Raw genomic sequence first — 94,735 nt, forward strand, 5'->3', positions numbered from 1 at the left:
CCCCCCCCCCCCCCCCCCCCCCCCCCCCCCCCCCCCCCCCCCCCCCCCCCCCGACGATCGTGGCGCCGTAGGTCGGGTCAGTCGTCGCGTCGATCAGGGCTTGGAGGTTGGTTCCGGAGCCGGAGACGAGGACGACGAGGCGAGCGCTCTGACGTCGCGGACTCTGGGGCACGGGCGCCACGATAGTGCGACGCCAACGCACCGAGCGCACCGCCCAGGGCCATGACGGGCACCGCGACGAGCAGGGGCGTGAGTGCGGGCGGGCCCGCCTCCGCGAGGCGTCCGGGACCCACGGCGCCGCCGGAGATGCCCACCACGACCCCCACGAGCAGGCCGGCCACACCGCCGGCCGCCGCGCCCTGGGCGCACCGGGCGAGCACGGGTCGGTCGTGGATGCCCAGCAGCGGGCCGGACGAGCGCGGCAGCCGCCACCCGGCCACGAACCCGGCGAGCACGGGCAGCAGACCGAGGGCCACCACGAGGTCACCGAAGGCGCCGGGCGCGGGCAGGGCCGCCAGCACCGGAAGCCCCGGGACGGCCCCGAGCTGGGAACCCGTGAGGTCGACCGAGGTCTGTGACCCGAGGACGAAGCCGGGGCCGAGCAGGGCCGACGTCGTCCAGGCGACCATGGTCGGCACGGCGAGCAGGCAGAGCAGGGCGAGGGCGGGGGCACCCGCGAGACCCGGGTCCAGCAGGGCCCACAGCTGCGACGCCCGGTCGACGTGCAGCACCAGCAGGGTGAGCACCACGACCGCGGCCGCGGCGAGCAGGACGACCGCGCCCAGGCCGCCGGCGCGCACGGCCTGGCGGACGTCGGCCCGGCGCCACGCATCGGGCCAGAGGTCACGGCCGCGTCCGTGCGGGAGCGTGGCACCGAGCGCGGCGCCGACACCGGAGACCACGAAGGCCGCCGCTGCCGCGCGCACGGGGTGCACGACGATCGAGGGGGTGCTGGCCACGCTGGCCAGGACGGCGGCGAGCACGCCGCAGGTCCCCGCCACGGTGGCGGCGAACGCTCCCGGCGAGTCCACCGGGTCCGGCGTCATGGCGTGGGCCACCCGGGCGGTCAGCGCCACGCACAGCAGCACCCCGCCGAGCGGCACGAGACCGAGCGTGGCGCCCTGCAGCTCGAGGCCGGAGCCCTGGAGGACCAGCCAGGCGCGCGCGCCCGTGCGCAGCGACGGGACCAGGTCGGCCCCGCTCAGCAGCGCCACTCCCGTGCCCAGGACCAGGGCCGCGATCACGGTCAGGATCGCGGTGAGGAAACCCGGACGCAGCGGTGCGGTCGCGACGGTCGGGTTCACCCCACCATCCTCCCGGTAAGGTCGTGGCGTTCCGACCAGCCACGCCGAGACCCCCGAGGAGGCGAGCTCGATGACCCGCGTCGACGAGTTCACCAGCTTCTACGAGGCGACCTCGGCGACCTGTCTGCGCGCGGTGTACGCCATGTGCGGCGACCGCCAGGTGGCCCAGGAGGCCACCGTCGACGCCTACCGTCGGGCCTGGCGCGACTGGTCGAAGATCCGCCAGCGCGACCCCCTCGCCTACGTCCGCACCGAGGCGTGGAAGCTCACGGCCCTCAGCCGCGGCACCCACCCTCTGCGGCGCCGCCACGAGGAGGACGCCGACACCGCGCTCCTCGAGGCGCTGCACGACCTGTCGGCCGACGACCGCCGACTCATCGTCCTGCTGACCCTCGGCGACACGGACCTCGACCAGGCCTCGCGCGAGGTCGGGGTGAGCGCCGAGGAGGGCATCGAGGCGGTCACCACCGCGCTCGACGGCCTCGAGAAGCGCCTCGACCTCTCGCTCGCCGACCTCGAGGACCGCCTCAAGGGCCTCGGCGCCGTCACCGGGCAGCTCAGCATGCCCGGGGCCGACCAGGTGCGGACCGCAGCGCGACGCGGTCGACGCCGCAACACCGTCGCACTCGTCGCGGCGAGCGTCGTCGCCGTGCTCGCCGGCGGACTGGTGGCCACCGACGGCGACGCCCTGGCCACGCAGAACGACCTGCCGTACCGCGAGAAGCTCGGCGCCGAGCGTCCCGACCTGGTGCTCGAGGCGCGCAAGATCACCGCCGAGAACCTGCTGTCGCCGGCCCAGGTGGCCCGGCTCGACCCCGACCGGCGGTGGGCGTCGTCGGGCACCGACGAGGACCCGGAGAACGAGACCCCGTACGCCACGTGCCCGCCGCAGCGCTTCGCCGACTCCGACCCCCTGAGGGTCTTCGTGCGCACGTTCACCGGCAGCGGCGACGCCGACGACCGGGTGGCCGAGTCGATCGAGGTCTCGCGCGACACCGCCGCCGCGGAGAAGGCCTACGACACCACGCTGGGCTGGTACGCCGACTGCAGCCACCCGCGCGTCCAGCTGGTCGGCTCCTACGTGGTCAAGCGGCCCTTCGGCGACTTCCAGATCCTGCGCCTGCGGTCCCACCGGTCCCCGCAGAAGGTCTTCACCGTCGGCCTCGCGCACTCCGGCCGCGTCACCAGCACCCTGGTCCACGAGCGCACCGGAGCATCCGGTCCGGACATCCAGGCGTTCGCGACGACGCTCAACGCCTCCGTCGAGAAGGTCTGCCGTGACAGCGGCGGACGCTGCACCGACGACTTCGAGGTGGTGCGGACCATCCCGCCGCGCACGTCGAGCTCGGTGGCCTTCCTGGGCACCGTCGACCTGCCGCCGGTCGCCGACATCGACAAGGTGTGGTCCGGCACCCGCGCGCTGCGGCCGGAAACCAACCCCGCGGCCACCCAGTGCGACGAGGCCGACTTCCGCCGCAAGGGTCTGGAGTCCACCGCCTCGCGCGTCTTCGTCATCCCCGACGCCGTCGGCGTCCCCGCCGAGTTCGGCATCACCGAGACGGTCGGGCGGTACTCCAGCGAGGACGCGGCGAAGAAGCTCGTCGACTCGGTGCGCGACGACATCGACGACTGCCCCGACGCGAACCTCTCCGCGGAGGTGACACAGGAGAAGAAGATCGAGGGCTCCGGCTTCAGCGGTCGCTCCTGGAAGATCAGCCTCGAGGTCTCCGAGGGCGACCGCGTGGTGATCCGCACCGGCATCGTGCGGCGGGGCAAGGCCGTCGCCCAGGTGACCATGACACCCGTCGGCGACTACGACGTGGACCGCAAGACGTGGGAGGCCCTCGTGAAGCGGGCCGGCGAGCGCCTCACCTACGCCCCGACCTCCTGAGGCCGAGGCGCCTGCTCCACCAGCCCTCGACCGGGCTCTCGGCACCGACCTCGCCGTCCTGACCGGCCCCGGGGCCGCTGAGCACCGTGGGCACGCAGAACGGGCCCCGACCTGTCGATCGGGGCCCGTTCGTGCAGCAGACGTGCGGTCAGCCGTTGAGGATCTCGCGCATGAGCTCGGCGGTCTCGGACGGCGTCTTGCCGACCTTGACCCCGGCGGCCTCGAGGGCCTCCTTCTTGCCCTGCGCCGTGCCCGCGCCGTCGGACACGATGGCGCCGGCGTGGCCCATCGTCTTGCCCTCGGGAGCGGTGAAGCCGGCCACGTAGCCGACGACGGGCTTGGTGACGTTGGCCTTGATGTAGGCCGCCGCCTTCTCCTCCGCGTCGCCACCGATCTCGCCGATCATGACGATCGCCTTCGTCTCGGGGTCGGCCTCGAACGCCTCGAGGGCGTCGATGTGCGTGGTGCCGATGATCGGGTCGCCGCCGATGCCGATGGCGGTCGAGAAGCCGAAGTCGCGCAGCTCGAACATCATCTGGTAGGTCAGCGTGCCCGACTTCGACACCAGGCCGATGGGGCCCTTGCCCGCGATGTTGGCGGGCGTGATCCCGGCGAGCGCCTCGCCCGGCGTGATGATGCCGGGGCAGTTCGGGCCGATGATGCGCGTCTTCTTGCCCTGGGCGTAGGCCCAGAACTCCGCGGAGTCCTGGACGGGAACGCCCTCGGTGATGATGACGAGCAGCCCGATCTCGGCGTCGATGGCCTCGATCACGGCGTCCTTGGTGAACGCGGGCGGGACGAACGCGACGCTGACGTCGGCGCCCGTCTTCTCGATGGCCTCGGCCACGGTGCCGAAGACCGGCAGCTCCACCTCGGCGCCGGAGGCGTCGGTGTGGGTGACGGTCGTGCCGGCCTTGCGGGCGTTGACGCCGCCCACGATGTTGGTGCCGGCCGCCAGCATGCGGGCGGTGTGCTTGGAGCCCTCGCCGCCCGTGATGCCCTGGACGATGACCTTGGAGTCCTTGGTCAGGAAGATCGACATGTCAGCCCCTTCAGCCGTTCGCCAGCTCGGCGGCCTTGTCGGCCGCACCGTCCATGGTGTCCACCTGCGTCACGAGCGGGTGGTCCAGCTCGTCCAGGATCGCGCGGCCCTCGTCGACGTTGTTGCCGTCGAGACGGACCACGAGCGGCTTGGTGGCGCCGTCGCCGAGCAGCTCGAGCGCGCCCTTGATGCCGTTCGCGACGGCGTCGCACGACGTGATGCCGCCGAAGACGTTCACGAAGACGCTCTTGACCTGCGGGTCACCGAGGATGACGTCGAGACCGTCGGCCATGACCTGCGCCGACGCTCCGCCACCGATGTCGAGGAAGTTCGCGGGCTTCACGTCGCCGTGCTTCTCGCCGGCGTACGCGACCACGTCGAGGGTGCTCATGACGAGTCCCGCGCCGTTGCCGATGATGCCGACCTCGCCGTCGAGCTTGACGTAGTTGAGGCCCTTCTCCTTGGCCTTCGCCTCGAGCGGGTCGGCCTCCTCGTGGATCACGAAGTCCTCGTGCTCGGGGTGGCGCACCTCGGAGGCGTTGTCGTCGAGCGACACCTTGCCGTCGAGCGCCTCGAGCTTGTCGCCCTCGAGACGGGCGAGCGGGTTGACCTCGACGAGGGTGGCGTCCTCCTCGACGAAGACCTTCCAGAGCGACTGGACCATGGCCACGGCCTGGTCGGCCAGCTCGGCCGGGAACTTCGCGTCCGCCACGATCTCGCGGGCCTTCGCCTCGTCGACACCGGCGTCGGCGTCGATCGGGATCTGGCGCACGGCCTCGGGGTTGGTCTTGGCGACCTCCTCGATCTCCACACCACCCTCGACGCTCGCGATGCACAGGTAGCTGCGGTTGGAGCGGTCGAGCAGGAACGAGAAGTAGTACTCCTCGACCGGGGGCGTGGCCGGCGTGACGAGCACGCGGTTGACCGTGAGGCCCTTGATCTCCATGCCCAGGATGTTGGAGGCGTGCTCGTAGGCCTCGTCGGCCGTCTTGGCGAGCTTGACGCCGCCTGCCTTGCCGCGACCGCCGGCCTTCACCTGAGCCTTGACGACGGTCACGCCGCCCATCTGCTCAGCTGCTGCCTTGGCTTCGTCGGCGGTCTGCACGACCGTGCCGAGCGTCGTCGCGACGCCATGCTTGGCGAAGAGCTCCTTCGCCTGGTATTCCATCAGATCCACGGTGATGACCGTCCTTGGTTGTCCAGGTCCTCTGAGGTAGGTCAGAGCCTCTCGGGACTCTAGCCTCTGCGCGGCCGGTCCGGGCGATGGGGTGCGTCACAGCGGCACGCGCACGGACGACCCCCGACCCACCGTGGGCGCATCACTGCGGCGCGACGCGGGAGACCTGAACCTCGTGGAGCCCCATCGCGTCCAGCGCGTCGCGGAGCTGCTGCGCGGACGCGTCGTCGGCCACGACCAGCGCGGTGGCCGCGTCCTCGGCCCTGACCGCCCACGCCGTGGCCTGTGGGTCGCTCCGCCCCAGGTACACGACCTCGTGCCCCTCCGCGCTCGCCGTCCGCGCGCTCCGCAGGGCGACGTCCGCGGCGGTGTCGGGATCGGGGTCGCGGTCGGGGTCGGGGTCGGGGTCGGGACCCAGGAGGGCGACCACGACGCGGGAGAACGGCACCTCGAGATCGTCGCCCATGCGCGTGAACCTGCTCACACGGGGCCCGCGTTCCACGCGGGGAACCCGGCGTCGGGCCCGCGATCGGGACCTTTGCTCCTTGACCAGACCCGTGCGTCCTCTAGACTCGTCGGGTCCCGCCCTGCCGCCCGGAGGTTCCTGCGTGTCTTCGTCTGCCCCCAAACGTCGCCTCGACGTACGGCAGCAGACCCCTCGTGACACGCTCCCCGGCGGACGTCGAGCCGTCAGACGCCCGCAGCGCCGTCGTCGGAGCTTCCGGCTGACGCCCGCCGCCGCGGGTGCCTTCGCCCTCGTCGTCGCCGGCATCGGTGCCGGCGCCTTCTCGTCGCAGGCCGACCGCGGTGCGCTGCAGTCGGGCTACCAGACGATCTCGGCCAGCTACACCGGCACGCAGGACGTCGACGTCACCCCCGAGATCGACAAGGCGACGCTCCAGCGCCAGACGGAGCAGCAGGCCTCGCAGAAGCTCAAGGTCGACGAGGAGCTGCGCGACAAGGCGCAGAACGTCGCTGACGAGTACAAGTCCAACCAGTGGGTCCTGCCCGTCACCGGCTACCGCCTCACGGCGCGCTTCGGCCAGGCCAGCTCACTGTGGTCGAGCACCCACACCGGCCTCGACTTCGCCGGACCGTCGGGCTCCACCATCGTGTCGGTCGCCGCGGGCACCGTGACGTCGGCCGGCTACGAGGGCGCCTACGGCAACCGCACCATCGTCACCCTCGACGACGGCACGGAGATCTGGTACGCGCACCAGAGCCGGGTCGCCGTCTCCGTCGGCGACAAGGTCGGCGCCGGACAGACGATCGGCTACACCGGCTCGACGGGCAACGTCACCGGCCCACACCTGCACCTCGAGGTGCACCCGGGCGGCGGCGGTCCCGTCGACCCCGACGCCGCGCTCCGCGAGCACGGCGTCACCCCCTGACCCTGCTGGTCAGGCTCCAGCAGGCTGCGCCGATCGGCAGGTTTCCTCGATCCGTCGCGACCTCGTCCGCTGCTGCGGTGTCCCGGCTCCGATCCAGGTCGGCCCCGAAAGAAGCCTGGACGGAACAGTCCCTGCGCCGCGGCCGAGCACGCCATCAGAGGTAGGTAGAACGCGGAATCGCGCCGTCAGAGGTAGGAGAGCCGCGGAATGAGGTCGTGTATCCGCGTGCCACCTACCTGCGACCGGTTAATTCCGCGGGCCACCTGCCTCTGACCAGCCGATTCCGCGCGCCACCCACCTCTGACGGTGCGGACCCGGCCGGGAGGGCGCGACCGACTGCTCAGAGCTTCTCGACGGGGGCGTAGCGCAGGAGCAGGCGCTTGACGCCCTGGGAGCCGAAGTCGACGCTCGCGACGGCGTTGTCGCCCTGGCCGTCGAGGGCCACGACGGTGCCGAGACCGAAGCTGTCGTGGGTGACGCGGTCCCCCGGGTCGAGGGAGGGGATGTCGCGCTTGCGCTGCGACCGGGCCGCCGCGGCCTTGGCGGTGAACGCCGGGGCGCTGGACGTGGACCGTCCGCTCGACGACGCGGCGCGGGTCCAGGCCGTGGGCGACTGCGCCTCACGACGCCAGTCGAGCAGGTGGCCGGGCAGCTCGTCGAGGAAGCGCGACGCCGGGTTGTACGAGGGAGCACCCCACGCCGCTCGGCTCATGGCGCGCGTGACGTAGAGCCGCTCGCGGGCCCGCGTGATGCCGACGTAGGCGAGCCGCCGCTCCTCCTGCAGCTCGGAGGCGTCGCCGAGGGCTCGCAGGTGCGGGAACACGCCGTCCTCGAGCCCGGTCAGGAACACGACCGGGAACTCCAGGCCCTTGGCGGTGTGCAGGGTCATCAGGGTGACCACGCCGTCACCCTCGTCGGGCACGGCGTCGGCGTCGGCCACGAGAGCGACCTGCTCGAGGAACGCCTCGAGCGACCCGCGGGTCAGGTCGCCGTCCTCGCGGCCGGTCTCCTCGTCGGTGACCGTCGAGGCGTTCACGACGAACTCACGCGCGACGGCCACGAGCTCGGCCAGGTTCTCGACGCGGGTCTCGTCCTGCGGGTCCTTGCTCGACTCGAGCGCGGTCAGGTAGCCGGTGCGGGTGAGCGCCGCCTCGAGCACGACGTCGGCGGGCTCGCCCGACAGGGCCAGCTCGCGCAGCTCGGCCATGGTCTCGGCGAAGGTAGCGACGGCGTTGAGCGAGCGCGAGGCCAGGTCACTGGCCTCCTTCGCGCGCTGCAGTCCCTCCCAGAAGGAGATCTGCTCGCGTGCGGCGAACCGCTCGACCGCGGCCTGCGCACCGTCGCCGATGCCCCGCTTGGGCTCGTTGACGATGCGCCGCAGCGAGACGGTGTCGCGTGGGTTGATCAGCGCGCGCACGTAGGCCAGCGCGTCCTTGATCTCCTTGCGCTCGTAGAACCGCACCCCGCCGACCACCCGGTAGGGCAGGCCCACGCGGATGAAGACCTCCTCGAACACGCGCGACTGGGCGTTGGTGCGGTAGAAGACGGCGACGTCGGAGGCCTTGGCGTCGCCGGCGTCGGTCAGCCGGTCGACCTCGTCGGCGATGAACTGGGCCTCGTCGCGCTCGTCGTCGCCGACGTAGCCGACGATCCGCTCGCCCTCACCGGCCGCCGACCACAGGTTCTTGTCCTTGCGACCCTCGTTGCGGCTGATGACGGCGTTGGCGGCGTTGAGGATGGTCTGGGTGGAACGGTAGTTCTGCTCCAGCAGCACGGTGGAGGCGTTCGGGTAGTCCTCCTCGAACTCCAGGATGTTGCGGATGTTGGCACCGCGGAAGGCGTAGATGGACTGGTCGGAGTCACCCACGACCATGAGGTCGAGGTCCGGGTCGGTCTCGGGGTCGCACAGCTCGCGCACGAGGGCGTACTGCGCGTGGTTGGTGTCCTGGTACTCGTCGACGAGCACGTGCCGGAAGCGGCGGCGGTAGGTCTCGCGGACGTCGGGGAACGCCTGGAACAGGTGGACGGTCTGCATGATCAGGTCGTCGAAGTCCATCGCGTTGGCCGCGCGCAGCCGCTGCTGGTACAGCCCGTACGCCTCGGCGTAGAGCTCCTCGGTGCCGTTGGTGGCGTGGCCGCCGGCGGACTCGTGGTCGACCAGGTCGTTCTTGAGGTTGGAGACCCAGTGCAGGACCGCGCGCGGGTTCACCCGCTTGGGGTCCAGGCCCATGTCACGGCAGACCATGGTCATGAGGCGTCGGGAGTCGGCCGCGTCGTAGATGCTGAACGTCGACGTGTAGCCGAAGCGGTTGGCCTCGCGCCGCAGGATGCGCACGCACGAGGAGTGGAACGTGCTGACCCACATGGCACGCGAGGGCCCGCCCACCAGCTCGGCCACGCGCTCGCGCATCTCGGCCGCGGCCTTGTTGGTGAAGGTGATGGCCAGGATCGAGCCGGGGTGGGCGCCGCGCGCGGCGATCAGCCAGGCGATGCGTCGGGTGAGGACGCGGGTCTTGCCGGATCCGGCACCGGCCACCACGAGCACCGGCCCGGGAGCGTGGGACACGGCAGCCCGCTGGGCGTCGTTCAGTCCCTCGAGCAGCGTCTCCGAGCGCGCCGCGCGTCGGCCGGACCGCCCGCTTCCGGCGCGGTCACCGGTGCCCTCGGAGGGGGACGGGGGGCGGGCACCTTGGGGCACGGGGAACGGCAGCGTCATGACCGGTCCAGCCTAGTCGTTGGGCCGGACACGACCCGGCGCACCCGACGCGCGGTCAGCCGTCGAACCCGCAGAGCCGATCGGGTGTCGCCGGCCCCTCCCCTGTCGAGCCCTGGACGACGGCGAACGACAGCGTGGTCTGGTCGTCAGCGGCCGCCTGGCCGCGCGCTCCGGAGAGTGCCTCGATGCCGAGCTCCTCCCCGGACTCCACGAGCGGCGGCAGGAACACCTCCACGACCATCGCTGCCTGGGGGCCCTCCTCCGGGAACGAGATCCTCACCGGCGTCGCGTCGGTCGCCGTCGACCACTCGGGGTCCTGGCGGACGGCGGGCTCGACGAGAGCCAGCAGCGCCGACTCGGGGACCGAGGCGGTGACGGTCGTCCAACCCGGGTCGTCGGTCGCGGGTTCGGCCCGGCGTCCTCGAGCGTCGTCCAGCAGGTCCAGGACGACGGCGGGGAGACGCCCGGTCTCGTCCGTCCCGGACAGCATCCTGACCCGCTCCGACGACGACCGCCGCCAGCACCCGGCATCCCGGTCGAGCTCCACGGCGCCGTCACCGTTCTCGATGATGGAGGGGCCGCCGTCGAACGAGACCAGTGACACCTCGCCTGTGGCGTGGACGCTCAGGGTCCTCACCTGCTCAGGGGCGACGGCGGCGCCGTCCCCGTACGAGTAGCGGCTGACGTCGACGGTGCCACCTCCCTCGCGGGCGAGTGAGTCCTTCAGCTCGTCGAGCGCGGAACCCGCGCGAACCTCCATCGGGTCGCTCGCGACGGTCGGCGCGGGTGCGGGTTCACCAGCGCACCCCGCGAGGGCGAGGACCGCGACCAGCGCCGACACTCCCGACGTCCACCCCGACACGTCGGCCACCCTAGTCATCGGCCGGGCTCACCGCACTTGATTGTGTCACTACAATGCGGTACAAAGGTTGAGACAAACCGCTGTCGACCCGGATCGAGGAACCACCATGAGCACCACGACCCTCGTCATCGTCCTGCTGGCACTCGCCGTCGTGCTGCACTCCACGGCGCCGCGCCAGGCCGTCGCGCAGGCCGGGGTGTGGGCCCGACGCACCCGGGTCGACGTCGACCGAGACGCCCTCGTCGCCGAGCTGACCCGTCGGCTGCGGGTCGGCGCCGTCGGCACGGGCATCGGCACGATCCTCGGCATCGTGCCGCTCGTGTCCGGCGTCGGCGCGGGCGACACCTCCGGCCCCGACGGCCTCGCCGACGTCGCGATCGTCCTGACCTCGGCCGTCGTGTGCGCCGTCGCCTCCGAGGCCGTCAACGTCGTGCGCCGGACCCCGTCACCCAGGGGCCGCCGAGCCGCGTCCCTGGTGCCGCGCACGGCTCACGGCAGCACCGCGGAACGGTTCGGCGAGATGGCCCTCGTCGCCGCAGCCGTCGCCGCCCTCGCGCTCGCCGTGGCCACCCTCGTCGACGGTGTCGACGGCGGGAACGGTGCCGTGGCCGCCGCGAGCGGGGCCCTCGTCGTGATGGTCGTCTGCATCGGCGTCCGGGCCCGGATGGTGCGGCAGGCGCTGGTCGCCAACGACGACCAGACCCTGGCCGTCGCGACCGTCGCCGGCGCCGTGAGCATCGACCGGTTCACCGAGAACCTGCTCGCCAGCGGTGGCGTCCTGACGCTCACGGCGCTGCTCGCCCCCGCGATCGCCGCCGGTCCGGGGACGTTGCGCACGACGGCCCTCCTCCTCGGCGCCCTCGTGGTCGCGCTGGTGGTCGGGCTCGTCGCCGTCCGCCGGACCAGCCGCCAGGCGGTGGCCGCATGATCGCCCTCGTCGTGGACCCGGCCACCGCCGAGCCCCCCTTCGAGCAGGTGCGTCGACAGGTGGCCGCCGGCGCGGCCGACGGCTCCCTGCCCCCCGGCCACAAGCTGCCGACGGTCCGCCAGCTGGCCGCCGACCTGGGGCTCGCGGTCAACACCGTGGCTCGGGCGTACCGCGAGCTCGAGGCCGACGGCGTGATCGAGACCCACGGCCGACGCGGCACCTTCGTCGCCGCCGTGGTCGCCGTCGACGAGGACACCCGGGTCTCGGCCGCCCGCTACGTCGCCGACGCCCGCCGGGCAGGCCTCTCCCGCGACCAGGCGCTACGGCTGGTCGACGACGCGTGGGGCCGATGAGCACCGGCCCCGTGTCCGTCCGGCTCGCCAGGGAGCGCGACCTGGACGACCTGACCGACCTCTGGGAACGGGCGGCGCGCACCAGCCACGGGTTCATGTCCGACGACGACTTCGCCGAGGCCCACCCGTACCTGCGTGACGCCCTGCTGCCGTCCATGGACGTCTGGGTGGCCGAGGACGCGACCGGGCGCCCGCTCGGGCTCGCCGGCGTGCGGGGACCGCACCTGGAGCTCCTCTACGTCGAGCCCGCCGTGCACGGCACCGGCATCGGCACCCTGCTGCTCGACCACGTGCGTCCCACGAGCGTGGAGGTCTACGCGGGCAACACCCACGGTCTCGGCTTCTACACCGCACACGGCTTCACGCGGCTGCGCACCCACACCACCGATGCCTTCGGCCGCCCGTTCCCGGTCGTGCACCTGGTGCGCGACGTCCCCTGACTCCGTCCGGCGCCTGGGCTGCTGGGCTACTGGGCTACTGGGCGAACTCGTTGGGGTTGCGCCACGTCCGCTCGAACGGCAGCCGCCAGGCTCGGGGGGCGATCAGCTGGTGCACCGAGTTCGGACCCCACGTGCCCGGCGGGTACGGACGCACCGGCGGCGGGTCGTCGAGCAGCGGCTGGGAGATCTCCCACAACCGCTCGATGCCCTCCGCGGTGGTGAAGAGGGTCCGCTCCCCCTTCATGGCGTCCAGGATGAGGCGCTCGTAGGCCTCGAGCACCTCGTCGGCACGGGCCGTGTCCTGCATGGCGAACTGCATGGACAGCTTGTCGAGCCGCATGCCCGGCCCGGGCCGCTTGCCGTAGAACGACAACGACATGCGCGAGGAGTCCGCGAGGTCGAAGGTCAGGTGGTCCGGACCCGACAACCCCACCCCCGAGCCGGCGGGGAACATCGACTTCGGTGGCTCCCTGAAGGCGATCGAGATGATGCGCGCCCCCTCGGCCATCTGCTTGCCGGTCCGCAGGTAGAACGGCACCCCGGCCCAGCGCCAGTTGTCGATCTGCGCACGGAGCGCCACGAAGGTCTCCGTCTCGGAGTCGCTCGCGACCCCCGGCTCCTCGCGGTAGCCCTGGTACTGGCCGCGCACGACGTCGGAGGCCCTCAGCGGCAGCATCGAGCGGAAGACCTTGTTCTTCTCCTCGCTGATGGAGTCCGAGTCCAGCGACGTCGGGGGCTCCATCGCCATGAACGCGAGGATCTGGAACAGGTGCGTCACGACCATGTCCTTGAACGCGCCGGTGCCCTCGTAGAAGCCCGAGCGGCCCTTGAGCGAGAGCGTCTCGGGGACGTCGATCTGGACGTGGTCGATGAACGTGCGGTTCCAGATCGGCTCGAACAGGCCGTTCGCGAAACGGAACGCCAGGATGTTGAGGGCCGCCTCCTTGCCCAGGAAGTGGTCGATGCGGAAGATCTGCTGCTCGTCGAAGACCTCGTGGATCCGCGCGTTGAGCGACTTGGCCGACGCGAGGTCGGTGCCGAACGGCTTCTCCATGATGATCCGTGAGCGGTCCACCAGGCGGGCCTGCGCCAGCGTCTGCACGACGTCGATCGCGGCCTTCGGCGGCACGCTCAGGTAGTGCAGGCGTCGCGGCTCACCACCCAGCTCCGCCTCGAGGGACGCCGCCATCTCGGCCAGCCGCTCCGGACCCTCGGACACGTTCACGTAGTGCAGCTTGGGGGCGAAGTCGTCCCACTCCGCGTCCGGGACGGGACGTCCGAACTCCTGGCAGGCCTGCTGGGCGAACGCCCGGAAGCCATCGTCGTCGAGGTCGTCCATGGACACCGCGATGATGCGCGAGTCCGCGACCAGCCTCGAGCGCAGCAGGTGCAGCAGCCCGGGGAGGAGCTTGCGTCGGGCCAGGTCGCCGGTGGCGCCGAACAGCACGATCAGGTGCGGGTCACTCATGGTCCGAGGCTAGACCCGGTTCGTTGCGGACGGGTGAACGTCGCGCGATCGCCGCCACGAGGCACCGCACGGAGCCAGGGTCGACCCGGGGTGCACCCAGGGTCGCGACCAGCGTGCTCCCCGATGCCTCTGGGCGCCCTGGGGGACGAGGCTGACGGCCATGATCACGATCGACTCCCTCACCAAGTCGTACGGACGGTTCACCGCCGTCGACGGCGTCACCTTCACCGCACGCCCGGGGCGCGTGACCGGCTTCCTCGGCCCGAACGGCGCCGGCAAGTCGACCACGTTGCGCGTGCTGACCGGGCTCACCCCTGCGACCTCCGGCAGCACCGAGGTGTGCGGACGTCGCTACGTCGACCTGCCGAACCCCGGCCTGGAGGTCGGGGTCCTGCTCGACGCCTCCGCGCAGCACGCCGGCCGCACCGGTCGCGAGATCCTCACCCTCGCGGCCCGCACCATGGGACTGTCACGCCGTCGCGTCGACGAGATGCTCGACCTCGTCTCGCTCTCGGAGGCCGAGTCCGCACGCCGCGTGCGCCACTACTCGCTCGGCATGCGTCAACGGCTCGGCCTGGCGACGGCCCTGCTCGGTCGGCCCGAGGTCCTCGTGCTCGACGAGCCGGCCAACGGGCTGGACCCCGCCGGCATCCGGTGGATGCGTGACGTGCTGCGTGGCTACGCCGACGACGGCGCCACCGTCCTGCTGTCGTCGCACCTCCTGCACGAGATCGAGGTGGTCGCCGACGACCTCGTCGTCATCGGGCAGGGCCGCATCGTGGCCCAGGGCACGAAGGCCGAGCTGCTGGCCTCGGCCGGCACCGTCGTGCGCAGCCCCGACCTGCCGGCCCTGCGTGCGTCACTCGTCGCGGCGGGCCACCGCACCACCGACGTCGGCGGCGGGCTGCGCGTGGACGCCGAGCCCGCAGCCGTCGGCCACGTCGCCGTCACGGCGTCGATCCACCTGACCGAGCTGCGTGCCGCCGACGGCGCAGGCCTGGAGGAGATGTTCCTGGAGCTGACCGCCGAGACGCAGCGCGAGGCCACACCCACCCGCAGCACCACGACACCGGCAGGAGCCGCAGCATGACCACCACCCTTCCCGACACCACCGCCGCTCGACCTGGCTCCCGCGCCGTGCCCGAGCCGATCCCGTTCGGCCGCGTGGTCGGGGTCGAGATGCGCAAGACGTTCGACACCCGGGCCGGCACGTGGCTGCTCGCGAGCATCGGCATCGTCGCGGTGATCGCCACGGCCGCCGTCATGCTGTGGGCGCCCGACGACGCCCTGACCTTCGAGACGTTCGGCTCGGCCGTCGGCACGCCCATGGCGGTGCTGCTGCCCGTCGTCTCGATCCTGCTCGTGACCGGCGAGTGGTCCCAACGGAGCGGGCTCACCACCTTCACCCTCGTCCCACGTCGGGGCAGGACCATCGCGGCGAAGGCCGTGGTCACGACGATCATCGGCGTCCGCGCCATGGCGCTGGCGCTCGTGGTGGCGCTCGGCGGTGCCTACGCGGGACCGGCGTTGCGTGGCACCGAGCCGGTCATCGACCTGACCGTCGGCCAGGTCGGCACGCTGGTGCTCGCGCAGGTGCTCGGCATGTTCGTCGGGTTCATGCTCGGCGTCGTCACCCGCAGCTCGGCCGTGGCGCTCGTGGCGTACTTCGTGTTCTGGGGTCTCCTGCCGACCCTCAGCCAGCTGCTCTACGCGACCCAGGACTGGTACCGCGACGTCGTGGGCTGGGTCGACTTCGGCTGGGCGCACGGCGCGCTGTACGAGGGCGGTCTCACCGGCACCGAGTGGGCCCAGCTGGGGGTCACCGGGACGGTGTGGCTGCTCCTGCCGACCCTCGCCGGACTGTGGCTCGTGATGCGAGCCGAGATCTCCTGACGCCGTCAGGGGTGCGGCCGGCGCACGGCGGCGGTCTCGGCCACGTCGAGTCGCTCGAGCACGCTGTCGAGCACCCGGGAGTCGAACCGGCCCTCGGCGCGCAGGTCGAGCAGCGCCTCCCGCTGGTCGTCGAGCACGGCGCGGCGCAAGGCGGCGAAGTCACGCAGGCGGCGATCACGCTCGGGGCCGTCCTCCCCCGCCCACGCCCACTCGGCCGCGGGGGTGCGACGGCGGCGCACCTGCTCGACGGCCGACGGGTCGAGGCGACGACCTTCGAGACCGCGGTCGCCGACCTCCGCGCACCGCGCGTCGGCGACGTCGCCCATGGCCTCGAGCAGGGCCCGCAGCTGCTCGCGCTGCTGCTCCGTCCGGTCGGAGTCGGCCCCGAGCCCACGCACGAGCCACGACAGCGTGCCGCCCTGCACGAGCAGCGACGTGCCGGCGACGCAGAAGGCCGCCAGGACCAGCAGGCTGCGCTGCGCCGTCTCCGGCGGGAGGGTCTGGGCCGCGGCCAGGGTGATGACACCCCGCATGCCCGCCCACACGAGGACCACACCGTCGCGCCGACCGAGCCTCTGCTCCTCGTGGAACGTCACGTCGGCCTCGCGACGCGCGACGGCCTGCAGCGCTCGCTCCCGACGGCGCTGGGAGAGCGCCTGGGCGTCATCGGACGTCAGGTACTCGCGGATCGACGCGAGCCGCGGAGCACGTCGGACCTTGGCCTTGCGGCTTCGGCGCAGGTCCAGCAGCAGGAGCACGACGTACAGGCTGCGGCCGACCCACAGGACGGTGAGCGCGATCGCGGTGACGACGACGAGCCGGCCCCAGGACTGTCCGGAGTCCGTGAAGTCGCCCAGCAACGGACGCAGCTCCAGACCCATGACCAGGAAGACGCCACCCTCCAGGAGGAAGGCGATCGTCCGCCAGTTCACCGTCTCGGCGATGCGATCCTCCGCGCGCAGCTCGACGAGGCCGCGCGAGCCGATCACGAGTCCGGCGACGACGACGGCCACGAGTCCGGACCCGCCGAGGTGCTCCGACGGGGAGTACGCGAGGAACGGGACGACGAAGGAGATCGACGTGGCCACCGTCGCGTCCTCCACGATCGACCTCACGACGAGGCTCGCGACCGCGACCACGACGCCGACCAGCGCCGCCACGACGACCGCCTGGACGAAGTCGAGACCGACCCGCCAGAGCGGCACGCTCGTGGCGGTGGCGGCGACCGCGGTGCGCAGCAGCACCAGTGCGGTGGCGTCGTTGAGCATGCTCTCCCCGTCGAGCAGCGTGACGAGCCGCGGGGCCACGCCGGTGCGCCGCACGATCGACGTCGCCACGGCATCGGTCGGGCTGACGATCGCCCCGAGCGCGAAGGCCTCGGCGAACCCGATGCCGGGCACGACGAGGGGCAGGAGCAGACCGAGCGTCGTGGCCGACACGAGCACCAGCACCACCGAGAGCCCGCTGATGGCGCGGAAGTCCCGCCGGAAGTCCATCACCGGCATGTTCACCGACGCCGCGTACAGCAGCGGCGGCAGGACCCCCGCCAGGATCACCTCGGGCGAGATCTCGAACTCCGGCACGCCCGGCAGGTAGGAGATCGCGACGCCCACCACGACGAGGATCAGTGGCGCCGCGACACCCAGCCGACCGGCGAGCGTGGTGGCGACGACGATGACCAGGACGCCGATCACGGCGAGCAGCAGGAGGTCCATGGGACCAGTGTCCACGCCGGGCCTGCGCTGGGCGTTCGCTCGCGGCTGCGGCGCTGTGGGTGGGTCTTCGCGTGGTGCTGCGTCGCTTCGGCTGGGTCTCCGCGTGGTGCTGCGTCACTGTGGGTGGGTCTTCGCGTGGTGCTGCGGCGCTGTGGGTGGGTCTGCGCGTGGTGCTGCGCTGCTGCGGCTCCGAGTGGGCGTGGTCTCCGAAAGGGCCTCGACCGGAGCGGGGGTCTCGGCCCGGCGGGGTCTGCCGGGCGCGTCTGGGCGTTCGCTCGCTGCTGCGGCGCTGTGGCTCCGAGTCGGGGCGGTCTCCGAAAGGGCCTCGACCGGAGCAGGGAGTCTGGGCTCGATCGAGTGTGCGGGGCGCGGCCACGATTCTCCCTCTGCGCGGGATTCCTTCACGATTCGCCCTTCGCGTGGACCGTTGCTCGCGAAGGAAGCATCGTGGCGACGCCCAGAGGCCCCGTAGGGGCAGGGATTCTCCCTTTACGTGGAACGGTCCGCGCAGAGGGAGAATCCCTGACCCACCGCCGCGCACCATCACCCCCGCGGACGCAGGATTCTGCCTTCGCGTGCGGAGCCCCGAACGAGGCTGCGTTCACGACGGGATCCGAACACGAACGCAGCATCCTTCGCCCCCTCACGCACGAACGCAGAACCTTGCGTCCCCCCGAGCTACGCTCCGAGTGCTCGCCCGAGCCCGAACCCGTCCGCCGGTCGAGGCCCTTTCGGAGACCGACCCGACTCGGCGCCGCAGCAGCGCAGCAGCGGGCGAGGATCCATCCGGAGCGACGCACCGACGAGCGGAGACCCCGCGACGGCGACGCACCAACGAGCGCAGACCCAGCGAAGGCGACGCACCACCGACCGAGAGCCCCTCGAAGGACACGCGGGCCGAGGCCGAACGGCGTCAAGCACTCAGCCGTTGGACCTCGGACCTCAGATCAGACGCCGGTCGCTCGCCCACTTGGTGAGCTCGTGGCGACTCGAGAGCTGCAGCTTGCGCAGCACGCTCGACACGTGGGTCTCGACGGTCTTGACGGAGATGAACAGCTCCTTCGCGACCTCCTTGTAGGCGTAGCCGCGGGCGATGAGCCGCATGACCTCGCGCTCGCGCTCGGTCAGACGGTCGAGGTCCTCGTCGACCTGCGCCACCTCGATGGTCCCGGCGAAGGCGTCGAGCACGAAGCCGGCGAGGCGAGGGCTGAACACGGCGTCGCCCGAGGCGACGCGGTGGAGGGCGTCGACGAGCTCGCTGCCGGAGATGTTCTTCGTGACGTAGCCGCGCGCACCGGCGCGGATCACGCCGATGACGTCCTCGGCGGCGTCGCTGACCGACAGCGCCAGGAACCGCACGTCCGGTGCGGTGCGGACGACCCGCCGGATCACCTCAGCTCCCCCGCCCCCGGGCATGTGCACGTCGAGCAGGACCACGTCGGGACGCAGCTCCACGACGGCGGGGACGGCGGAGTCGACATCCTCGGCCTCGCCCACCACCTGGAGCCGGGGGTCCTTCTCGAGCTCGGCGCGCACGCCGGTGCGGAACATGGCGTGGTCATCGACGATGAGCACGCGCAGGGTCCCGCTGCCGCCCGGGTGGCCGGTCGAGGAACGGTCGTCGGTCATGGGGCCTCCTCGGCCTCGGGTCGAGCAGGATCGGGTCGCACCGGAGAGGTCTCGCCCGCGACGGGCGCCGCGCGCCGGGTGAGGGTGAGCGCCACCTCGGTGCCCTCCCCCGGCGTGCTGCGCACCCGGGCGGTGCCGCCGTGGCGCTCCATCCGGCCCACGATGGAGCCGCGGACGCCCATCCGGTCGTCGGCGATCAGGTCGGGGTCGAAGCCGGTCCCGCGGTCGCGCACGAACACCTCGACCTGCGTGCTGCCGACCTCGGCGTACACGTCGACGCGATCCACCCCGGCGTGCTTGGCGGCGTTCACGACGGCCTCGCGCGTGGCGCGGACGAGCGCCACCAGATCGGCGTCGAGCGCCGTGTCGCCCACCACCACGAGCTCGACCACCAGCTGGTGCGTCTGCTCCACCTCGCTGCGGACCTCCCGCAGGGCCGCGGCCAGGGAGTCGCCCGGGGACTCCTCGTCCCCGTAGAGCCAGGACCGGAGCTCGCGCTCCTGACGCCGCGCCAAGGTGGCGACGGCGGCGGGGTCGTCGGCGTTCTTCTGCAGCAGCGCCAACGTCTGGAGCACCGAGTCGTGCAGGTGCGCGGCCACGTCGGCACGCTCCTGCGTGCGGATGCGCTCACGACGCTCGCTCCCGAGGGCCGTCACGAGCGAGATGATCCAGGGCCCGAGGAGCAGGAGCAGGCCCACGACCGCGATGGCCAGGGCCGACCCGAGGTCGCGCACGGCGGAGAGGCCACGCTCCTGCGTCACGAGGTACACGGCACCGAGGGCGACCAGGCCGAGCCCGACGGCGATGCGGGCCACGAAGCCCCACCCGGTGGTGCGGGTGAGCCAGGTCTGCCAGGCGGCGTCGTCGATCTGGCGCCAGACGACCGCGACCCCGACCACCACGATGAGCAGCGGGATCAGCAGCGAGCCAGTGAGCCGACCTCCGCCCTGCACGAGGAAGAGGACCCCCACGCCCACGGCGAGCACGGCCACGGTCTGCACGATCTCGAGGACGCCGGGGCGGCCCGCGGCACGCATGCCCCGACGGCTCGCGGACTCCAGCCCGGGCGACAGCTCGGGCCGGCGCAGCGGCATGAACCGCCACAGCAGCAAGTAGGCCAGGACGCCCACGCCGTTGAACCAGGTGGTGACCACGAAGCCGACGCGCACCCACAGGACCGGGACGTCGAGGTGCTGGGCCAGCCCCATCGCGACGCCGCCGACGACGCGATGGTCCGCCGGACGGTAGGCGCGCCGCACCCGGGGGCGGTCGGAGGACGGACCAGGAGGGGTCCTGGCTCCGAGGGCGGTCTGGCTCACCTCGGCATCGTCACACGTGCGCGCGAACCGGCGCCACCAGGTGTCGCACCCGCGGTCCCCCGAGGTCGCCGGGGATCGGAACCAGGGTCGGACCAGGGTCGCGCCCGATGGTGCCGGACGCCCTTCCCGGCCGACGATGGAGCCATGACCACGCAGCCCCCTCCCACCGACCAGGCGCCCGACCCGGGCGCGAGCACCCACGCACCCGGCCCGCGTCGCGGCTTCCGTGCCTTCTCCGAGGTGCGCCGCAGCTCCGACGACCGCATGCTCGCCGGCGTCTGCGACGGAGTCGCACGCCGCTTCGACATCGACCCGGTCGTCGTGCGGGTGCTCACCGTCGTCCTGTGCTTCGTGGGGCTCGCCGGCGTCATCCTCTACGTCGCGGGCTGGTTGCTCCTGCCCGCCGACGACGAGCCGCGCAGCCACGTCGGCGAGTGGTTCGGGCTCGACACCAGCGAGGCGCAGGTGCGCGACACCGGACTCGTGGTGGCCGCGGTGCTGGCCGTGCTGGGTGTGCTCGGCGACGGCGGCTGGGGCTGGGGTGGGGACGGGCTCTTCTGGGCCGCGCTCGTCATCGGCGGACCTGTCGCCCTGGTCGTCTGGCTGGTCCGGCGCGGGGGCCGACGAGGTGGCTACGACGGCCACGGCGTCGACATCGGGTCGGATCCCTCCGGCTCCACCCGCCCGACGGCGGCCGATCCCGCCACGACGTGGTCGTCGGCCCCCACCGACACGGTCGTCCTCGAAACCGCCCCCGGTGAGCACCCGACCGCGGGCCCGCCGCCCACGCCCCCGTCGGAGCCGCGCCGCTCGATCCAGCCCCCGCCCCCGCGGGAACCACGTGAGCCGTACAGCTGGATCCCGACGCTTCTCACCCTGTCGTCGATCGCGATCGCCCTCGCCGTGGTGCGCCTCGTGGCCGACCCGACGTGGCCGACCTACGTGGCCGTGGCCCTCGCGGTCGTCGGCCTGGGCCTCGTGCTCTGCACCTTCGCCCGCGGAGGTCTCCCGCTCGTGCTGGTCGGGCTGCTCCTGCTGCCGGTGCTCGCCCTGGGCACCCTGGTCCCCACGCTTCGCGGCGGAGAGCTGGACGTCGCCCCGCAGAGCGCGTCGCAGGTCCGCGACGGCTACTCCTTCGGCTTCGGCCAGTTCGAGCTGGACCTCACCGACGTGTCCGACCCGGACGCCCTGCTCGGGCGGACGATCGAGATCGAGACCGGCATGGGCCAGACCGTGGTCGTGGTGCCCGACGGCGTGCCCGTCGCGGTCGACGCGTCGGTTCGCGCCGGCGACCTCGTGATCCTCGGGGAGCGCGACAGCGGGGTCGACCGGCGACTGCGGGCCTCCGCCACGGGTCCGGCCCTCACGATCGACGTCACCCACTCGCTCGGCCAGGTGGAGGTGCGTCGCCCATGACCACCGCGCCCGCCCCCGACACACGTCCCGACAGGAGCACCATGACCACCTCGCCGATCTCGAACCGACGCCCCCGCGTGCGGCCGTTCAACACGCTCTTCGGCCTGTTCTTCCTCGCCGTGGCCGGCCTGTGGGCGGCGCAGGGGCAGGACGTGCTCGACGGCGACCAGATCGGGCGGGCCGTCGCGGTCGGGCTCATCGTCCTGGGCGCCCTCGGCCTGGTCGCGACGCTCGTCGTCAGCCGACGCGCCCGTGGCCCGCAGGCTGCGACGCCTGCCGCCCCGGACGTCGCGGACTACGACGAGACCGACGACATCGATCCCGACCGCCGCGACTGACCCCCGGCGGCGAGCCAACGGTCGCGGGCCGCCACCGCGGTGGCGGCGTAGTCGCTGAACACCCCGTCCACCCCGGCGTCGAAGAATGCGAGGTACTCGGCCTCGGCGTCGCCGTGGGCGGCCACGTCGTCGCTGGAACGGAAGTCGGCGGGCAGGAAGTTGTTCTCGTCGCGCATCGTCCAGATGTGCACGAGCAGGCCGGCCGCGTGCGCACGCTCCACCAGGCCGGTCTCCCCGTCCAGCCAGTGACCTCGCCGCCGTGCGATCACGAGCGTCTTGTTGGGACCGATGCCGTCGACGTGCCGGGCGAGCTCGGCCAGCTGGTCGCTGGTGGTCAGGTCCGCGTAGGTGCGGGGGTCACCGGCCGCCACGAGGTCCCACGGGGCCTCCTTGCGGTCGAGCAGCTGGACGAGCGTGAGCGGTGTGCGCGGACGCAGCCCGCGCAGGTTGGCGGTCTCCATCGACTGGATCACCACCGGCACGTCGGCGTCGGGGCGGTTCAGGTCCGCGGCCTCCAGCGCGTCGAGCAGCCGGTCGTCCAGGTCGAGCCCCAGTCCGCGGAAGTAGGTGGGGTGCTTGGTCTCCACGTAGACCCCCACCTGGCGGTCGGCCCGCCGCGCGATCTCGAGCACCTCCTCGAACGTGAGCACCTCCTGCGTGCCGGCGAGCGGCAGGTTCTGGGGCCGCAGCTGCGGGAGCCGCTCACGCACGTGCAGGGACTTGACCTCCGCGAGCGTGAGGTCCTCGGTGAACCAGCCGCTGAGCCAGACACCGTCGATCTGCTTCGTGGTGCGGCGATCGGCGAACTCCGGGCGCGTGGCGATGTCGGTGGTGTGCCCGATCTCGTTCTCGTGCCGCACGACGAGGTGCCCGTCGCGCGTGGCGACCACGTCGGGCTCGATGTAGTCGGCGCCCAGCTCGATCGCCAGCTCGTAGGACGCGCGGGTGTGCTCCAGGCGCAGGCCCGGCACACCGCGATGGCCGATGACGGCAGGGACGGGTGGCCAGGACGCCGGACCGTTCATGACATCCAGTGAAGCACTCCCGACGCGCTCGTCGGGGGACCCGTTCTGGTCAGAGCGTGCCGGCGATGGCCGCGACAAGGGCGAAGAAGGCCAGCAGCGCCGAGATCGGCACGGTCCAGAGCGTGGCGAGGACCAGGCTCACCGAGGTACCGATCTTGGGCGGCACGAAGTACCGGGCGCGCGGCAGGTCGCCGACGCCGTCGATCCACCGTCCGGTCATGCCGACCCCCGACCACACGCCCTTGAGCCGGGACAGCACCCGCCATCCCCCGCCGCCGGCGATCGAGGTGAGGGCACCGCGCGTCTCGTCGACCTTGTCGCTCAGGCTCACCGCGATGCCCAGCTCGGTGGCCAGCTGGTCGGGCTCCTCTACCGCCCGGAGCACCCGGTGCCGACGTGCCGCGAAGGCAGCGGGCACCAGGGCCAGCAGCACCGCGGCGACCACGAGCACCGTGCCGACGGTGCTGCCGGACGCCAGGCCGAGCGCGAACGTGGCTGCCAGGAACGGCAGAGGTGCGACCGCCAGCACGAGCGACGGGATCCGCAGCAGGCGCACGGCCGGGACGATGACGGCCACGGCCCGGTGCGCGGCGTCGGCCGTCTGCCCGTCGACGCGTGTGGTCGCCCCGTGCACGGCGCGGTTGGTGCGCGCGCTCCAGCTCTCGCGTCGTGGGCCACCGTCGTGCGTCATGACACCAGGGTAGGCCGCGCGTCCCAGCGCTCCACCGACTGTCGCGGAGATCGAGCACGGCGGCAACGGCGCGCACACGCGGTCGAAACATCGCCTGGCTAGCGTCGCGACCCTCACGCACACGAGGAGGGGACATGGCCCAGCAGGAGAAGGCTCCCACCGGAGCCTCCGGGACGGACGCGACCGCCGAGGAGTACCTGGAGAAGCGTCAGCTGAAGCAGGGGACGGCGGGATGGGTCCTGCTGGCCGGGCTGGGCGTCAGCTACGTCGTCTCGGGCGACTACTCGGGCTGGAACTTCGGCCTCGCCGAGGGCGGCTTCGGCGGTCTGCTCATCGCGACGGTGATCGTCGCCGCCATGTATCTGGCCCTCGTCCTCGGCATGGCCGAGCTGTCGTCGGCACTGCCCGCCGCAGGTGGCGGCTACACGTTCGCCCGGCGCGCGCTCGGGCCCTGGGGCGGCTTCGCCACCGGGACCGCGATCCTCATCGAGTACGCAATCGCCCCCGCCGCCATCGCGACCTTCATCGGCGCCTACGTCGAGTCGCTCGGCCTGTTCGGCATCACCGACGGCTGGTGGGTGTACCTGGCGGTGTACGCCCTCTTCATCGGCATCCACCTCGCCGGGGTGGGCGAGGCGCTCAAGGTCATGTTCGTCATCACCTCCGTCGCGCTCGTCGGCCTGCTCGTGTTCGCGATCGCGGCGATCGGCGACTTCGACGCCTCGCGGCTCACCGACATCGCTCCGACCGACGCCGCCGGGGCCTCGGAGCTCCTGCCCTTCGGCTACCTCGGCATCTGGGCGGCGATCCCGTTCGCCATCTGGTTCTTCCTCGCCATCGAGGGCGTCCCGCTCGCTGCCGAAGAGGCGGCCGACGCAGAGCGCAACGTGCCCCGCGGGATCATCGCGGCGATGTCGGTCCTGCTCGTCACCTGCGTCGCCGTCCTCGTGCTCACGCCCGGCGCCGGAGGAGCGGAGGCGATGTCGTCGTCGGGCAACCCGCTCGTGGAGGCCCTCGGCGACGGGACGGCCGCGACCATCGTCAACTACGTGGGCCTGGCGGGGCTCGTCGCGAGCTTCTTCTCGATCATCTACGCCTACTCGCGCCAGCTGTTCGCGTTGTCGCGTGCCGGCTACCTCCCGACGACGCTGTCGGTCACGAACCGTCGCAAGGCGCCGATGCTGGCCCTGGTGGTCCCGGGCCTCGTCGGGTTCGGGCTCTCGCTGACCGGCCAGGGTGCGCTCCTGCTCAACATGGCGGTCTTCGGCGCGGCCCTCAGCTACGTGCTGATGATGGTGAGCCACGTGGTGCTGCGCGTCCGCGAGCCCGACATGCCTCGCCCGTACCGGACCCCCGGTGGCATCGCGACCACCGGCTTCGCCCTGGTGGTGGCCGCCCTCTCGGTCGTGGCCACGTTCCTCGTCGACAGCACCGCGGCCCTGTGGTGCGTAGCGGTCTTCGCCGCGTTCATGGCGTACTTCGCCCTCTACAGCCGTCACCACCTCGTGGCCGCCTCCCCCGACGAGGAGTTCGCCGCACTGGCCCGCGCCGAGCAGGAGCTGGAGTGAGCGGGGCCGGTCCGGGAGCAGGGGGACCGATCCGCCGTCAGAGCCTCGGCGGCACGACCTACCGTTTCGACGGTCTCGTCGACCTTATGGCGAAGGCCACCCCCGCTCGATCCGGGGACCAGCTCGCCGGGTGTGCCGCCGAGTCCGACGCCGAGCGCGCGGCGGCCGCGTGGGCGCTGGCCGACGAGCCGCTGCAGACGTTCCTCGACGAGCACGTCGTCCCGTACGAGAGCGACGAGGTCACCCGCCTGATCATCGACTCCCACGACGCCTCCGCGTTCGCCCCGGTGGCCCACCTCACCGTGGGCGGGCTGCGCGACTGGCTGCTCGAGCAGTGCGCACGTCCCGACGCCGCGACCACCTTCGCGGCCCTGGCTCCCGGTCTGACGCCCGAGATGGTGGCGGCCGTCTCGAAGCTCATGCGCAACCAGGACCTCGTGCTGGTGGCCCAGTCCGCGCAGGTCGTCTCGGCCTTCCGCACGACGATCGGGCTCCCGGGACGCATCGCGACGCGGCTCCAGCCCAACCACCCCACCGACGACCCTGCCGGGATCGCTGCCGCGACGCTCGACGGCCTGCTCATGGGGTCGGGTGACGCGGTCATCGGCATCAACCCCGCCACCGACTCCCCCCAGACCACGGCACGTCTGCTGCACCTGCTCGACGAGCTCCGTCTGCGCTTCGACATCCCGATGCAGTCGTGCGTGCTCTCGCACGTCACGACCACGCTGGACCTCATCGAGCAGGGAGTGCCCGTCGACCTGGTGTTCCAGTCCGTCGCCGGCACCGAGGGGGCGAACGCGTCCTTCGGCGTCACCGTGCCTCTGCTGCTCGAGGCTAACGAGGCGGGGAGGTCGCTCGGCCGCGGGACCGTGGGCGACCAGGTCATGTACCTGGAGACCGGGCAGGGGTCGGCTCTCTCGGCCGGCGCCCATCTGGGCACCGGTGGAAGGGCGGTCGACCAGCAGACGCTCGAGACCCGTGCCTACGGGCTGGCCCGCGCGCTCGACCCCCTGCTCGTGAACACCGTCGTCGGCTTCATCGGTCCGGAGTACCTCTACGACGGCAAGCAGATCATCCGGGCGGGCCTGGAGGACCACTTCTGCGGGAAGCTGCTGGGCCTGCCGATGGGCGTCGACGTCTGCTACACCAACCACGCCGAGGCCGACCAGGACGACATGGACACGCTGCTGACGCTCCTGGGCGTGGCCGGCGCCGCGTTCGTCATCGCCGTGCCCGGTGCCGACGACGTGATGCTCGGGTACCAGAGCCTGTCGTTCCACGACGCGCTCTACGTGCGGCAGGCGCTCGGGCTGCGACCAGCGCCGGAGTTCGAGGCCTGGTTGGCCGGTCTCGGCATGGTCGACGACGCGGGACGGGTGCTCCCGGTCGACCTCGGTGCCTCGCCACTGCTCTCGATCGCGGGACCGTCGTGACCGCCGCTCCACCTCCGTCGCGACCCGGCGACGACCCGTGGGACGGGCTGCGGCGCACCACGCAGGCGCGCATCGGTCTCGGGCGAGCAGGCAGCTCCCTGCCCACGCGGCGGGTGCTGGAGTTCCGCGCCGCCCATGCCGCCGCACGCGACGCCGTGCACGAGCCCCTCGACGTCGACGCCCTGGGCGCCCGGGTCACCGAGGTCGGCCTGGGTGAGCCGCTGCACGTGCGCAGCCTGGCGGAGGGGCGCGCCGAGTACCTGCGGCGCCCCGACCTGGGTCGTCGGCCGGCCGACCTCGAGCACCTGCGAGAGCATCGCGGCGCCGACCTCGCGATCGTGCTGGCCGACGGCCTGTCCCCCCGCGCCCTCACCGACCACGCGCTCGGCGTGCTCACGACGCTCGTGGACGCGCTCGGGGGGCTCTACCGGATCGCCCCACCGGTGATCGCCACGCAGGCGCGCGTGGCGCTCGGCGACCACGTCGGCGAGGCGCTCGGCGTGCAGACGCTGCTCGTCGTGATCGGTGAGCGACCGGGTCTGTCGGTGGCCGACAGCCTGGGCATCTACCTGACGCACGACCCCAGGCCCGGCCGCAGCGACGCCGAGCGGAACTGCATCTCCAACATCCACCCGCCCGAGGGGCTGGGCTACGACGCGGCCGGGCGGATCGCCGTGGCGCTCGTCCAGGGCTCACGGCAGCTCGGGCAGTCAGGGGTGGCGCTCAAGGACTCCTCCGCCGCGCAGGCGGTGGAGGCGGCCGAGGCGGCCGCGGTCGAGCACGTGCCGTAGACCTCGCCCCGTGCCCTAGGGTGCTCGCGTGGCCGTCGTCCTGTCCCTGATCTCCGCGCTCGCCTACGGCGTCTCGGACTTCCTCGGCGGCCTGTTCGCGAAGCGGTCGGGACCGTGGCAGACCGCCGTCGTCGGGCAGCTGTCGTCGACGGTGTGCGTCGCCGCCGTCGCGACGGTCGTCGGGGGCACCGCCGTCGGGTCGGACTGGGCCTGGGCCTCGGCCGGTGGCGTAGGCGCCGGCGTGGGGGCAGCGGTGCTGTACCGCGGGCTCGCCGGCGGACGCATGAGCGTGGTGGCCCCGTTGTCCGCGGTCGTCTGCGCCCTGCTGCCCGTAGCGGTCGGTCTCGTGACGGGTGACCGGCCGAGTGCGCTGGCCCTGGCCGGGATCGTGGTGGCCTTCCCCGCGATCGCCCTGGTGTCGCGCGTGGTCGAGGAGGACGCCGTCGCGGCGGCCGCGCACCGAGGGGGCGTCGTCGACGGTCTGCTGGCCGGCGTCGGCTTCGGTGTGCTGTTCGTCGCGCTCGGGCAGGTGGGCGACGACGCCGGTCTCTGGCCGCTCGCCCTCGCCAACGCCGTGGCCATGCTCGCCGTCGTGTCGGTCGCCGTGGCGGTGCGTCAGCCGTGGCTGCCCCGCGAGCCCGCGGCGTGGCGCGCACTGGCGATGGGACCCCTCGGCGCCACCGCCACCACCGCCTTCCTGCTGGCCACGCGCGAGGGACTGCTGTCGGTGGTCTCGGTCATCTCGGCGCTCTACCCGGCCGCGACCGTGCTGCTGGCGACCCTCGTGCTGAAGGAGCGCATCCAGGCCTGGCAGGGCGTCGGCCTGGCCCTGGCCGCGACCGCGGTCACCCTGGTCGCGCTCGGCTGACCGGGATCGTCCTGCGGCAGCGTCGGTGCCGCAGGCCTTCGCGTGCTGCTGCGTCGCTCGGCTGGGCTTCCACTCGCTGCTGCGTCGCTGTGGCTGGGCTTCCACTCGCTGCTGCGTCGCTGTGGGTGCGAGTCGGGGCGGTCTCCGAAAGGGCCTCGACCGGAGCGGTGGGTCCGAGCCTGGGTGGGTCTGCGGGGCGCGGCCACGATTCTCCCTCTGCGCGGGATCCGCGCACGATTCTTCGTTCGCGCGGACCGTGCCTCGCGAAGGAAGCATCGTGGCGACGACTTTGGCCCCGTACGGGCAGGGATTCTCCATCGTCGTGGAACGGTCCACGAGAAGGGAGAACCCCTGCCCCACCGCCGCGCCCCATCGCCCCCGCAGACGCAGGATTCTGCCTTCGCGTGCAGAGGCCCGAACGATGCTGCGTTCACGACGGGATCCGAACACGAACGCAGCATCTTTCAACCCCTCACGCACGAACGCAGAACCTTGCGTCCCCCGGAGCCACGCTCCGAGAGCCCGACCGACCCCGGACCCGTCCGCCGGTCGAGGCCCTTTCGGAGACCGACCCGCCTCGCAGCCACAGCGACGCAGCCGCAGGACAAGACCAGCGGGAGCGCAGCCGCAGGTCGAGGCCCAGCCGGAGCAACGCAGCCGCAGGTCGAGGCCCCGCCGGAGCGACGCAGCAGCAAGACGAAGCCCCCAGCCCACGCAGCCGCAGGTCGAGACCGAACTGACCCCGAAGAGCGCGCCTACTTCAGGAACTTGCTGGTGGACCGGTCCTTGAGCGGCTTGCCGCCGGTCTGGCAGGTGGGGCAGTACTGCAGCGAGGAGTCGGCGAAGACGACCTCGGCCACCGTGTCGCCGCAGACCGGGCACACCTCGCCGGCCCGGCCGTGCACCCGCATGCGCGAGCGCTTGGAGTCCTTGAGCTCGGAGGCGGGCTTGCCGTGCGCCTCGGCCATCGCCTCGGCGAGCACCGACGCGATCGCGGCGTCGAGCCGACCGACTTCCTCGGCGTCGAGCTCGGAGGCGAGCGCGAACGGCGACAGCTTCGCGGCGTGCAGGATCTCGTCACTGTAGGCGTTGCCGATGCCCGCCACGATCTTCTGGTCGCGCAGGAACCGCTTGACCTGCATGCGCCGAGCCTCGAGCAGGGGCGCCACCGAGAAGCCCTCGGCGAGGGGGTCGGGCCCCAGAGCCGCGATGCCGGGCACGTCCTGCGGGTCGCGCACCACGTACAGCGCCAGGCCCTTGCGGGTGCCGGCCTCCGTGACGTCGAAGCCGACGTGGGGCCCGTCGCCGTGGTCCAGCCGGACCCGCGCGGCGAGGGGACCGTTGCCCATCTTGAGGCGCTTGTCGGTGAGGTGGTCGGACCAGCGCAGCCAGCCCGCCTTGGCCAGGTGGATCACGAGGTGCAGGCCGTCGACGTCGAGGTCGACGAACTTGCCGTGCCGGTGCACACCCGTGACCTGCAGCCCGGCCAGGGCCGACACGGGCGGGTCGAACGTCTTGAGGACGGCGAACGACGCCAGCTCGACGTCGGCCAGCACGGCGCCCACGGCCCGTTCCCGCAGGAAGACCACCAGCGCGTCGACCTCGGGCATCTCGGGCACGCTCCGAGCCTACGCCCCGGGACCGACCACGCGGCGCGACCCGACGGCGGTGTCAGTCGGTGTCGTGCCGGGCGTAGAAGCCCTCCATGGCGGGCCACGACGTCCGGCGCGCGGCTCGTCCGGTGAGCACGCCCAGGTGGCCCCCGGGCGCCTGGACGAGCTGGACGTCGGGCGATCCCGTGAGCAGGTCCACGAGGTGGCTGACGGCCCCGGTCGGCGCGAGCGTGTCGCCCAGCCCCGCCACCACGAGGACGGGGACGTCGATCCGGGCCAGCTCGATGGAGCGTCCGCCCAGGTCCACGACGCCGGTCGCGAGCGCGTTGCTGCGCACCACCACGTGGTACAGCTGCCCGAACGTGCGGCCCGGGTAGGCGTACATGTTGTCGGTGAAGCGGTCCACCGCCTCGAGCTGGGCGAGGAAGTCGCGGTCGTCGGCGTGCGTGAGCATCGAGACCGGCTTGGTGAGGTACTTGTCGATCGCCGAGATCTGGAACCCCAGTCGGGTCAGGGGCGCCGGTACTCCGCCGAGCGTGCGGTAGGCGGCACTGACCAGGCCGCTCGCGACGGCGTTGACCGGACGCGTGATCGCGATCAGCGGCACCTGGGTCAGGTCGAAGGGCGAGGCGACCGCCGTGGCCGACGCCAGCGGCAGGGACGGGTCGGACGCGGCCGTGAAGATGGTGAAGATCCCACCCAACGACCAGCCCGCCATGTGGACCGGCCGGTCGCCGGCATCGGCGTGGACGTGGCGGACCGCCTGCGGGATCACGGTGTCCACCCAGTGCTCGATGCCGAGCTCGCGGTGCTCGAAGCTGACCGGGCCGTAGTCGACCAGGTAGACGGGACGTCCCTGCTGCACGAAGTACTCCACCACGCTGCACCCACGACGCAGGTCGAAGGCCAGGGCCGGCGCCGCGAGGGGCGGGACGAACAACAGCGGGTCGCCGTGCTGCTCGAGGCCCGGGTACGGGTCGTAGCGGAAGAGGCTGGCGTGCTCCGTCACCTTGATGAGCGTGCGCGGGGTCGGCCGCAGGTCGGCGATGCGACGTCCCTGCGCCTTGTCGCGCAGGTTCACCGCCGCCCCTGCGAGGTCACGGGGCACGCGGACGCGCGGGACGAGCGGGAGGGACATGCCTCGCGATGATGCCAGAGGGCGCCCGCCACCGCCGGGGAACGTCCCGGTCGCCGCGCTGCGGGTCACGTGAAGGTGAGCACCAGGAGGGAGAGGTTCAGCGCGATCACCACGGCCGCGACGGCGCACGCCGCCACCGTGGTGGCCACCCGGTTCACGTGATCGCCCATCACGGCCCTGCTCGCGGTGAGGCGCACCAAGGGCACGAGCGCGAACGGGATCCCCAACGACAGCACCACCTGCGACACGACCAGGGCACGGCTCGGGTCGATGCCGAGCACGAGCACGACCAGGGCCGGGATCACCGTCACGACCCGCCGCAGCAGCAGTGGCACGCGGATGCCGAGCAGACCCTGCATGACCTCCGCGCCCGCGGCCGCCCCCACGGCCGTCGAGGCGAGGCCGGACCCGAGCAGGGCCACCGCGAACAGCAGCGCCACCCCCGCCCCGAGCTCCGACGTGACGAGCGCGTGCACCCCCGTCAGGGTGTCGGTGCCCGGCAGACCCTGCAGGCCTGCCGCGGCGACGAGCAGCAGCGACAGGTTGAGCACACCGGCGAGCAGCAGCGCGAGCACGACGTCGGTCCGCGTGGCGCGCAGCAGCCCGGCCACCGACACCTCGCGGCCCCGAGCGCCGAGTCGACCGGACGTGAGACCCGAGTGCAGGTAGATGACGTGGGGCATCACCGTGGCACCGATGATCCCCGACGCGAGCAGCACGCTCTCGGCGCCCGCGAACGTCGGCACGAGGCCACCGGCCACCTCCGAGGCGGCCGGCGGGTTGACGACGAGGCCGGCCACGAACCCGACGGCGATCATCGCGAGGAACCCGAGGATCGTGCGCTCGAGCGCGCCCTGCCCGCGGGCGTCGCCGATCCTGAGCACGAGCAACGAGACCCCCGCCGTCAGCACGGCGCCGACCACCAGCGGCAGGTCGAACAGCAGGTACAGCGCGATCGCGCCGCCCACCACCTCGGCGAGGTCCGTGGCGATCGCGATCGCCTCGGCCTGCACCCAGTACGCCAGGCGTGGGCCGCGCCGGAGCCGCTGGCCGACGTGGGTGGCGAGCGACGCCTGCGTCACCAGCCCCAGCTTCGCCGAGAGGTACTGCACCAGCACGGCCATGACGTTCGCGAGCACCACGACCCACACCAGCGTGTAGCCGAACTGGGCCCCGGCGGTGACGTTGGTGGCCACGTTGCCGGGATCGACGTAGGCGACAGCGGCCACGAAGGCCGGACCGAGCAGGACCATGCGGCCGCGCAGGGTCGACGCCGTCAGCATGGCCGCAGCGTAGCCACCGCTCGCGCGAACCCGCGCGACGACCGACCCCCGGCGAAGGCGATCCCGCACTACCGTGGTCGGGTGTCGCGACCTTCGCACCGCTCCCTCGGCGTCCTGGCCGTCCTCGTGCTGGCGACGTCAGTGCTGGTCGGCTGCTCCGAGCCGAGCCGGACGGACGGCGCACCGCCCAGGAACCCGCCGACGACGACGAGCACGCCCTCGGTGAGCGAGACCACGCCGACGCCGACCCCCACGGCGCCGACCGTCGGTGAGGTCTCCGACGCGCGATGGGCGGCGATGGTCCGCACCGGGGCGTGGCGGCCCGGGTGCCCCGTCGACCGTGACGACCTGCGCGAGCTGGAGGTCACCTACGTCGACTTCGAGGGCGTGGACCGCCGAGGGGTGCTGGTGGCGAACCGCGACGTCGTCGGCAGCCTCGGGCGCATCTTCGTCACGCTGCACGAGCGCGGCTTCCCGATCGAGCGCATGGACCCGGTCGAGGCCTTCGACGGTGACACGTTGAAGAGCCTGCAGGCCAACAACACGTCCGCGTACAACTGCCGCCGCCCGGACCAGATCAACGCGCCGGTGCTGCAGTCGCCGCACGCGAACGGCCGCGCGATCGACATCAACCCCGACCTCAACCCCTGGATGGATCTGCGCTGCCGCTGCTGGTCACCGCGCGCCACCCACGCCGAGCGGACTCCGGCCCCCGGGAAGATCCTGGCCGACGACGCGACCGTCCGGCTCTTCGAGGACGAGGGCTGGATCTGGCAGAACATCGACGTCGCCGACTACATGCACTTCGACACCGGCTACCCGTCGAAGGCCTGGACGAGCCCCCGCGACTGACTCCCCGACGTCCGCGGACTCCTCTTCAGGGCCACGTCCGGCCGCCGGCAGGTGCGGGTCGTCCCGTGCACCACCTACGCGACGCGCTGGTTCGCCTCCGCGACGTCGCAGGCCGGCGCCACGGTCGTGACCACCACGGGCCAGAAGGTCGTCGACCGCACCGTGGTCGTGCCGAGGCGCTGACGCGAGAAGCCCCGACCGCCTGCCGGTGAGGCAGACGACCGGGGCCGGTCTCGCGGACGTCAGGAGGCCGAGCGGGCCTGTCCACCGCCGCTGCGGCGACGGTTGCCACCGGGGCGGCCCTGGCCGGCGGGACGACCCTGGCCGGCGGGGCGGCCCTGGCCACCACCGCGCGGCGACCGGTTCTGGCCACCGCCACGGTTCTGTCCGCCTCGGCCCTGGCCACCACGACCGGATCCGGATCCCGCACGGTGTCCGGCTCCGCCCGACGTGCGCTCGGGCAGGACGCCGCTGGTGGCGAGCGCCTCGGGCGTCAGGGGCTTCGGTGCCGTGGCGGCGTCGTGCTGGCGGGCGGTGACGCCGGCCTTGGCCTGGAGCTGGACGACGTCGCGCAGGTCCTCACGCGTGGTCATCGTGATGACGGTGCCGGCCTCACCCGCGCGGGCGGTACGACCGGAGCGGTGCGTGTACGCCTTGTGCTCGGCCGGCACGTCGTAGTGGACGACGAGCTTCACGTCGTCGACGTGGATGCCGCGGGCGGCGATGTCGGTCGCGACGATGACGTCGGCCGCACCCTTGCTGAAGCGGGCCAGGTTGCGCTCACGCTTGGCCTGGTTGAGGTCGCCGTGCAGGTCGACGGCCTCGATGCCGGCGGTGGTGAGCTGACGTGCGAGGCGCGTGGCTCCGCGGCGGGTACGGGCGAACACGATGGTGCGGGGGTTGTCGGCGAGCAGCCGCGACGCGGTGGCCAGCTTCTCGGTGCGCGAGCTGACGAGCACGTGGTGGTCCATGCGCATCTCGGTCTCCTGCGCGGACTCGATCTCGTGCAGGTCGTGCTGCGGGAGGTGACGACGCACCAGGCGGTCGACGTCGCCGTCGAGGGTGGCCGACAGCAGCAGCCGCTGGCTGCCCTGGCGGGTCATGGCCACGAGGGCGTCGACCGGCTTGAAGAAGCCGAGGTCGCAGAGGTGGTCGGCCTCGTCGAGCACCGTGATCTCGACGTGGTCGAGGGTGCAGGCGCGGCGGTCGACGAGGTCGGCGAGGCGTCCCGGGGTGGCGACGACGAGGTCGACACCGTCGCGCAGTTGGTGGATCTGCTTGTTGATCGGGGTGCCGCCGAGCACGGTCATGATGCGCAGGTGCAGCGGGGCCGCCAGCGGCGCCAGGGCGCGCTGGACCTGGGTGGCCAGCTCACGCGTGGGCACCAGGATGAGGCCGCGCGGCGCCTTGGGACGGCGAGTGCCGCCGGCCAGCTGGTCGAGCACGGGCAGGCCGAAGGACAAGGTCTTGCCCGATCCGGTGCGGGCCCGGCCGAGCACGTTGCGCCCGGCGAGCGCCGACGGCAGGACGGCCTGCTGGATCGGGGTGGGCTCGACGATGCCCTCGCGGGCGAGCGCCTTGACGAGCGAGGAGGGCAGGCCGAGGTCGTTGAACGACGTCAGGGCAGGGGTGGGACGGGTGGACAGCACAGGGCTGCCAGAAGGCTGGTTCACAGAACTCTCAGACGTTGGGTGGCTCGAACCGCTCTGCGTCGGATGACGCGGCCTGTTCGGGCTCGGAGGGGGAGGCCCTCCGAACGTTCCGGGGCTCCCGTGGACCTCCAGCCTAGCAGCCGAGGACCCATGGTCGGCTGTTCCGCGTCCGTGCCCTGCGTCACCCGGCTCACTCCTTCGTGGTCGCCGAGCGTCGTCCTGCGGCTGCGTCGCTGTGGCTCCGAGTCACGGCCGGCCTCCGAAAGCGCCTCGACCGGAGCGGTGGGGAGCGGCCTGCTTGGGTCTGCCGGGCGGGGCTGGGTTCTGCTCTTTGCTGCGTCGCTGTGGCTGCGAGTCGGGTCGTTCTCCGAAAGGGCCTCGACCGCAGCAGGGGCTCTGGGCTCGGGTGGGTCTGCGGGGCGCGGCCGCGGTTCTCCCTCTGCGCGTGATCTACGCACGATTCTTCCTTCGCGTGGACCGTCCCTCGCGAAGGGAGCATCGTGGCGACGAAAAGAGCCCCGTACGGGCAGAGATTCTCCCTTGCCGTGGAACGGTCCACGAGAAGGGAGAATCCCTACCCACCCACCGCACGAGTCGCCCCGTCGGACGCAGGATTCTGCCTTCGCGTGCAGAAGCCCGAACGATGCTGCGTTCACGACGGGATCCGACCACGAACGCAGCATCCTTCGACCCCTCACGCACGAACGCAGAATCTTGCGTCACCCCGAGCCACGCACCGAGAGCCCACCCGACCCCGGACCCATCCGCCGTTCGAGGCCCTTTCGGAGAACGACCCGCCTCGCAGCCACAGCGACGCAGCCGGAGGAGAAGACCCACCCCGAGCAGCGCAGCCGCAGGACGAAGCCCCAGCCGAGCGACTCAGCCGAGGGAAGAAGCCCCAGCCGAGTGACTCAGCACCAGGACGAAGCCACCGGCCGCCTACAGGAACTGAGCCGGGTCGAACTCGTCGATCGGCACCACGCGGATGCGCGGGAGCTCCTCGTTGAAGGCGTGCACGTCGTACTCGAGGTCGTGGAACTCGAGCCCGCGCTCGATGAGGGGGACGAAGGCGCTGCTGCGCATCTCGCGGAACGCGAGCAGTCCGACCTTGCGTGTGCCCACGAGCGCGCCGAGCTGCGGGACGAAGTCGCCGTCGTTGCTCGCGAGCATGACGTCGGCGTCGCGCCGGGCCAGCTCCTCGAGGGTGCGCTGGATGGCGATGTCGACGACCTTCTGGTCGGGCGTGCCCGACAGCAGGACGGGCCGGTAGGCCATGGCGGTGAGCGCCTGCACGAACGACATGGGAACGTCGCCGTTCGCGGCGATGAAGAACAGGCCCTGCGCGGGCTGGTCCCACGTGGACTCGGCGAACGCGAGCACCCGGTCCCAGCGGGGCCGCTCGTGGGGGTGGGGGCGACGGCCGAAGATCGACTGACCGAGGGTCGCGTCGATGTTCTCGCCGTCGACGAGCACGTAGGTGCGGCGTTCCATGCCACCCACCCTAGTCACGACGGCGTCGCACGCGGGTCAGAGCAGGGTGAGCAGCCCGAGCACGCCCACAGCCACGCCGAGCGCGAGCGAGACACCGATCAGCACCGCGTGCACGCGGAAGAAGGCGGTCGGCCGACCCTGCTCGTCGCGGGCACGGTCGTCCTTCGTCACCCGACGCCAGAACTGCGGCCAGATGAACAGGTTCCAGGCTGCCGTGACGAGCAGGACCACGGACCAGCCGACGGGCAGGCTCATGCGCTGGTGAGCGCCTTGACGGCCGAGGTGAAGAAGCCGAGGCCGTCGACGCCGGGGCCGCAGAGGTCCTCGACGGCGTGCTCCGGGTGCGGCATGAGCCCCACGACGTTGCCACGCTCGTTGGTGATGCCCGCGATGTCGCGCAGCGACCCGTTCGGGTTGGTGCCGACGTAGCGGAAGACGACCTGGCCCTCCCCCTCGAGCCGGTCCAGCGTGGTCTGGTCGGCCACGAAGCCACCCTCGCCGTTCTTGAGCGGGATGGTGATGTGCTGGCCGGCCGTGTAGTCGGCCGTCCACACGGTGTCGGCGTTCTCGACCGACAGGACCTGGTCGCGGCAGATGAAGGTGCGGTGGTCGTTGCGGATGAGCGCGCCGGGCAGCAGGTGCGACTCGCAGAGGATCTGGAAGCCGTTGCAGATCCCGAGGACGGGCATGCCGCCCTGGGCCGCCGCCACGACCTCGGTCATCACCGGGGCGAACCGGGCGATGGCGCCGCAGCGCAGGTAGTCGCCGTACGAGAAGCCGCCGGGGAGGATCACCGCGTCGACGCCGTGCAGGTCGTGGTCGCCGTGCCACAGCGCGACCGGCTCACCGCCGGCCAGACGTACGGCGCGCCGTGCGTCGACGTCGTCGAGCGACCCCGGGAACGTGACGATGCCGATCTTCATCCGGTCGCCCTCAGCCCTCGACGCGGACGGTGAAGTCCTCGATGACCGGGTTGGAGAGCAGCGTCCCGGCGATCTTCTCGATCTCGGCCAGCGTGGGCTCGTCGGCCGCATCGACCTCGAGCTCGAAGCGCTTGCCCTGGCGGACGTCGGTGACACCCTCGAAGCCGAGCCGGGGAAGGGCGCCGTGGACGGCCTTGCCCTGCGGGTCGAGGATCTCGGGCTTGGGCATGACGTCGACGATGATGCGGGCCATGTGAGCATCCTATCGGCGTCCAGGCCCGACCCTCTCACTCGGCACCGCCGCGCTGTCCGACGTACGGTCGGGACATGCGCGTGAGTGTGATCGGGCTCGGTGCCATGGGCGCCGGGATGGCCGCGTCGGTCCTGAGGGCCGGCATGACGACGACGGTCTGGAACCGGAGTCCGGAGAGGTCCGAGCCACTGCGGGACCAGGGCGCCCAGGTGGCCGCGACCGCTGGCGAGGCGGTGGCCGACGCCGACGTGGTCGTGGTCTCGCTGTTCGACGAGGCATCGGTGCAGGAGGTGCTCGAGCAGGCCCTGCCGGGGTCTGACCCGTCCATCGTGTGGCTGCAGACCGCGACCGTGGGTCCCGACGGCGCGCGTCGGCTGCACGAGCTCGCCGAGCGGCACGGCCGGGTGCTCGTCGACGCCCCGGTCCTTGGGACGAGGAAGCCCGCCGCCGACGGTGCCCTGACCGTGCTCGCCTCCGGTCCCGAGGAGGCGCTCACGACGGCGCGTCCCGTGCTCGATGCCATCGGGGCACGCACGCTGGTCGTCGGCGAATCCGCGGGACAGGCCAGCGCCCTCAAGCTGGCCTGCAACTCGTGGGTCGCCTCACTCACCGCAGCGGCCGCTCAGGCGCTGACGCTGGCACGGGTCCAGGGCGTCGACCCCGGCCTCTTCCTCGAGGCGATCGAGGGCACGGCCGTGGACACCCCCTACGCCCACCTGAAGGGTCGCGCGATCCTGGCCGAGGACCTCACGCCGTCCTTCGCGGTCGACGGCGTCCTCAAGGACCTCTCGCTGATGCTCGATGCCGGTTCCGACGTCATGGACACGTCGCTCCTGGAATCCGTGCGTGACCGTTTCGCAGCGGCCTCCGCCGCCGGACACGGCGCCGACGACATGGCCGCTGTCGTCGCCGGCTTCGAGCCGCGCGTCTGAGCCCGCCGTGATGCGCAGCTACCCGGGCCGACGCTGGATCGACCGCTCCCTGCGGGACGTCGTGTCCCGCGACCACCGCATGTCGCCCGCGGCGTTCCGCCGGCGCCAGTGGGTGACCGCCGGTGTCGTCGTGCTCGGCGCCGTCGTGCTCGGCATCTCGTTGCGCGTCCAGCCCGGCAGCCCGTGGTTCTACCCGCTCACGTTCGGGCTCGCCGCGGTCTGGACCATCGGGGCCTTCGCGTCCGGTCGGCTCCACCTGGGGCACATCGTCACCGACGACCCCGACGACGAGGACGGCCTCGTCCGCCCCGTCGTGCAGCCCATCGCCCTCGGTCTGGCACTCGCGGGCGTGTTCGTCGTGGGCGCCCTCGTCGTGCGCGACATCCCGCTGCTGTCCGACCAGGTCGAGAAGGTGCTGGGGTTCGCGACCGAGGGCACGCTGCCGCTGCTCGTCGTCGTCACCGCGGTCAACGGGGTGGCGGAGGAGCTGTTCTTCCGCGGCGCCGCGTACGCCGCGATCCCCCGGCACCCGGTCGTCTGGACGACCGTGGCCTACACCGTCGCGACGCTCGCCACGGGCAACGTCATGCTCGCGTTCGCCGCGATCCTGCTCGGCGTGGTCGTGGGGCTGCAGCGCCGCGTGTCGGGCGGCATCCTGGCGCCGGTCCTCACGCACTGCACGTGGTCGCTCACCATGCTGCTCGCCCTCCCCCCGATCTTCGGGCTGCGCTAGCCGGATCGACGGCGGTGGACGGCCGGGGCCAGGACCTGCCTGGACCCGGCCGTCGACGCTGGGCGGGGATCGGTGCCGGGCTCAGATCTCGCGCTTGAGGATCTTGCCGGTCGCGGTCATCGGCAGCTCGTCGCGGAACTCCACGATGCGCGGGTACTTGTAGGCCGCGAACTGCTCCTTGCCCCACGCCACGAGGTCGGCCTCGGAGACGTCGTCGTGGTCCTTCTCCTTGACGACGACGGCCTTGATCTCCTCGCCGTGCGACTCGTGGGGGACGCCGATGACGGCGACCAGCGAGACGGCCGGGTGGGAGATCAGCACCTCCTCGAGCTCACGCGGGTACACGTTGAAGCCACCGCGGATGATCATGTCCTTGCTGCGGTCGACGATGTAGTAGAAGCCGTCGGCGTCCTTGCGCGCGAGGTCGCCCGAGCGGAACCAGCCGTCGTGGATGGCCTCCTCGGTGGCCTCGGGGCGGTCGTAGTAGCCCTTCATGACGTTGTGGCCCTTGATGGCGATCTCGCCCACCGCGGACTTGCCGTCCTCCTGGACGTCGTCGGGCACGTCGTTCCACTCGTCGTCGATGAGCTTCATCTCCACGCCGGGGATCGGCACACCGATGGAGCCGACGCGCGGCTCCTCGCCGTAGCGGGCGAACGACGCGACGGGCGACGTCTCCGACAGGCCGTAGCCCTCGAGGATCGTCACCCCGAAGCGGTCGGAGAACTGGCGGTGGATGTCGACCGGGAGCGCCGAGCCACCCGCCGCGGCGACCCGCAGGTTCTTCGCGATGGTCGCGACGTCGACGCTGTCGTCGAGCGCGCCCAGCAGGCCCCAGTACATGGTGGGGACACCGGCGAAGTAGGTGACCTGCTCCTTGAGCATGAGCCCGAGCGCCGCCTGTGCCTCGAAGCGCGGCAGCATGACCACGGTGCCGCCGAAGGCCACCGCGCCGTTCTGGATGCAGGTCTGCCCGAAGGAGTGGAACAGCGGCAGCACGCACAGGTAGGTGTCGGGGTTGGACTCGTCGGCGCCGAACAGGTCGGTGCCGGCCAGCGCGTTGTCGCGCATGTTGCGGTGCCGCAGCTCTGCGCCCTTGGGCTGGCCCGTGGTGCCCGAGGTGTAGAGGATGACCGCGGTGTCGTCGTCGTCGCGCTCGACCGTCTCGAAGGTGGGCGGCTGCTGGGCCACGAGCGGGGCGTAGAACTCCGGCGCCTCCATGGGCTCCGGGGCGGCGGAGTCGAGCTTGATCAGGAAGAAGTCCTTGCAGCCGTCGACCGCCTGGAAGCCCTCCCACGCGGCCTCGCCGATCGGCAGGTCCGGCGTGCCCTCGAAGGCGAAGTAGGCCACCGCGTCGGAGTCGTCGAGGTGGTAGGCGACCTCACGGCCGCGCAGCAGCACGTTCAGCGGCACGACGGTGGCGCCGGCCTTGAGGATGCCGAAGTAGATGATCGTGAAGTACGGCAGGTTCGGGCACGAGAGCGCGACCTTGTCGCCCGGCTGGACGCCCCGCGACACGAGCAGGTTCGCCACCTGGTTGGCCGCCCCGTTCACCTGCGCGTAGCTCAGACGGGTGTCGCCGAAGACGATCGCCGTCCGGTCGGCGTACTTCTCGGTGGTGGTCTCCAGCAGGGCGGCGAGATTGGCCACGACGGCTCCTCGGGTCAGGGGGTGTGTGCGACGTCACCCACAGTACCCAGCGCTCGGATACCGCGAGTACGCGACTCCCACCGGGAGGGGCGCCTCCGCCCTGCGTCAGAAGCGGGAGCCGGTGAGCTGCTCGTACGCCTGCACGTAGCGCTCGCGGGTCCGCTCCACGACCTCGGCCGGCAGCGTGGGGGGCGGCGTGTCGCTCGCCCGGTCCCACCCCGACTCGGTGGTGAGCCAGTCACGCACGAACTGCTTGTCGAACGACGACTGGGCGCGGCCCGGCTGGTAGGTCTCGGCCGGCCAGAAGCGCGACGAGTCGGGCGTGAGGACCTCGTCGGCGAGCACGATGGTGCCGTCGGGCCGGGCCCCGAACTCGAGCTTGGTGTCGGCCAGGATGATGCCGCGGGTACGAGCCACCCGCTCGGCCCGGGCGTACACGGCGAGCGTCAGGTCCCGCAGCCGCTCGGCCACCTCCGACCCCACGAGGTCGACGACGGTCTCGAAGTCGATGTTCTCGTCGTGGTCGCCCAGCTCGGCCTTCGAGGCTGGCGTGAAGATCGGCTCCGGCAGGCGCGACCCGTCGACGAGACCGTCCGGGAGCGGCACGCCGCACACCTCGCCGGTGGCCTGGTAGTCGGCGAGGCCGGAACCGGTCAGGTAGCCACGGACCACGCACTCGACCGGGTACATGTCGAGCTTCTCGACGACGAGCGCGCGACCCCGCACACGCTCGGGCACCTGGGTGGAGACGACGTGGTGCGGCACGATGTCGGCCAGCTGGTCGAACCACCACAGCGACATGCGGGTGAGGATCTCGCCCTTGTCGGGGATGCCGGGGCTCAGCACGAAGTCGTAGGCCGAGATCCGGTCCGACGCCACCATGAGCAGGTGGCCCGACTCGAGCTCGTAGAGGTCGCGGACCTTGCCGGAGTGCAGGTGCAGGGCACCGGGGACGTCGAGAGGCACGGCGACAGCCTAGGAGGTCCCGGCTCGCTCCCCCGGCACGGGCCGCGTGATATCACCCAGCGGCGGAATCGGTGGGGTGGTGTCGACGTGATGCTGCGTTGGCTGCGGGGGCCTCGGCTCCGTGCTGCGCTGCCACGGCTCGCACTGGGGTCGGCCTCCGAAACGGCCTCGACCGGACAGGTGGCGCCGGGCTCGGTCCGGGTCCTCGGGCTGCGGCGGGTGCTGGGGTGAACGCACGATTCTCCCTCTGCGTGACCAGCAGGGGCAGGGCTTCTCCCTTCTCGTGGACCGTTCCACGAGAAGGGAGAATCCCTGACCAGCACCCACCCAGGTCCCCGGTCGAGGCCCTACGGAGACCAGTCCCGGCGAACGCCGAGGGTTCGTCGCAGCAGCACGCTCAGGCCCCCGTAGCCAGAGCATCAGCAAGCCGAAGCCCCGCAGGCAGCGCGCCGGCGAGGCGCGTCGAACCGACCGACGCACCGGACCGGCGGGCCGGCCGACGTACCGGCCGCCGCTCACTGACGGACCGAGAGACGCGGTCAGAGGATGGCGCCCGGCGTGTAGGCGGCGGCGTCGGGATCGGCGGCCACCAGAGCGTCGACCTGCGCGACGACGGCGCCCACCTGGGCCGTGGCCGCACCGGTGAACTCCAGCGGCGCGGCGACGAGCATGGCGAGGTCGGGCTGGGTGAGCGCCAGGCGCTCGTCCGCGGCAAGGCGGTCGAAGAGCTCGTTGCGGGCCGCGCCCTTCTCGCGCATCTCGAGGGCGACGCCCACGGCGTGCTCCTTGATGACCTCGTGGGCGACCTCGCGGCCGACACCGGCCCGCACCGCCGCCATGAGCACCTTCGTCGTCGCGAGGAACGGCAGGTAGCGGTCGAGCTCGCGCTGCACGACGGCCGGGAAGACCCCGAACTCGTCGAGCACCGTCAGGAACGTCTCGAACAGTCCGTCGGCGGCGTAGAACGCGTCGGGCAGCGCCACGCGGCGGACCACCGAGCACGACACGTCGCCCTCGTTCCACTGGTCACCGGCCAGCTCGCCCACCATCGAGACGTACCCGCGGACGATGACGGCCAGTCCGTTGACGCGCTCGCAGGAGCGGGTGTTCATCTTGTGCGGCATGGCGCTCGAGCCCACCTGGCCGGGCTTGAAGCCCTCCGTGACCAGCTCGTTGCCCGCCATCAGGCGGATCGTGGTGGCCAGGTTGGAGGGGGCCGCCACGAGCTGGGCCAGCGAGGTCACCACGTCGTAGTCGAGCGAGCGCGGGTACACCTGGCCGACGCTGGTGAGCACGCGGTCGAAGCCGAGGTGGGCGGCGATCCGTCCCTCGAGGTCGGCGAGCGCCTGCTGGTCCCCGCCGAGGAGGTCGAGCTGGTCCTGGGCCGTGCCGACCGGGCCCTTGATGCCCCGCAGCGGGTACCGGGCCAGCAGGTCGTCGAGCCGGCCGACGCCGGTGAGCAGCTCGTCGGCCGCGGTGGCGAAGCGCTTGCCGAGCGTCGTGGCCTGCGCGGCGACGTTGTGGCTGCGCCCGGCCATGACCAGCTCCGCGTGCTCGGCCGCGAGCCGCCCCAGGCGGGCCAGGGCCGCCACCGCGCGCGAGCGCAGGACCTGCAGCGAGGCGCGCACCTGGAGCTGCTCGACGTTCTCGGTGAGGTCGCGCGACGTCATGCCCTTGTGGATGTGCTCGCTGCCGGCCAGCGCCGCGAACTCCTCGATGCGGGCCTTCACGTCGTGGCGGGTGACCTTCTCACGATCGGCGATCGACGCGAGGTCGACCTGGTCGACCACGGCCTCGTAGGACTCGATCACGCCGTCGGGCGTCTCCACCCCGAGGTCGCGCTGCGCCTTCAGCACCGCGATCCACAGCTGCCGCTCGAGCACGATCTTGTGCTCGGGCGACCAGATGCGGGCGATCTCGGGCGAGGCGTAGCGGTGGGCCAGAACGTTGGGCGTCGTCACGGACGCCATCCTCCCACCGCGGCCTCCCGCGGCTCACCACGGTCCCGGAGCCCGGCCAGGAGGCCGGGCTCGACCTCAGACCTCGATCTCGCCCCGCTGGGCGGCGAGGGCGATGTCGGAGCGGAACTGGGCGCCCTCGAAGGAGATGGCGTCGACCCCGGCGTAGGCGCGGTCGCGGGCGTGCTCGAGGTCCTCGCCCACTCCGGTGACCGACAGCACGCGACCGCCGGCGGTGACGAGCCGACCGTCCTCGTCGAGCGCGGTGCCCGCGTGGATCACGTCGACACCGTCGATGACGTCGGCCGCCCCGACGCCCAGGATCACGTCGCCCGAGCTCGAGGTGGCGGGGTAGCCGGCGGAGGCCATGACCACCGTGACGGCGGTGCCGTCGTGCCAGGACGGCAGGCCGACGGAGGCGAGCTCTCCGGTGGCTGCACCGTGCAGCAGCGACGACAGGGGCGTGCGCAGCAGCGCGAGGATGGCCTGGGTCTCGGGGTCGCCGAAGCGCGCGTTGAACTCCACGACCCGCACGCCCCGCGAGGTGAGCGCCAGTCCCGCGTAGAGCAGACCCTGGAAGGGCGTGCCACGGCGAGCCATCTCCTGGACCGTGGGGACGAGCACGCGTCGGGAGACCTCGGCCACGAGGTCCTCGGGCGTCCAGTCGAGCGGCGTGTAGGCGCCCATGCCGCCGGTGTTCGGGCCGGCGTCGCCCTCGAGGGCGCGCTTGAAGTCCTGGGCGGGGAGCAGCGGCAGCACCGTCTCCCCGTCGGTGATGGCGAAGAGCGAGACCTCCGGGCCGTCGAGGAACTCCTCGATGACCACGCGGTCGCACCCCGCCGCGTGGGCGATGGCGGCCTGGCGGTCCTCGGTGACGACCACGCCCTTGCCTGCGGCGAGGGCGTCGTCCTTCACGACGTAGGGCGGGCCGAACGCGTCGAGCGCGGCCACGACCTCCTCGGGCGTCTCGCAGACGTGCGCCAGGGCGGTGGGCACCTCGGCGGCGGCCATGACCTGCTTGGCGAAGGCCTTCGAGCCCTCCAGCTGCGCCGCCGCACGCGACGGACCGAAGCAGGCGATCCCCGCGTCGCGGACGGCGTCGGCGACCCCGGCCACCAGCGGCGCCTCGGGGCCCACGACCACCAGGTCGGCACCCAGCGAGGTGGCCAGCGCCGCCACGGCCGCCCCGTCGAGCGGGTCGACGTCGTGCAGACTCGCGACGTCGGCGATGCCCGGGTTCCCGGGGGCCGCGTGCACCTCGGTGACGCCCGGGTCACGGGACAGCGCGAGGGCGAGGGCGTGCTCGCGCCCGCCTGTGCCGATGACCAGCGTCCTCATGCCTCGTCCTCCAGGAGGTCGTGCAGCACCACGGTCTCCTCGCGGTCGGGGCCGACGCCGACGGCGGAGATGCGCGCCCCGGACATCGCCTCGACGGCGCGCACGTACCGCTGCGCCGCCTCGGGCAGGTCGTCCATGGTCCGGGCGCCGGAGATGTCCTCGGTCCAGCCGTCGAAGTACTCGTAGATCGGCTTGGCGTGGTGGAAACCGGTCTGGGTCGTGGGCATCTCGTCCACTCGCTCGCCGTCGACGTCGTAGGCGACGCACACGGGGATGCGGTCCCACCCGGTGAGCACGTCGAGCTTCGTGAGCACGAAGTCGGTGACGCCGTTGATGCGTGCCGCGTAGCGCGCCACCGGGGCGTCGTACCAGCCGCAGCGACGCGGACGGCCCGTCGTGGTGCCGAACTCGCCGCCGTTCGTGCGCAGGCGCTCGCCGTCGTCGTCGAAGAGCTCGGTGGGGAAGGGACCCTCCCCCACGCGGGTGGCGTACGCCTTGACGATGCCGATGACGCGGGTGATGCGGGTGGGTGCGATGCCCGAGCCGGTGCACGCGCCACCGGTGGTGGCCGACGACGACGTGACGAAGGGGTACGTGCCGTGGTCGACGTCGAGCAGCGTGGCCTGGCCGGCCTCGAGCAGCACCGTCTCGCCGCGGTCGAGCGCCTCGTGCAGCACGAGCGCGGTGTCGGCGACCATGGGCCGCAGCCGCTCCGCGTGCACGAGCAGCTGGTCGACGATCTCGTCGACGCTCACGGCCCGACGGTTGTAGACCTTGGTGAGCATCTGGTTCTTCAGCTCGAGAGCGCCCTCGACCTTGGCGCGCAGGATCTTCTCGTCGAAGAGGTCCTGCACGCGCACGCCCAGACGGTTCATCTTGTCGGCGTAGGTGGGGCCGATGCCACGTCCGGTGGTGCCGATCTTGCGGCTGCCGAGGAAGCGCTCCGTCACCTTGTCGAGGGTGCGGTTGTAGTCGGCGATGAGGTGGGCGTTCGCGCTCACGCGCAGGGCGCTGGTGTCGATGCCACGCGCCTCGAGGGCGTCGATCTCCTCGAACAGGACGTCGAGGTCGATCACGACGCCGTTGCCGATGATCGGCGTGCACCCGGGCGACAGGATGCCGCTCGGCAGCAGGTGGAGGGCGTACTTCTCGTCGCCGATGACGACGGTGTGGCCGGCGTTGTTGCCGCCGTTGAACTTGACGACGTAGTCGACGCGGCTGCCGAGCAGGTCGGTGGCCTTGCCCTTGCCCTCGTCACCCCACTGGGCTCCGACGATGACGACTGCGGGCATGCGATGCACCCCTCGAGGTTCGTAGTGACGCTGTGACGCGAGAGAAGCCCCGACCGTGCGGGGCTCTGACTGCCGCATCGTATCGGGACGAGCGTCCCAGCCGCGAATGCCGCGGTGGTCGACGGTGCGCCCCGTGCCGTCGGGGCATAGGCTCCGAGGGCGCCGGGAGGGGGCGTTTCGAACGACGACGCCAGCGCGGAGGGAGCGCCATGACCGGCACGGGACCCTGGGTCGCTGTGGTGAACGCGCAGGCGGGCAGCAGCGACGACCCGCGCCTCGAGGAAGCCCTCGAGACGCTGCGGACCCAGGTGACCCTCGAGGTGCGCAGCACCGAGGACGCCGACGACCTGCGGGAGGCGGTGCGAGCGGCGCGCGGCGGCGTGGTCGTGGCGGTCGGAGGGGACGGCAGCATCCATGCCGTCGTCACCGCCATCGACGACCTCGACCAGTTCGACGACGTCGAGCTCGCGATCGTGCCCCTCGGCACCGGCAACGACTTCGTCCGCACGCTGGGCATCAGCGACGACCCGGTCGAGGCGGCGCGCCAGGCCCTGGACTCCGATGCCCGACTCGCCGACCTGATCCGCGACAGCGACGACCGGCTCGTCGTGAACGCCGCGCACATCGGGCTGGGCGCCGAGGCCAACATCAAGGCGGAGCCGTGGAAGAAGGCCTTCGGGCCAGTGGGCTATGCGGTGGGGGCCGTCATCACGGGCGTCGTCGGCAAGGGCATCCGTGCGTCGGTGACCGTGGACGGGCAGCCCGTGCACTCACCGCGTCGGCTCATCCAGGTGGCGGTGGGCAACGGCCGGTACGTGGGGGGCGGCGCGCCGCTGCTGCCGGAGGCCGACCCCTTCGACGGGTCGCTCGACGTGGCCGTGGTGTGGGCGCACGCCCGCTGGAAGCGTCTCGCCTACGCGTGGCGCCTGCGGCGCGGTCGTCACCCGATGCGCGACGACGTCGTGTACCTGAAGGTGCACGAGGTGACGGTGACCGGCGAGTCGACCCCGGCGAACCTGGACGGCGAGATCGCCTCGCCGAGCACGCGGCACGCGTGGCGGGTCGAGCCCGGTCGGCTGCGCCTGCGCGCCCCGGCCGGCGCGCCCCCGGACCTCCCGGACTGACCCGTCCTGCCCCGCGAGGGGCCGGGGGCTCAGCGCACGAGCGCGGCGTACGCCTCCGGGCTGGACTCGTGGAGGAACTCTCGGCAGCGGTGCGCCTCGGCGTCGTCGCCGAGCCGCTCGGACCCGGTGGCGAGCACGGCGAGGGATCGGAGGAAGCCCTGGTTGGGCTCGTGCGACCACGGCACCGGGCCGTGGCCCTTCCAGCCGTTGCGCCGCAACGCGTCGAGCGAACGGTGGTAGGCGGTGCGCGCGAACGCGTAGCCCTCCAGGTCGCGTCCGTCGTCGAGCGCGTCCTGCGCCAGCAGGGCCCACGCGAGGACCGAGTCCGGCGTCGTCGAGGCCACGGCCTGCGGCGACGTCCCGGTCGCGAGCTCCGCGGCCCCGGGGTCGGCGGGCAGGAACGTCTCGGGCGGCTCGCCCAGCAGGTTCGTCATGGTGCCGACCCTACGCACCGGGGTCTCGCGCGCCCTCTCCCCACCCGTGGTCGGGGTGCGCTGCTGCGGCTGGGTCCGGCGTCGGGGCTGCGCTGCTGCGGCTGGGTCCGGCGTCGGCCTCCGCAAGGGCCTCGACGGAGCGGGAGCGCCGGGGTCGGCCGAACCTCCCGGCCCCCCGATCCGCGCTTTGACGCCTTGACGTCGATCTCGCAGCCCGGAATCGACGTAAAGGCGTCACAACGCTGGATTCGGACAGTTCCGGGGCATTCAGACCCCTTCGACCGCCTCGGAAGTGTCCGAAACGCGAGCTGCGGCCCGGGAACCTCGCCGGCACGCTGGGTCCGCCCCGGTCGAGGCCTTTCGGAGCCCACCGCGACGCCCACGGCAACCGGCGCAGCCCCGAGCCAGACGCGACCGGCTCTCCCGGGCTCCCTATCCGCGTCGTGACGCCTTGCTGTCGAGCTCGCAGCCTGGAATCGACTCGCAGGCATCACGACGCCCGTAGGGCGGACCGTCAGAGGGAGGTGCCGGCCGACCGCAGGTTCTGGCAGGCCTCGACGACGCGGGCGGCCATGCCGGCCTCGGCGGCCTTGCCCCAGGCGCGCGGGTCGTAGGCCTTCTTGTTGCCGACCTCGCCGTCGACCTTCAGCACGCCGTCGTAGTTGCTGAACATGTGGCCGACGACCGGGCGGGTGAAGGCGTACTGGGTGTCGGTGTCGACGTTCATCTTCACGACGCCGTAGTCGACGGCGGCCGAGATCTCCTCGGGCAGCGAACCGGAGCCGCCGTGGAAGACGAAGTCGAAGGGCGCGTCCTGACCGTACTTGGCGCTCACGGCGTCCTGCGCGGCCTTGAGGACCTCGGGCCGCAGCTTCACGTTGCCCGGCTTGTAGACGCCGTGCACGTTGCCGAACGTGAGGGCCGTCAGGTAGCGGCCCTTCTCGCCCAGGCCCAGCGCCTCGGCGGTGGCCAGGGCGTCCTCGGGGGTCGTGTAGAGCTTGTCGTTGATCTCGGCCTCGACGCCGTCCTCCTCGCCACCGACGACGCCGATCTCGACCTCGAGGATGATGTGCGCGGCCGCCGCCTTCTCGAGCAGCTCCTGCGCGATCACCAGGTTCTCGTCGAGCGGCACGGCCGAGCCGTCCCACATGTGCGACTGGAAGTACGGCAGCCCGCCACCGGCGACCCGCTCGGCCGACGCGGCCAGCAGGGGCCGGACGAAGCCGTCGAGCTTGTCCTTGGGGCAGTGGTCGGTGTGCAGCGCGACGTTGACCGGGTACTTCTTGGCCACCTCCTGGGCGAAGGCGGCGAAGGCCAGCGAGCCGGACACCATGTCCTTGACGGTGGGGCCGGAGAAGTACTCGGCGCCGCCGGTCGAGACCTGGATGATGCCGTCGGACCCCGCCTCGGCGAAGCCGGCGAGCGCGGCGTTCAGCGTCTGCGACGACGAGACGTTGATGGCCGGGTACGCGAACGACTCGGCCTTGGCCTTGTCGAGCATCGCGGCGTAGATCTCGGGAGTGGCGACGGGCATGGAGGTCTCCTGGAGGTCGGCTGGTCGACCGGACGAGCGGTCGCGTCAACCCTACTGGTCCAGGCGCTTCGCGAGAGCCCGGGCGAGCACCTGCACCGGGCTCCACACCGAGGAGAACGGCGGCGCGTACGACAGGTCGGTCATGACCAGCTCGTCGACGGACATCTGCGACCACAACGCCATGGCCGCCACGTCGATCCGGGCGCCCGCGCCGCGCCCGCCCGCGACCTGCACGCCGAGCAGCCGTCGCGTCCCACGCTCGGCGAGCCCCCACAGCGTCATGGGCTCCGCACCCGGGTAGTAGCCGGCGACGGTGGTGGACTCCACCGAGGCGCTCACGACGTCGAGCCCGGCGTCGTCGGCCTGGGCGCGGCCGAGCCCGGCCCGCGCGATCTCGAGGTCGCAGAACTTGGTGATCGCGGTCTGCACGGCGCCGGGGAAGACCCGCCCCGACCAGTCGGCACCGAACGAGGCCGCCAGGGACTCCCCCGCGACCATGCCCTGCTTGTTGGCGTGGGTGCCGAGCGGCAGGTGGATCGACGTCCGCGTGAGGCGGTCGAGGGTGACCACGCAGTCACCCGCGGCCCAGACGTCGGCCAGGACGGACCCGTCCGGGCGGAGCACTCGCTGCTGGTCGTCGGTGACGATGCCGTCCTTCGGGCCGCTGGCAGCAGTGGTGAGCAGGTCGCCGCGCGGCGCCACCCCGAAGGCCGCCACGACGAGGTCGGCCGGGTAGTCGTCCTCGTCGGTGCGCACGGAGGTGACGGCACCGTCCTCCCCCACGCCGAAGCCGGTGACCGCGGCACCGGTGACCACCTGGGCGCCCTTCTCGCGCATGGCGTCGGCGACCAGCTCGCCGATCTCGTCCTCGACGATCGGGAGCGGGGTGGACTCGCGCTCGACGACCGTGACCTCGAGACCCCGGGCCAGGCACGCCTCGGCCATCTCGATGCCGATGTAGCCGCTGCCGACGACCACCACCCGACGCGCGCCGGCGCGGATGCGGTCGAGCACCTGCTGGCCGTCGACGAGGTCCTTCACGGTCTGGACGTTGCCGGCGTCGATGCCCGGCAGGTCGGGCAGGATCGAACGTGCGCCGGTCGCGACGACGAGGCGGTCGTAGGTGACGTCCTGCTCGCCGGCGAGGTCGCGGTAGGTCACGGTGCGCGTGTCGGTGTCGACCGCGGTCGCCTCGCACCCGAGGCGCACGTCGATGCCCCGTTCGCGATGCTCCTCGGGCGTCCTGGCCACGAGGGCGTCGGGGCCGTCGACCTCGCCCGCGACCCAGTACGGCACCCCGCAGGCGGAGTAGGAGGTGTGGTGCCCGCGCTCGAGCACCACCACCTCGACGTCGGGCACGAGACGGTTGAGGGCCGACGCGGCCGTCATGCCGGCCGCGTCACCACCGATGACGACGACGCGGCTCATGCTCCCGAGCCTAGGGCGACGCACCGACGCACGCCCGCCCAGCCGGCCCGTCCGGTCAGCCGGCGTGCTCGCGCACCCACGCGTGCATGGCGATGGCGGCGGCGGCTCCGGCGTTGATGGACCGGGTCGAGCCGAACTGGGCGATCGACAGGGTCGTCTCGCACGCCGCCCGGGCCGCGTCGCTCAGGCCCGGGCCCTCCTGGCCGAACAGCAGCACGCAGGCACGGGGCAGCGTGGTGGTCTCGAGCGGCACGGCGCCGGGCAGGTTGTCGATGCCGAGCAGCGGCAGGTCCTGCTCGACGGCCCAGGCCGCCAGTGCGTCGACGTCGGCGTGGTGCTGGACGTGCAGGTAGCGGTCGGTGACCATCGCGCCGCGCCGGTTCCACCGCCGCCGGCCGACGACGTGCACGGCCGCGACGTTGAACGCGTTCGCGGTGCGCACCACGGAGCCGATGTTGAAGTCGTGCTGCCAGTTCTCCACCGCCACGTGCAGCGGGTGCCGGCGGGTGTCCAGGTCGGCGACGATCGCCTCGACGCTCCAGTACCGGTAGCGGTCGACGACGTTGCGTCGGTCGCCCTCGGCGAGGAGCGTCGTGTCGAGCCGGGGGTCGTCGGGCGCGGGGCCCTCCCACGGCCCGACACCCACCTCGGTCCCGTCACCCTCGGCCCCGTCGGTCGCTCCCGGGTCCAGCGAGGGGGTCACGCGCCGTACTGGTCGCGGTAGGCGCGTGCCGCGTCGAGGTGCTCGCCGTGGCGGCCGGACTCCTCGAGGAACTCGATGACGTGGTCGAACGTGACGATGGCCTCCACCGGGACGGCGAGGTCGCGGCGGACCTCGTCGACGGCCGAGAGGTCGCCCGAGCCGCGCTCCTGCCGGTCGACGGCCACGACGATGCCGGCCAGCTCGGCGCCGGCGTCCTCCACCAGCGGCACGACCTCGCGGATCGCCTTGCCCGAGGTGATCACGTCGTCGACGAGCAGGACCCGGCCCTGCAGCGGCGCACCGACGATCATCCCGCCCTCGCCGTGGTCCTTGGCCTCCTTGCGGTTGAAGCTCCACGGGACGTCGCGCCCGTGGTGCTCGGCCAGCTGCACCGCGGTGGCCGCGGCGATGGGGATGCCCTTGTAGGCGGGGCCCAGGAGAACGTCGAAGTCGGGCGCCCGCTCGGCGATGGCCGCGGCGTAGAAGCGGCCCAGCCCGGCGAGCCGAGCGCCGGTGTCGAAGCCGCCGGCGTTGAAGAAGTACGGCGACGTCCGGCCCGACTTCAGCGTGAAGGAGCCGAACCGCAGCACGTCGTGGCCGATCGCGAACTCCACGAAGGAGCGCTGGTAGTCCTGCATCGTCTCGGCGCTCCTAGGCGCTGGGGAGCGGGATCTTCCGCTCGGGGTCGGACTTGTCGACGATCTTGACCAGGTCGCCGAAGACCACGTTGCGGTTGCGCGTGTGGAAGAGCTCGGAGCAGGTGAGCATCGTGAGCACGTTGGCGGTCGGCGGCTCGCCCCGCATGTCGGGGTCCGGCACCTGCTGCAACGGCCAGCCGACGGTGAAGTCGAGCGTGAGCGAGTCACCGTCGTTGCGCAGCTGGTAGGTGAAGACCGCCGTGCGCGTCTCGATGTAGACGAGGTCGCCCTTCTTCAGCTTCAGGAAGTCGCGGAAGGGCTCGCCGTGGGTGACGCGGTGACCGGCGATCGCGAAGTTGCCGAGCTCGCCGGGCAGGGCCGCCTCCTCGTACATGCCGACGCCCTTGGACAGCGACTCCTGGTCGAAGCCCTTGACGATCGGGACCTCGTACTCCGTGCCGAAGCGCGGCACGCGCAGGAGCCCGATGTTCTTCCCGTCGGTGCCGTTCTTCCAGTCCTCGGAGATGATCTGGCGGACCTCGGCCTGCTGCTGCTTGGCCACGACGTTGGTGCCCCAGTACTGCCAGGCGACGTAGCCGAGCACGCCGAGGCCCGACAGGATCAGCACCACGCCGAGGAGCCGGACGAGGGAGAAGCGACGCCGCCGCGGAGCGCGTCGTCCGCCGCCCGAGGGCGGGGAGGGAGCGGTCGCGGTGGCCATGGCCCCGATTCTCTCACCCTGGTCCTCGTCGCCCACCGGTCCGCCGCGACTGTGACCCACGTCTCATCGTCGGGACGGCCTTCTGACGGGAATCCGCCCAGCGCCGACCCCCGAGCCACTAGAGTCAGGACCGCTGCCCCGCCGTTTCACCCCCCGAGAACGGCGGGGCAGCTCTGTCTCCCGGCTCGGGACGAACCCGACCAGGTCGACCCCCCGCCCGGGCCCGCGGTGCGTAGAGTCGCGAGGGATGAGGACTCAGAGCAGCCGGATCGACGGACTGGGCACCACGATCTTCGCGCGGATGAGTGCCCTCGCCGCCTCGACCGGTGCCGTGAACCTCGGCCAGGGGTTCCCCGACACCGACGGCCCCGACGCGGTGGTCGACGCCGCCGTGGCCGCGCTCCGCGGGGGCGCCAACCAGTACGCACCCGGTCCTGGCGTGCCCGACCTCCGGCTCGCCGTGGCCGAGCACCAACGTCGCTGGTACGGCCTCGAGGTCGACCCCGACACCGAGGTCGCGGTCACGACCGGCGCCACCGAGGCCATCGCGGCCGCGGTGCTCGGCATCGTGGAGGCCGGCGACGAGGTGATCGTGCTGGAGCCCTACTACGACTCCTACGTGGCCGTGCTGCAGATGGCCGGCGCCGTCCGTCGCCCGGTCACGCTGCGCGCACCGGACTTCCGCCTCCCCGTCGAGGAGCTGCGCGCCGCCGTCACGCCGCGCACCACCGCGATCCTGCTCAACACCCCGCACAACCCGACCGGCACCGTGCTCACCCCCGACGAGCTGGATGCCGTGGCCCAGGTGGCCCGCGACCACGACCTCGTGGTGATCAGCGACGAGGTGTACGAGCACCTGACCTTCGACGTGCCCCACGTGCCGATCGCCACGCTGCCCGGCATGCGCGAGCGCACGCTCACCATCTCCAGCGGCGGCAAGACCTTCTCGTTCACGGGTTGGAAGGTCGGGTGGGCCACCGGCCCCGAGCCGCTGGTGCGGTCGCTCCTGGGGGCCAAGCAGTTCCTCACCTTCACGTCGGGAGCACCCCTGCAGCCGGCCATCGCCGCCGCGCTGCGGCTGGACGACGGCTACTTCACGTCCTTCACCGACGGCATGCGCGCCCGGCGCGACCAGCTGTGCGCCGGGCTGGCCGACGTCGGCTTCGACGTCGTGGTGCCCGACGGGACCTACTTCGCGACCACGGACATCCGCCCTCTCGGCTTCGAGGACGGGCTCGAGTTCTGCCTCTCGTTGCCCGAGCGGGTCGGCGTCGTGGCGGTGCCGCACCAGGTGTTCCACGACCCCGACACCGCGCTCGAGGACAACCCCGGCCGGCCGCTCGTGCGATGGGCGTTCTGCAAGCGGCCCGAGGTCATCGACGAGGCCGTCCGGCGGCTCGCCACGCTGTGACACCGGTGCGGAGCGCCGCGAGTTCGGACAAACCCGGGTCAGGTGCGGGAGGATCAGCACACGGGCCGAGGCACACGAGAGCAGGACGCATGAGACCAACACGCTCGACCTCACGGGAATCGCGATGAGGCTGCCGACCGTCGAGGACGTCGAGCGCCTGCTCCCCTCCCCCGACGACTTCACGAGCCGATCACGTGGCACGGGCCTGAGCGCCCGAGTGGGCGCCGCGCTCGGCCTCGCGTTCGGGCTGTGCTTCCTCACCGGCATCTGGAGCCACCTGCAGCAGGACCCGCAGGACTGGGTGCCACTCGGGCCGTCGCCCTCCTCGCTCTACCGCGTGACCCAGGGGATCCACGTCGTGGCCGGCACGGCCGCGGTGCCGCTGCTGCTGGTCAAGCTGTGGTCGGTCTTCCCGCGGCTGTTCCTGCGCCCGCCGTCGGGTCGGCGCGCCCTGGTGGTCGAGGCGCTGGAGCGTGCGTCGATCGCCGTGCTCGTCGCCTCGGCGGTGTTCATGCTCGCGAGCGGGCTGCTCAACATCGCCCAGTGGTACCCCTGGGACTTCAGCTTCCGACGCACCCACAACGCCGTGGCCTGGGTGGCGATCGGGGCGCTGCTCGTGCACGTGGCCGTGAAGCTGCCGGTGATCCGCACCGCCCTCGGCGCCCCCGTCGACGACGAGCGGGTCGACGACGCGCCCGTCGACGACGACGAGGACGCGCCCTCCGATCCGGGCGACGGTCCCACGCGCCGTGCCGTCCTGCTCGGCGCGGCCTCGGCGTCCGGGCTCACGGTCCTGCTCACCGCCGGACAGTCCGTCCCGTGGCTGCGCGACGTCTCGGTGTTCGCGGTCCGCAACGGCGACGGCCCGCAGGGTCTGTCGATCAACCGCACCGCGAGGGCGGCCGGTGCGGTCGACGGCGCCCGGTCGCCCGACTACGTGCTCGAGGTCGTGGCGGGCGACCGCACCGTCTCGCTCACGCGCGAGCAGCTGGCGGAGCTGCCGCAGAGGACCCACCGTCTGCCCATGGCCTGCGTCGAGGGGTGGAGCAAGGACGCCGTGTGGACCGGCGTGGCCGTCCGCGACGTCCTCGCCCTGGTCGACGCACCTCCTGGGTCCGACGTGCGGGTCTCCTCGCTGCAGACCCGCGGGGCGTTCGCGAACACCGACCTGCCGTCCGCGTTCACGCAGGACGAGCGGACGCTGCTCGCCCTCGAGCTCAACGGCGAGACCCTGTCGCTCGACCACGGGTACCCGTGCCGCATCATCGCGCCGAACCGGCCCGGGGTGCTGCAGACCAAGTGGGTCCGTCGGCTCGAGGTGACCGCATGAGGGCCGCCCGCGCGATCCTGGTGCTCGTCGGGGTGGGCTGCGGACTGTGGGGGCTGTGGCTCATGCGCGACTTCACGTCCGAGCAGCTGGTCTCGCTCGTTGTCTGGCTGGTCGCCGGCGTGCTGGTCCACGACGCGGTGCTCGCGCCCGTCACGGTCGCGCTCGGGGTCGGCGCCTCCCGCTTCCTGCCCGGCCACGCGGCACTGGGCATCGCGTTCCTGGTCTGGGCGACCCTCACCGTGACCTTCCTGCCCGTGCTGAGCGGGCAAGGGGGCAAGCCCGACAACGACACGATCCTCAACCAGCCCTACGGCACGAGCTGGGTCGTGATGACGGCGCTGCTCGTGGTCGGTGGGGCGCTGGCCGCCTGGGCGGGCCGGCGCGGGTCACCCGCCACCACGGCGTCCGATCTCGACGCGTGATCCAGGGTCTCGATCAGCGGTAGCGGGGCGCCCTTCCGCCGCCCTGCACGTCGCGCGCCAGGACGGGCAGCACGCGCGGGGCCACCAGCTCGCTGAGCACGACGATGCTCGTGGACCGCACGATCGAGCCCGACGTGCTCATGTGGAGCAGCACGTCCTGGAGGTCCGCGTGGGACGACGCGGCGATCTTGCACACGACGTCGGCCGTCCCGCTCGTCACGTAGGCCTCGAGCACGTTGGGCAGCGAGTCGAGCTCGGCGCGCACGTCCTCGAGCCGACCCTGGGCGATCTCGAGGGTGGCGAACGCCAGGACGGGGTGGCCGGCCGCGGTGAGGTCGACGTCGGGACCGTAGCCGGTGATGACGCCGGCAGCCTCCATCTTCGCCAGGCGCGACTGGACCGTGGCGCGCGCGACCTCGACCACCCGCGAGAGCTCGAGGTCCCCGGCGCGGGGGTGCTCCCGCAGTGCGGCGACGAGGGCGAGGTCGAGAGCATCCATGGGGCGTCCTTCGCAGATTGACCAGTCTCGTCGGACTCTACTCGGCAGGAATGCCTGATCTGCCTACCTCGGACCAGGCAGGTTGCCGAGCAGGCGAGAAAGCGGTGACCTGGACCACATGACGACGACTCCAGACACGATCCTCACCGACGCCGAGCGGCTCGCCGACCTCGATCTCGAGCAGCTGCGCAGGCTCGTCGGTCTCGTCGAGCACGACGACTCCGCCGACCCCTTCCCCGTCACCGGCTGGGACGCCCTGGTGTGGGCCGTCGGCAACGCCACCCAGGCCGCCGCCTACTACGAGAACGTCTACGGGATGCAGGTCGTGGCCTACTCCGGCCCCGAGACCGGCAACCGCGACCACCACGCGTACGTGCTGCAGAGCGGCGCGGTGCGGTTCGTGCTGAAGGGCGCGGTCGACCCCGACTCGACGATCGCCGACCACCACCGCCGTCACGGCGACGGCGTCGTCGACATCGCGCTCGAGGTGCCCGACGTGGACCGCTGCATCGAGCACGCCCGCGCCCAGGGTGCGACCGTGCTGGAGGAGCCGCACGACGTGAGCGACGAGCACGGCACGGTGCGGGTCGCGGCCATCGCCACCTACGGCGACACCCGGCACTCGCTCGTGGACCGCAGCCGGTACGCCGGGCCCTACCTCCCCGGCTACGTCGAGCGCCGCACCACCACCCGGCGCGAGACCCCCGTCTTCCAGGCCCTGGACCACGTGGTGGGCAACGTCGAGCTGGGCCACATGGACGAGTGGGTCGACTTCTACGGCCGCGTCATGGGCTTCACCAACATGGCCGAGTTCATCGGCGACGACATCGCCACCGACTACTCCGCCCTCATGAGCAAGGTGGTGGCCAGCGGCAACCACCGGGTCAAGTTCCCGCTCAACGAGCCGGCGATCGCGAAGAAGAAGTCGCAGATCGACGAGTACCTCGAGTTCTACCGCGGCCCCGGAGCCCAGCACCTGGCCCTGGCCACCGAGGACATCCTGGCGACGGTCGACCACCTGCGTGAGCGCGGCGTGCAGTTCCTCGCCACCCCCGACAGCTACTACACCGACCCGTCGCTGCGGGCCCGGATCGGCGAGGTGCGCGTGCCGATCGAGGAGCTGCAGAGCCGCGGCATCCTCGTGGACCGCGACGAGGACGGCTACCTGCTGCAGATCTTCACCAAGCCGATCGGCGACCGACCGACGGTGTTCTTCGAGCTGATCGAGCGGCACGGGTCGCTCGGCTTCGGCAAGGGCAACTTCCAGGCGCTGTTCGAGGCCATCGAGCGTGAGCAGGCCAAGCGCGGGAACTTCTGATGGCGCACTACCGCCGGGCAGGGTCGATCCCGCCCAAGCGGCACACCCAGCACCGCTCCCCCGACAGGACGCTGTACCGCGAGGAGCTGATGGGCGAGGAGGGGTTCAGCTCGGACTCCTCGCTGCTCTACCACGTGGGCGTGCCGTCGGCGGTGCTCGAGGCGCGACGGTGGGAGCTGCCGGACCAGACCACGACGCCGAACGAGCCGCTCCTCCCGCGGCACCTGCGTCTGCACGACCTGTTCGGCTCCACCTCGACAGGCTCGGCGGACGGGACCCCCGGCGGGGGTGCCGGGCCACGGGCGGCGGGCGGGACCCCCGGCGGGGGTGCCGGGCCACGAGCGGCGAGCGGGACCGACCTGGTGACCGGCCGGCGGCTGGTGCTCGGCAACGCCGACGTGCGGATCTCCTACGTCGTGGCGGACGCGACGTCGCCGCTGTACCGCAACGCCACGGGCGACGAGATCGTGTTCGTCGAGGCCGGCACGGGCGTGCTCGAGACCGTGTTCGGCCACCTCCCCTACGGCCCCGGCGACTACCTCGTGGTCCCCCGCGCCACCACCCACCGCTACGTGCCTGACACGTCTCGCCGCCCACGGCCCGGCACCCCCGCCGGGGAGCCGACCCGCGCGTACTGCATCGAGGCGAACAGCCACGTGGCCCCGCCGAAGCGCTACCTGTCGCGCTTCGGCCAGCTGCTCGAGCACGCGCCCTACTGCGAGCGCGACCTGCGCGGGCCCGGCGAGCCCGAGGTGCGCGAGGAGGGACCGGTCGAGGTGCTCATCAAGCACCGCGGCTCGGGGCCCGGCGGCCTGGCGGGCACGGTGCACGTGGTCCCGGACCACCCCTTCGACGTGGTCGGCTGGGACGGCTGCCTCTACCCCTACGCGCTGAGCGTGCACGACTTCGAGCCGATCACGGGGCGCATCCACCAGCCGCCGCCGGTGCACCAGGTGTTCGAGGGCAGCAACTTCGTGGTCTGCAACTTCGTGCCGCGCAAGGTCGACTACCACCCGCTCGCGATCCCGGTGCCGTACTTCCACGCCAACGTCGACAGCGACGAGATCATGTTCTACGTCGACGGCGACTACGAGGCGCGCAAGGGCTCCGGCATCGCCAAGGGCTCGGTCACGGTCCACCCGGGCGGCCACTCGCACGGCCCCCAGCCGGCAGCCATCGAGGCGAGCCTGGGCGCCGAGTCCTTCGACGAGCTCGCGGTCATGGTCGACACGTTCCGTCCGTTGGAGCTGGGCGAGGGTGGTCGGGCGGTCGACGACGGCGTCTACCACCGCTCGTGGTCGCAGTGAACGGTCGCCGCGACGCGCTCGTGGGACCGTTCGACGCGTTCCTCGACGACGCGGCCGTGTTCCCGCCCGGGAACCTCCCGCTCGACGAGGCGGTCGCCGCCCACCTGGCACGGCGCGGGCACGACGTCGCCGCGCTCGTCGGTCCGCTCGTCCTCCCGACCTCTGCGCTCCCCGGCGCGGCCGAGCTCGCTGGTGGCGCCACCCTCCGCGTGGCCGTGGTGGCCGACGCCCCGTTCGACGTCCCGGCCGGGCTCGACGTGGTCGCGGTGGAGACGCTCGACGCTGCGTCGGTGACCGTGCCCGCCGGCGCCTGCCTCGTGGTCGAGGCGGACGCGGACCGTGTGCTCGACGTCCCGGCGGGTGCCCTCGTGAAGCTGCGCACCGGTGGACCCGACGCCCACGCGTTCCCCCCGCCGGAGCGGCTGGGACGTGCACTCTCGTCGCTCGTGCGCGCCGAGCGACCCTTCAAGCTCACCGCCGGCCTGCATCGCGCCGTCCGTTCGACCGACCCCCACGACGGTCTCGTGCACCACGGGTTCGCCAACGTGCTGCTGGCGGTCGACACCCTGCTGTCGGGCTCCGACGACGACGCCGCGGTAGCGGTGCTCCGTCGAGAGGACGACCGCGTCGGCCCCGACCTGGCGGCGCTCGGCGAGGGCCGTGTCCGGCGCGCACGACGCCTCTTCACCTCGTTCGGCACGTGCTCGATGGACGAGCCCGCAGCCGACCTCGCCCGCCTCGGCCTGGTACCCGGAAGGATGACCGCATGAGCCACCCGACCGACTGGGGCACCACGACACTGCCGTGGTGCTCCTTCAGCACCGCTGGAGCGGCGCCCCGCGTGGGCGTCGGCGTGGGCACGCACGTGCTCGACGTCGCTGCGGCGCTGCCGGACCTGGCCGAGGAGCTGGCCGGCGGCACGCTCGACGCCCTCCTGGCGCACCCGTCCGGACGTCGGGCCGAGCTGCGCCACCGGCTGCTGGAGCTCGTCGCGTCAGGCGACGAGGAGCACCTGGTGCCCCAGGCCGACGTCACGCTGCACCTGCCGTGGACGGTCCGCGACTACGTGGACTTCTACGCCTCGGAGCACCACGCCTCGAACCTCGGCCGCCTGTTCCGGCCCGACTCCGATCCGCTCACCCCGAACTGGAAGCACCTGCCCATCGGGTACCACGGCCGGGCCGGCACGGTGGTGGTCTCCGGCACCGACGTCGTGCGCCCCAGCGGCCAGCGCCGCACGCCCGACGGCGACGTCGTCTTCGGTCCCTCGACCCGGCTCGACATCGAGGCCGAGGTGGGGTTCGTCGTCGGCGGCCCGTCGGTCCGCGGCCCGCTCACCCTGGCCGAGGCCGAGGACCGCCTGTTCGGCGTGTGCCTGGTCAACGACTGGTCCGCCCGCGACCTGCAGGCCTGGGAGTACGTGCCCCTCGGACCGTTCCTCGGCAAGTCGTTCGCCACCTCGGTCTCCCCGTGGGTCGTGCCCATGGAGGCCCTGGCCGGGGCTCGCGTGGCTCCGCCGACCCGCGACGTCGACCTGCTGCCGTACCTCGACGACGCCGACGCGCCGCCCGGTGGCCTCGACCTCGCGCTCGAGGTCCGGCTCGACGGCGAAGTGGTCTCCCGCCCGCCGTACGCGGCGATGTACTGGACCCCCGCGCAGATGCTCGCCCACCTCTGCGTCAACGGCGCCTCGGTGCGACCGGGCGACCTGTTCGCGTCGGGGACGGTCAGCGGACCGGACCGCGAGGAGCGCGGTGCCCTGATCGAGCTCACGTGGAACGGCACCGACCCGATCCATCTGCCCGACGGGTCCACACGGACCTTCCTCGAGGACGGCGACACCGTGACGATCAGCGCGACGGCGCCGGGCGTCGACGGCCGAACCGTCCCGATCGGGGTGGTGTCCGGCACGGTGGCAGCCGCACGGTGACCGATCGGCCGACGGGTCAGAGCCGCTGCCCGGTGAGCAGGCTGCGAGCGCGCGCCACGAGCGCGCGCTGGGCCACCTGCTCCGCCCGCGTGAGGTCCGCCGCCTCCACGGCGACCTCCACCTCGCCCACGTGGCGCAGGAGCGCAGCCCGCTGCTCGGGATCGTCGAGCTGCTCCCCCACCACGCCCGCGGCCTGGACGAGCGCGGCCAGCACGGCGGGCTGCTCGGCACCGCATCGACGGACCGCGCCGAAAATCTCGTCGACCACGTCGTCGAAGGACGGTCGAGCCACTCGCAGCCGCACCTGCCCGGCGTCGCGCAGACCGTAGTCCCCGAGGGGCGCGCGAGCCGCGGCGACCAGCACCGAGGCGAGGTGTCCCACCGCGGTGGTCGCCGTCGTCGGGTCGTTGATCCCCGGGGAGAGCGCCCTCAGGGCGATGTCGACCAACTGCCCGACGCCGAACGTCACGTCCTGGGCGGCGGTGCGCTCCGCACCGACGGCCACGCAGTCGCGCAGACCGGTACCGGTGTCACCGGTCCCGTCGCCCTGCACCCTCAGCACCGGCTGCCCGTGCACGACCCAGGCCCCCACCGGGACGACGACGTCGACCCGCGCCCCGTGCTCGCGCGCCCACACCAGCAGCCGGTCCTCGTCCACCGACTGCACGAAGCCGCTGCAGTCCGACCGCACGGGCGTCCCCGAGGCCGGGTCGTCGGTGACGACGGCCGGCACGACGTCGCGCCGCAGCCCGGACGCCGTTCGCCGGGCCGCCTCGGCGATGTCCTCCATCGTCTTCTCCACCCGGCTGACCTCGACCACGTGCGCGATGAACCAGACCAGGGCCAGCACCGACGTCAGGGCGAGCACCAGCGCGAGCGTCACCGCGACGCCGGGGACGAACGCCTTTCCCTCGTCGGCCGAGCGGACCGACAGCAGCACGACCAGGCTGAAGGTGAAGCTCGCGAGCAGGATCGCCAGGACCGACTGGTTGCGAAGGTCGCGCAGGAAGGTACGCAGCAGCCGCGGGCTGAACTGGCTGGACGCGAGCTGCAGGGTCACCATCGTCAAGGAGAACGTCAGGCTCGTGACCGTCATGGTGGACCCGGCGATCGTGGACAGCACGGCCCTCGCACCGTCCGGGCCGCCGCCGAACACCAGGGCCGAGTCCCACCCGCCCCAGGACCGCTGCGCAGCGGGGAGCGCGACCCCCGCCATCAGGCCCACCACCACGGCGGCGCCCGGCAGCAGCCAGAACAGTTCACGACCTCGTTCGAGCAGGACCTCGGTCCGGACACTGGCCATCGGGCCATTGTGCCGTCACGGCCGACCCGGCGCTCCACACCCGACTCGTGCCCCCACGGACGTCCACGGACGGGGGGACGATGCGACCGAGCGGCGCCGGAGCCCCGATCGCTCAGGCGGGCGGATCGCGTCGGCCCGCCCGGAACGCCGCGTTTGGGAGACCAGCAGGTGGGTACCCCTCACGAGCGGCCTCGTGGTCGCCCGGACGAGGGAGAGGGATGGGACTGACGGCAGACACGGTGCGCGAGCGCACGCGGTCGCCCCTGCCGATGCCGGGCAGCGGTGCCACCCAGGGCCGACTCGACGCGCTCGTCGCCCTCGGGCACGAGGACCTGTCGCTCGCCAAGCTGGCCGAGCCGCACCACGACGCCGTCGCGATCGGCGCCGACCTGGGTCACCCGATCGACACCGACGGCGTGTGGGCCGTCTGGGCGGCGGCACCGCCGTTCGCGGTCGTCCGTGCGACGCGGTCCGGCGAGCGCTGGCGCCTCGACGGCACGAAGGCCTTCTGCTCGGGTGCGGACCTGGTGACCCACGCGCTCGTGACCGCCGACGACGACGGACGCGACCGGTTGTTCGCCGTGGACCTCGACCAGCCGGGCGTCGCCGTCGACGACCGGGCCCCGGCCTGGGTGGGTCCGGGCATGACCGACGCCCGCACGGTCTCGCTGCGTCTCGACGCCGTGGAGGCGGTAGCCGTCGGAGCACCCGGGGCGTACGTGCAGCGGCCGGGGTTCTGGCACGGCGCGATCGGCATCGCCGCCGTGTGGACCGGTGGCGCCCGCGCCGTGGCGGACGTGCTCGAGAGGTCGGCCCGGTTGGACGAGCACGGGCTGGCCCACCGTGGTGCCGTCCGCGCGGCCCTGCACACCGCCACCGCCCTGCTGGACGACGCGGCGCGCAGGATCGACGCCGACCCGTCCCGCGACGCGGAACGACTGGCGCTGTCGGTGCGCGCCGGGGTGGCCGACGCGGTCGACACCGTGCTGCACCACGTCGGCCGGGCCACCGGGCCGGGGCCGCTCGCGTTCGACGCCGAGCACGCCCGACGGGTGGCCGACCTGCAGGTCTTCGTGCGGCAGCACCACGCCGAGCGGGACCTCGCCCGGCTCGGAGGACTCCCATGAGCCAGCACCCGGCGGCGCCCTGGTCCGAGGTCCTGCGCGGTGCGAACCTGCCCCGGGCCTCCGCGCCGTCCGGCCAGGTGGTGGTGCTCTCGGCCCACCCCGACGACGAGGTGCTGGGCGTGGGCGCCTGGCTCGCGGGGCTGGCCCGGCACTCGGTGCGGTTCGTCGTGGCGACCGACGGCGAGCGCTCGCACCCCGACAGCCCGACCCTCACGCCCGACCAGCTGCGCACCGTGCGCCGGGCCGAGCTCGATGAGGCGCTCGCCGTCCTCGGGCACGACCGGCCGGACGTGACCCACCTCGGCCTGCGCGACGCGGCCCTGCCTGACGACGAGACGGCACTGCGCAACCGACTGACAACGCTGCTCGCGGACGCGTCGCTCGTCGTCGTGCCGTTCGAGGACGACGGCCATGCCGACCACGACGTGGTCGGCCGCGTGGCCCGCGAGGTGGTGCCCGCGGGAGCCACCCTCTGGCGCTACCCCGTGTGGCGGTGGACGGTGACCACCCCGTCCGCGCAGGCCTCGTGGCTGCGCGGGGCGGCCCTGCTCCCCTACGACGCGGCGGCGCACGCCCACAAGGCGACGGCTCTGCGCTGCTTCCGCAGCCAGCTCGAGCCACTCTCACCACATCCCGCCGACGCGCCCGTGGTGACCGAGACGCTGCTGGCCCACGCCCTGCACGCCCCCGAGGTGGTCCTCACGTGACCGACCCGGCCTACTTCGAGCACCTGTACCGCACCGACCCCGACCCGTGGCTCCTCGACAGCGCCCCGTACGAGGAGCGCAAGCGGGAGCTGACGCTCGCGAGCCTGCCTCGCCGGCAGTACGGGCGTGCCTTCGAGCCGGCGTGCGCGGCCGGTCAGGTCACCCAGCTGCTGGCGACCCGGTGTGACGAGGTGGTGGCCATGGATCTCGTCGAGATCGCACTCGAGCGGCTGCGGCAGCGCGAGCTGAGCCGCGTCGAGGTGCGCCGCGGGTCGATCCCGCACGACTGGCCGGACGGCGTCTTCGACCTGGTGGTGCTGTCGGAGGTGCTGTACTTCCTGTCCCCCGAGGACCGGGCGCTGACCGCACGGAGGACCGTCGAGAGCCTGGCCGACGACGGCCAGGTGCTGGCCGTGCACTGGCGCCACGACTTCGACGAGGCGGCATCGCGCCCGGACGACGCGCACGCCGACCTGCACGCGGCCGGCCTGCGCGGCGTCGTCACGCACGTGGAGCGGGACTTCCGGCTCGAGGTGCTGGACCGTGCCTGAGGTCGATCGCATCGGCGTCGTGGTGCCGGCCCGCGACGAGGCCGCCCACGTCGGCGCGTGCCTCGCGGCCCTGGCCGAGGCGGCCCGGAACGTGACCGTTCCGGTCGAGGTGGTGGTGGTCGTGAACGCCACTCTCGACGCCACCGCCGCCATCGCGCGTCGACACGGTGCGCGCGTGCTGGAGCGGGCCGAGGCCGGGGTCGGCGCCGCCCGCGCGGCAGGTGTGGCCGCCCTGCTGGAGGGCCGCGACCCGACCCGCACCTGGATCGCCACGACCGATGCCGACTCGCGCGTCCCCCCGGCCTGGTTGGAGCACCACCTCCACCTCGCCGCTGCGGGTGCCGATGCGGTGGTCGGCACCATCATGCTGCCGCCCGATGCGACCCCCGGACACGCAGCGTGGTGGCGCCACTACCAACGGGGCGTCGACGGCGGGAGCCACCGCCACGTGCATGGCGCCAACCTCGGGGTGCACGCCTCCGCCTACCGCTCCGTGGGTGGGTTCGCGACCCTCACCGTCCACGAGGACGCCGACCTGGTGCACCGCGTGGTGGCGGCGGGCCACCGCGTCGTGTGGACGACGGAGCACTCCGTGGTCACCTCGCCGCGCCTGGTCGGTCGGGCACCGGCGGGCGTGGCGGCAGACCTGCGCGCGTGGTCGGCTCCGGCGGGCTGACCTCGACCGGTGCGGCGGGGGGTGGCTGGCTGGGTCTTCCCTGCTGCTGCGTCGCTCGGGTGGGTTTCCGGTCGCTGCTGCGTCGCTGTCGTTGCGAGTGGGCGAGGTCTCCGAAAGGGCCTCGACCGGAGCGGGGGCTCTGGGCTCGGGTGGGTCTGCGGGGCGCGGCCACGATGCTCCCTCTGTGCGGGATCCACGCACGATTCTCCCTTCGCGTGGACCGTTCCTCGCGAAGGAAGCACCGTGGCGACGACTCCGGCCCCGTACGGGCAGGGATTCTCCCTCTCCGTGGAACGGTCCGCGCAAAGGGAGAATCCCTACCCCACTCAACGCGCGACTCTCCCCTGCGGACGCAGGATTCTGCCTTCACGTGCACCAACCCGAACGATGCTGCGTTCACGACCGGATCCCGTAGCGAACGCAGCATCCTTCGCCCCCTCACGCACGAACGCAGAACCTTGCGTCCCCCGAGCCACGCTCCGAGAGCCCACCCGTGCCCGGTCCCGTCCGCCGGTCGAGGCCCTTTCGGAGGCCGACCCGCTTCGCGGCCACAGCGACGCAGCCGCAGGTCGGAGCTCCGCCAGCCCGACGCAGCCGCAGGTCGAGACCCAGCCACAGCGACGCAGCAGGTAGGGACGAACCACCCGCAGCGACGCTCCGACGACGCCACGAGAACCCACGACGAGGAGCCGCCCGGCTCCTCGTCGCTCGGGGATCCGTCGCTCAGTGCACCCGCGAGAGCGCCCGACCCCGAGCCGCGACCCGCAGTCGGACGGCGGCGCGCAGGTCCTCACGCCCCAGGACGTCGTTGAGCTGGGCCGAGACCTCGTCGGCGCGCTCGGCCAGGTGGGCCAGGTCGGCCTCGGGCTCGATGGTCGCGTCGACCCGGGCCACGAGCTGGCCGCGGTCCTTCACGACCGTGCCACGCGCGGACCGCACGCCGTCGGTGGTGGCGTAGGCGTCTGCGGCGGCGCCGAGCGCCTTGCCGGCGAGGGCCTCGTTGCGGCCGTCGGGACCACTCCCGCCGAGGCGCAGGCGCGAGACGGTGTTGCGGCGCAGGTGGGCGAGGATCCAGCGCAGGCCGACGAGCGCCACGACGACGCCGACGACCGCGACCACCCAGGCCACCCAGGAGGTGCCGAGGGCGTCCGACACCGCTGAGGTGCTGCTCGTGTCGGGCAGCGTGGTGCCCGAGATCGAGCGTCCGGACCACCACCACAGGCCCGCAAGGCCGCCGGCGAGCAGCAGCAGCGAGAGCACGAGGGTGGCGATGCGGTCGAGCAGGAGGACGGTACGACTGATCATGGGACTCAGCTCTTCTCGTGACGGATGGTGACGTCGACGCGGGGCGACGGGTCGACGGCGGCGCAGACCTTCTCGACCTGCTCGCGGACGGTGGACTCGAGCGAGGCGTCGCGGTCGGCGGTGGCCACGGACCGGGCGACGACCTTGACCTTGCGACGGCCGACCGAGACGTCGGCGTCGGTGACGCCGTCCGTGCCGTCGATCGCGGCCTCCACGACGCGGGTGAGGTCCTTGCGACGCAGGTGGACGCCGCTGTCGGCCGTGAGCGCGAGGGTGCGTCGCGGCCGCGGCTTCAGGGAGATCGGCAGCAGCAGCACGCCGACCACCAGCGCCACGATCGCGGCGGCGAGCACGGCGGGCGCGTCTCCCGCGACCCCGTCGCCGGCCTGCACGACGGTGTCCAGCCAAGAGTCGCCCGAGACCGCACCGAGCTGCACGAGCAGGTGCTGGACCGCGACGACGCCGACTGCCACGAGGGCGAGAGCGAGCAGCTGCGCCACGAGGGGCGTGGCGCCGGTCCCGGCCGGGGACTTCGCCGCCGGCAGGGGTGCAGCGTGCTGCGTGGTCGCGTTCCGGGCCGTGGTGGCGGCGCGGTCGCTGGTCGCGGGACTGGTGGTCTCGGAAGACATGGGAGGTCCTTCTACGGGGGGATGGGGTGGGATCAGAGGACGCGGCGGGCCGGCTCGTCGAGGTGCACCACGTCGGCCACGGTCACGTCGACCCGGCTGACGGTGACGCCGACGAGGGTGTCGACCCGCTCGGTGACGTGCTCACGGACCCGGTCGGTCAGGGGCGCCAGCGGCGTGGGCCACACGGCGGCCACCTCGACCTTGATGCGCGACGTCTCGCCGGCCACGACGGCGTCGGCGTGCGGCAAGCCCTTGCGGACCAGCTTCGTCCAGCCCTTGCGGGTGTCGACGACGGCCTCGATCTCCGAGGCCGCGATCGACGCCACACGACTGACGACGCCGTCGGCGATCGTGGTGCGGCCGCGCTCGGCCGGTGCGGGCAGGTCGTCGCGCCCGACGGGCGCCTGCACGTCAGCCACGGTCCCGGCGTCCGAGGATGCCGGACAGGTCGACCTCGCCGTCGACGTGGCCGCCGACGAGGTAGCCCGCCGTCCCGAGCACGAGCGCGAACAGGAAGCCGGCGAAGCCGCCCGCGGCGGCGGCGATGGCGAGCAGGAGGCCGGCGATGAGGCCGACGGTGGAGGTGGTCATGTCAGGTACTCCTTCGTGGGGCCCGCGGAGGCGGGCGATGGGGGGAGGTAGGGGTCAGATGTCGAAGTAGCGGCGGCGTCGGGGCGTGGGCACCCGGGCCGAGACGGCACCGGAGACCTGCCGCAGCACGCGCCGCGCGGTCGTCCAGGGCCCGTGCATCGACTCGGGGAGGAAGTCCGGTACGGCCCGCAGCGCGTCCTCCCGGACGCCGAAGCGATGGTCGAGCGCGGCGAGCCGGGCCTGCAGGACCTCGGGGTCTCCCCCGACGTCCGGGTGGTGGCGTCGCACCAGGGCGCGACGCTCGCGGCGCCACTGCTCGCGCAGCGAGGAGTCGACCGGCCCCTGGTACGGCCTCTCCTGCGCCCCGGCGCCGCCGCTCACGGTTCGGTCGACCGCGCGGTGGTCCGTGCCGGCACAACGTCCTCGACGACGACCTGCACCGGCGTCCCCACGACGGGGCCCACGGCCGAGCGGACGGCGTCGGCCAGCTCGCGCAGGGGCGAGCCCATCGTGGCCACCACGTGCACCTCGGTGAGGTCGTCGCGGATGCGGATGCCGGTCACCCGGCGGCCCGGCAGGTACGTCCCGACCTCGCCGAAGGACCCTGCGTGCAGGTCCGCGACGCCAGGCACCGCGAGGGCCGCCTCGGCCGCCCGCTCCGCCGGGGTGGACGCTCCGTCGTTCGCGGAGGCGTCCTCCCCGACGCGCGCGGCGTCGGCGTGACCGGTCGGGTCGGGGGCGCTCACTGGACCCGCGGCTCGCTGTTGGTGCTGTCGTCAGCGGACTCGTCGGCCTCGATGTGGATGTCCTGCACCTCGATGTTGACCTCGACGACGCTCAGGCCGACCATGCGCTCGACGGCGTTGATGACGTTCGTGCGGATGCCCTTGGCCAGGTCGGCGATGGAGACGCCGTACTCGGCGACGAGCTGGATGTCGATGGCGGCCTCCTTCTCGCCCACCTCGACCGAGATGCCCTGCGAGTGGTTGGTGGAGGAGCCGGGGATCCGCTCGCGGAGCGCGCCGACGGCCCGGGCGGTGCCGCCACCGAGCGCGTACACGCCGGTGACCTCACGCGTCGCGATGCCGGCGATCTTGGAGACGACCGTGTCGGCGATGGTCGTACGGCCCTGCGTGCTCTCGAGCTCGCTGGAGGTCGTGGTGGTCTTGGCGATGGCCTTCTCGCTCACGTCATCATTCCTGTTCTGGAGTTCGTCGTTGATCGGACACAGGTGAGACGGGACGACCCCGCCGATCGTCACGCACCTGTGAGGCACGTCACCCGCGCGAGGACGTTTGAACGGGCGGGACCCGCGGGCCGGTGCCACCATCGACGAGGCGACACCACCGTCGCCACGTCGAGATGCAGGAGCCAGCGGTGCGCGGAAGCCAGGCGTCGACGTCGGGACCTGCCGGTCGCGCCGCGGTCGACGGGTCCGGCAGGAGCGAGCTGGAGGCCGTCACCGACAACGCCCTCGCCCGCCGCGCGGGGCTCGGCGACCGGGCCGCCTTCGAGGAGCTGTTCGGCCGCCTGTTCCCAGGCACCCTGCGCTACGCGACGCGACTGCTCGACGGTGACGAGCGCGCGGCCGAGGACGCCGTGCAGGAGGCCTGGGTCAAGGCCTGGCGCGCCCTGCCGGACTTCCAGGGCCGCTCGAAGGTGCAGACGTGGCTGTTCACGATCGTCCAGCGCGAGGCCTACGAGCGTCGGCGCCGGACGCGGCCGCTCGCGGTGGACGACCAGATCCTCGAGCCCCTCGCCCGCGGCGGAGACGCGGCACTGGGGGCGGCACGGCGCACCGACCCCGAGGACGAGGCGATGCTGCACGAGCTGTGGGAGACGTTGACGCTCGCTCTCGGTGAACTACCGTGGACGCAGCGGGCGGCGTGGACCCTGCGCGAGATCGAAGGATTCTCGTACGCGGAGATCGCGCACGTGCTCGACACGACCCCGACCGTGGTGCGCGGACAGCTGCACCGCGCTCGACGCACCCTGGCGATCCGGATGGAGCAGTGGCGATGAGCGGGATGGAGGCAGTACCCGACGGCATCGACCTCGCCCAGGGCGAGGCCGCCCTTGCCCTGGCCGCGGCCCAGCTGCGCACCCTCCCACCACCGACGCGGGTCGTCTCGGTCGCCGACCGCGTGCTCGAGCGGGCGCTGGCCGCACCCCGCCGTGCCGTGCTGGTGGACACCGTCCACGACGACCTGCGGGTCTCGTCGGTCGCGATCGTCGCCCTGCTGCGCGAGGCCCTCGACGCGGGCCTGATCGACGCCGCGGTGCGCCGCGTGACGCTCGACGTCGGCCCTGACGCCGTGCTCGCGGGCGTACGCGTGGAGCTGGTCGTCCGCTACCTCTCCTCGGTCCCCGACATCGCGGACCAGGCCATGGCGCTGACGCGCGCCACGCTGACGGACGTGCTGGGTGACGGTCCTGCACCGGGTGCGGCCGACGTGGTGCCGCACGTGCACGTGGGCGACGTGACGCTCGGCGACCCGCGCCTCGTCGACCCGCTCGACGAGGGCCTCGACCCCGCGTGAGGCAGCTGACCGTCCACCGGCACGTCGCCGCCGAGCCCGACGTGGTGTGGTCGCTGCTCGTCGACCTCGAGGCCTGGCCGCGCTGGGGCCCGTCGGTGCGCCGCGCCGAGCTCGAGGGCGGCGGCGAGATGGGCCTCGGTGCCCGAGGACACGTCGAGACCGCCGTCGGCGTGCGGCTGCCCTTCGAGGTCACCTCGTTCGATCCCGGCCGCTCCTGGGCGTGGCGGGTCGCGGGCGTGCCGGCCACCACCCATGCCGTGCGACCCGACGGCGACGGGTGCCGCGCGAGCATGGGTGCCCCCCTGTGGGCGCCGGCCTACCTCCCGGTCCTGGCCGCGGCACTGGTGCGGATCGAGCGGCTGGCCACGCGCCCGGCCTAGCCACCGGACCTGCCGTCAGGACGGGTAGGGATCCGCCGCGAGGAGCCGAGCGAGGTGCGCGCCGTTCGCCACCGCTGTCCGCAACGTCTGCAGCGGCGCCTCGGGCGTCTCGTCGAGGTCGTTGTAGTCGACGGTGTGCATCGCCTCGCCGTTCCAGTAGGTGCCGCCCTGGGCCGGGATCGTGCAGCCCACGTCGTCGAGGGCCTGGTAGAGGTCGGCCGTGATCTTGTGGGCGCCGTCCTCGTTGCCGACGACGCCGACGAGCGCGACCGTGCCGTAGAGGATCGGGTTGCCGTCCGCCCGCGTTTCGGACAGCTCGGCGTCCAGCCGCTCCAGGACCCGGTTCGCGACGCTCGACATCTGGCCGACCCAGGTCGGCGTGACGACCACGAGGACGTCGGCGTCGAGCACCTGCTGCCGGATGGTCGGCCACGCATCCCCGTCGCCCATGTCGGTCTCGACACCGGGTCGGACGTCGTGGTCGACGACGCGGACCATGCTCCCGGTCACGTCGTGCTCGGCGAGGGCGTCGAGGAACTGCTGCGCCATCAGCGCACTGCTCGAGGGCGCGTCGCCGGGCTTGAGGGTGCAGTTGAGGGCCAGGGCGGTGAGGGTCATCGGTGGTGCTCCCGTCGGGGTTCGATGGCGACGCGGTCGTGTCGGCGACGTCGTCGGAGGCGTACCCCTCCGATCGGTCGGCATGCGCGTCGTCGGAGGTGCGGTCGAGCAGGACGGACCGCAGCATGGAAGCAGGGGGCGTCGACCGGACGTGTGCCTCTCACCGAGGAGGAACCGTGGATCGACAGAACCTTGCACGCGTGGCGGGCACGTCCGCCCTCGTCACGACCTTGGTGCAGGCGGGCACCGCCGCCGTCGCCCTGCCCCGCGGACGCCGCGACTACGCCGACGGCGCATGGGGGCCGGGCCTCGCAGCCATCGCGCTCACGAGTGCCGTGGTCGGGAACGGCGACCGACGTCGGCGCTGGGCCCTGGCCGCCGCCACCACCGCGTGGGCGGTGCGGCTCGAGTCGCTCATGCTGCCGAGGCTGGCCGGCAGCGACGAGGAGGACCCTCGCTACACCGAGTTCCTCGAGGGCGACTCCACCGCGGTCGCCGCGCTCAAGGTGTTCGTGACGCAGGGCCTGGCCCAGCTGGTCGTCTCGGCACCCCTGCAGGTGGCCGCGGCGAGCACCCTCCCCCGGACGTCACGCCGGCACCTCCTGCCGGTGGGCCTCGTCGTCATGGCGATCGGGACGGTCGTCGAGGCGCTCGCGGACCGGCAGAAGGACGCGTTCAAGAAGCGCGACGACGACGAGAAGCCCGACGTGCTCGACACCGGGTTGTGGGGCGTCTCGCGCCACCCCAACTACCTGGGCGACTCCGTGACCTGGGACGGTGCATGGCTCGCCGCCGCTGCCTCCGCGCCCGCGGGCTGGACCTGGCCGGCACCGGTCGCCATGTCCTACTTCCTCATGTACGCGACGGGCGCCAAGCGCACGGAGCAGCGCATGGAGGACCGTCCCGGCTACCGCGACTACCAGGACCGGGTGCCGTTCTTCTTCCCGGACCCACGCAGGGTGGTGCGTCGGCTCAGCGCAGGGAGTAGGTGACCACGGAGACTGCCGTGTACTGCGCGACGAAGGCCAGGACCGTGCACAGGTGGAAGACCTCGTGGAAGCCGAACGTCTCCGGCGCCGGGTTCGGCCGCTTCATCGCGTAGACCACCCCGCCCACCGTGTAGACGAGCCCGCCGAAGGCGATGAGGCTGATGGCCGTCACGTTGACGCCGGTGCTGAACCGCGAGGCTCCGTCGACGAACGTGGGCAGGAACGGCACGATGATCCAGCCGAGGGCGATGTAGAGGGCCGTGAACACCCAGCGTGGCGCCTCGGTGAACAGGATGCGCAGCACCGAGCTCAGGACGGCGACCGACCAGACGACGCCGAGCAGCCACGCCCGCGCCCCGCCGTCGAGGTAGAGGATCGCGAAGGGCGTGTAGGTGCCGGCGATCAGCACGTAGATGTTGGCGTGGTCGAAACGACGCCAGAACGCCCAGAGGCCGATCTCCCAGGTGCCGCGGTGGTAGATCGACGACACCGTGAACAGCAGGATCGCGCTGGCGACGTAGATCGACGAGCCCCAGCGGGTCGCCGTGGTCGGCGACAGCACGATGAGCACGACGCCGGCCGCCACCAGCACCGGCACGAACCCGGCGTGCATCCAGCCGCGCAGTCGGGGCTTGAGCTCGGCCATCTTGTCGGCCATGCCCCGGGTGCGGCGGTCCACGGGGAGTGCGGCGTCGTCGGTGCTGCTCACGGGAGATCCTCCTGGTCGAGAGAGCGCGACGCGTCGTCACGCACCGTGAACAGCGACGGTGGGACCACGGTATGCCACCAGGGCGTCAGGGCTCGTCGGCGCTGGAGCACGCGCTGTCCGTCGTCACCGTCAGGACTCCCTCGCCGACGTCCACCTGCAACGAGGCCAGGGTCTCCGGGTCGAGGTAGCGCAGACCGGTGACGTTGCCGTCCTCGACCTCGACCTCCTGCTCCTCCAGCCCCGCACGGCGCGCTTCCTCGGCCACGTCGGCCCGGTCCTCCTGCGTGTAGCGCTCGCGGGGTGAGTCGTTGGTCCACGTGAGGATCCGCTGGACGCTGCCGTCGGCGCAGTCGCGGACGGCCGGGGCCTGCGAGGTCCAGTCGTCGTCCTCGCCCAGGAGCCGCTGGACCTCGGACTGCAGCCGGTTCTGCCGACCCCCCGCCTCGGGCGACAGGTCGGGCCGCGCCGACGGCGTGACGGTGGCCACCGACTCGTCCCTCTTGTCGTCGCCTTCGGCGGTGACGGAGGCGATGACAAGCCCGACCGCGACGACCATGGCGACGACCACCACGATGAACCCGACCGCGGAGAGGTTCGGATGCCGCACGGGCCAGGGAAGCAGGCCGGGGAACTCGCGCTCGACCCCCGCGACATCGAGCGGCTCGGAGGCCGTGGCATAGGTCGGCAGGTGCGCGACGATCGCCTCGAGATCGTCCTCCGACCACATCTCGACGTTCAGCCGGAAGGGTCGCCCCGTCCCGTCGACGACGAGGTAGGGGACCTCGATCCCGTGCTGGTACGACAGCGCCAGCAGCGTGCCGCGCAGGTGCTCGTCCATGGCCACGGCACGGGCGCGCCCATAGCTCCGGAACGTGACGTGCGTGCGTGACACGGTCACCGTGTGCTGCGTCGGGAGCGTCCGTCGCCAGACCACCACCCCCACGAGCGTGACGACAGCGGTGACGCCGGCCACCCACAGGCCCGCCTCCAGGCCGAGCCCCCTCAGGCCGACGAGGCCGACCGGGACCGCCACGGCCGCGGCCGCGAGGGAGCTGCGTCGACGCGCCTTCGTCCACGGGGGGCGGTGCCCCCGGTCCGGCGCGTACCTGATGCTCCCGTCGGGGAGGGTCGTGCGGCTCATCGTCGTCCTCTTCCGCGCTCCTCGAGGCCCTCGCGCGTGGCGCAGGGATCACGTTCGCACGGCGTCGGCGTCCGTGCAGCACGCCTCGCCGGACCGTGGCGAGCGGTCCCGGCGCCTCGCCAGTACGTTGGCAGGATGCCCACCCGCAGCGACCCCGACCTGCACGGCACCCCTCTGCCCACCGGCTCGTCGGGCTGGATCCGCGTGCGCGGGGCACGCGAGCACAACCTGCGCGACGTCGACGTGGACCTGCCGCGCGACTGCTTCGTGGCCTTCACCGGCGTCTCCGGGTCGGGCAAGTCGTCGCTGGCGTTCGGCACCGTGTTCGCGGAGTCGCAGCGTCGCTACTTCGAGTCCGTCGCTCCCTACGCGCGCCGCCTGATGGCGCAGGTCGCCGCCCCGGAGATCGACACGATCGAGGGGCTGCCGCCGGCCGTGGCCCTGCAGCAGGCACGTGGTGGCACCAGCTCGCGGTCGACGCTGGGCACCCTGAGCTCCCTGTCGGACGTGCTGCGCCTGCTCTACAGCCGGGCCGGCACCTACCCCGACGGCGCCGAGCACCTCCCGGCGTCGGCGTTCTCGCCGAACACGGCGATCGGCGCCTGCCCCACCTGCCAGGGAAGCGGCATCTCGCGACGCACCACCGAGGCGCTGCTCGTGCCCGACCCGACGCTGTCCATCGACGAGGGTGCGATCGGCGTCTGGGCCAGCCGCGCCTGGGTCGGCCAGAACGTGCGGCGGATGGTCACCAAGCTCGGCATCGACGTCCACGCTCCGTGGCACACGCTCCCCCAGAGCGACCGTGACTGGATCCTGTTCACCGACGAGGAGCCGCGCATGCTCCTGCAGGGCAACAAGCAGGGCGAGGCCAGCGCGTACCACGGACACTGGTCGTCGGCGGAGAAGTACCTCATGCGCAACCTCGCCAAGACCCAGTCCCCCGCGCAGCGCGAGAAGCTGGAGGCGTTCGTCGCCGACGGTCCGTGCCCCACGTGCGACGGCAAGCGTCTGCGGCCCGCCGCCCTCGCGGTCACGTTCGGCGGCATCGACATCGCCGCGATGGCCGCGCTGCCGCTCTCGCAGGTGTGCGCCCTGCTCGACGGCGGGCTGGCCGACCAGGCCCGTGGCACCGACCGGCACGGAGCGGCGGCGGCGTCCGCAGCGAGATCGCTGGTCAAGGACTTCGGTGCGCGCGTGGAGTCGATCATCTCCCTCGGCCTCGGCTACCTGTCCATGGACCGTTCGAGCACCGCACTGTCCCCGGGCGAGCTGCAGCGTGTGCGGCTCGCAGGTCAGCTGCGGGCCGGTCTGTTCGGCGTCCTCTACGTGCTCGACGAGCCGTCGGCCGGGCTGCACCCCGCCGACTCCGCGGCGCTCTACGACGCGCTGCGCGACCTCGTGGCCGCGGGCAACTCGCTCTTCGTGGTCGAGCACGACCTGTCCATCGCGCGCCACGCCGACTGGGTGGTCGACGTCGGCCCGAGCGCCGGGGTGCTCGGCGGACACGTGGTGCACAGCGGCCCGCCCGCGGCGCTGGCCGACGTGGCGGACTCGAGCACGGCGGATTTCATGTTCGACCGGACGGAGCCGCCGGTCCTGAGCGCGCGGACCCCGGAGGACTGGATCGACTTCGAGCCCGTCTCGCTGCACAACCTGCGCGACGTCGAGGTGCGACTGCCGACGGGCGTGCTCACGGCGGTGACCGGGGTGTCGGGTTCGGGCAAGTCGTCGTTGCTGACGGCCATGGTCGAGCAGCTGGAGGCCGCTGCAGCCGATCCGTCGGCCGACGGCCCGCGACGCATCGTCGTCATCGACCAGAAGCCCATCGGCCGGTCGCCGCGCTCCAACCTGGCCACCTACACCGGCCTGTTCGACCCGGTCCGTCGCCTCTTCGCGGCCACCCCCGAGGCCCAGGAGCGCGGATGGACGGCCGGGCGGTTCTCCTTCAACGTCGACGCCGGCCGCTGCCCCACCTGCGAGGGCGAGGGCTTCGTGGCGATCGAGCTCGTCTTCCTGCCCACCAGCTACTCCTCGTGCCCCACGTGCAAGGGATCACGCTACGACCCGGAGACGCTGGAGGTGCACTACCGCGACCGCGACATCGGTCAGGTGCTGGCCATGACGGTGCAGGAGGCGTCGAGCTTCTTCGACGACGTGCCCGCCGTGCACCGCGCGCTCACGACGCTGCTCGACGTCGGCCTCGGCTACCTGACGCTCGGCCAACCCGCCACGGAGCTCTCCGGCGGCGAGGCGCAGCGCATCAAGCTGGCCACCGAGCTGCAGCGACCGCGCCGCGAGGGCACCGTCTTCGTGCTCGACGAACCCACCGGCGGGCTGCACCCGGTGAACGTGCGCGACCTGGTGCGCGTGCTGAACCGCTTGGTCGAAGGCGGTGACACCGTCGTGGCGGTGGAGCACGACATGCAGGTCGTGGCGGCGGCCGACTGGGTGATCGAGCTCGGCCCCGGCGGCGGCGACCGCGGTGGCACGGTGGTGGCCGCGACGACACCCGCCGAGCTGCTCGACGTGGCCGACAGCGTGACCGCGCCGTACCTGCGGGCAGCCGTCGAGCGCGGGTGACGGAGGCTCAGCCGCGCAGGAACGCGACGAGCGCAACAACGCCGACCCCGACCACGAGCACGCGCAGCGCCGACGCCGGGAGACGTCGCCCGACGGTCGACCCGACCTGTCCGCCCACGGCCGAGCCGATCGCGATGAGCAGCACCACGAGCCAGTCGACGTCGGCCACGGCGATGAAGACGAGACCCGAGACCCCGTTGGCCACGGCCGCCAGCACGTTCTTCAGCGCGTTCAGCCGCTGCAGCTCGTCGTCGATCCCGATGCCCATGACGGCGAGCAGGATGATGCCCTGGGCGGCACCGAAGTAGCCGCCGTAGACGCCGGTCAGCGCCACGAGCGGCCGGGTCCACCACGCACCGTCCTCCGACAGGCCGCCGCGCTCGGCGTGCCGTCGGGCGACGGCTGCGGAGATCCGCGGCCCGAGCACGACGAGCACGCAGCCCAGCAGGATCAGCACAGGCACGATCGCCGAGAACGCCGACGCCGGGAGCACCAGCAGCAGCACGGCCCCCGCGACGGCCCCGACCGCCGAGGCCGGCACGAGCCGCATCGCGCGCCGACGCTGGCCACGCAGCTCGCGCCGGTAGCCGATGGCTCCCGAGACGGACCCGGGCACCAGGCCGATGCCGTTCGACACGTTGGCGGTGACCGGTGGGACCCCGAGCGCCAGCAGCGTCGGGAAGGAGATGAGGGTGCCGGACCCGACGACGGTGTTGATCGTGCCTGCCGCCAGCCCCGCGAGCAGGATCACCGTGATCTCGACCGGACCCATCTCGACCTCCCCCGAGGCGCAGGTGCGCCGTCCCGACCGTTGAGGCTACGGGAGCGACCCGGCCCCGTCGCACGCAGGCGACGGACCGGTCGGACCACGGTCCGCCAAGGACCGCGGATCTTCTGGTGGAGCCGCCTGTCGGAATCGAACCGACGACCTTTTCATTACGAGTGAAACGCTCTACCGACTGAGCTAAGGCGGCGAAGGCTCAGCGAGGATCGCCCGCCGAACCTCGACGAGTCTATCCGGGCCCTTCGGGGGCCACAAACCGGGCCCCTACACTCGACGCGTGGACGGAACAGAGGACGTGCGGGCCGAGCTGGACGACATGCGATCCAGCATCGACAACATCGACGCGGCCCTCGTGCACCTGCTCGCCGAGCGGTTCAAGTGCACGCAGCGGGTGGGGCGTCTCAAGGCCGCGCACGAGCTGCCGCCCTCGGACCCCGAGCGCGAGTCGCGCCAGATCGAGCGGCTCCGCACGCTCGCCGTGGAGTCCGACCTCGACCCCGCGTTCGCGGAGAAGTTCCTGACGTTCATCATCGACGAGGTCATCCGCCACCACGAGGCCATCCGCTCGGCCTGACCCCTTTCCGACCGACCCACGGCGACGCTCCGCGGCCGTCGGAGGTAGGTGGCGCGCGGGACCTGGGCGGTAGGAGGTAGGTCCTCCGCGGATAGCAGGTGCGTATCCGCGGCAGTCCTACCGCCGGGTGCCCCCGTAGCGCGGCACACCCACCGCTGACAGGCGTAGCGCGGCACAGCTACCTCGCACGCGCCGAAGCGGCGTGACGAGCCGAGAGCCGAGAGCGTGCGTCAGCCCTCGTCCTCGCAGGTGAGGCCGTCCTTGGGGACCGTGCCGTCGACCAGGTAGGCGTCGACGGCCTTCTTGATGCACTGGTTGCCCGACCCGTAGGCGGTGTGGCCGTCGCCGTCGCGCGTGAGCAGGACGCCCTCGGAGTCGCCGAGCTGGTCGGCGAGCGCCTTCGCGTTCTCGTAGGGGGTGGCCGGGTCGCGGGTGGTGCCGATGACGACGATCGGCGCGGAGCCCTCGGCGTCGATCTCGACCTGCGGGCGCTCGGCCGGCTCCGGCCAGTCGCTGCAGCCCAGCACGCCCCAGCCCAGCGCCTCGCCGAAGACGGGCGAGGCCTTCTCGAACGACGGCAGCTCGGCCTCGACCTCGTCGACGCTCGGGCGCTCACGGTTGTCGAGGCAGTTGACCGCGATGTTGGCCCAGCCGATGTTGCCGTCGTACTCGCCGTTGCCCTTGCGCGAGAAGTAGGCGTCGTTCAGCTGCAGCAGGACCGAGCCGTCACCGCGCAGCGCGGCCGTGAGGCCCTGGGAGAGGGCGATCCAGCTGGCCTTGTCGTACAGCGTGACCGCGATGCCGTAGAACGCACGCCCCTTGGTGAGCTCGCGATCGGTGCCGGTGGGCAGCGGCTCGTCCTCGAGCTGGCTCATCAGCGTCTCGATCGCGCGCTGCGCGGCGTCGGCGTCCTGCCCCAGCGGGCACGACTCGAGCTTCACGCACGACGCGATGTAGGCGTCGAGCGCACGCTGGAACCCGGTGGCCTGGCCCAAGGACGAGCCGAACACGTCCTTGGACGGGTCGACCGCACCGTCGAGCACCATCGCGCCGACCTTGGTGGGGAACAACGTGGCGTAGGTGGCGCCCAGCTGCGTTCCGTAGGAGGCGCCGAACCAGTCGAGCTTCTCCTGGCCGAGCAGGGCCCGCGCGACGTCCATGTCGCGGGCCGCCTCCTCGGTGGAGACGTGGCCGGCGAGGTCGCCGGAGTTCTTGCGGCACGCCTCGCCGAGCTCCTTGACCGCGTCGCGGAACTCCTGGACCTCGGCGTCGGTGGACGGGTCGGGGTCGCTCGCGGCGTACTCGTCGAACTGCTCGTCGGGCAGGCACTCCAGCGGCGAGCTCTCGCCGACGCCGCGCGGGTCGACCCCGACGATGGTGAACGCGTCGCGGACCTCGTCGCCCATGCTCCCGGCGAGCGATCCCGCGTAGTCGATGGCCGAGCCGCCCGGGCCGCCCGGGTTGACGAACAGCACGCGGGTGCCGTCGCCCTCCGCCAGGTAGCGCGCCGCCTTCAGCGTGGTGGTCTCGCCGTCGGGCTCGTCGTAGTCGACGGGCACCTCGATCGTGGCGCACTCGCGCTCGCCACCGCAGTCCTCCCAGGTGAGCTCCTGGTCGTAGAAGCGCTGCAGCCCGTCGGGAGCCTTCTCGCCCGTGGGCTCGAGCTGCGCCGAGGGTTCCGAGCCCCCGCCGCGGACGGCCAGCACGCCGACCACCACGGCGGCCGCGGAGAGGAGGACGATCAGGACGATCAGGAGGCGCTTCATCGGGTCCGGAATCCCATCATCATGCGTTCGAGGGTGAGCAGCGGTGCGGCGTTGGCGGTGAGGGCCTCGCGTGCCTCGACGATCGCATCGATCCTGCGGAGCGTCGAGTCGGGGGTCCACACCTCGGCGGCCGAGCGGACCGCGTCGGCGACGTCGGCGTTGACGAGCGGCGCGCCGGGTGCCGTCTGCGCGACCACGACGTCGCGGCAGAAGGAGAGCAGGTCGAGCAGGACGCCGTCGATGGAGTCGCGCGCGAGCCGCGTGCGACGCCGCTTCTGGTCCTTCTCGAGCGAGGAGACCGCGCCCGCGTAGCCGGCGGGCCTGCGGCCACGGTCCTCCACGCCCCACGACTGCTTGAGGTCGGAGGTCTCGCGCTCGTCGGCCACGTCGGCGACCGCGGCCGCACGGGCGGTGGCCTCGTCGTTGATGCGCTGGGCGGCCACCAGGCAGTCGCCGAGGGAGCGCAACGACGTGGGCAACGACAGGATGTCGCGACGACGCTCACGCGCCTGCGGGTCGCGGGCCAGCCCCCGCGCGCGACCGATGTGCCCCTGCGACGCCGCCGCGACCGCCTGCGCGAGCTGGGGCTCCACCCCGTCGCGCTCCACCAGCAGGCGGGCGATCGCGTCGGCCGGCGGGGTGCGCAGCAGCACCGCTCGACAGCGGGACCGGATGGTGACGATGACGTCCTCGGTGGCGGGCGCGCACAGCATCCACACCGTGTACGGCGACGGCTCCTCCACCGCCTTCAGCAGGGCGTTGGCCGCCTGCTCGGTCAGCCGGTCGGCGTCCTCGACGATGAGCACCTGCCAGCGACCGAGCGCCGGCCGCAGAGCCGACTTGCGCACGTACTCGCGCGCGACGTCGGTGCCGATGGACAGCCCGTCGGTGCGGATGACGGTGATGTCGGGATGGCTGCCGGCCGCCGCCGTGGTGCACGAGTGGCACTGGCCGCAGCCACCCAGCTCACACTGCAGCGCTGCCGCGAACGCCTTGGCCGCGTTGGAGCGACCCGACCCCGGCGGACCGGTGAGCAGCCACGCGTGCGTCATGGAGCGACCGTCGCCGCCGGCGGACCGGACCGCCGCGGACAACGTGTCGACAACCGGTCCCTGGCCGACGAGCTCGTCCCACACGCTCGTCACCGGTCACCACCGTCCTGGCGGGCCTGCCCGAGCCACGGCTCGACCGCGGCCCGGATGGCGGCGTGCACGACCTCGGGCGGCTGGTCGGCGTCGAGGACGAGGTAGTGGGCCGGGTCGGCGGCGGCGAGGGCCAGGAAGTGCTCGCGCACCCGCTGGTGGAAGTCGAGCGGCTCGGCCTCGATGCGGTCGGGCTCCCCCGCGCGCGACAGCCCGATCCTGGGGTCGAGGTCGAGGACCACGGTCAGGTGGGGCCGCAGGTCGGCCGTGGCCCACCGGGCCACGTGCTCCAGCTCGACGGCGTCGATCGCTCGGCCCGCCCCCTGGTAGGCGAGCGTGGAGTCGACGTAGCGGTCGGTGACCACGACCTCGCCACGCTCGAGCGCCGGGAGCACCACGGCGTCGACGTGCTCGGCCTTGTCGGCGGCGTAGACGAGGGCCTCGGTACGCGGTGACAGGTCGCCCGTCGCCGGGTCGAGCACGATGCTGCGCAGCCGGGCGCCGACCTCGGTGCCACCGGGCTCGCGCGTGAGCAGCACGGGCGTTCCCTGGGCCGTCAGCCAGTCGTGCAGCAGGCGGGACTGGGTGGACTTGCCGCCCCCCTCACCACCCTCGAGGGCGATGAAGACGCCCGAGTCGGTGTAGCGAGGCTGCATGTCGCCGATCCTAGGGGGCGGGTGCGACGGGGTGGGGTGGCGCTCCGCCTGGTCTGCGGTGGTCGGGGCCCTGCTGGCGCGCTGCCTGCGGTGGTCGTGGGCCTGCCGCTGCGCTGCCTGCAGTCGTCGTGGGCTTGGTGCTGCGCTGCCTCGGCCTTCGCTGGGGGTGGTCGCCGCAAGGGCCTGGACCGGGGACCTGGGTGGGTGCTGGTCTCGGGGTCTCGGGGTCCGGTCTGGTGCCGGGGTGACGCACGATTCTTCCTTCGCGTGTGATCGGCGCAGGATTCTTCGTTCGTGCGTGCCATCGGTGGATCCTCAACTGCAGACGGCTCGCAGAGGTTGAGGATCCACCGATGACGAGAGCAGGGGGTCAGGGATTCTTCCTTCTCGTGGACCGGTCCTCGAGAAGGAAGAATCCCTGCCACCCCGCTCGGCCGGGCGGTCACGATGATGCATTCACGTGCGCAGGCCCGAACGATGCTGCGTTCGCGACCGGATCCCGACACGAACGCAGAAGCGTTCGACCTCCAGCACGCGAACGCAGAATCCTGCGTCCCCCGCACGCGAACGCAGAATCCTGCGTCCCCACGCCCGAAGGAAGAATCGTGCGTCCGGCCAGCACCCGCCACAACCCGAGAACCCGGGCCGCCTCCGGCGTGAGCTGCCCGGTCTAGGCCCTCGCGGAGACCGACCCCGGCGTGAGCCGAGGCAGCGCAGCAGCAAGCCGAAGTCCCTCAGGCAGCGCAGCAGCGACCGAAGCCCCCGCAGGCGGCGCAGCAGCGAGCCGAGGCCCCCGCAGGCAGCGCACCCCCCGGGGACGAGGACTCAGCTCTTCTTGGCCGCCGTCTTCTTCGCGGTGGTCTTCTTCGCCGCCGTCTTCTTCGCGGTGGTCTTCTTCGCCGCCGTCTTCTTGGCCGCCGTCTTCTTCGCCGGGGCCTTCTTGGTCGCCTTCTTCGCGCCCTTCTTGGCCGTCTTCTTGGCCGGGCCACGCGCCCGACGCTCGGCGAGCAGCTCCTGCGCACGCTCGGCGGTCAACGTCTCGAGGGAGTCGTCCTTGCGCAGCGTGGCGTTGTACTCACCGTCGGTGACGTACACGCCGAAGCGGCCCTCCTTCACCACGATCGGGCTGCCGCTGACCGGGTCGTCGCCCAGCTCCTTGAGCGGCGGCTTGGCCGCACCACGGCGGCCGTACGTCTTCGGCTGGGCGTAGATCGCGAGCGCCTGCTCCTCGGTGAGGGTGAACAGCTGCTCCTCCGACTCCAGCGAGCGCGAGTCGGTGCCCTTCTTCAGGTAGGGCCCGTAGCGGCCGTTCTGCGCGGTGATCTCGACACCCTCGGCGTCCTTGCCGACCACGCGCGGGAGCGTGAGCAGCTTGACGGCGTCGTCGATGCCGATCGAGTCCATGCTCATGGACTGGAACAGGCTGGCCGTGCGCGGCTTCTCGCTCTTCTTGGCGTCCTCGGGCAGCAGCTCGGTCACGTAGGGACCGAAGCGACCGTTCTTGACGACCAGGTCGAGGCCGGTCTCGGGGTGCGTGCCGAGCATCTTCTCGGCGCCGGCCGGGTTGGCCAGCAGCTCCTTGGCCTTCTCGAGGGTCAGCTCGTCGGGCGGCAGGTCCTCGGGCACGTTGGCCCGTGTGGGGACGTCGGCACCGTCCTTGCCGGGCACCATCGGCGGGCCCTCGACGTAGGGGCCGTAGCGCCCGACGCGGACCGCGATGTCGTCGCCCAGCTCGAACGTGGCCAGTCCGCGCGCGTCGATGTCGGGCAGGTTCTCGATCAGCCACTTGAGGCCGGTGTCCTTCTCGCCACTGCCGGCCCAGAAGCTCTCGAGCACCCGCTGGCGAGCGTCGCGACCGTGCGAGACCTCGTCGAGCACGTCCTCCAGCTCGGCCGTGAACGAGTAGTCGACCAGCCGCGGGAAGTGCTGCTCCATCAGCCGCACGACGCTGAACGCGATCCAGGCCGGCACCAGCGCCGTGCCCTTCTTGAACACGTAGCCGCGGTTCTGGATGGTCCCGATGATCGACGCGTACGTGGACGGCCGGCCGATCTCGCGCTCCTCCAGCTCCTTGATGAGCGAGGCCTCGGTGTAGCGGGCCGGCGGCTTGGTCTCGTGGCCGGCCGGGGTCAGCTCGTGCGCCGCGACCGTGTCGCCCTGCGCCAGGGCCGGCAGCTTGGTCTGCTGGTCGTCGCCCTGGCCGTTGTCCTCGCGGGACTCGACGTAGGCCTTGAGGAAGCCGTGGAAGGTGATGGTGCGACCGGAGGCCGTGAACTCGACCGGAGCGCCCGCGTCGGCACCGGCGGCGTCGGAGGCGGTGGCGGCCAGGCGGATGGAGACCTGCTCGCCCCGGGCGTCCTTCATCTGCGAGGCGAGCGTGCGCTTCCAGATGAGCTCGTACAGCTTGTACTCGTCGCCGCGCAGACCCGTGGCCTGCGGCGTGCGGAACTTCTCGCCCGCCGGCCGGATGGCCTCGTGCGCCTCCTGCGCGTTCTTCACCTTGCCGGTGTACGTGCGTGGCGCGTCGGGCAGGTACTCGGCGCCGTACAGCTCGCGGACCTGCGACCGGGCCGCGTTCAGTGCCGTCTGCGACAGCGTGATCGAGTCGGTGCGCATGTAGGTGATGTGGCCGCCCTCGTACAGACGCTGCGCCACCTGCATGGTGCGGGCCGCGCCGAACCCGAACTTGCGCGACGCCTCCTGCTGCATCGTCGTGGTGCGGAACGGGGCGTACGGCTTGCGGGTGTACGGCTTGGCGTCGACCGCGGCGACCGCGAAGGACTCGTCACGCAGGCCCGCGGCCAGCGCCGTCACGCGGGCCTCGTCGAGGTGCGCGACCTCGGCGTTCTTGAGGGTGCCGTCGTCGGCGAAGGCCGAGCCGTTGGCCACCTTCTTGCCGCCCACGCTCACCAGCCGCGCCGGGAACAGACGGGCGTCCTCGTGCTTCTCGCCGGCGTCGAAGGTGGCGTCGAGGTCCCAGTAGGACGCGGACCGGAACGCCATCCGCTCCCGCTCGCGCTCGACGACCAGCCGGGTGGCCACCGACTGCACGCGACCGGCGGACAGGCCCGACATGACCTTCTTCCACAGGACGGGGCTGACCTCGTAGCCGTAGAGACGGTCGAGGATGCGCCGGGTCTCCTGGGCATCGACGAGGTCCATGTCGATGTCGCGCGGGTTCTCGACCGCGCGGGTGATCGCTTCCTTGGTGATCTCGTTGAAGACGATCCGCTTGACCGGAACCTTGGGCTTCAGCTCGTCGAAGAGGTGCCACGCGATGGCCTCGCCCTCGCGGTCCTCATCGGTCGCGAGCACGAGCTCGTCGGACTCCTTGAGCAGCTTCTTGAGCTTGGTGATCTGCGACTTCTTGTCGGCCGCGACCACGTAGACCGGCTCGAAGCCGTTCTCGATGTCGACACCGAGGCGGGCCCACGGCAGGCCCTTGAACTTGGCGGGCACCTGGTCGGCGCCCTTCGGGAGGTCGCGGATGTGGCCCACGCTGGAGTCGACGACGTACCCGTCACCCAGGTACGACTGGATGCTGCGCACCTTGTTCGGCGACTCGACGATGACGAGCGTGGTCACGGTGATACTCCCTGCTGGACGGCGTCGGCCCCGCTGGTCGGGGGCCGGACGGGGCAAACGCTAACGCGTCCTGTCAACAAACATCGTGCCCCGGGGGCCGACGTGGCGCGCGCCACGCCCGGTGTCGACGCTCTCAGGGCACCAGGAAGCCGTCGGCCACGAGGTCGTGCACGACGGGTCGGTACGACTCCCGCAGCTCGGTCGGGTCGCGGTCGAGCAGCTGGGCGAGAGCGTCGATCACCTGGCCGGCCGTGAGGTCGCCGTCGAGCGCGCCGAGCAGCCCCGCCTCCACCGTGTCGACCTGCCGCGCACGACGCAGCCCCTCCCCCAGCCGCACCACGATCGCCTCCGGGTCGGCCGCGCCCGGCGGACCGTACGTCTCCTGCGCCAGGCCGGTGGCCTGGGTCCAGTGGACGTCGAGCACGTCGTCGGCGTCGGCCAGGGCGTCGATCCGTCCGGCCCAGTCGAGCACGGCGGCGCCGACCGGCGGCACGACCTCGTGGCGCCACTGCTCCATCCGCAGCACCGGGACGTCGCGCTGGGCCGCACGCAGGTTGATCCACCCGAAGGCCATCGCCTCCACGCCCTGCTCGTCGAACCAGCCGAGCCACGCGTCGTAGCGCTCGGTGTAGTCGGGCCGATGGCGTGCGCCGGCGTCGGCCAGCCACATCTCCACGTACGCCGGCAGGTCGACGACCTCACGCTCGACCACCCAGGCGTCGAGCCCGGAGGGTGCGATCCAGCCGTGCAGGCGCTCCTCCCACGGCTCGTCGGTGTGCACCCAGCTGCCCAGCACCTGGCACCAGCCGCCGGGGCGCAGATGGTCCGCGGCGCCGGACACCACGGTGCGGACCACGCCGTCGGCCTCGAGCGAACCCTCCCGGTACACGAGCCGCTCCCCCGAGGGCGGCGAGACGACGAACGGCGGGTTCGTGGCGATCACGTCGAAGCGCTCCCCCGCCACCGGCTCCCAGAACGAGCCGTCGCGCACGTCGACGTCGGCACCGTTCAGCTCGGCGGTGAGCCGCGCCGCCCACAGAGCCCTCGGGTTCACGTCGGTGGCGACCACCCGCTCGTGACGCTGCGCCAGGTGCAGCGCCTGCACCCCGCAGCCCGTGCCGAGGTCGAGCACACGTCCACCCGACGTCGGCACCGTGAGCTGCGCGAGCGACGACGACGCCTCGCTGATGCCGAGCACGTGCTCCGGTCCGACCTCGATCGGGGCGGTGTCGAGGCCGGGCGTGAGGTCGCAGACTACCCACCAGTCGTGGTCCTCGTCGCCGTAGGGCCGGACGTCGACGAGCGCTCGCACGTCGAAGCCGTCGCGTCCGAGCAGCCCCCGCTCGAGCAGGTCGTCGACGAGACCCGGGAGGGCGGCCTCGACGGCGCGGGCCGGCTCGGCGCGCTGGAGGGAGAAGAGCCGCACGAGCGTGGAGAGCGCGGAGCCGTCGCGCGTGGCGCGCTCGGCCGGCGTCGTCTCGTTGCGCAGCAGGGCGGCGTGGGCCTCGGGGCCGAGGAGCTCCTGGACCCGGTCCACCGTGAACCCGACGTCGGCCAGCCGTGCGCGCACCTGTTCCATGCGGCCAGCGTGTCACGTCGCGACGTCGGTGCCACCCACTCACCCTGGTTCTCCCCCACTCACCTGGGCGGGCATCCCGAGGTGAGTGACGGATTCCCGTGGTGGGTTCACGATTCCCATCACCTGATGGGAATCGTGGGGACGGAGGGACGCGAGGGGCGACGCACGTGACCCCCGCGGCGGGGCCGCGGGGGTCACGTGGGGTGGTGCGGTCAGGCGGGGCTGGTGGCCTCGTCCATGGCGCCGTCCTCCTGGACGTCGCCGATGGCGATCGGACGACGCTTGGAGATGTAGACGGCCACCACGATGATGAGCACCGAGACACCGGCGATGGTGTACCGGACCCAGTCCTTGGCGTCCTCGCCGTAGGTCACCTGGACGACGACCGGGACGATGAGCAGGGCGACGAGGTTCATCACCTTGAGCAGCGGGTTGATCGCCGGGCCGGCGGTGTCCTTGAACGGGTCACCGACCGTGTCACCGATGATCGTCGCCTCGTGGGCGAGCGACCCCTTGCCGCCGTGGTTGCCGTCCTCGACCAGCTTCTTGGCGTTGTCCCACGCGCCGCCGGAGTTCGCGAGGAACACCGCCATGAGCGTGCCGGCACCGATGGAGCCGGCCAGGTAGGCGCCGAGCGGACCGACGCCGAGGCCGAAGCCGACGGCGATCGGGGCGAAGATCGCCAGGATGCCCGGCGTCGCCAGCTCGCGCAGCGAGTCGCGCGTGCAGATGTCGACGACCTTGCCGTACTCCGGACGACCCGTGCCCTCCATGATCCCGGGGATCTCGCGGAACTGGCGGCGCACCTCGTACACGACCGCGCCCGCGGCACGCCCGACGGCGCTGATCGCGAGTCCGGAGAAGAGGAACACGACCGAGACGCCGATGATGAGGCCGACCAGGTTGCTCGGGTCGGCCACGTTGAGGATGCCGGAGATGACCTGTCCGTCGGAGGAGCTGAGCCCACCGAGGAAGGCCTGCAGCGGCTCGGGGTCCTGGACGTCGAAGCCGGAGAGCACCTCGCCGAAGCCGTCGCGGATCGCGTCGGTGAACGACCCGAACAGCGCCGTCGCGGCGAGCACGGCCGTGGCGATCGCGATGCCCTTGGTGATCGCCTTGGTGGTGTTGCCCACCGCGTCGAGCTCGGTGAGGATCTGCGCCCCCTCCTCGCCGACGTCGCCGGACATCTCCGCGATGCCCTGGGCGTTGTCGCTCACCGGGCCGAAGGTGTCCATGGCCACGATGACGCCCACCGTGGTGAGCAGGCCGCAGCCCGCCAGGGCCACCGCGAACAGGGCCACGACCAGCGACCCCGACCCGAGCAGGAACGCGCCGAACACCGCCGCGCCGATCACGAGGGCGGTGTAGACCGCCGACTCGAAGCCGACCGAGAGGCCGGACAGGATGACCGTGGCGGGTCCCGTGAGCGACGTCTTGCCGACGTCCTTGACCGGGCGCGTCTCCGTGCCGGTGAAGTAGCCGGTGAGGGCGAGGATCACGGCGGCCAGGACGATGCCGATGAGCACGGCGACCATGGCGATGACGCGGGGGTCGCCGTCCAGGCCGGCCACGCTCTCCACGGGCAGCACCTGCGACAGGATCGACGACTCGTCGGGCGTCGGGAGCGACAGGTCCGCGAAGGACGACGGCAGGTAGAACCAGGCGAAGGCCGCCGACCCGACCGCACCCAGGAACGCCGAGATGTAGAAGGACCGGTTGATCGTGCTCAGGCCGCTCACGCCCGGCTGGGCGCGCGTGATGAAGACACCGAGGATCGCGGTGACCGCGCCGATGGCCGGGATGACGAGCGGCAGCACCAGGCCCTGCTCGCCGAACGCCACGGAGCCGAGGATGAGCGCGGCGACGAGCGTGACGGCGTAGGACTCGAACAGGTCGGCCGCCATGCCGGCGCAGTCACCGACGTTGTCGCCCACGTTGTCGGCGATGGTCGCGGCGTTGCGCGGATCGTCCTCGGGGATGTTGTTCTCGACCTTGCCGACGAGGTCGGCGCCGACGTCGGCGGCCTTCGTGAAGATGCCGCCGCCGACTCGCATGAACATGGCGAGCAGCGCGGCACCGAAGCCGAAGCCCTCGAGCACCGTGGGCGCGTCACCCTGGTAGATCAGCACGACCACCGAGGCACCGATGAGGCCGAGGCCCACCGTGGACATGCCGACGGTGCCACCGGTGCGGAAGGCGATGCGCATGGCCACCTCGCGCCCCTCGTTCTCGGCGGCGGCCGCCACGCGCACGTTCGCCCGCACCGCGAGCCACATGCCGAAGTACCCGATGAGCGCCGAGAACAGCGCACCGGCCAGGAACGCGACTGAGCGACCGATGCGGACGTCGGTGGCACCGGGCAGCGCGAACAGCAGGGCGAACGCGGCCACCGCGAACACGGCGAGCGTCTTGAACTGGCGGGTCAGGTACGCCGAGGCGCCCTCCTGCACCGCCAGTCCGATCTCCTGCATCTTCTCGGTGCCGTCGTCGGCAGCGAGGACCTGGGAGCGGAACAGTGCAGCGAAGAGGAGCGAGACGACTCCGATCCCGGCGACCACAGCGACGAACGTCGTGTTGCCTCCCGAGAGCTCGAGATCACTCGCCGCCGCAACGAACGTCGCGTCGACCATGTATGCCTCCGTGGTGTGGGACAGGGATGTCGGCCCCAGCCAACCAGGAAAATGTGACGCGGGCTACACCCGGGTAACAATCCTGCGCGTGTCGTCCACGGCGGGCGCGCTCAGGCCAGCGACGCGGGCCCGTGGGCGGCGCGCGCCGCCTCCACGGAGTCGTGCAGGCCGAACACCTTGTCGAGGCCGGTGATCTCGAAGATCTTGAGCAGCCGCGGGTGGGTGCACACGATGTCGAGGGACCCGCCACCGGCGCGCACCTTCTTGAGGGCGCCCACGAGCACGCCGAGCCCCGTGGAGTCGAGGAACTCGACCCGCTCGACGTCGACGATGAGGCGCAGGTGCCCGGCCTCGACGGCCTCGACGATGGCCTCACGCAGGCGTGGGGCGGTGTACACGTCGATCTCGCCGCCGACCTCGATGATCTCGAACGGGTCGTCGGTGCGCGTGGTGAGCAGCAGGTCCATCAACGTCCTTCCGAAGGTGTGACCAGTCAACCACGAAGGAACCGAGCGCGCCCCCGTCTCGAGGGAGCCGTCGTGTGCCGCCTGGGAGACTATCGGGGTGGACATCGGACGCCTGCTCTCGCGCCACGGTGACCGCATCCTCCACCTGCACGACGTGCCCGCCCGGGAGGCCGTGGTCGAGCCGTGGCCGGAGTGGGTCGACCCCCGCGCGCGGACGGCCTTCGCGGCCCAGGGCGTGACCCACCTGTGGGGACACCAGGCCGAGGCGCTCGCCCACGTGCACGCCGGGCGGCACGTGGTGGTCTCGACCGGGACCGCGTCGGGCAAGTCGCTGACCTACCAGGTGCCGGCGCTCGACGCGCTGGTCCGTGGCAGGTCGGGCGACGCGCTCCACGGCCACCGCGCCCCCACCGCGCTGTACCTGGCGCCGACCAAGGCGCTGGCGGCCGACCAGCTGCGTCGGCTCCCCCTCGGACCCGACGGCGCGGCCCTCGTGCGCGCGACCACGGTCGACGGCGACAGCTCGCTCGACGACCGCGCCTGGGCCCGCGACCACGCCCAGCTGGTGCTCACGAACCCCGACACCATCCACCACACCCTGCTGCCCGGGCACGAGCGCTGGTCGCGCCTGTTCGCCGGCCTGCGCATCGTCGTCGTGGACGAGTGCCACCACTACCGGGGGGTCTTCGGCGCCCACGTGGCGCACGTGCTGCGTCGCCTGCTGCGGGTCTGCGCCCACCACGGGTCGCACCCCGTGGTGGTCCTGTCGTCGGCCACCGTCAGCGAGCCCGAGGCGTCGGCTCGACGGCTGACCGGGCTCGACGTGGTGGCCGTGACCGACGACGCGTCGCCCCACGGACCGCGGACGATCGCGCTGTGGGAGCCGCCCCTCGTGGGTGCGGCGCACCCGTCGCAGCCACCCACCCGTCGCTCGGCCGGGCGCGAGGCGGCCGAGCTGCTCACCGACCTCGTCCTCGACCGCACCCGCACCCTCGTCTTCTCCCGGTCGCGCCGGGGAGCCGAGTCCATCGCCCGCGGCGCCCAGCAGCGCCTGGGCGAGGTCGCGCCCGAGCTGCCGGGACGGGTCGCGACCTACCGCGGCGGCTACCTGCCGGAGGAGCGGCGCGAGCTGGAGGACCGGCTCCGCTCGGGTGACCTGCTGGGCCTGGCCGCCACGAACGCACTGGAGCTCGGGGTCGACGTGAGCGGTCTCGACGCGGTGGTGAGCGTGGGGTTCCCCGGCACCCGAGCAGCCTTCTGGCAGCAGGTGGGACGAGCCGGCCGCGACGGGCAGTCGTCGCTCGGGGTGCTCGTGGCCCGCGACGAGCCCATCGACACGTTCCTGGTGCACCATCCCGAGGCCTGGCTGGGCGCGCCGGTCGAGGCCACGGTGTTCGACCCCGACAACCCGTACGTGCTCGGACCTCACCTGGCCGCCGCGGCACAGGAGCTTCCGCTCACGGAGGACGACCTGCCGCTGTTCGGTCCTCGGGCGCGCGAGGGCGTCGACGCGCTGGAGGCGGCGGGGTGGCTGCGCCGGCGACCCGGCGGGTGGTTCTGGACACGGCGCGACCGGGCCGCCGCCCTGGCCGACCTGCGCGGCAGTGGCGGCGCACCCGTGCAGATCGTCGACGGTCCGACCGGACGGCTGATCGGCACGGTCGACGCCGGGTCCGCCGACGGCGAGGTGCACGAGGGCGCCGTGTACGTCCACCAGGGGGTGGCCCACGTGGTCGACGAGTACGACGTGGAGGACGGCGTGGCGGTCGTGCACACCGAGGACCCGGGCTGGTCCACGTCGGCGCGGACCACGACCGAGGTCTCGGTGGTGTCGACGCAGCGCAGCCGCACGTGGGGCGCCACCACGGTGCACCTCGGAGAGGTCGACGTGACCAGCCAGGTGGTCTCGTTCTCGCGCCGGCGGCACGACGGCAGCCTGGTGGGCGAGGAGCCGCTCGACCTGCCCGCCCGCACGTTGCGCACCGTCGCCACCTGGTGGACGGTTCACCCCGACGTGGTGCCGCAGGTCCTGGAGCACACGGACGTGCCGGGCGCGGCGCACGCGGCCGAGCACGCGGCCATCGGCCTGCTCCCGCTGCTCGCCACGTGCGACCGCTGGGACCTCGGTGGCCTGTCGACCGCGGTGCACGCCGACACGGGCACGTTGACGATCTTCGTGCACGACGGGCACCCGGGCGGGGCGGGCTTCGCCGAGCGGGGCTACGAGGTGGTCGAGCGCTGGCTCCGCGTCACCCGGGCCACCATCGCGGGCTGCGAGTGCCCCACCGGCTGCCCGTCGTGCGTCGTCTCCCCCAAGTGTGGGAACTTCAACGAGCCGCTCGACAAGGCCGGTGCCGTGCGACTGCTCGACGCCCTGCTGGACGGCGCGCCGGACGACGAGGCCTGACCGACCACCTACGCCGGGTCAACGCTCGTACCAGGCAGGAGCGGCGCGGGCCTCGATGCGCGTGGTCCACGTCCCGCCCCACCACGGACGGGCCGAGCCGACGGCGGTCACGGTGGCGACGTCGAGGTCCATGCGGCAGCGATCGAGCCGGACGTCGTTGCGTCGCGCCAGACGGTGCGCGGCCTCGCACCCGTCAGCACCCTCGGTGCTGGCACGGCTGCCCGCGAGTGCGGCCAGGTCGGCAGCCGATGCCACCTGGTGGCGCAGCGTCACGAGGGCCATGACCTGCAATCCCAGCGCCACCACGCCGACCAGGACGGCGACGACCCAGAGCGCGTGCACCGTGACGGCCCCTTCCTCGCGGCGCCGTCCCGACGCGGTCGGGCTCACGGCGCCTCCGCCGCCGCCACGGCCGTCGCGCTGAGCTCGCGGGACCCCACGGTGGTGCCGAAGCCCAGTGGTGCGCGGGACCGGACCCGGACGGTGACGACGACCGTGCCGTCCTGCTCCTGCACCCGGACCCGGGCACCGGCCGGCGCGAGTCGGCGGACCAGCGCCGTGGCGCCACCGTCGTCCTCGCCGCGTGCGACGAGCCGGGCGCCCTCGCGCGCGGCGTCGACGAGCCGGACCTGGGTCACCCCGAGCGACGCCACCCACACGAGCAGGAGCACGAGCACGAGGGCGAACGGGGCGAGGACGGCCAGCTCGGCGGTGGCCGTGCCTCTCTCGCCGCGCGCGGTCATCCGATCGGGGTCCACGGCCTGCCCCGTCGCAGGTGCTCGACGAGCGTGGTGGGGTCGAGCGCGCGCACGAAGATCTCGCGCAGCTGCTCGAAGAACCAGCCGTCGGCCCCGAGGTGGACCAGGACGGCGGCGCAGGTGGCGGCCCCGAGGGTGCCGACGGCGTACTCGGCCGTGGTCATGCCGCGCTCGTCGCGGGAGCGAGCGATGCCGGCGCGGCGGAAGCACGGGACGGCGGAGGTGGAGGTGGAGGTGCGGTGGTGCACGGTGGTCTCCTGGGGAGTCTGGTCGGTGCTGGGGCGAGGTACGGGTGGTCGCTCCGGTGGGGCGGCCGCGGCCGGGCGAGCGCCACGAGAGCCCCACCGGAGATCGGTCAGAACAGGTTGGGCAGGAGGTTCGGGATGTTGTCGATGACGTCGCGGACGAGCTCGCCGAACCACTCGGACTGGCCGACCTTCACGAGCACACCGCCGACGGTGCAGGCACCGAGGGTGCCGACGGCGTACTCGGCGGTGGTCATGCCCTGCTCCTGACGCCGGGCGCCGCGGGCGAGCAGACGCGAGAGGCCGAGGGTCGCCCGGTCCTGGAGCGTGGAGTGCTGGAGGTTCTTCATGGGGTGTCCTTTCGTGGAACGTGCTGACACCCAGGAGATGGGCCGGTCCCGCCCCCGGACGTCCACCTCGTCGGCGACCTGTGGACGAGCAGCCCCGAGGGCGGTCGGGCCTGTGGACGGCCCGGAGGTGCATTCATCCGCCCAGCAGGTCGAGCCCCGACGCGACACCGATGAGGGTCGGGACGATGCCCACGAGGAAGAACGCCGGGAGGAAGCAGAGCCCGAGCGGGGCGGCGGCGCGCACGCCGACCGCACGCGCGCGTTCGCGCGCCTGGGACGCCCGGTCGCGGCGCAGGTCGGCTGCCGTGGCGGCCAGCACCGCGGCCACGGGCGAGCCGGACTGCTCGGCCCGCCGGAACGCGCGACCCACGGCGCCCAGCACCCGGTGCCGGGCCAGCACCTCCCACACCGCGGGCAGGTCCGTACCCGACCGCAGCCGTCGACCGACCTGCTGCAGCTCGGCGGCGAGCGGCTCCGCGACCACCTCACCGACCACCTCGAACGCGACGACGGCCGGTCGCCCGGACGCCAGCACGGCGACGACGAGGTCGAGCGCCACGGGCAGCTGGCGCTGCAGCTGCTCCTCACGCCGTCGCGAGGCCGCCGTGGCCATGGTCGCGACGGTTGCCCGCGCCGCCGGGGTCGCCGCGAGGGCGACGAGCAGACCGATCACCGGTCCGAGCACCACGAGGCAGGCGATCGGCGTGAGGACGGTCGCCACGCCGGCCGGTGACGGACGCCTGCGCGAGGTCGGCACGGTCGTGAGCGCACGGAGCCGGTCCGTGGCCGGGACGGGCACGGCCAGCCAGGCC

At 72.5% G+C, this 94,735-nt stretch carries 91 protein-coding genes, 1 tRNA gene and 1 pseudogene; 36 read left to right on the forward strand and 57 right to left on the reverse strand.

Translation table 11 applies throughout. The features are described from left to right. Positions 1-77: 77 nt before the first annotated feature. On the reverse strand, positions 78-1,304 hold the full coding sequence (locus tag NUV38_RS09495) for a DUF6350 family protein (protein WP_308219677.1): 1,227 nt from the start codon (positions 1,302-1,304) through the stop codon (positions 78-80). A gap of 70 nt (positions 1,305-1,374) precedes the next feature. On the opposite strand from NUV38_RS09495, the gene NUV38_RS09500 reads away from it, so the two are divergent. Then, positions 1,375-3,195: a hypothetical protein gene (locus NUV38_RS09500; RefSeq protein WP_257728894.1), complete on the forward strand. Its 1,821-nt coding sequence runs from the start codon at positions 1,375-1,377 to the stop codon at positions 3,193-3,195. A 148-nt stretch (positions 3,196-3,343) separates the two neighbouring features. Here the strand turns inward: NUV38_RS09500 and sucD are convergent, their stop codons facing one another. The 3 genes from sucD to NUV38_RS09515 all read right to left on the reverse strand — a co-directional run bounded on the left by sucD (position 3,344) and on the right by NUV38_RS09515 (position 5,880). After that, positions 3,344-4,237, reverse strand: a complete 894-nt coding sequence (sucD, locus tag NUV38_RS09505) for a succinate--CoA ligase subunit alpha (RefSeq protein ID WP_055969374.1) — start codon at positions 4,235-4,237, stop codon at positions 3,344-3,346. A gap of 10 nt (positions 4,238-4,247) precedes the next feature. Further along, entirely contained in the window at positions 4,248-5,414 is a 1,167-nt protein-coding gene (gene sucC, locus NUV38_RS09510) for an ADP-forming succinate--CoA ligase subunit beta (protein WP_257728895.1), read from the reverse strand. 142 nt (positions 5,415-5,556) lie between these two features. After that, positions 5,557-5,880, reverse strand: coding sequence for a hypothetical protein (locus tag NUV38_RS09515; protein WP_257728896.1), 324 nt, complete (start codon positions 5,878-5,880; stop codon positions 5,557-5,559). Positions 5,881-6,022: 142 nt separating this feature from the next. Here NUV38_RS09515 and NUV38_RS09520 point away from each other — a divergent pair, with 142 nt between their 5' ends. After that, the gene (locus NUV38_RS09520) at positions 6,023-6,805 is read left to right on the forward strand and encodes a M23 family metallopeptidase (protein ID WP_257728897.1); all 783 of its coding nucleotides are present in this window, start codon (positions 6,023-6,025) and stop codon (positions 6,803-6,805) included. A gap of 340 nt (positions 6,806-7,145) precedes the next feature. Here NUV38_RS09520 and pcrA read toward each other — a convergent pair whose 3' ends face one another. Further along, positions 7,146-9,521, reverse strand: coding sequence for a DNA helicase PcrA (gene pcrA / locus NUV38_RS09525; protein ID WP_257728898.1), 2,376 nt, complete (start codon positions 9,519-9,521; stop codon positions 7,146-7,148). Positions 9,522-9,576: 55 nt separating this feature from the next. Next, positions 9,577-10,383: a hypothetical protein gene (locus tag NUV38_RS09530; RefSeq protein ID WP_257728899.1), complete on the reverse strand. Its 807-nt coding sequence runs from the start codon at positions 10,381-10,383 to the stop codon at positions 9,577-9,579. 106 nt (positions 10,384-10,489) lie between these two features. Between NUV38_RS09530 and NUV38_RS09535 the strand changes: the two genes are divergently transcribed. The 3 genes from NUV38_RS09535 to NUV38_RS09545 are packed head-to-tail and all read left to right on the forward strand — an operon-like array spanning position 10,490 to position 12,104. Beyond that, positions 10,490-11,311 (forward strand): hypothetical protein, encoded by an 822-nt coding sequence (locus NUV38_RS09535; RefSeq protein ID WP_257728900.1) that lies wholly within the window; start codon positions 10,490-10,492, stop codon positions 11,309-11,311. Next, the gene (locus NUV38_RS09540; RefSeq protein WP_257728901.1) at positions 11,308-11,664 is read left to right on the forward strand and encodes a GntR family transcriptional regulator; all 357 of its coding nucleotides are present in this window, start codon (positions 11,308-11,310) and stop codon (positions 11,662-11,664) included. Before NUV38_RS09535 ends, NUV38_RS09540 begins: the two co-directional genes overlap by 4 nt. Continuing rightward, positions 11,661-12,104, forward strand: coding sequence for a GNAT family N-acetyltransferase (locus NUV38_RS09545; RefSeq protein ID WP_257728902.1), 444 nt, complete (start codon positions 11,661-11,663; stop codon positions 12,102-12,104). The genes NUV38_RS09540 and NUV38_RS09545 overlap by 4 nt, the downstream gene beginning before the upstream one ends. A gap of 34 nt (positions 12,105-12,138) precedes the next feature. Here NUV38_RS09545 and zwf read toward each other — a convergent pair whose 3' ends face one another. Further along, positions 12,139-13,572: a glucose-6-phosphate dehydrogenase gene (zwf, locus tag NUV38_RS09550; protein WP_257728903.1), complete on the reverse strand. Its 1,434-nt coding sequence runs from the start codon at positions 13,570-13,572 to the stop codon at positions 12,139-12,141. A gap of 160 nt (positions 13,573-13,732) precedes the next feature. Here zwf and NUV38_RS09555 point away from each other — a divergent pair, with 160 nt between their 5' ends. Beyond that, entirely contained in the window at positions 13,733-14,662 is a 930-nt protein-coding gene (locus NUV38_RS09555) for an ABC transporter ATP-binding protein (protein ID WP_257728904.1), read from the forward strand. Beyond that, positions 14,659-15,465, forward strand: a complete 807-nt coding sequence (locus NUV38_RS09560; RefSeq protein WP_257728905.1) for an ABC transporter permease — start codon at positions 14,659-14,661, stop codon at positions 15,463-15,465. The genes NUV38_RS09555 and NUV38_RS09560 overlap by 4 nt, the downstream gene beginning before the upstream one ends. Positions 15,466-15,470: 5 nt before the next feature. Here the strand turns inward: NUV38_RS09560 and NUV38_RS09565 are convergent, their stop codons facing one another. The 3 genes from NUV38_RS09565 to NUV38_RS09575 all read right to left on the reverse strand — a co-directional run bounded on the left by NUV38_RS09565 (position 15,471) and on the right by NUV38_RS09575 (position 20,128). Continuing rightward, positions 15,471-17,180, reverse strand: a complete 1,710-nt coding sequence (locus NUV38_RS09565) for a sodium:proton antiporter (RefSeq protein WP_257728906.1) — start codon at positions 17,178-17,180, stop codon at positions 15,471-15,473. Positions 17,181-18,122: 942 nt separating this feature from the next. Further along, positions 18,123-18,809, reverse strand: coding sequence for a response regulator transcription factor (locus NUV38_RS09570; protein ID WP_257728907.1), 687 nt, complete (start codon positions 18,807-18,809; stop codon positions 18,123-18,125). After that, complete coding sequence (locus tag NUV38_RS09575; RefSeq protein ID WP_257728908.1) at positions 18,806-20,128, reverse strand: ATP-binding protein; 1,323 nt, start codon at positions 20,126-20,128, stop codon at positions 18,806-18,808. The genes NUV38_RS09570 and NUV38_RS09575 overlap by 4 nt, the downstream gene beginning before the upstream one ends. Positions 20,129-20,272: 144 nt before the next feature. Here NUV38_RS09575 and NUV38_RS09580 point away from each other — a divergent pair, with 144 nt between their 5' ends. Both NUV38_RS09580 and NUV38_RS09585 read left to right on the forward strand, forming a co-directional pair. Further along, complete coding sequence (locus NUV38_RS09580) at positions 20,273-21,544, forward strand: PspC domain-containing protein (protein ID WP_257728909.1); 1,272 nt, start codon at positions 20,273-20,275, stop codon at positions 21,542-21,544. 41 nt (positions 21,545-21,585) lie between these two features. Then, entirely contained in the window at positions 21,586-21,882 is a 297-nt protein-coding gene (locus NUV38_RS09585; protein ID WP_257728910.1) for a hypothetical protein, read from the forward strand. Here the strand turns inward: NUV38_RS09585 and NUV38_RS09590 are convergent. Together NUV38_RS09590 and NUV38_RS09595 are read right to left on the reverse strand one after the other, a co-directional pair. Beyond that, complete coding sequence (locus NUV38_RS09590; protein WP_257728911.1) at positions 21,840-22,907, reverse strand: glycerophosphodiester phosphodiesterase family protein; 1,068 nt, start codon at positions 22,905-22,907, stop codon at positions 21,840-21,842. The two genes, NUV38_RS09585 and NUV38_RS09590, sit on opposite strands and share 43 nt — an antisense overlap. A 49-nt stretch (positions 22,908-22,956) precedes the next feature. Next, the gene (locus NUV38_RS09595; protein WP_257728912.1) at positions 22,957-23,598 is read right to left on the reverse strand and encodes a hypothetical protein; all 642 of its coding nucleotides are present in this window, start codon (positions 23,596-23,598) and stop codon (positions 22,957-22,959) included. Positions 23,599-23,732: 134 nt separating this feature from the next. Between NUV38_RS09595 and eat the strand changes: the two genes are divergently transcribed. Genes eat through NUV38_RS09615 form a run of 4 tightly spaced genes read left to right on the forward strand, consistent with a single transcriptional unit; the run spans position 23,733 to position 28,261 of the window. After that, positions 23,733-25,166, forward strand: a complete 1,434-nt coding sequence (gene eat / locus NUV38_RS09600) for an ethanolamine permease (protein ID WP_257728913.1) — start codon at positions 23,733-23,735, stop codon at positions 25,164-25,166. Continuing rightward, on the forward strand, positions 25,163-26,602 hold the full coding sequence (locus NUV38_RS09605) for an ethanolamine ammonia-lyase subunit EutB (RefSeq protein ID WP_257728914.1): 1,440 nt from the start codon (positions 25,163-25,165) through the stop codon (positions 26,600-26,602). Before eat ends, NUV38_RS09605 begins: the two co-directional genes overlap by 4 nt. Then, positions 26,599-27,393: an ethanolamine ammonia-lyase subunit EutC gene (gene eutC / locus NUV38_RS09610; protein WP_257728915.1), complete on the forward strand. Its 795-nt coding sequence runs from the start codon at positions 26,599-26,601 to the stop codon at positions 27,391-27,393. Before NUV38_RS09605 ends, eutC begins: the two co-directional genes overlap by 4 nt. 28 nt (positions 27,394-27,421) lie before the next feature. Further along, entirely contained in the window at positions 27,422-28,261 is an 840-nt protein-coding gene (locus NUV38_RS09615) for a DMT family transporter (RefSeq protein ID WP_257728916.1), read from the forward strand. Positions 28,262-29,016: 755 nt separating this feature from the next. Here NUV38_RS09615 and NUV38_RS09620 read toward each other — a convergent pair. The 3 genes from NUV38_RS09620 to NUV38_RS09630 all read right to left on the reverse strand — a co-directional run bounded on the left by NUV38_RS09620 (position 29,017) and on the right by NUV38_RS09630 (position 32,295). After that, entirely contained in the window at positions 29,017-29,880 is an 864-nt protein-coding gene (locus NUV38_RS09620; RefSeq protein ID WP_257728917.1) for an Fpg/Nei family DNA glycosylase, read from the reverse strand. A gap of 52 nt (positions 29,881-29,932) precedes the next feature. Continuing rightward, a complete protein-coding gene (locus NUV38_RS09625) occupies positions 29,933-31,012 on the reverse strand; it encodes an alpha/beta hydrolase (RefSeq protein WP_257728918.1) in 1,080 nt (359 codons plus the stop codon). Between the two features lie 65 nt (positions 31,013-31,077). Further along, on the reverse strand, positions 31,078-32,295 hold the full coding sequence (locus NUV38_RS09630; RefSeq protein ID WP_257728919.1) for an Nramp family divalent metal transporter: 1,218 nt from the start codon (positions 32,293-32,295) through the stop codon (positions 31,078-31,080). 81 nt (positions 32,296-32,376) lie between these two features. Between NUV38_RS09630 and NUV38_RS09635 the strand changes: the two genes are divergently transcribed. Together NUV38_RS09635 and NUV38_RS09640 are read left to right on the forward strand one after the other, a co-directional pair. After that, positions 32,377-33,147 (forward strand): M15 family metallopeptidase, encoded by a 771-nt coding sequence (locus tag NUV38_RS09635; protein ID WP_257728920.1) that lies wholly within the window; start codon positions 32,377-32,379, stop codon positions 33,145-33,147. A 51-nt stretch (positions 33,148-33,198) separates the two neighbouring features. Continuing rightward, the gene (locus NUV38_RS09640) at positions 33,199-33,330 is read left to right on the forward strand and encodes a hypothetical protein (protein WP_257728921.1); all 132 of its coding nucleotides are present in this window, start codon (positions 33,199-33,201) and stop codon (positions 33,328-33,330) included. A gap of 59 nt (positions 33,331-33,389) precedes the next feature. Here the strand turns inward: NUV38_RS09640 and NUV38_RS09645 are convergent, their stop codons facing one another. The 5 genes from NUV38_RS09645 to purS all read right to left on the reverse strand — a co-directional run bounded on the left by NUV38_RS09645 (position 33,390) and on the right by purS (position 37,466). Further along, positions 33,390-34,796, reverse strand: coding sequence for a DEAD/DEAH box helicase (locus NUV38_RS09645; RefSeq protein ID WP_257728922.1), 1,407 nt, complete (start codon positions 34,794-34,796; stop codon positions 33,390-33,392). 942 nt (positions 34,797-35,738) lie between these two features. Further along, on the reverse strand, positions 35,739-36,290 hold the full coding sequence (locus tag NUV38_RS09650; RefSeq protein ID WP_257728923.1) for an NYN domain-containing protein: 552 nt from the start codon (positions 36,288-36,290) through the stop codon (positions 35,739-35,741). 36 nt (positions 36,291-36,326) lie between these two features. Next, positions 36,327-36,545 (reverse strand): SCO4848 family membrane protein, encoded by a 219-nt coding sequence (locus tag NUV38_RS09655; RefSeq protein WP_257728924.1) that lies wholly within the window; start codon positions 36,543-36,545, stop codon positions 36,327-36,329. After that, positions 36,542-37,213, reverse strand: coding sequence for a phosphoribosylformylglycinamidine synthase subunit PurQ (gene purQ, locus NUV38_RS09660; protein ID WP_257728925.1), 672 nt, complete (start codon positions 37,211-37,213; stop codon positions 36,542-36,544). The genes NUV38_RS09655 and purQ overlap by 4 nt, the downstream gene beginning before the upstream one ends. A gap of 10 nt (positions 37,214-37,223) precedes the next feature. Continuing rightward, positions 37,224-37,466: a phosphoribosylformylglycinamidine synthase subunit PurS gene (gene purS / locus NUV38_RS09665; protein ID WP_257728926.1), complete on the reverse strand. Its 243-nt coding sequence runs from the start codon at positions 37,464-37,466 to the stop codon at positions 37,224-37,226. Between the two features lie 74 nt (positions 37,467-37,540). Here purS and NUV38_RS09670 point away from each other — a divergent pair, with 74 nt between their 5' ends. After that, entirely contained in the window at positions 37,541-38,398 is an 858-nt protein-coding gene (locus NUV38_RS09670) for an NAD(P)-dependent oxidoreductase (protein ID WP_257728927.1), read from the forward strand. A 10-nt stretch (positions 38,399-38,408) separates the two neighbouring features. Continuing rightward, positions 38,409-39,131 carry a CPBP family intramembrane glutamic endopeptidase gene (locus NUV38_RS09675; protein ID WP_257728928.1) on the forward strand — a complete coding sequence of 241 codons (723 nt, stop codon included), beginning with the start codon at positions 38,409-38,411 and terminating at the stop codon, positions 39,129-39,131. Positions 39,132-39,212: 81 nt separating this feature from the next. Here the strand turns inward: NUV38_RS09675 and NUV38_RS09680 are convergent, their stop codons facing one another. The 5 genes and pseudogenes from NUV38_RS09680 to NUV38_RS09700 form a co-directional block, all read right to left on the reverse strand. Further along, positions 39,213-40,781 (reverse strand): long-chain fatty acid--CoA ligase, encoded by a 1,569-nt coding sequence (locus NUV38_RS09680; protein WP_257728929.1) that lies wholly within the window; start codon positions 40,779-40,781, stop codon positions 39,213-39,215. Between the two features lie 117 nt (positions 40,782-40,898). Continuing rightward, positions 40,899-41,747 (reverse strand): annotated as a pseudogene (locus NUV38_RS09685) (phosphoribosylaminoimidazolesuccinocarboxamide synthase); the annotation flags it as partial. A 539-nt stretch (positions 41,748-42,286) separates the two neighbouring features. Then, positions 42,287-43,708, reverse strand: coding sequence for an adenylosuccinate lyase (gene purB, locus NUV38_RS09690; protein WP_257728931.1), 1,422 nt, complete (start codon positions 43,706-43,708; stop codon positions 42,287-42,289). 75 nt (positions 43,709-43,783) lie between these two features. Continuing rightward, entirely contained in the window at positions 43,784-45,043 is a 1,260-nt protein-coding gene (purD, locus tag NUV38_RS09695) for a phosphoribosylamine--glycine ligase (RefSeq protein WP_257728932.1), read from the reverse strand. Next, on the reverse strand, positions 45,040-46,335 hold the full coding sequence (locus tag NUV38_RS09700) for an adenylosuccinate synthase (protein ID WP_257728933.1): 1,296 nt from the start codon (positions 46,333-46,335) through the stop codon (positions 45,040-45,042). Before NUV38_RS09700 ends, purD begins: the two co-directional genes overlap by 4 nt. Before the next feature lie 209 nt (positions 46,336-46,544). Between NUV38_RS09700 and NUV38_RS09705 the strand changes: the two genes are divergently transcribed. Continuing rightward, a complete protein-coding gene (locus NUV38_RS09705) occupies positions 46,545-47,459 on the forward strand; it encodes a diacylglycerol kinase family protein (protein ID WP_257728934.1) in 915 nt (304 codons plus the stop codon). 29 nt (positions 47,460-47,488) lie between these two features. Here NUV38_RS09705 and NUV38_RS09710 read toward each other — a convergent pair whose 3' ends face one another. From NUV38_RS09710 to NUV38_RS09735, 6 genes are all read right to left on the reverse strand, one after another. Beyond that, a complete protein-coding gene (locus tag NUV38_RS09710) occupies positions 47,489-47,893 on the reverse strand; it encodes a DUF3151 domain-containing protein (protein ID WP_257728935.1) in 405 nt (134 codons plus the stop codon). Between the two features lie 514 nt (positions 47,894-48,407). Next, complete coding sequence (gene fbaA, locus NUV38_RS09715) at positions 48,408-49,427, reverse strand: class II fructose-bisphosphate aldolase (protein WP_257728936.1); 1,020 nt, start codon at positions 49,425-49,427, stop codon at positions 48,408-48,410. 51 nt (positions 49,428-49,478) lie between these two features. Next, positions 49,479-50,855: an FAD-dependent oxidoreductase gene (locus NUV38_RS09720; RefSeq protein ID WP_257728937.1), complete on the reverse strand. Its 1,377-nt coding sequence runs from the start codon at positions 50,853-50,855 to the stop codon at positions 49,479-49,481. Between the two features lie 55 nt (positions 50,856-50,910). Then, positions 50,911-51,558: an RNA methyltransferase gene (locus NUV38_RS09725; RefSeq protein WP_257728938.1), complete on the reverse strand. Its 648-nt coding sequence runs from the start codon at positions 51,556-51,558 to the stop codon at positions 50,911-50,913. Beyond that, positions 51,555-52,196, reverse strand: coding sequence for an orotate phosphoribosyltransferase (gene pyrE / locus NUV38_RS09730; protein WP_257728939.1), 642 nt, complete (start codon positions 52,194-52,196; stop codon positions 51,555-51,557). Before pyrE ends, NUV38_RS09725 begins: the two co-directional genes overlap by 4 nt. A 13-nt stretch (positions 52,197-52,209) precedes the next feature. After that, positions 52,210-52,917, reverse strand: coding sequence for a class E sortase (locus NUV38_RS09735; protein ID WP_257728940.1), 708 nt, complete (start codon positions 52,915-52,917; stop codon positions 52,210-52,212). A gap of 247 nt (positions 52,918-53,164) precedes the next feature. Between NUV38_RS09735 and NUV38_RS09740 the strand changes: the two genes are divergently transcribed. The 3 genes from NUV38_RS09740 to NUV38_RS09750 all read left to right on the forward strand — a co-directional run bounded on the left by NUV38_RS09740 (position 53,165) and on the right by NUV38_RS09750 (position 56,080). Next, a complete protein-coding gene (locus NUV38_RS09740; protein ID WP_257728941.1) occupies positions 53,165-54,328 on the forward strand; it encodes a pyridoxal phosphate-dependent aminotransferase in 1,164 nt (387 codons plus the stop codon). Positions 54,329-54,452: 124 nt separating this feature from the next. Continuing rightward, positions 54,453-55,658 carry a molybdopterin-dependent oxidoreductase gene (locus NUV38_RS09745; protein ID WP_257728942.1) on the forward strand — a complete coding sequence of 402 codons (1,206 nt, stop codon included), beginning with the start codon at positions 54,453-54,455 and terminating at the stop codon, positions 55,656-55,658. Then, the gene (locus tag NUV38_RS09750; protein WP_257728943.1) at positions 55,655-56,080 is read left to right on the forward strand and encodes a hypothetical protein; all 426 of its coding nucleotides are present in this window, start codon (positions 55,655-55,657) and stop codon (positions 56,078-56,080) included. The genes NUV38_RS09745 and NUV38_RS09750 overlap by 4 nt, the downstream gene beginning before the upstream one ends. Positions 56,081-56,093: 13 nt before the next feature. Here the strand turns inward: NUV38_RS09750 and NUV38_RS09755 are convergent, their stop codons facing one another. Next, positions 56,094-56,579: an Lrp/AsnC family transcriptional regulator gene (locus NUV38_RS09755; RefSeq protein ID WP_257728944.1), complete on the reverse strand. Its 486-nt coding sequence runs from the start codon at positions 56,577-56,579 to the stop codon at positions 56,094-56,096. A gap of 118 nt (positions 56,580-56,697) precedes the next feature. Here NUV38_RS09755 and hppD point away from each other — a divergent pair, with 118 nt between their 5' ends. The 4 genes from hppD to fahA are packed head-to-tail and all read left to right on the forward strand — an operon-like array spanning position 56,698 to position 61,134. Beyond that, on the forward strand, positions 56,698-57,897 hold the full coding sequence (gene hppD, locus NUV38_RS09760; RefSeq protein ID WP_257728945.1) for a 4-hydroxyphenylpyruvate dioxygenase: 1,200 nt from the start codon (positions 56,698-56,700) through the stop codon (positions 57,895-57,897). Beyond that, positions 57,897-59,204: a homogentisate 1,2-dioxygenase gene (locus NUV38_RS09765; protein ID WP_257728946.1), complete on the forward strand. Its 1,308-nt coding sequence runs from the start codon at positions 57,897-57,899 to the stop codon at positions 59,202-59,204. Before hppD ends, NUV38_RS09765 begins: the two co-directional genes overlap by 1 nt. Further along, positions 59,192-59,974, forward strand: coding sequence for a hypothetical protein (locus tag NUV38_RS09770; RefSeq protein WP_257728947.1), 783 nt, complete (start codon positions 59,192-59,194; stop codon positions 59,972-59,974). Before NUV38_RS09765 ends, NUV38_RS09770 begins: the two co-directional genes overlap by 13 nt. Beyond that, complete coding sequence (fahA, locus tag NUV38_RS09775) at positions 59,971-61,134, forward strand: fumarylacetoacetase (protein ID WP_257728948.1); 1,164 nt, start codon at positions 59,971-59,973, stop codon at positions 61,132-61,134. Before NUV38_RS09770 ends, fahA begins: the two co-directional genes overlap by 4 nt. A 16-nt stretch (positions 61,135-61,150) precedes the next feature. Here fahA and NUV38_RS09780 read toward each other — a convergent pair whose 3' ends face one another. Continuing rightward, the gene (locus NUV38_RS09780; protein WP_257728949.1) at positions 61,151-62,437 is read right to left on the reverse strand and encodes a DUF2254 domain-containing protein; all 1,287 of its coding nucleotides are present in this window, start codon (positions 62,435-62,437) and stop codon (positions 61,151-61,153) included. 218 nt (positions 62,438-62,655) lie between these two features. Between NUV38_RS09780 and NUV38_RS09785 the strand changes: the two genes are divergently transcribed. From NUV38_RS09785 to NUV38_RS09800, 4 genes are read left to right on the forward strand one after another with little or no spacing between them, the layout of a single operon-like run. Further along, positions 62,656-63,564, forward strand: coding sequence for an acyl-CoA dehydrogenase (locus tag NUV38_RS09785; RefSeq protein ID WP_257728950.1), 909 nt, complete (start codon positions 62,656-62,658; stop codon positions 63,562-63,564). Beyond that, positions 63,561-64,271, forward strand: coding sequence for a PIG-L deacetylase family protein (locus NUV38_RS09790; RefSeq protein WP_257728951.1), 711 nt, complete (start codon positions 63,561-63,563; stop codon positions 64,269-64,271). The genes NUV38_RS09785 and NUV38_RS09790 overlap by 4 nt, the downstream gene beginning before the upstream one ends. Then, positions 64,268-64,822: a nodulation S family protein gene (locus NUV38_RS09795; RefSeq protein WP_257728952.1), complete on the forward strand. Its 555-nt coding sequence runs from the start codon at positions 64,268-64,270 to the stop codon at positions 64,820-64,822. The genes NUV38_RS09790 and NUV38_RS09795 overlap by 4 nt, the downstream gene beginning before the upstream one ends. After that, complete coding sequence (locus tag NUV38_RS09800; RefSeq protein ID WP_257728953.1) at positions 64,815-65,498, forward strand: glycosyltransferase family 2 protein; 684 nt, start codon at positions 64,815-64,817, stop codon at positions 65,496-65,498. The genes NUV38_RS09795 and NUV38_RS09800 overlap by 8 nt, the downstream gene beginning before the upstream one ends. 723 nt (positions 65,499-66,221) lie before the next feature. Here the strand turns inward: NUV38_RS09800 and NUV38_RS09805 are convergent. The 7 genes from NUV38_RS09805 to NUV38_RS09835 are packed head-to-tail and all read right to left on the reverse strand — an operon-like array spanning position 66,222 to position 69,212. Further along, the gene (locus NUV38_RS09805) at positions 66,222-66,803 is read right to left on the reverse strand and encodes a hypothetical protein (protein WP_257728954.1); all 582 of its coding nucleotides are present in this window, start codon (positions 66,801-66,803) and stop codon (positions 66,222-66,224) included. Between the two features lie 5 nt (positions 66,804-66,808). Continuing rightward, positions 66,809-67,432, reverse strand: coding sequence for an alkaline shock response membrane anchor protein AmaP (locus NUV38_RS09810; protein ID WP_257728955.1), 624 nt, complete (start codon positions 67,430-67,432; stop codon positions 66,809-66,811). 32 nt (positions 67,433-67,464) lie between these two features. Then, positions 67,465-67,851 carry an Asp23/Gls24 family envelope stress response protein gene (locus NUV38_RS09815; RefSeq protein ID WP_056552723.1) on the reverse strand — a complete coding sequence of 129 codons (387 nt, stop codon included), beginning with the start codon at positions 67,849-67,851 and terminating at the stop codon, positions 67,465-67,467. After that, on the reverse strand, positions 67,844-68,023 hold the full coding sequence (locus NUV38_RS09820; RefSeq protein WP_055969542.1) for a hypothetical protein: 180 nt from the start codon (positions 68,021-68,023) through the stop codon (positions 67,844-67,846). Before NUV38_RS09820 ends, NUV38_RS09815 begins: the two co-directional genes overlap by 8 nt. A gap of 54 nt (positions 68,024-68,077) precedes the next feature. Next, positions 68,078-68,404: a hypothetical protein gene (locus NUV38_RS09825; protein ID WP_257728956.1), complete on the reverse strand. Its 327-nt coding sequence runs from the start codon at positions 68,402-68,404 to the stop codon at positions 68,078-68,080. Beyond that, the gene (locus NUV38_RS09830; protein WP_257728957.1) at positions 68,401-68,769 is read right to left on the reverse strand and encodes a hypothetical protein; all 369 of its coding nucleotides are present in this window, start codon (positions 68,767-68,769) and stop codon (positions 68,401-68,403) included. The genes NUV38_RS09825 and NUV38_RS09830 overlap by 4 nt, the downstream gene beginning before the upstream one ends. Further along, positions 68,766-69,212: an Asp23/Gls24 family envelope stress response protein gene (locus NUV38_RS09835; protein WP_257728958.1), complete on the reverse strand. Its 447-nt coding sequence runs from the start codon at positions 69,210-69,212 to the stop codon at positions 68,766-68,768. Before NUV38_RS09835 ends, NUV38_RS09830 begins: the two co-directional genes overlap by 4 nt. A 188-nt stretch (positions 69,213-69,400) precedes the next feature. On the opposite strand from NUV38_RS09835, the gene NUV38_RS09840 reads away from it, so the two are divergent. From NUV38_RS09840 to NUV38_RS09850, 3 genes are read left to right on the forward strand one after another with little or no spacing between them, the layout of a single operon-like run. Further along, a complete protein-coding gene (locus tag NUV38_RS09840; protein ID WP_257728959.1) occupies positions 69,401-70,045 on the forward strand; it encodes an RNA polymerase sigma factor in 645 nt (214 codons plus the stop codon). Positions 70,046-70,050: 5 nt separating this feature from the next. Then, positions 70,051-70,563, forward strand: a complete 513-nt coding sequence (locus tag NUV38_RS09845) for a hypothetical protein (RefSeq protein WP_257728960.1) — start codon at positions 70,051-70,053, stop codon at positions 70,561-70,563. Beyond that, complete coding sequence (locus tag NUV38_RS09850) at positions 70,560-70,943, forward strand: SRPBCC family protein (RefSeq protein ID WP_257728961.1); 384 nt, start codon at positions 70,560-70,562, stop codon at positions 70,941-70,943. The genes NUV38_RS09845 and NUV38_RS09850 overlap by 4 nt, the downstream gene beginning before the upstream one ends. A 15-nt stretch (positions 70,944-70,958) precedes the next feature. Here NUV38_RS09850 and NUV38_RS09855 read toward each other — a convergent pair whose 3' ends face one another. Further along, on the reverse strand, positions 70,959-71,561 hold the full coding sequence (locus NUV38_RS09855) for a flavodoxin family protein (RefSeq protein ID WP_257728962.1): 603 nt from the start codon (positions 71,559-71,561) through the stop codon (positions 70,959-70,961). A gap of 176 nt (positions 71,562-71,737) precedes the next feature. Between NUV38_RS09855 and NUV38_RS09860 the strand changes: the two genes are divergently transcribed. Next, the gene (locus NUV38_RS09860; protein WP_257728963.1) at positions 71,738-72,553 is read left to right on the forward strand and encodes a DUF1295 domain-containing protein; all 816 of its coding nucleotides are present in this window, start codon (positions 71,738-71,740) and stop codon (positions 72,551-72,553) included. Here the strand turns inward: NUV38_RS09860 and NUV38_RS09865 are convergent. Together NUV38_RS09865 and NUV38_RS09870 are read right to left on the reverse strand one after the other, a co-directional pair. Then, positions 72,534-73,259, reverse strand: a complete 726-nt coding sequence (locus tag NUV38_RS09865; protein ID WP_257728964.1) for a hemolysin III family protein — start codon at positions 73,257-73,259, stop codon at positions 72,534-72,536. The two genes, NUV38_RS09860 and NUV38_RS09865, sit on opposite strands and share 20 nt — an antisense overlap. Before the next feature lie 85 nt (positions 73,260-73,344). Beyond that, positions 73,345-74,400 carry a hypothetical protein gene (locus NUV38_RS09870; protein WP_257728965.1) on the reverse strand — a complete coding sequence of 352 codons (1,056 nt, stop codon included), beginning with the start codon at positions 74,398-74,400 and terminating at the stop codon, positions 73,345-73,347. 135 nt (positions 74,401-74,535) lie between these two features. Here NUV38_RS09870 and NUV38_RS09875 point away from each other — a divergent pair, with 135 nt between their 5' ends. After that, positions 74,536-76,980 (forward strand): excinuclease ABC subunit UvrA, encoded by a 2,445-nt coding sequence (locus NUV38_RS09875; RefSeq protein WP_257728966.1) that lies wholly within the window; start codon positions 74,536-74,538, stop codon positions 76,978-76,980. A gap of 7 nt (positions 76,981-76,987) precedes the next feature. Here NUV38_RS09875 and NUV38_RS09880 read toward each other — a convergent pair whose 3' ends face one another. Both NUV38_RS09880 and NUV38_RS09885 read right to left on the reverse strand, forming a co-directional pair. Next, entirely contained in the window at positions 76,988-77,752 is a 765-nt protein-coding gene (locus tag NUV38_RS09880; protein WP_257728967.1) for a sulfite exporter TauE/SafE family protein, read from the reverse strand. A 126-nt stretch (positions 77,753-77,878) separates the two neighbouring features. Continuing rightward, positions 77,879-77,954: transfer RNA gene (locus NUV38_RS09885), tRNA-Thr, on the reverse strand. Between the two features lie 87 nt (positions 77,955-78,041). Between NUV38_RS09885 and NUV38_RS09890 the strand changes: the two genes are divergently transcribed. Next, positions 78,042-78,338: a chorismate mutase gene (locus tag NUV38_RS09890; RefSeq protein WP_055969595.1), complete on the forward strand. Its 297-nt coding sequence runs from the start codon at positions 78,042-78,044 to the stop codon at positions 78,336-78,338. Positions 78,339-78,568: 230 nt separating this feature from the next. Here the strand turns inward: NUV38_RS09890 and NUV38_RS09895 are convergent, their stop codons facing one another. From NUV38_RS09895 to NUV38_RS09925, 7 genes are all read right to left on the reverse strand, one after another. Then, the gene (locus NUV38_RS09895; protein WP_257728968.1) at positions 78,569-80,104 is read right to left on the reverse strand and encodes an alpha/beta hydrolase; all 1,536 of its coding nucleotides are present in this window, start codon (positions 80,102-80,104) and stop codon (positions 78,569-78,571) included. Further along, positions 80,101-81,249, reverse strand: coding sequence for a DNA polymerase III subunit delta' (locus tag NUV38_RS09900; RefSeq protein ID WP_257728969.1), 1,149 nt, complete (start codon positions 81,247-81,249; stop codon positions 80,101-80,103). The genes NUV38_RS09895 and NUV38_RS09900 overlap by 4 nt, the downstream gene beginning before the upstream one ends. Beyond that, positions 81,246-81,902, reverse strand: coding sequence for a dTMP kinase (gene tmk / locus NUV38_RS09905; protein ID WP_257728970.1), 657 nt, complete (start codon positions 81,900-81,902; stop codon positions 81,246-81,248). Before tmk ends, NUV38_RS09900 begins: the two co-directional genes overlap by 4 nt. Before the next feature lie 825 nt (positions 81,903-82,727). Then, positions 82,728-85,487, reverse strand: coding sequence for a type I DNA topoisomerase (gene topA, locus NUV38_RS09910; protein ID WP_257728971.1), 2,760 nt, complete (start codon positions 85,485-85,487; stop codon positions 82,728-82,730). Positions 85,488-85,620: 133 nt separating this feature from the next. Continuing rightward, entirely contained in the window at positions 85,621-87,066 is a 1,446-nt protein-coding gene (locus tag NUV38_RS09915) for a methyltransferase (RefSeq protein WP_257728972.1), read from the reverse strand. A gap of 212 nt (positions 87,067-87,278) precedes the next feature. Beyond that, positions 87,279-89,696, reverse strand: coding sequence for a sodium-translocating pyrophosphatase (locus tag NUV38_RS09920; protein WP_257728973.1), 2,418 nt, complete (start codon positions 89,694-89,696; stop codon positions 87,279-87,281). A 110-nt stretch (positions 89,697-89,806) separates the two neighbouring features. After that, the gene (locus NUV38_RS09925) at positions 89,807-90,163 is read right to left on the reverse strand and encodes an STAS domain-containing protein (RefSeq protein WP_055969612.1); all 357 of its coding nucleotides are present in this window, start codon (positions 90,161-90,163) and stop codon (positions 89,807-89,809) included. Positions 90,164-90,260: 97 nt separating this feature from the next. Here NUV38_RS09925 and NUV38_RS09930 point away from each other — a divergent pair, with 97 nt between their 5' ends. Further along, a complete protein-coding gene (locus NUV38_RS09930; protein ID WP_257728974.1) occupies positions 90,261-92,570 on the forward strand; it encodes a DEAD/DEAH box helicase in 2,310 nt (769 codons plus the stop codon). A gap of 18 nt (positions 92,571-92,588) precedes the next feature. Here NUV38_RS09930 and NUV38_RS09935 read toward each other — a convergent pair whose 3' ends face one another. From NUV38_RS09935 to NUV38_RS09955, 5 genes are all read right to left on the reverse strand, one after another. Beyond that, positions 92,589-92,960: an Rv3654c family TadE-like protein gene (locus NUV38_RS09935; protein WP_257728975.1), complete on the reverse strand. Its 372-nt coding sequence runs from the start codon at positions 92,958-92,960 to the stop codon at positions 92,589-92,591. Continuing rightward, positions 92,957-93,328, reverse strand: coding sequence for a TadE family type IV pilus minor pilin (locus NUV38_RS09940; RefSeq protein ID WP_257728976.1), 372 nt, complete (start codon positions 93,326-93,328; stop codon positions 92,957-92,959). The genes NUV38_RS09935 and NUV38_RS09940 overlap by 4 nt, the downstream gene beginning before the upstream one ends. Further along, a complete protein-coding gene (locus NUV38_RS09945) occupies positions 93,310-93,576 on the reverse strand; it encodes a DUF4244 domain-containing protein (RefSeq protein ID WP_257728977.1) in 267 nt (88 codons plus the stop codon). Before NUV38_RS09945 ends, NUV38_RS09940 begins: the two co-directional genes overlap by 19 nt. Before the next feature lie 107 nt (positions 93,577-93,683). After that, on the reverse strand, positions 93,684-93,923 hold the full coding sequence (locus tag NUV38_RS09950) for a DUF4244 domain-containing protein (RefSeq protein ID WP_257728978.1): 240 nt from the start codon (positions 93,921-93,923) through the stop codon (positions 93,684-93,686). A 133-nt stretch (positions 93,924-94,056) separates the two neighbouring features. Continuing rightward, positions 94,057-94,735, reverse strand: a 679-nt coding sequence (locus tag NUV38_RS09955) for a type II secretion system F family protein (RefSeq protein ID WP_257728979.1), incomplete at its 5' end; no start/stop codon positions are given.

The organism is Aeromicrobium sp. 50.2.37, assembly GCF_024655735.1.
Lineage (GTDB): Bacteria > Actinomycetota > Actinomycetes > Propionibacteriales > Nocardioidaceae > Aeromicrobium.

What these genes read in the sequence shown, in the direction of transcription:
- NUV38_RS09590 (WP_257728911.1), bottom strand. Translation starts at nt 22,907, where the DNA reads ATGAACGGTCCGGCGTCCTGGCCACCCGTCCCTGCCGTCATCGGCCAT.
- NUV38_RS09895 (WP_257728968.1), bottom strand. Translation starts at nt 80,104, where the DNA reads ATGAAGCGCCTCCTGATCGTCCTGATCGTCCTCCTCTCCGCGGCCGCC.
- NUV38_RS09670 (WP_257728927.1), top strand. Translation starts at nt 37,541, where the DNA reads ATGCGCGTGAGTGTGATCGGGCTCGGTGCCATGGGCGCCGGGATGGCC.
- NUV38_RS09785 (WP_257728950.1), top strand. Translation starts at nt 62,656, where the DNA reads ATGGGACTGACGGCAGACACGGTGCGCGAGCGCACGCGGTCGCCCCTG.
- NUV38_RS09705 (WP_257728934.1), top strand. Translation starts at nt 46,545, where the DNA reads ATGACCGGCACGGGACCCTGGGTCGCTGTGGTGAACGCGCAGGCGGGC.
- NUV38_RS09595 (WP_257728912.1), bottom strand. Translation starts at nt 23,598, where the DNA reads ATGACGCACGACGGTGGCCCACGACGCGAGAGCTGGAGCGCGCGCACC.
- fahA (WP_257728948.1), top strand. Translation starts at nt 59,971, where the DNA reads ATGAGCCACCCGACCGACTGGGGCACCACGACACTGCCGTGGTGCTCC.
- NUV38_RS09875 (WP_257728966.1), top strand. Translation starts at nt 74,536, where the DNA reads ATGCCCACCCGCAGCGACCCCGACCTGCACGGCACCCCTCTGCCCACC.
- NUV38_RS09845 (WP_257728960.1), top strand. Translation starts at nt 70,051, where the DNA reads ATGGAGGCAGTACCCGACGGCATCGACCTCGCCCAGGGCGAGGCCGCC.
- NUV38_RS09720 (WP_257728937.1), bottom strand. Translation starts at nt 50,855, where the DNA reads ATGAGCCGCGTCGTCGTCATCGGTGGTGACGCGGCCGGCATGACGGCC.
- eat (WP_257728913.1), top strand. Translation starts at nt 23,733, where the DNA reads ATGGCCCAGCAGGAGAAGGCTCCCACCGGAGCCTCCGGGACGGACGCG.
- sucD (WP_055969374.1), bottom strand. Translation starts at nt 4,237, where the DNA reads ATGTCGATCTTCCTGACCAAGGACTCCAAGGTCATCGTCCAGGGCATC.
- NUV38_RS09780 (WP_257728949.1), bottom strand. Translation starts at nt 62,437, where the DNA reads ATGGCCAGTGTCCGGACCGAGGTCCTGCTCGAACGAGGTCGTGAACTG.
- NUV38_RS09755 (WP_257728944.1), bottom strand. Translation starts at nt 56,579, where the DNA reads ATGGATGCTCTCGACCTCGCCCTCGTCGCCGCACTGCGGGAGCACCCC.
- NUV38_RS09805 (WP_257728954.1), bottom strand. Translation starts at nt 66,803, where the DNA reads ATGATCAGTCGTACCGTCCTCCTGCTCGACCGCATCGCCACCCTCGTG.
- pcrA (WP_257728898.1), bottom strand. Translation starts at nt 9,521, where the DNA reads ATGACGCTGCCGTTCCCCGTGCCCCAAGGTGCCCGCCCCCCGTCCCCC.
- NUV38_RS09555 (WP_257728904.1), top strand. Translation starts at nt 13,733, where the DNA reads ATGATCACGATCGACTCCCTCACCAAGTCGTACGGACGGTTCACCGCC.
- NUV38_RS09735 (WP_257728940.1), bottom strand. Translation starts at nt 52,917, where the DNA reads ATGGCCACCGCGACCGCTCCCTCCCCGCCCTCGGGCGGCGGACGACGC.
- NUV38_RS09710 (WP_257728935.1), bottom strand. Translation starts at nt 47,893, where the DNA reads ATGACGAACCTGCTGGGCGAGCCGCCCGAGACGTTCCTGCCCGCCGAC.
- NUV38_RS09820 (WP_055969542.1), bottom strand. Translation starts at nt 68,023, where the DNA reads ATGACCACCTCCACCGTCGGCCTCATCGCCGGCCTCCTGCTCGCCATC.
- NUV38_RS09655 (WP_257728924.1), bottom strand. Translation starts at nt 36,545, where the DNA reads ATGAGCCTGCCCGTCGGCTGGTCCGTGGTCCTGCTCGTCACGGCAGCC.
- NUV38_RS09650 (WP_257728923.1), bottom strand. Translation starts at nt 36,290, where the DNA reads ATGGAACGCCGCACCTACGTGCTCGTCGACGGCGAGAACATCGACGCG.
- NUV38_RS09810 (WP_257728955.1), bottom strand. Translation starts at nt 67,432, where the DNA reads ATGTCTTCCGAGACCACCAGTCCCGCGACCAGCGACCGCGCCGCCACC.
- NUV38_RS09545 (WP_257728902.1), top strand. Translation starts at nt 11,661, where the DNA reads ATGAGCACCGGCCCCGTGTCCGTCCGGCTCGCCAGGGAGCGCGACCTG.
- NUV38_RS09585 (WP_257728910.1), top strand. Translation starts at nt 21,586, where the DNA reads ATGACCACCTCGCCGATCTCGAACCGACGCCCCCGCGTGCGGCCGTTC.
- NUV38_RS09515 (WP_257728896.1), bottom strand. Translation starts at nt 5,880, where the DNA reads ATGGGCGACGATCTCGAGGTGCCGTTCTCCCGCGTCGTGGTCGCCCTC.
- NUV38_RS09855 (WP_257728962.1), bottom strand. Translation starts at nt 71,561, where the DNA reads ATGACCCTCACCGCCCTGGCCCTCAACTGCACCCTCAAGCCCGGCGAC.
- NUV38_RS09915 (WP_257728972.1), bottom strand. Translation starts at nt 87,066, where the DNA reads ATGGAACAGGTGCGCGCACGGCTGGCCGACGTCGGGTTCACGGTGGAC.
- NUV38_RS09630 (WP_257728919.1), bottom strand. Translation starts at nt 32,295, where the DNA reads ATGCTGACGGCGTCGACCCTGCGCGGCCGCATGGTCCTGCTCGGTCCG.
- NUV38_RS09920 (WP_257728973.1), bottom strand. Translation starts at nt 89,696, where the DNA reads ATGGTCGACGCGACGTTCGTTGCGGCGGCGAGTGATCTCGAGCTCTCG.
- NUV38_RS09950 (WP_257728978.1), bottom strand. Translation starts at nt 93,923, where the DNA reads ATGAAGAACCTCCAGCACTCCACGCTCCAGGACCGGGCGACCCTCGGC.
- NUV38_RS09570 (WP_257728907.1), bottom strand. Translation starts at nt 18,809, where the DNA reads ATGACCGACGACCGTTCCTCGACCGGCCACCCGGGCGGCAGCGGGACC.
- NUV38_RS09535 (WP_257728900.1), top strand. Translation starts at nt 10,490, where the DNA reads ATGAGCACCACGACCCTCGTCATCGTCCTGCTGGCACTCGCCGTCGTG.
- fbaA (WP_257728936.1), bottom strand. Translation starts at nt 49,427, where the DNA reads ATGCCCGTCGCCACTCCCGAGATCTACGCCGCGATGCTCGACAAGGCC.
- NUV38_RS09500 (WP_257728894.1), top strand. Translation starts at nt 1,375, where the DNA reads ATGACCCGCGTCGACGAGTTCACCAGCTTCTACGAGGCGACCTCGGCG.
- NUV38_RS09870 (WP_257728965.1), bottom strand. Translation starts at nt 74,400, where the DNA reads ATGAGCCGCACGACCCTCCCCGACGGGAGCATCAGGTACGCGCCGGAC.
- NUV38_RS09925 (WP_055969612.1), bottom strand. Translation starts at nt 90,163, where the DNA reads ATGGACCTGCTGCTCACCACGCGCACCGACGACCCGTTCGAGATCATC.
- pyrE (WP_257728939.1), bottom strand. Translation starts at nt 52,196, where the DNA reads ATGCAGGACTACCAGCGCTCCTTCGTGGAGTTCGCGATCGGCCACGAC.
- hppD (WP_257728945.1), top strand. Translation starts at nt 56,698, where the DNA reads ATGACGACGACTCCAGACACGATCCTCACCGACGCCGAGCGGCTCGCC.
- NUV38_RS09740 (WP_257728941.1), top strand. Translation starts at nt 53,165, where the DNA reads ATGAGGACTCAGAGCAGCCGGATCGACGGACTGGGCACCACGATCTTC.
- NUV38_RS09745 (WP_257728942.1), top strand. Translation starts at nt 54,453, where the DNA reads ATGAGGCTGCCGACCGTCGAGGACGTCGAGCGCCTGCTCCCCTCCCCC.
- NUV38_RS09700 (WP_257728933.1), bottom strand. Translation starts at nt 46,335, where the DNA reads ATGCCCGCAGTCGTCATCGTCGGAGCCCAGTGGGGTGACGAGGGCAAG.
- zwf (WP_257728903.1), bottom strand. Translation starts at nt 13,572, where the DNA reads ATGAGTGACCCGCACCTGATCGTGCTGTTCGGCGCCACCGGCGACCTG.
- NUV38_RS09790 (WP_257728951.1), top strand. Translation starts at nt 63,561, where the DNA reads ATGAGCCAGCACCCGGCGGCGCCCTGGTCCGAGGTCCTGCGCGGTGCG.
- purS (WP_257728926.1), bottom strand. Translation starts at nt 37,466, where the DNA reads ATGGCCCGCATCATCGTCGACGTCATGCCCAAGCCCGAGATCCTCGAC.
- NUV38_RS09565 (WP_257728906.1), bottom strand. Translation starts at nt 17,180, where the DNA reads ATGGACCTCCTGCTGCTCGCCGTGATCGGCGTCCTGGTCATCGTCGTC.
- NUV38_RS09675 (WP_257728928.1), top strand. Translation starts at nt 38,409, where the DNA reads ATGCGCAGCTACCCGGGCCGACGCTGGATCGACCGCTCCCTGCGGGAC.
- tmk (WP_257728970.1), bottom strand. Translation starts at nt 81,902, where the DNA reads ATGCAGCCTCGCTACACCGACTCGGGCGTCTTCATCGCCCTCGAGGGT.
- purD (WP_257728932.1), bottom strand. Translation starts at nt 45,043, where the DNA reads ATGAGGACGCTGGTCATCGGCACAGGCGGGCGCGAGCACGCCCTCGCC.
- NUV38_RS09580 (WP_257728909.1), top strand. Translation starts at nt 20,273, where the DNA reads ATGACCACGCAGCCCCCTCCCACCGACCAGGCGCCCGACCCGGGCGCG.
- NUV38_RS09560 (WP_257728905.1), top strand. Translation starts at nt 14,659, where the DNA reads ATGACCACCACCCTTCCCGACACCACCGCCGCTCGACCTGGCTCCCGC.
- NUV38_RS09750 (WP_257728943.1), top strand. Translation starts at nt 55,655, where the DNA reads ATGAGGGCCGCCCGCGCGATCCTGGTGCTCGTCGGGGTGGGCTGCGGA.
- NUV38_RS09765 (WP_257728946.1), top strand. Translation starts at nt 57,897, where the DNA reads ATGGCGCACTACCGCCGGGCAGGGTCGATCCCGCCCAAGCGGCACACC.
- NUV38_RS09625 (WP_257728918.1), bottom strand. Translation starts at nt 31,012, where the DNA reads ATGTCCCTCCCGCTCGTCCCGCGCGTCCGCGTGCCCCGTGACCTCGCA.
- purQ (WP_257728925.1), bottom strand. Translation starts at nt 37,213, where the DNA reads ATGAAGATCGGCATCGTCACGTTCCCGGGGTCGCTCGACGACGTCGAC.
- NUV38_RS09540 (WP_257728901.1), top strand. Translation starts at nt 11,308, where the DNA reads ATGATCGCCCTCGTCGTGGACCCGGCCACCGCCGAGCCCCCCTTCGAG.
- NUV38_RS09880 (WP_257728967.1), bottom strand. Translation starts at nt 77,752, where the DNA reads ATGGGTCCGGTCGAGATCACGGTGATCCTGCTCGCGGGGCTGGCGGCA.